The sequence below is a fragment of the Algibacillus agarilyticus genome, from assembly GCF_003286125.1.
Lineage (GTDB): Bacteria > Pseudomonadota > Gammaproteobacteria > Enterobacterales > Alteromonadaceae > Algibacillus > Algibacillus agarilyticus.
In genome coordinates, this window is sequence record NZ_QMED01000021.1 from 1 (window position 1) to 91,293 (window position 91,293).

The following is a 91,293-nucleotide window of genomic DNA, read 5'->3' on the forward strand; positions in this document are numbered from 1 at the left end:
TTGCGTAATAACATGATGCCGATCGCTTAATAACATCGATGGCGATCACAATTTCTCACGATTGTAGACCTGATAAAAATCTAACTGACGTGATCGGCTTCCGTCAATTTATTTCTTCTTTTTCTCATTGATTCTCCTTTTAATTCGATCTTGATCGCACTGTGAACAAGTCTATCTAAGATCGCATCAGCGTGTGTCGATTCTCCAATCATTTCATACCAACTGGTGACGGGAAGCTGACTGGTGATCATGGTCGATTTGAAGTCATATCTTGCATCGATAATCTCAAGTAAATCGCTACGTTGTTGGGCATTGAGTGGCTCAAGTCCCCAATCATCTAAGATCAGCAAGTCGCAGCTTTTGAGTTTGTTGATTAACTTTCGATAGCTACCATCTGCTTGCGCCATAAACAGCTTTTCCAGTAGTTCTTTTAAGCGGAAGTAGTAAACGCTATGTTCTTGCTGGCAATAATGATGACCCAGCGCGCAACTAAGGTATGTTTTGCCACAACCCGTTGCCCCCGTGATCAATAAGTTATGCTGTTGAGTTAACCATTCACCTTGTGCAAGGCTACGGATCTTATCTTGGCTTAACCCTCGCTCTGCTTGGTATTCTAGTTCTTGTAAGTTAGCTTTAATTCTAAATTTGGCTTGCCTGGTGAGGCGTTCAATACGCCGCTGCTCCCGTCCCGTAATTTCATAGTCCAGTAGCAAGCTTAATCGCTCTTCGAAGCTTTGTTCCATATAGAGATTAGACTGCTCTTTTTGTTGTAATAAGGCGGCTTTAACACCGCTAAGTTTTAATGTCGTTAACTGGTTTGATAATGTATTCATGTGAATATTCCTTAATGATAGTAGTCTTGACCGCGGATGTTTTGATGCTCAATGTCATTAAGCAAGTCTCTTTGTTCATTCGGTAGTGGCTGTTGTTCTAACCCTTTACTGAGCATATTGCTGATGGCCTTAAGGTGCGTCACTTTTGTCTGCAATGCTCTGGCACAAGCTGCATTCAGTCGTTCTGGTGAATATTGTTTGGCTAGGTTTAATAAGCCAAGGCAGCGACGGTAACTTTGCTCAGGGTGTTTACGCGATTGTAGGTAGAGTCTAACCAAGGACTCGGTATGTTTGCCGATTTGCGCCGCCCACCGTTCAAGTCGTTGTGGCGACCATTGTTGATGCTGACGATGCGCTTCGGGCATATGTTGTTCATTGGTGCTATGCCGGCCTACACCATAAGCTCTTGGGTGAATAGCCACCAGCTTATCTTGGTGGTAAATCTTCACTTGTTGGTCACCTATATGTGCTTCAAGCTTTTGTTTGACCAAGGAATACGGCACTGAGTAATAATGCTGTTCAACTTCTACATGGTAATCGATATGAACGCGTACCTTTTTAACGAAGGTATATTGATATGTGCTCTGTGGTAGCGGTTTTAAGGCGGGTTTATCAATGGCGGCAAACTGACTGGTTCGACTGCCAGGGTGCTTTTTCATTTTCCTGTTATTCATATCGTCAAGCAATTCTGCGATACGCTGGTTAAGTTGTTTCAAGCTGAAGAAGGTTTCATGGCGAAGGCGAGCCATGATCCAACGTTCAACAATTTGCACGCCTACTTCCGCTTTCGCTTTATCTTTGGGTTTATAAGGCCGAGCAGGAATAACCGTCGTATCATAATGCTCTGCTAATTGTTGATAAGTGGGGTTTAAATCTGGCTCATAGCGACAAGCTTTCGTTACGCCGCTTTTAAGGTTGTCCGGTATCACCAGTTCCGGCACGCCGCCGAGAAACTCGAAGCAGCGAACATGGCTCATTATCCAATCTTCTAACCCTTGTGATAGCGTGGCTTCAGCGTAGGTGTAATTCGACGCCCCCATGACCGCTACAAAGACTTGAGCCGTACGGTATTCACCTGTTTTGGGATTAACAATCGGTAGGGTTGGCCCGCAATAATCAACAAACAATTTTTCACCCGCTTTGTGGTGTTGGCGCATAGAAAGCCTTTGCGTTTTAAGCCAAGCTTTATATTGCCTGCAATAGTGATTGTAACTGTAATGCCCCTCTGGGTGTTGCTCTGCGTACTCTTGCCACAGCAGCAAAAGGGTCATGGTTTTACAGCTTAACGCTTGTTTGACCGTAGACCATTCGGGTAGCGAAAATTGTTTAGGTTTTGCCTTGGTATTGAAAAAGGCGTGCTTTAACGAGACATCATCCCATTTATCTTCTAAAGGCCATTGACTCAACCCTAGCTGAGCAGCTCGGTTCGCATAAGTCGAAACAGAAGATGGAGATATGGACAAGCTTTTGGCTATTTGACGATGCGTTAAGTTTGAACCGTATTTTAGTCGAAGTATTTCTTTAAGTTTTCTCATAGATATAGGTGCCGTTGGCATAGTTATCCCCATCGCAATTAAAACGATAAGAATAACGATTAAACACACCTACAATGCGTGAGAAATTTGATTAGGTAGCAAATAACATCAAGTCGATCACTCAATAACATTTTTGTTAAAAGTGATCGGCATCGATGTTATTGCATGATCGCGATGGATGTTATTAGCTGATCGGCATCAATGTTATTAGGTGATCGCGATGCATGAAAATATGCACGCTTTGCTTTTTGTTCGAGCTCTTGGTGTGTGCCGCTCCATTCTTTGCTGGCATTGGACGGAATTTTACAGCCATCAATGGCAAACATGTTGTGACCAATTAGATTTTCTTGTTCACAAATCATTAAGACTTGGGTAAACAACGGCTCGATATTGTCACTCATATTCGCGACAAAGCTGGCAATGGAAGTAAAGTGCGGTTGTGCATCACCCGATAATGCCATGAAGGTGATATTGGTTTGACAGGCTTGTGCAATTCGACGACTGGAGATATAACCACGAGAATAAGCAAACAAGATAATTTTGAGCATGATGGCTGGTGAATAGGCTGTCGCCCCACCTTTGTCATTTTTATAACGGGCATTAAACGAGGATAAGTCGAGGTTGTTATCAATAATATGGCTTAAGGCATATTCGAATGTACCCGGAACAATTTGCGCAGAGAAATCAACAGCGATAAATTGGTTTTGGTGTGAGTAGTCTGGCTTGTAGTTGGCCATGATTATAAGGTGTTGGCGAATAATAGTTATTAGATCACATGGGATCTTGCAACTCAATGTTTCTTTTCAACAATTTACAGATTAAACTGTTTTTATTTATTAAAGCTGAGATTGTTGTTTTTCTACAGTCTCGTTATATTTCATTTGAGGTTACTTAATATGAATAAATTAAGTGTTATTTTATCAATATTTTTAATAGCTAGTTGTGCATCTACTTATCAATCATCTGATGACTTAAATGCAGCAATTGTAGAAGTACTGACTCCTAAATCTAATTTAAAATTGTTTGCTGGTAGCTCAACGCAAAATACTAGAATAGGTGAAATTGATTCCAGTGGATGCTTATCTAATTTAGCAAAAGTTGAAATGGAATCATTTAGAAATGATGGTAAGTTGGCATTACCATCAGGTAAAGAGATCGGAATTTTAGTTTCAGCAACCCAAGATACAAAAGTTTGTGCAGTTAGCGCTGCTGTCACTCTTAAACCAAACGCTCAATACAAGGTGGTTTTTGATATGGGCTACAGAGGCTGCTCCTTCAATTTATTGAAACTTGATGGTAATAAAACTTCGAAAGTTGAATTTACCAAGCTTCGTCAAGGTGCTTTTTCTCACTGTAAAAGTTAAATATAACAAATAAGGATATGTGTCGCGCAGCCGACACATCATTCAAGTGTTGAAAAAGTCATGCGCGCAGTAGCCATTGGGTGGGATGGTTGCAGGTTCCCTCTTTATATAGTAAAAATCCCTGTGCTGTTTATCTGTAGTCATGTCTTGCATGGTTGTTAGTAATAGAAGTGCAGGAAATCGTGGAGAGGCTAAAACGACGTGCCAAGACAAAAAAGGTTGCAGTTAATGAATGTAGATAATGAAATAGTTTTAACACTCAGTACTTTTGAAAATACAGACCTGTCAGCAGTTGAGTCAATTCAACTGCAATTATTGGGTGATGGTGAATATAAAGTGATTCGAATTCCTGCAAAGCTATTTGGTTTCACTTACGGAGATATTATCAAAGACTATGGAACCCATTTTGAGATAAAGAAAAGAAGTGGCTTTATCGGTTGTAGAATCTACGGTTATAAAAATATCCAAGAATCTCGAATGCGAGAAATAAATAACTCAGTTAGAAATGAAGATGGCGTTTATGAAGAATTCGTAAATAGTAAAAAACAGTTTCTTTATTTAGTTGCATTTCCCGCAAGCCTAGGCTGGAATAAAATCCAACAATTTTGCGATGAAACCTTTGATGGGTTTTCTTGGGAGTATACAAATGTTTATGATCAAAACGGTGATTTTCTGGAGTGGTGGAAAGGAAAACGAGTATACTTAAAGTTAAGCCCTTCAAGGACCGTCATCGATGTGTAGTCGATTCGCTTATGTAATATCCAATTAAATCAAAGGCTTAAATGCGCCTGTCCTGCATGGTCTTACACGATTATTTGTACCACAAAGAATAGATATTTAAAAGGAAAGTATAAAACATACACCGTAGGTCGCCTCGAACGAAGTGAGGCGCGACATCAGAAAGTGAAGTGATAAACCAACCATAAAATGGTGGGATTCGCTCCGCTCATGCCACCCTACAAAAGTGTATTTTTATACACCTTACCGCGTTCGGTCACAACATAACCAAATCAACCGTTTAAACTTTTTCTTAGATAGCCTGTTCTCGATAGCTTTTAAAAGCTTAAATCAACCGATTAAAAAATAGCGAAGTAAAGACTGACCCTGCAGTTCGACATTGTCGTTCTGTCCGTTTTAAACCAAACACGCATTTTCAGGACTGTATTTATGTACAATTCCCGTTCTTTGCTCCCTGATTAAAGAAAATGCGCAAGATGTGCATTTTTACCTTTGATAAATTTTTATCTGCAAATAAACAATATAAATAGCAATGTGTTAGCGTATTTGTTAAAAATACAGAAAGTATAAAAGTGCGCGCGGATTTGGTAGAAAAATGCGCAAATCGCGCACGATTAAGCGTTAGGTGTTATGCACTATGACTGAGTTCTTACATAAATTTGCATGCTTTGATTGTCATGTAGCATTTAAGCGTCAAGCAATTGAAAATACATCGTCTGGCTCGGCTCATCAGTCTGATTCAGAAATTGTTCATATGTGTCCAAATTGCGGTCATCGCATGGTATTTATGGGTCGCAATTTTGCTACGCCACCGAAGTCAGACTCTTCAGCTTGGGCGGCAGCAAAGAGCCTATGGGAGGCTGGTTTTCGTTTTGTAGGTAGTGGTTATCACAGTGATCCTGCGTTACCTAAAAGTAAATCTGATGTTCCCATCTTCATTGAGCAAAACCCTAAACACAAGCAAAGGGTTGGCACTAAGCAGCAGTGGAAAAACTATGCATAACGAGGCTATAGTGCCGCGTCCGTTCCGGGCTGGACAAACTTTTCGGCGCTTGATTTTGTGGCGGAAAAGACGACCCAAAACAGTAACAGCCCTTCAAGGACAGTCATCGATGTGTAGTCGACTCTATTTTTAACATCTAATTAAATCAGAGGTTTACATGTTTCTGTCCAGCATGATCATTACTATTTACAGGCATTATGTTTGCGAGCTAGCATCTACTAACTCGCACATTTTGGGTTTCTTGCGGGACAGGCACTAATAAATCTATGGTTTTATTTTAATCCTTCAGTTAGGGTGTTAACGATGCCTGTCCCACGCGATTATTCCTTACCGCGTTCGGTAACAACATAACCAAATCAACCGTTTAAACTTTTTCTTAGATAGCCTGTCCTCGATAGCTTTTACCAAGCATAAAACTAGTTTAGTAAGAAAGAAATATGTAATTTATTCAATGGTTTACCCCGAGATTCGGGAAAAAACAAGCAATAGAGTTTGATTTAATCGGAGTGACCATGTATGCCCCTGATAATCTTCTTTAGTTCCAATATTCCTGTGTCTTATTGCTATATAAATACAACATATACAATAACGGAGATACACTCAATATAGTAATAAAGAGCACTCCAAATAAGCTAATATCCTTAGTTGCTAACGCTAATGAAAAGTATATGCAGTAAAGGACTACTAAAAAGTAAAAAATACTCCTCCAAGTTGAAGCATCAAAAAATGCTTTTTTACTAACGTATCCGTAAAACATGGTCGCCAGCAATAAGTTAAATATTATCTTTACGATCATCGAGACTTGAAAGTCTACGCTATAAAATATCGTTTCATAAATAACAAAGGAAAAATATAGTACTCCATACAACGTCAGGACTTTATCTTTTATACTTGGGATATTACCCATCATTGTCTTCCTTACGCTTTTCAATGTTATTCTTTTCAGCTGCAGTTGCCATTATACCTGATACTGCGCCAGCTATATAGCTAGCAGCCTTGACTTTTAAATTTGCTAACTTTTTACCATAATCAGTGGCAACATCCTCAACAACCAATCCAACAGACGTTCCAACAACAATACCAGATACAGCTGGAGAAACGGTCTGATCATCACTAGCATCGTTAGCCTGTAAAGTTGTGCCTGTTATAGCACTAGCAACACCCAGTAACCCTGGGATTTTACCTCCAAGCTCACTTAAAGCTTCCCCTAGTGTTGGTGTGTTATATTCTTGAATATTATTAGCTCCTGACTCTTCAGCCATGATCCCATCGACGGTTTGACGTACAGCCTTTCCTTTCGTCATCAAGGCTTCGGTATTATAATCTCTTCGACAAAAGAAACATTCGGATGACCTTCCATCAGGATCAACAAACTTATATGGATTATTATTCGCATAAGCATAACGATTAAAATTATGAACATTCGAATACCCAACAGGATCATTACTCAAAAACCTACCAATCACTGGATCATAGTATCGTGCCTGCATATACACTAAACCACTATCATCTTTCACATGGCCGGTATAACCAAGAGAATCGGCTTTAGCAGCGGGGGAATCTAATGGCAAACCATAGGGTAAGCTTTGATCTGTCCAAATTAAAGCACTGTTAGTTTGCTCTGGTTGCAAAACTTGGTTAAACGCATTGGTATTTGGATCGGCAGCGCTACCTTTACTCTCTACACGCGCTATCAGTGTACCACCTGCACGAATATAGTCAGTGTGCGTTTGATCTGTTTTATTATATTGAGTAACGAGTCCGGCCCCCAAGGTGTAGACCGAATAAGTTGTTTTACCATTGACTATTTTTTTTACTCTTTTTTTGTGGCCATCGTAGATAAAAGTACCTGAATGACCTTGGCTATTAATAGTCGTAGGTTGATTGAGGTAATCATAATTAAAAGCGTGTTTGTTATTATTTGTTACATTGCCTCTGTCATCATATTGATATACAGCAACACTACCGTTTACACTTGTACCGCTAACTCTATTTTTTTCTCCATTAATCCCGGAAAAATAAACTTCTGTATTAAATGGATTGCCACTAATACTGCGCTTTCTTAAATTACCGATAGGATCATAGGTATAATTTAATTCGCCTCCCCAAGACTGACTTGTTGCAGTGTCTAATCGGTTAAGTCCATCAAATGTATTTGTAATATTGCGGCTGTTATCTAATAGATTATCAATATGTGTGGTGTTTTTTCTGGCGTCATAAGTGTATTTCAAACTCATAGGTGAATCTTGCTCATTACTTAATAATGCTTGTCTAAATTCAGGTAACCCCCTATCATTTTGTGTTTGAAGAAACTCAATCCCGTTGCCATATTTAAAACTATTTATATCGCCATTAGCGTGATATAAAATATCTTGAGCATATAAAGTATTTTGTGAGCTAAGCTCAGCTTTAGATGGTTGGCCAGAAGTATTAGGAGAAAAATTAACCGTATCTCCTGAAGGGTATGTCATTGCGGTTAATCGACCATATGAATTAATATCATATTCTGTTTTAAAGTTGAGACCATCAATCGTTAAGGTCTCTTCATATCGCGTATTCCGATCATCATATTTGTAATTCCAAGATGCTATACCTCTTTGTAGTTTTTTTTAATTACCGTTGTAATCGTAGTCTCTATCAATGTTGGGGGTTTGTGAGTAGCCACTTTTAGCACTTGGGAAAATAGTTTTATCTAATTGGCCCATTTTAGTGTAAGTCATTTTAATAGATTGGTCTGGCCGATCTATTGCTAACTCAATACAATTAGTGTCTGATTGTCCTTCTTGATAAAAGTTAATTCTATCTAGTTCATCATAATCAAAAAGTTTTACACCGGTCTCAGGAATATATTGTCTACACAGTTTATCTCTACTGTTATAAGTAAAAGACTGTGTTTTACTTAATAATTCATTATTGTGCATACCTGATTGTGTTATTGCGCGTCGCAAACTAAATTGGTCATAACTCATGTGGGTTGTTACATTTTCAGGACTGTATACACTGGTTAGGTAACCATCATTGCTATTGCCAAATCCACTTTTCTTTGTGAGGGTTATGAATGTATCCGTGTTTTCGTCGGATGATAGAGTTGACTTAACGGTATTGCCTGATTCAAAAGTAAAATCAGTCTTGGTATTTGGATAAACGGTTTCTTTTATTTGAAGTGTTCGACCTAGCGCGTCATAAGTTGTTGATACACCGGCGGTTTCATCTTGATCAAATGAAGGGTTAGACTGAAATGTAGGCCGATTATTATGGTCATATTGGATTGATTTAAATACACTATTATTTTGAATTAATATAGGGCGTAAAAAATTGTCGTAAGTGGTTACTTTATTCCCCGTTGGCAACCCGGTGATAGTTTCTAAGACACCAAACTTGTTTTTGATATAAGTCACGCTGATTGGGGCTGCTGGCGCTGGCTTATTTATACTTTCGAGCCACCCAACGTCATCATAATCATAAGTTGTAATATTGCCGAGAGCGTTCTGTTGGCTTGTTAACCAACCGTTGTCATCGTATTCTGCATATACAAATTGTTCATCTGGCCGTTTTATCGTTTTAGCTTTGCCTTGTTTATAATTAGAATACTCGGTGGTTTGGCCTTTTGAGTTTTCAAAAGTTTTAAGTAAATTTTCATCAGTACCACTTAAATGGTAATGATATTTTCCCCAGATTGAGCCAAACCGTTTGTATTCTTTTAACCTTCCGTTGTCATCATATATCCAATTATCGTACTCTTTTCCATTAACTATTATTTTTTCGGGTAAATTGAGTATCCACTGTTTTTTTATGTGTTTATAGTTAATTTCTTCAACGATTTTGCCTTTACCATTTGTCCAAGTACCGTATAAAGCGCTATCATCATTTACATCACTAAACCTTGTAATTTTAGTCGGTTGACCATAACTGAAATCGCTAGAAAAAATGTCTTTATTATATTCATACTCCGTGTTGTATGTATCTGAAGTGTCATCGATATGATTGTGCATAATCATTGTTTTTGTTTTTAAATATGGCCTGTAAACCGCGGTGCCTTGTACTAACCAAGCCGCCCCGATATAGTCAGATGGTTGATAAATGTTATTAGTTGTGCTTAACGGATTATTGTTATTAAAGTCAGTTATATTTTGGAATATTTCTTTCTTTTCAACATTTCCATACGAGCTGCTATATTTTGCTCTATTTATCCAGTAACGGATTATTGTGCCATCAGGATTTGTAACTTTGTGCCATTTTAGTTTACCCGTTGTTATTTCTGTGCCAGTAATATACCCATCGTCAGGGACTGTTTCTGATCTCTCGGTTTGGTAATCATATAACCAGTGGTAACTAGCACCACTAGGCAGTTGTAAGCTTTTTCTAACCAATTTATAAGATAAAGTACCTTGTTTGCGCATACGATTAGCTGAATGATATTCAACATTGCAGTTTTTTAACCAAGTACCTAATGTTACTTTAACCCCTGAGTATAGTTGCCTAATCGGCTTGAATGTAAAATGACCAATTGTACCGTTAGGATGAGTAATTGTGGCAGTCCAAGTTTCCTCTTTACAGAACCATTCGTTAGCAATATCAGTATGTAATATATCTGCATTGGGGCTTGCCGCAGAATCTTGATCCGCCGATTGTGACCATATGGTGTTATCCGGTAATTTGAGTGACTTTTTGTCGCTTTCCCATATACGGTCATTAACGGTTATAGTACGCTTGTCATTTATTGCTTCACTTACTGTTATTTCTCTATTGTCACTGCTATATATTCTTTCAACTGTACCCTCACTGTCGTAATCATATTTAACCCAATTACCATATACATCTTCAATTTTTGATGCCTTCATATGAGCCATTTTATATTCATAATCATCGATAGAACGCCACCCCACCGAATCACCACTATATTGGCCTGTGTATGTTTCGTCGTAATCAGATAATTTTTTTTCTTGCAATGATAATTCTATATCTTGATAAAATAGTTTATCGAATGTATAGATATGCCCATTATTTGTAATTACTTTGAAGCCTTCACCTTGGTTGTTGCCAATTTCAGGAATACAACTAATGTGCCAATTGTTTGAAGTTGTATACATTGCCGCTGTGCTATTTGGATCTTGTAATAATTCATTTGTTTTATTACTAAATAGCACTGCTTGATTTTGACCACCTGGCGTTTGCATTGTTAATGGCCCGCTATGGGTTTTAGGCTCAATCATCATATAAGGGAAGCCAAACAGTGGATAAAATGAAGCGTCAGTATTGGTTGCACCTGGGCTCCACGTCACCCCGTTAGCTTTTGCTTTAACATATATTGGTGTGTATTGTGGTGTTCCGCTACAACGGTCTACGCCCCATAGTTCACCATGTTCAATTCTTGGGTCAATAAATCCATTGTGGTTATTTACTTCAGAGGCGCTTAATCCAAATCTACCAAATACTTTTGTCGATATACTTGGGGAATCAAATTCCCATCCATTTCTACCTTTTAGTATTTGCCCTAATGAAACGGGTAGGTTGGAATTACCTGGGATAGACGCTATTTGTCTATAAAAGCTGATATCCCCTGTGGTAATGTCAAAGCGATCACCAAGTAAACCTGTATTTAAACTTTTTAAACCTAATACTTTTTGTTCCGTTACATCGAGCAGCATATCTCTTACTTGTGTATTTTCTCGAATTTCATCAATATTCGCTTGTACGTAATTTGAAAGTATTAATGGTAAGATTATTAAAGCGGATCGTATGAACGACAGCATTGAAATTATTTTCATTTTTTTCCTATAACTCTTAATAATTTGTTAAGTAATTAAAAATATTAATTAGCCTTAATGTGTTTCAGCTACTGGCGTACCGAGTATATCCGTATGTATGTAGGTCACTTTTCTTACACTTGGTGTTGGTGGTATATATACAGCGCCTTCAACAACCTCTATTTGACTTGATTCAATTGTTGATCCACAGAAGCCCATAATGCAGTTACGAACATTTACTTTATAAATGCCTTTTTCACTTGGGGTATAACTTAGATCAATAGACGATGCTTGCATTGAATATACGTGTTGAGTGTCGACAACATTCCAAGAGCCTAAGTCTTCTTTTAAAATTTTTATTGTATATGCACTGTTTGCTGCGTTTAAAATATCGCCACTGATTTTGAAGCTGTTATTAATTGAAATGCGAGTTGAGTTAACCTGAAAATTTTCGGGAGGGATTGGGTTTACGATATTTACATAGGCATAACTAGTAGCATTACAATCAATAATATATGAGATCGAAGTTATTACGCAGCCCACTAGTTTATAATTATGATTAATATCTGTTTCAGCATTTAAAGTTACGAAACCATTCTGGTTTACCCAGCTATTTATTTGTTTATATTGACCATAAATGTAGTCGTATTTGTGTAACTCTACATATGCATACACGTTATTTACAGAAGGTGTATATGACCAACTTAATTGATAAGAATTTCCCACGCCAACAAAATATGGTGCACTGCTATATAAAGTATTGGCACTAATATTGAAAGCATATAAAAGTATCAAAAAACATTTAATCTTACTTAACATTACTATCCTAAATTAATCTATGTATATTGATTTTTGTTAACAGTTATCATGTAACGGTTTTCTTTATTGTCAACTTTATTTATAAGGGGGTTTTATTAGGGAATAAAGGTATTGTTTATCGTTGGCTGTCTATCACTCTTGTTTGTGAACTTTCGTATGTTCCGCAGCATGTTGCAGATCTTGAAAAAAGTTTCTATTTAGCGACTTCTGACGAACTTAAACAACAATGGCAAACATGGTTAAATGCGTGGCGCACCTTGGTTAATGCTGATAGCAATTCGGTAAAAATCAGTGAACAAATGAAACAAGTTAATCCAAAGTATACTTGCCGAGAATGGCGAGAATCGTAAAGGACACGCATTAATAAAAGACTCATCACCTTGGCTTATTAGGCATTAAAATTTAGAAAGGCGGCTCCCGATAATCGGAATGAAAATTTAGCAAACAAAATAACAAAACGGTGCGGTTCGCAAGCTCACTGCACCCTACCAACAAATCAGCTACACATTCACTGTTCATGCGTAATAATAAACAATATAAATTTTTCGTTTTGTGATTTACCTGGCAAATTAGTTTGCAGGCTATAAAGCCCGGCGCCTGAGGTAATGAGGCGCGTTTTCATATTAGGCCCACCAAACTCAATATGGGTTATTTGGGGTGTGATGTACATTTTATTGAGCCATCATCGAGGACATGTTTGCCCCAACTGTTAGCGCGAGTGCCACGAACGGCGAGTAACGTAAGTGGGCGGTTAACCGATGTGCAAGAATGGATTAGGAAAAATTGTTAAATCACACTTTTTTGCGCTTAAACCAATGAAAACCCGAATTAACAGCCTATACATTGTTTTGGTGGTGAGCGTGAATTACACAATTAATACTCTTGATCAAATTAAACCGATTCTTGTCGGGTTTAGAAAATCTAATGGGCTTTCTCAAAAAGCGCTGGCTGAAAAACTTGGCATCAGCCAACAAAGCTATCAAACGCTCGAAAGTGCACCACAAAAGGTGACAATAGAACGCTTGTTTAAGGTGCTTTCTATTTTGGGCGTAAAGTTACAATTTGTAGAAAAAAATAAATCGCTGGAAAATAGCCTACCTAATAATGAGCTCTCGCAGGATGAATGGTGATGGCCAAACGTTAACTTCGGGGTTGGGTCTTTACTTTTTTTCTTTTGTTAAAGGCCCTATCTTTAATTTACTCTGTTGAATGAGAACGAATTAACATAGCTCGACCACTTCGCATTGAATTGGCTGGTGCGTTTTATCTATTTAGAGCCTAGTGATTTTTTATTTATCCATTAGGCGATGTGTAAACGCGACAATTAAAAAATTAGCACAACATAACCCCAAAAAAACCAAAAAACCAAAAAACCAAAAAACCAAAAAACCAAAAAACCAAAAAACCAAAAAACCAAAAAACCAAAAAACCGTTGCGAGTTGCAAGCTCACCGCTCCCTACGCGTGAATGTGTGATTTGAGTTTAATCGAAAAAACAAGTTGCTGTTTTTGGTCATTATCGATTTTAGGTGATGTAAGCAGGGGAGGTTAATTTGAGGTTGGCGTTAAGTTTACACAAGGTTGCAAGATTTTATTATTTTGTTTCATAACCTAAATTTTTGCTCTTCTGGCTTAAAAAATCGCGACTTATTGAGCCCAATAAATTAGCATGGTATTGTTTTTATATTAATGTTTTTACGTTATTTACATTTGGTTTTTCGGTATTTAAATTAACCATGAATTAAGTTTACGACCTCTCTATAAAGTATATAAGTTTTAATAAAAGGAATATTAAATGCGCAAGGTTCATTTTGTTGGCGGTGAAAAAGGCGGGGTTGGTAAATCGATGACTTCTCGCGTTTTTGCTCAATATTGTATTGATAATGACCAACCTTTTTTAGGTTTTGATTGTGACTCGTCACACGGTACTTTTTCACGTTTTTATAACGAATTTGCGTCGCCGGTTATTTTAGGTGAAGAAGATAGCTTAGATAAAATGCTAACGTCGGTTGATGAAAACCCCAAACACGATTTAATCATTGATTTAGCGGCTCAAGCGGCGCAACCACTAGAGAAATGGATCGACGAAACCGATGTTTTAGGTCTATTTGAAGAGCTTGAGTATCAAGTTTATATGTGGCATGTAATGGACGATGGTGCTGATTCTGTTCATTTGTTAGACAAGTTGTTAACACGCTACGAAGCAAGTGCCGTGAAATTTGTGATTGTGCAAAATTTTGGTCGGGGTACTAACTTTAGTCAGTTACAAAAATCTCAAGCGTATGCCAAAGCGGTTGCTCGTGGCGCTATTATTTTGGAACTGCCTAAGTTACAAACTAAATTGACGCAAAAAATTGATTTTGAAAACACCAGCTTTTGGGCGGTCGCCAATAATAAAAGCATTATGAATATCGCAGAACGCCAACGCATGAAAGTTTGGCTTCGTAATGTATATAAACAGTTTGATTTGATTTAATTCAATTAAAAACCCCAATGTGTGCTGCAAGGATGCGGCGCAGGGTGTAAAAAAATCGCGATTATTGCTCAGCTTCTTTGATCTGTTTTTCAATTTTTGCTTTTTACTGATTTTAACTAACCTACCTTTAAAATATTCACAAATTCTGCATCTGAATACGACTTAAGTATATAATAAATACAGAACGCGATATTTGATGTTTTATTGGCAGCGACAGACCTTGTCATGCTTAATTATTCACGCTCACTACTCGCCTTATTTTAATCAGGAGTACAACCGTTAATTGATACGGTTATACCTGCGCCTATAGGAACACCATGAATAATATTTGTATATATCATAAAAGCTGTGCAGACGGCTTTGGTGCTGCTTTGTCAGTTAAAGTTTATTTAGACAAGCTGCAACAAGAATGTGAATTTTTACCTGCATTTCATGGTGATGAAGCACCGGATGTAACCGGAAAAAACGTGTATATAGTTGATTTTGCTTATCCTCGTGACGTGCTTATTCGGATGAGTGAGCAAGCTGAATCTATTATTGTGCTTGATCATCATAAAACCGCCGAAGCCGATTTAGTTGGTTTGCCTTTCTGTGAATTTGATATGAGTAAATCGGGTGCCATGATGGCATGGGAAAAATTTGGCAATGCAGATGAAGTCCCTGATTTGATCCGCTATATCCAAGATCGTGATTTATGGACATGGGCATTGCCCATGAGTAAAGCGTATTCAGCTGCATTACAACTTAAATCGATGGACTTTGAAATTTGGGAGCCTTTGCTCGACAACGCTAAAACGGCCGAATTGTGTGCAGAAGGTGAAGTGATTGAAGCTTATCAGCAAGCCAAAGTTAAACGTGCTTTAAAACAAGATATTGAAATGGTAACGATTGCCGGTCATCAAGTGCCTTGCATTAATACAACTCATTTGATCAGTGAAATTGGTAACGAGCTCGCCAAAGGTCATCCGTTTGCGGCTATGTTTTTTGATACAGCGGATAAGCGGGTTTATTCGTTACGCTCGGCTGAAGATGGTATTGATGTGGCGCTTATTGCAAAGCAGTTTGGCGGTGGTGGGCATTTTCACGCGGCGGGTTTTTCGGTGGCTAAACCGGCTCATCACTTTAACCCTAGTAACGATTAGAAATTAAATTTTTGATGTAAAGATTTATTTGTTCGTCATTAATTTCAACTCAGTTTAATTAGATGTATACCGCTGATCGCCTTTGGTTAGCTGTTTGTTTTTTTCTCTCTATGATTTGATTGGAAACGATTTTTACACGACGCTTATTTTGATGTTTTGAGTGTGATTAATTTAGTTGGTGAAAACAAACTCTTACCGGTCTCTTTATTTAAACTGAGTTTATTTTTTTGTTTTAATGTATTGAGTGCTTGGTTAATCGACTGGCAAAGTTCAATGCCTTTTTTTGTGTTAGCACAAACATAAAAGCTTTCAAGCACAGCGACTGGCTTATTCAAATCATATTTAATTTGATGATTCAAATCCATTTTTTTTACGGCTAACACGGTGCCGGGAAAACCACCGATCACACCTGAAATTCGTTTATTTAATAATAAGTTGATATTCACCATATCGTTTTCATGATAAACCAGTTTTAGCTGAGTATTTGATTTGATTTTTTCTCCGTAAGAAAATCCGCGCACAGCGCCTAAAATGTAGTGCTCAAAATCGGATATATGCGATAGCTGAGAATTTTTTAAGGTAAATAAAATAATGCGTTTATAAAAGATAGGATCAGAGACAATATACTGATCTTTATTGCCGGGTAATTGTTCCCATAATTCAGGAAAATAGGCATCTAAAGCCCCTGTTTTAATTCCGTTTTTAGCACGGTTTAAAGAAGAAATATTGAGGGTATGTTTTTTATTTATTTCTGAAAATATGGCATCATTTAATTGATTAAATAAACCGCTTCCATCATTTTTAATTAAGCCCGGCGTTAAATAACTGCCTATTTTGACCGTACCGTCAGCCTGGTTTGCTAACGAAGTCGGAACGAAAATTAACTGCCAACTCAATAACATCCCTAAAAATGACAAATGACTTTTGCTCATTGAGTATTTACACAAATAGATAATTCCTCATTTAGTGTTTTGATTAGCAGTCTGACAACTCTAACATTGTCATCCTTAAGGGGTATTCATTAATCATTATAGTTGCTGATTAATCGAAGCGCTAAGCGGTGTGAGCGCATTATTATCAATGATTTTTTATACTATTAATAGCAAGCGTTTGAAACTCACTTTCTATATCAATTCGGGTTTAATTACCTTAAACTTCGCGGCTTCATTTTTCTTGTCTATGTTTTTGCTTATTATGCCTGCCATTTTTACGTCTACTTCTGCTTTTCAATTTATTCTTCTGAGTATATTAACGGGGTTAATTGGTGCCTTTATCTATCCGTTATTGAGTTATTTTTTAGTGGAGCAACTTAAGGTAGAACCAATCTATATTGGGGTTTATATGGTGTTGGTTACGTTATCAGGCTTAGCCATTAGTCAATATTTAGGCCGATTAGCTGATCAAGGTTACAGTGCCCGAAAAATGTATATTTTAGCGAATAGCGGCATCATTTTAGCTTTGTTGGTTTATATGAACACCAATTTATTTGCGGTGGTACTTTTAGCGGGTGTTTTTTTTATGGCGTTTGGTAATGCGAGTGTGCCTCAAATGTTGACCTTAAGCCGGCAATGGACACAAGATAAGCCGGTTGATATTACACAATTTAATGCGCGAATAAGAGCCGGTATTTCGTTTGCTTGGATGATAGGGCCACCACTGGGGTTTACCCTCGTGGCATACATTGGGTTTACTGCAACGTTTAGTATGGCTGTTTTAGTTGCCTGTATCGGCATTATGTTTGTGGCTTTGTGTATTCCTGAACAACCCGCTGCGAATAAACCGATAACAAACGAGCCACCCACTAAAGCCCCATTATCATTTTGGTTTCTTGCTTTAGCCATTGTGATGGGGTCGATGGGTAATAATATGTACACTTCCGCTTTACCTTTATATACGATTAATGAACTTGCTTTGCCGCGTTATACACCTGGTGTGTTGATGGGGCTGGTTGCTGGGCTTGAAATACCGATTATGTTGTGGTCTAGCCGGTTGTGCCAACGATTTAGCAAAACACATATTATGTTAGCCGCGTTTTGTTTTGGCTGTGTGTTTTATATCGGTGTTTTTAATGCAACAACGTTTGCGGTTTTGTTAGCTTTACAAGTTGTAAATGCCTTATTTTACGGGTTATTTGCAGGGGTTGGTTTAACACTTATGCAAGAGCAATTACCTGCTCGTATTGGTTTTACATCGGCGGTGTATTCAAATGGTTTTAAAATTGGGGTAATGGTTGGGGCAAGCTGTATGGGCGTTATTGCTCAATATTTTAGTTTTAGATATGCATTATTAGGCGCGGCGGCCGCTTCGGCTTTAGGCGCGGTATTTTTAGGCTTATTTTTAAATCATAACGCTTGCTCTCAATGTAAATTATCGCAAGATGCACTTTGAAGTGGTGAAGGGTATAATCACGATTAATGAGCAAAACCAATATAGACAATGAGATGAGTGAATTACTAAACAACGATGTGTTTTTGGTTAAAGAGCATGTTGGGCTTTTTAAAGCTGCTAACAATTTTGATATTTATGATCCCACAAGTGGTGAGATCATCATGGAATGCCGTGAGCCCACTTTAGGTTTTATCACGAAGCTACTGCGTTTTACCGACTTTAAAAAAATGACGCCTTTTGATATACAAATTCGTACGCCAGACGGCGATCGAATTGTGCGTATCAAACGTGATATTTCAATTTTCTTATCAAAAATTGAAGTGCGGGATCATGAAAACAAACTCATCGGCGGATTTAAACAAAAATTGTTCTCGATTGGTGGCAAGTTCGATGTATTAGATCCAAACGATAACGTGGTATGTGAATTAGCAGGGCAATGGACCGGTTGGAATTTTTCGTTTAAACAAGGCGAAACAGAACTCGCAAATGTGTCTAAAGAATGGGCCGGAATAGGGCGAGAGCTGTTTACCAGTGCTGATAATTATGTTTTAACTATATCAAATGCCGTACCGCAAAATGATGATACCCGTAAATTAATTTTGGCTGCGGTTATGTGCATTGATATGGTTTTAAAAGAATAATTGTTATTTTTTATTTAAGTTATAGGTTGAGTTAACGTTTTTGGAGTTTCAATGTTAAATGCTTTTCGGTTAGTGAGTCTGTTAGAAGGTTTGTCTTATCTGCTTATTTTAAGTGTTACGTTAGGGTTGATCAGTCGAGATTTTGTGAGTGTGTTAGGTATAGGGCATGGTGTCTTATTTATGGTTTATTTAGCGCTATCGTTAATGGTTTCGGGTAAAAAATCATGGCCTATTATGGGATGGCTAGCGTTGTTTGTTGCTTCTTTGATCCCGTTTGCCTTTATTTTGGTTGAAATTTATTTGAGAAAATTAGACCGTAAAAGTGCAATGACAGCTCAACCTGCTGGTACCGCGTAAATTTAAATTTTTTAATCAAAACCATGCAAGCTAATGATTTAGCTATGCATGGTTTTTAGCACCGCTTTATTTAAATATTTTCTCGGTGCCTGCTTTTCTTAACTCATTAAACAGCTTTATATCCCACGGTCGCATCGCGATCATTAAGCTCGTGCCAAATTTATGGGTTAAATCTTCTTTGCTATCAGATTGGTGTAAATCATCAAAAAAACAGCCTAGCTTTTTTATTTGTCGTTGCATTTCATCATTTGATTGTTTGGTTAACATGCCCGAATTAAATAATTTTATTTCGCCTGGCGATGTAAAGTGACAATTGAAGAATGCGTGTTCGATATGTTTTTCAAAAAATTGTTGTATCGGTCCATTAGGTAACCATGTGAAATTACGGCTTATTTTTAGTCTAACTCGCTCACCGGGTAAATATTCGATCACATTCATGCGATCTAACTGGGCGAGCAGTTGTGTCATTTTAACGCTGTCGATTTGGTAATGACTTAATATTTGATTAACCGACCATTTATTAATGAGTAAATGAGCGGTTAATAAAAGGGGGATATCAGCCACTAATTTTTCTTCATGTTCAATACTGAGTTTGTCGGTAGATAATTGCGTTGCTTGCATTATTTCGACTAAATCAGAAAAATCTAGATTGATCAGCGAGCAAATATTTTGTAATCGTGACAGCGAAAAATCATAGGTTGAAAATAAACGTTTGATGCTGCCTTCGCTCAGCGACAAATGCGCTGCGATGTCTTTGTAAGCCACACCTTGTTTTTTTAATTCACTTTTAAGCACTTCTATTAACAACTTATCTTGATTCATTTTGGCGTTGGGTAATGTATTTTGTTACTTAATGTAGCTTAATTTATGACTTAAGTGAAATGAGTATCATAAATCACTCGGTTTTGTCATCTTAAAACACGACACATTAACGGAGAAAAATGATGAATCAAGCTTGGGTACATAAATTAAAAAATAGATTAAAAGAAGGCGACATTTTGTTTATTTCTATCCCTAATTTTTTATATAAAGCGATAGAAAAAGGTACTCAGTCACCTACTTCACATGTAGGGATCGCCATTAAAGTTGATAACCAATGGATGGTGGCCGAGAGCAAAGTGCCATTTAGTTGCATTTCAACATTAGCCGATTTTGTGGCGCGTTCAGACAATAACTGGTTGTCGGTTAAACGTTATAAAGGCGATTTAAATGCGCAACAAATACAGAAAATCAAACAAACCTGTCATCAACACTTGGGGCGTCTGTATAACTTTGGGTTTATTTTTGATTCAAACCAACAGTTTTGCTCAAAATTTGTTTATCAGGTTTTTAGGCAAGCAACCGGTATTAAAGTCGGAGAGGTTGAATCATTTTCGGCTTTGCTTACTAAAAGCCCTGATGGATTAACGCTATTTTGGTGGCTTTGGTTTTGTGGTTTTGTGCCGCTTAATGCCAATACCATTACACCTTATAGCCAGTGGATTGATCCAAAATTTAGTGAGGTGTTATTCAATGCATAACGCTGAACAAATAACGCTTGATTCAAAAGTGGATTGGGAAAAATCTCGGTATTATCATTTTTTACAAGTTTGCACGCGAGAGGAGTTACTGCGCTCTCAAGTTCCGTTTTATCAGGCCGTGGCGTCTTTTTCACAATTATTACTTAAACTAGCGAGTCAAATTAGTGATATTAATGCTCGTCTTTTAATCATTGAAAATATATGGGAAGAACATGGGTGCGGCGATGCAAACCAATTCCATACGTCTACTTTTCGGCAGCATTTAGATGCCTTAGGTTTTGATGGAGAAATGCAACAGAACCCATTTGTTGAGCAATGGCTTAATGAGTTGTTTGCGCTTAATTCATTGTCTGAACAATTTCATGCACTAGCGGCTATCGAATGTTTATATGCCATTATTGCTGATGACATTGCGGCCAGATTAAATTCAATGACGTTATTAGCTAAACAAACACATTATAGCCTGCACAGTGAAATAGATTTATCGCATGGGGCTGAATTATTAATGTCGATGAAACAATGCGGTATCAAATTTGAGGCCGATTTATTTAAACAAGCCCAATGGCGATTCATAGAGTTGTTTTCTGCTTTGGTTATGGTAACTGATCATGAGTTGGATAAGGTTAAAGAGACTACGCCTATTGCCTTTTATCACTCACGAGAATCATGCAATGTAATTGATCAGGTTGTATCGGCTTGCTGCGCTGAAGAGCTTAACGTGTTAACGACTTGCTCTGGTGGTGAAAACCCGATGCATTACCTGTCAATAGCGAAAGTGGCTAAGGTTACTGCTTTTGATTTAAATGAGCATCAGTTAGCATTATGTCGGCAAAAGTTAAACGGAAATGTTCAGTTTGAAAGTGGCCGTTTTGAATTTATCTTTGCTTGGGTTCGTGCTTTTTTTATTAATAGCCAGCAACAAAATAGAATGAAAGAAACCTATTTAGCTCAACCTGAATTATTAAAATATGTGATTGAGCTTGCTTTTGACGATCGCGTGTTAAATGCATTATTTACTGAACAAGCAACACAATATTCTTCGGTCTCATTTCATTCATACTTCAAACATGTTTATGCACAGATGTTAAATGAAGCAATTAATAACAAATGCGTACATCCTAATACGCTTAATGTTTTGTTTGGTGATTTGATCTATAACGCTGATTTAAACAAGGACCTAGCCAGTAAAAAACTGAGTCTCGTTCATGCAACAGCTCAAGTCGCGATCCAACAGGATTTATTTGATATTATCGATTTATCAAATATTGGTGATTGGATGCCATTTTCTACTTTTAATGCGTTAGTAAAACGTGCTTTGTTGCAACTTAAAAGCGGCGGAAAATTAATTTTGAGGCGGTTAATCGGTGATTATAAACTGATTGATCTACCCTATTCGAGCATACGTGTATTAAACGACAACACGGGTTTTTATTCTGAAACAGTGGTGATCAGCAAATGAAAACGCGCTTAATTTTAGATACCCATGCTCATCAAGTTTCAAATCAATTGCAAGCATTTGAAAAGTCATTCACGTATCCGTTAGGGCAAAAAACATTTTATATTGCTCATGGTGATAGCGATCATAGCTATTTCTCTTTTTTTGACGCATTAGGAAAACGATACACGTTTGTTATCGAAGGCATGCAGCAAGGTACGCAACGTATACAAGGTACGGGTTGTGCCATATTAAGGTGTGTGCAAAACCAAAAAACACAAAAATTTTGGTATTTATGTGATTTTAAATTGCATAAATCAATTCGTAAAAGCCGTGCTTTGTGGTTGTTATTAATTAAGTACCTAGTTCGATTTTATCTTGAAACTAGTGATATTGTCGCCGTTAATATGTCGCCACCTGACAAAAACAAATTGGTTAAGAAAATTTCGACTTATCTGTTTTTTAAAAAACTTAAAGTAACCCCTTTTTATCTTTATGAATGGTCAGTCGAAGACTGCAAAAAGGTGATGAGCGATATGCCCGAATTAGCCTATGATTATGGTTTTTATACTAATGCCAATAACAAGGACATTATTATTGATGGTCAAGTACAACCTATTTACCATTTAGTTGCTAAGCAACATGCACATTATAATTTAACTCAACACTCGGCATTTTCATTTGCCGATATTATGAATAAATCGAACATTGTTAACCCAATAATGATGCTAGGCACAACTGATAATCAATTATTTAATAACATGAAAGATCATCAAATAGTGCCAAGCAGTGTTGGCACCGTGATCAGTTCTGCACAAATTGATGTGGCAGACCTTAAGCTCTCCAGTTTAGAAGTTTAACTTTTATACTGTTTAATACCAATCCGTAATAATATGAGTGTGATTGGCTTATTCACGTATTACGTATGGCAAAGGGAGTATTGAATGACTATAGAAAAAGCCCTTGCGTGGGCTAAATTTATTGGGTGTGCATTTTTAGCCGGTTTTGGTGTGGTGGTTGCTGCTTATGGTTTATTATTAATGTCATTGGCTTTTTATCACACGCAGTCATTTAATCTAGGTGCATTAATGGTTGTTGCAGCCGGATTTGTTTGTGTATTGTTGGCTATTTTGCTAGCACGACACAGAGCAAGATAAATAAAGCACTCATTAACCTTAATTGAATTTCATTATTTGGGGGCGCGTTTTGACTTTTCTTGCGCATTTTTTCTATATAGTGAGACTAGCAATCACCATTTCTCGCATAATATTTTAATTTATAAAAGAACTTTGGTATTTATATATGATTTATAATGGTTGGTTTTTATCTTGTTTATTCTTATTAAGCTAATTAACCACTTTAATAATCTGTTGTTTGCTCAATAAAAACACGTGTGATGTATAAAATGAAATACACCGCGCGATACTTTTTAAGTCGATAAACGCGCTAAATTTCTTCTTTATTTTACTTTTCTATTTAATCAAACCCCATTTTTACGATAATTATTTAACGCTGAATTGATCTTAACAACAGGCGTATTTTGATAATTAAACCGGCCGTTGTCTCATTTTTACTGGCGCTATGATCGTTTTAATCAATTTATTGGATTTATACCGATAGATTTTCAATTGGTTTGTACTTATTTTCACCTGAAATCTTGTTGATAATAAATTGTTAACAATATAGTCTTGATGTTTAAAACTATAAGGAGAGAAGTGTAGTGAATGTAAAAACAACAAGCTTAACGGTTAGTCTGATACTGAGTGTGTTGGTTTCAGGCTGTACTAACAATAGCCAAAATGAATCGTCTAAAACTGCAGATGAAAATGTAAAATCGAGTATGATTAATGATGCATTTGATAATGAAGTTGTTTTAGAAAATCTAATTGATTTAAATGCGACCCAATTGTCGGTTAAATTAGAACCGAGTACCAGTGTCGCTAAAGTCGTTAAACGTAACGGTAAATCTTCATTAGCCGTTGAATTTTTAGCGTCTGAAAACACGTCAAAATTGCGCGTTATTCCTCAATCGCCTTGGCAGCTTTCTAAGCATGATAACTATAATTTTGCTTTTGATGTTAAGAATGTTTTAACCAATTCAGTACACTTTTATCTATCGTTAGAAAACGAAGCAGGTAAATACCAAAGCCGTTCAATCAGTATTCCTGGGCAGTTTGAAGGTACGGTGTATTTTCCTTTATCAGGTATTGAAGCCGAAACTGACTCTGGTTTTTGGGGTGATGCTCTACCTTGGCAAACCAATGACGAGCTGATGGTTTGGCGCTCTTGGCGTTCTTCACAAGTTGATTTATCAACTGTATCGGCATTAAACCTGTTTACGATCGGCATTATCGAAAACAAAAAAATTGAAATTAGCGATATTCGTTTACGTAAAAACCCGGCCACCGATCCGAATTGGATGAAAGGGATCGTGGATAAATTTGGCCAAAATGCCCTTATCGAAACCCCTTTAAAAATCAATTCTGAAGCCGAATTAAAAGCCGCGGCTAAAGCTGAATTAATTGAGCTTAAAAACTCTAAAGGCATGCCTAATCGCTCACAATATGGCGGTTATACGGCTGGCCCCAAATTAAAAGCCACCGGATATTTCAGAACAGAAAAAGTAGATGGCAAGTGGTGGATGGTTGATCCAGACGGCTACCTATTCTTCTCGCATGGGCCCGCTAACGTAAGAATGGCTAACTTATCGACGATCACGGGTGTTGATTTTAAAGATGACAGCGTAAGAAAGATTAGCGCCGATGAAGTGACCCCAGAAGATTCAATGGGTATTGTTAATGTATCTGAAGCAGTAAGAGATACTCACTTTGTGCGTTCAACGTTACGTAATGATTTATTTGAATGGTTACCTAGTTACGATGATCCGTTAAGTAAACATTATAGTTACCGCAGAAAAACCCATAAAGGCCCTGTACCACATGGTGAAACTTATAGTTTTTATCGTGCAAATTTAGAACGCAAATATGCTGATGACAATAATGGTGAATTTTTACCACAATGGCATCAAGTCACGTTAGATCGCATGCAAGACTGGGGCTTTACATCGTTTGGTAATTGGGTTGATCCCGCTTTTTATGAAGCCAAACAAGTTCCTTATTTTGCTAACGGTTGGATCATTGGTGAGTTCAAAACCTTATCGGGTTTAGTTAACCATTGGGGGTTAATGCCTGATCCGTATGACCCTGTTTTTGCTGAACGTGCACGTGCAACGATAAATCAAGTTGCTAAGCAAGTAAAAGCATCACCTTGGTGTGCCGGTATTTTTATCGACAATGAAAAAAGCTGGGGCGAAAGAGAAGGCTCGGTTGAAGCACGATATGGCGTTATTTTAGATGCATTATCAAAACCAGCGGCCGATAGCCCAGCAAAAGATGCGTTTTATACTTTCTTAAATAAAAAATATAAAACGATTAATAAACTCAATAAAGCTTGGAATACCGATTTTAGCAATTGGGCGCAAATTCAAAATTCAATTACATTCGCTTCTTATAACGATAACTTAGTGAGTGATTTATCTAAGATGTTAGAAATGTTAGGCGAGCAGTATTTTACTGTTGTGCATAATACATTAGCGCAAGTTTTACCAAACCATTTATACATGGGGGCGAGAATGGCTAACTGGGGTATGCCTGATGAAATTATCAAAGCATCTATTAAATATTCAGATGTGTTGAGCTTCAATATTTATGAAGACAGCATGCAAGATGATTACTGGAAGTTTCTTGAACAAGTTGACTTACCGGTGGTTGTGGGTGAGTTTCATATAGGTAGCTCACCTGACTCAGGCATGTATAACCCGGGTATCGTACACGCGAGTGATCAAAAAGATCGTGCAAGAAAATACAAAAATTACATGCAGAGTATTTTAAGCAAGCCATACATGGTTGGCGCGCATTGGTTCCAATATGTTGATGAGCCAATCACAGGCCGAGCGTTTGATGGTGAAAATGCAAATATCGGTTTTGTAACGGTGACTGATATTCCTTATCCAGAGTTGGTGAATGCAGTTAAAGACGTAACATCAACTATGTATCAAAAGCGTTTAGCCGATTAGTCTTTAACGCTTTATGACTTAAATTAGCTTAATGATGAAGCCGCGTTGGTGTTTATACACTGACGCGGTTTTTTTATGCTTTAGTTCAAGTTAAAACGATAACAATCAAAAAAGGCGGGTTTTAGTGGGTATACACTCACTCATGTTCAAATTCAGAATATCCAAATTTAATTTCATTATTCTCATCACTTCATGCTTCTCATCATACGCTTTCATCTTGCCTATTTAACTTACATATAAACAAAACACTTAACTTGATTAAAATAATTTTAACATATGATGTTTATGTAAATATTATTATTGTGTAGTATGGCGGCCTATTAACGATGATTATGAATAAAACATCGCAATAAACTTAAGAGAATTTTATGAAATACAAATTATTTAGCTTTTTGCTACTTGTCTTATCGATTAGCGCATGTGGTGGCAGTGACAGTGGCGCTGCAGATAATAACCAAACATTAATTTGTGATAACGGCGGTACGGATTACCCCGCTTGTACTGCGCCGGTGTGTGATAACGGCGGCACGGATTACCCTGCTTGTACAGCACCGATGTGTGATAACGGTGGCTCTGACTATCCTGCTTGTACTGTACCGGTGTGTGATAACGGCGGCTCTGACTATCCTGCTTGTACAGCGCCGGTGTGTGATAACGGTGGCACTGACTATCCTGTTTGTACTGCACCGGTTTGCTTAAATGGTGGTACGGATTATCCAGTATGTACGGTACCGGTTTGCTTAAATGGCGGTGCGGATTATCCCGTGTGTACCGATCCAACTTTGCCTGAATTTTTAGATGAAAATGACTTTTTTAATGATACATCAGTATTAGTACCTGCTGAGCGTAAAAGAATATTAACTAACGTTAATGGTAATGATTCAAAAGTATTAAATGACCTGATTACTGAATTAAACGCACAAGGTGGTGGCATTATTAACATCCCGGCAGGAAACTGGTTATTTGGTGAGATAGTACTCAGATCTAATGTACATTTATTTATTGACCCAGCAGCGATTATTACCCCGGTAAGAGTGACTTGGAACGGCCCTACATTCCATTTAGGGTATAACGATTTACAAGTAAAGAATGTTAGCATTCGTTCAACTTCGGCCACCGAAAAATTCACAATTGATATGTCAGGCTTGCCTGATAACTTGTACCCTCCCACCACTCAACAAGAGCCTCGAGTCATGCCGTTTAGAGTGTCTGAAGTTGAAAATTTTATGGTTAGTGGTGCTTTTGTTATCGACAAACACACAATCCATTCTTCGGTTAATTTTATACCCAGTGTGAGAAATGGAATATATGCCGGTGCAAACAAAGGATTAGTTAAAGATATAACCGTTAAAAATGCCCATGGCGGTTACGGCGCGGTGCAAACCCGAGTTGGTTCTAATGTTTTTTTTAAAAATATTAACTCATTGAGTGGTGGCTCTACCCTGCGTATCGAAACCGACGCGCCACATGCGTCTGGCTATAAAGCGCCAATAGAAACGATGGTTGTTTCAAATATATTTGGTTATAACATAGGGTGTAACGAAGGTAATTCAGCGGTTATGATCCAACCTTGGGCTGCTGTTAACGGCCGATTTGACGTGCAAAAAATATCGTCTAACAGTTGTGGTGCTGCCGTGCGAATTGATAGAGCATTTGTTGAGTGGCAAACCACGAGTGGTGAGTTTACCAACCCAAATAATTTACCGGTTGGTTCATTTGCTGCTGATTCACGTATTACTGATATAAATGCAACGTATGGTACAAAGGCGCAAGTTAAACAAGGCACGTTCCCTTTCATACCATGTGATTTACGTCATTTATACCAGCCTGAAATTTTAATGGAAACCTTTCATCAAGGCCCGAGTATTAGCCCATTATTATATGCTGCAAGTAGTCATACATTAACAGACTCAAGGTTTTATGACATTGATGTGCCCACTGAAGATGAAATTGCAGCTAAGTCAATTGGTTTTCCGGCGGCTTCATTAATCATCAGTCGTGATGAACAAAAATTACCAAGCTGTAATTAAATAAAATACCAGTTAATGATCGACATCACTTAACTGATATTTTACAAAAGCGGTGAGAATATACCTACGTGTTATATTCCACCGTTAAGTCTACTTTTATTATTTACATGGACGTGATTAATAAGGTTATTTTTTCAATGCTATGGCTTATATCGCTTAAAACTCGATAATTCAAAGAAGCCAAGATATCGATCTTCTAACTTTACTCAGTATCTACATTCAATATTTTCCAACTTTTGAAATTGCCGTTAGTTGCTACAAGAGATCCGTATTTTACATTGCAGAATGCTGGGTTATCTACTTTTTGTTTGGTTATACTAGTTAAACGTATATTGAACGAGGCTTATAGTAAATGGCTGAAAATTTGAAAGGCACATTGATTTTTGATTTTGATGGAACACTGGCAGATACCTTGATGATTAATTTAAAAATACTTAATGAATTGTCATCGTTTTATCAATTTAAGTATACAACGCCGTCTCAAATGCAAGTGTTACGTCAGTTGCCGGCGAACCAAGTATTAAAAAAATTAGGTATTAACTGGTTTAAAGTACCTTGGGTAATGCGATCAGCTAAAAAAAAATTAAACCAGTACATGACACAATTACCTATTTGTGAAGACTTAAAAACAACTTTATTTTCTCTACAAAAGCAATATCAATTAGGTATCGTCACAACTAATTCACGTGAAAATGTGGATGCATTTTTAGTGCATAACAGGCTCGGATTTTTTGATTTTATTTATGCAGATGCCAAGCTTTTAGGTAAAAATTTTATGCTAAAACGAGTGTTACGCAAAGAGGGATTATCAGCTGATAATACTTTTTATATTGGTGATGAGCTACGCGATATCATTGCTGCTCAGCGATGTAGTCTTCAGTGTTTATCGGTTTGCTGGGGGTACAATAGCCGAGGTGTTTTAATAAAGCATAACCCAAATAATATAGTTGAAGCACCTCAACATTTACTCACTCGGCTCGGTACTTAGTGGTTTAAAAATCTAAACGTGAGTCAGCAAAATCGAGCCGTTTAGAACCCTCGAACTGATCAACAATATGAGTTGTATAGAAGAGAAAGCGTCAAGTTTGCCTACCCTTTTATATAAAGTTAAACTGGATCAATCTAATTTAAACTGCGTCACCTGATTGCATTTTGAAGTGATTTGAGTACTGTCTCAAAGGGACTCTACTACCACAACACTTACTTAAACCAAAAGACTAAAGGAAAAATAACCGCAACGATAAATGACCACAACGTATATAACGGCAAATACTTAGCAATTGTCGTTTCAAGTTGGCTTAAGTTATCGTTAAATCTAATGTGTTTAATATACGCTTTTAACAACAGGCTCAAATGAAAAAAGATGAGGATATTAGCACCCGATACAACCACTCTGTTTACCGTTAATCCATATTCAGACAGCCTAAATAATATTGCCGACAAGGCCACTGCATTGACTAACAAAGTCGCGCTAATCAACGAAACATTAATATAGTCCGACAATGTGGCTTCGGCGATACGCTTTTTTCCTGATATTGAAAATATGGTTAGCGCTAAAATAACAACCAATAACCCGTTAAAAGTAATCAGAAAATCTCTATTGGTGAAAGGGCTTTTGCCCTGATAAAGCGTAGCGATAAGATAAACAAGCACCGTAATGAGAAATAAAGGTGCAAACACATTAGATAATATGGAGGCAAATTTACTCTCTCTGTTTTGTATTGCATCAAACAAATAAGTTGCAACGAGGGGAGCACAAACTAGCCCAAATACCACCACATATTGGGTATACCACTCTGCTATATTTAAGCCGATCATAGAAAATAGCCCCAAAGTTACGCCCGTTAACACCATTCCGCCTAATAAGATAAGCATGGCATATATAAGCATTTCGCCTAAATAGCGAATAAAATTAAGTCTGGATTCGACATTTTTACAATCGTCTCCCATAAAACTAAGCGCTAATAATGACAGTGAAAACATGGGTAAATGCACTAAAGCCATAATGACAGATGCTGAGTGATGAGTATCGGGTAGAAGGGCTAAATAACCTGCGCTGGCTATAACGCCGCCAACAATCATTTTTAATATTCTACGACTGGGTTTCGTTGTGCTAACAAAGTAGGCTATTACCGCCGTGATAATTAAAATAGGGATATAACGTGGATAATACCAATCACCTTCAATCGGTAGAAAAGTGGGTAATTTGGCCAAAATACTCGTTATAAAACAAAAAGCGATTAATAGGCTAATCGAGAAATTTTTAACCACCGCGGCAGGGCAATAAGATAGCCTAGCATGCCATACTTTGAGCGTTTCTGAATCAGGGGTTACTTCAAGTGCATCTTTAAGTTGCGCCTCAAATTTTTGTGGTGATTGATGATAAGCCGCTTCTAATGCGTCAGGCTGATTTAAATTAGCTAAGAGTAAATTGTTGGACATAAATTACCTTGAAAAATCATTAATAAACTCAAATAAGTAATTAAAAAAGGTTACTCTTCAAGTCTGGCATCTAATTTCAGTGATGGATTGTTAAATGGACCCCAGTGTACAGCAAAAATTTGATTCTTATCCCGAAGATGTATCGGTATTACTTCGTAGTTTACGCACTTTGATTTATAAGGTTGCTGAGCAAGAAAAGATACTGGACTTAACAGAAACATTGAAGTGGGGTGAACCTAGCTATCTTTCAAAAATGGGAAGTACCATTAGAATTGATTGGAAAGCGAAACACCCTATGCAGTATTGTATTTATTTCAACTGTAAAACGATATTGATAGAAACATTTAAAGAAATCTATGGTGACCGGTTTACCTATGCCGGTCGCCGTGCAATTGTATTTAAAATCGATCAGGCTATACCGCATAAAGAGCTAACCCACTGCATCTCTATGTCATTGCGTTATAAAAAAATAAAGCATTTACCCTTACTGGGTGCTTAATCATTTTTTAACAAAATAAATGATGCTAGGGCGTGTTTATCTTTGTCGTTTTGATGGCGCTACTTGTTAAATCCCGTTTTTTAAGACCCTTTATGCATTTCGGTGTAAGTTTGGGCGAGCTGTTGGGCTGATTCTTGAAAATGTGCATACATGGCTTGCGAAAAATCATCCGGGTAAATATCTACTTGACCGTTATTAATTTGAGCAAATGTATTTATTGCAATTGACTCAGTGGTCGCTTTAGGAATGTCACCTGGCGCTAAGCGGGTATCGGTTGGACCAGGGTAAACACATACCGCTTTAAGACCCGAATCAGCTAACTCTATTCTTAACCCTTGAGTAAACGACATTAATGCCGCTTTTGTAGCAGAGTAGGGGCCTAATGAAGGAAAATTACTCAGAGCCGCAATAGATGAAATATTAATAATCGCGCCATTTGGGCTTTGTCTTAAAACGGGCATCAGTGTTTGGCATATGTTCATGGGGCCAAAATAATGTGTATCCATTTCTTTTTTTGCAACGTCTAATGCGTTATCAGCTAAATTAAAACACCCATTAGCGATGCCCGCATTATTGATTAGTACATCTAACTGTTTAATTGTTTTAAGGTTTTGAACATGGGTGTTATTGGTTACATCTAACTCGATGGCTTTAATTACAGCGGGATTTAATTTTACAACGGCTTTTAAAGCCGATAAATCACGACCTGCAGCTAAGATGTGTTTAGCACCTGCGCTTAGACACGTTTTTACAAATGCTAAACCAATCCCTCGATTAGCACCTGTAATTAATACGGTTTTTCCTGTCAAATTAAGCATGTTGTTTCTCTCGTTTTGTTGAGTGATGTGGACATTGTATCTATCTAATTTTTTTTGACTAGATGCTAAAAATTGATAACATTTATTTGTATGGTGAATAAATAGAATTATAAATAAAGGCTATAATTGAATGGATCAAAAACAACTCTTTCACGCCATGAGTGCATTTATTGCGGTGGCCAGTTCTGGCAGCTTTTCTAGCGCGGCTAAACAGCTCGGTTATTCGCAGCCTAGTATTTCTCGATTAGTGAATGAACTAGAAGCAGATTTAGGCGTTCGTTTATTGCAACGCAGTACACGTAAATTAAGCTTAACTGAAGCGGGCACAATTTATTTACAGAAAGCACAAAAAATACAACAAGATGTATTAGAAGCAAAGCAGGCTCTCAATGGATTTAAGCAGATACCGTCTGGTAAGCTAAGAGTGGGTGCTCCTTTACATTGGGTTGATTTATTTATTTCTCCTTTTATCAATGAATTTCTTGCACGTTACCCCGATATTGAAATTGAATTAATGGCCACTGACCAACATCAAGATATTGTCGAAGATAATTTAGATGTGGTGTTAAGAGTTGGCGATCCTAAACAAGTAACTTATATTGCGGTACCCATTAAACCAGTAAGGCTCGTACTTTGCGCGAGTCAAGATTACCTAAAACAACATGCGGTTATTAGTCACATTAATCAATTAACCCAGCACAACTTGTTAACTTATCAAGGTTTTAATCACTGGCAAGCCAAAATTAATAATGAAATAACGCACATTCAGGCATCGGGTAACTTGAGCTGTAATCAAGTTACGGTGTTAATTAATGCTGCGGTTCAAGGGCTAGGCGTTATTTTATTACCTAATTTGTTAGTTGAATCATATCTTAATAACAATCAACTAAGCACCATTTTAAGTGAGTATCGCTTTACAATTAAAAATGCAACGGTAGAGAACATGTATGCCATTTATTCTGACCGTAAGCACTTAGCCGCTAAAACCAGAGTCTTTTTAGATTTTTTTAAATATAAAATACAAAGTGTATAAACAAAAATAGATAATAAATAATCATGGACGTTTCTCTCAGTATAAGTACAATGTTTTATGTATATTGTTGACTATTGGTTTCGGTTGTTAAATTTTTAGTCTTAAAAAATTAAGTTAATTAAATTAATGATTAACTTAAAAACCGTTAATCATTAATAAGTTAACAAGTAGAACAACAATAAATGTGCTCTTTAGGAGAGAAATTAAATGATGTATCGGCTCATTATTACGACCATTTTTGGCTTAATGTTGCAAGCTTGTAGCGTTTATGATGCTAAGCAACATCTGGCTAACCACACGACTAACGACAAAGATTGGGAAAATACCGCGGTTGTTTCGCGCAATAAAATGCGCACGCGTGCGACCTCTTATTCTTATACAACCGAAGCTGATGCGCTAAGTTTAGATCGCGAAAATGCGAAAATGCTAAATTTAAATGGCCAATGGTTATTTAAATTTCAACCTGATGATGAAAAGGTAGATACCGCATTTACCCAACTCGATTATGACACCGAAAACTGGCAGCAAATACCGGTCCCGTCAAACATTGAATTATTAGGGTTTGATATCCCATTTTATACTAATACCCAATTGCCATTTTATTCAAATGCGGCTTCACCTTTACCCAATACGGCTCCTAAAATCACTCGTCACAACCCAGTAAGCAAATATGTAAAGCAGTTTACTTTGCCTGCTGATTGGCAAAACGAGCAAATCATTTTACATTTTGGTGGCGTATCGTCGGCTTTTTACGTTTGGGTTAATGGCCAAAAAGTAGGCTATAGCCAAGGCAGTCGCTTGCCTGCCGAATTTGATGTAACGGATTTTGTACATCAAGGCGAGAATAAAATTGCATTGCAAGTGATGCGTTGGAGCGATGGCAGTTATCTTGAAGGGCAAGATATGTGGAAGCTGAGCGGCATCCACCGTGAAGTGTTATTATTGGCGCGTCCAAAAGTAGCGATTGCAGATTACTTTGCTAAAACTAAACTCTTTGATGATTACCAACGGGGTGTATTGCAAATTCGTCCGTTTTTAACCACGTCAAATAATAGCCAATTAAAAGGCTGGACATTAAGCGCACAATTATACAACAAACAACAACAACCGGTTTTAGACAAACCGGCATCGGTTGATGCCGATAAGATTATGCGTGCATACCCGCAACGCGAAACGATTCAATTTGATCTATTGAGTTTACCGGTAGACAAACCGTTATTATGGACCGCCGAAACGCCAAACCTTTACACCTTGTTATTAACGTTAACCGATGCCAACGGCAAGATCGTAGAGGTGCGTAGTAACCGTGTAGGTTTTAGAGATGTTAAAATTGTAGCCGAAACCGGTGAGTTATTAATTAACGGCCAGCCTATTAAAATTATTGGGGCGAATCGCCATGATCATCATGCGGTAAGAGGTAAAGCCTTAACGCGTGACGATATGTTAAACGACGTTAAGTTAATGAAGCAATTTAACTTTAATGCCGTGCGTACGTCTCACTACCCCAATGACCCTTATTTTCTTGAACTCGCCGATCAATACGGTTTGTATGTGATGGATGAAGCCAACGTAGAAAGTCACTTTTTTGGTGGTCAATTCAGTAATGACAACAATTGGCTAGCGCCCATCATGGATCGCATTGTGCGTATGGTCGAGCGTGATAAAAATCATCCGTCTATTATCTCTTGGTCTTTAGGTAATGAATCGGGCATGGGGCCTGCACATGCGGCTGCCGCAGGGTGGATTAAAGATTTTGACCCAACCCGATTTGTGCATTATGAAGGCGCACAAAGCCAACCTGATCACCCTAATTTTATTGAACCACCCACTTATTGGTATTGGGTACCCGAAACAATGGAAAAGCTAGGGCGTAAATCGACAATGGCTAATCCAACTGATCCAGACTACGTTGACGTGATCAGTCGCATGTATCCGAGTGTTAAATACTTACAAGAGTTAGCCGACGACAGCACCATTACACGCCCTGTATTAATGTGTGAATATGAACATGCGATGGGGAATAGTTTAGGTAATCTGGATGAGTTTTGGGATCTTATTTGGCAACGCAAAAATCTAATTGGCGGTTATATCTGGGATTGGATGGACCAAGGGTTAGAGCATGAAAAAGACGGTGTGAAATTTTTAGCTTATGGCGGTGATTTTGGTGATACCCCTAATTCGGGTGCCTTTAACCAAAACGGCATTGTTGATTCTTATGGTAATCCGACCCCCGAATTATGGCATGCCAAATATGTATTCCAACCGGCTAAAATTGAAGCGGTTAACTTGAATAAAGGTAAAGTGAAAATCACTAACCGATTATTCCATTCTAACTTGTCTGCATTTAAAACGGTTTGGCAGTTAATGGCCGATGATAACGTATTACAACAAGGTGATTTAAATGCGTTAGATATTGCACCGTGGCAACAAAAGCAGATCACTGTGCCGTTTAAACAACCTAAATTACAAGCGGGTGTGCGTTATTGGTTACGATTAAGTTTGCATACCAAAACCAATAACCTGTGGTCAGACGCTGGATTTGAAGTCGCCAAAGAAAAATTTGAATTGCCTTGGTTTAAAGCCCTTGCGTTATCTAAAAACAACGGTCAAAAATTATTACTTAATGAAACTAAACAGCAGCTGACGATCAACAATGATTTAATAAACCTAACCTTTGATAAAAAGACAGGGCATTTAAATCAATACACGATCAATCAACAAGCTTGGCTAAAAGCCCCGCTCAATATGAACTTTTGGCGTGCTATTACGGATAATGATCGCGGTGGACTCAAAGCCGCCACAACACGTGCGGTTTGGCGCGATCTTGAATTAAGCGTTAATAAAATAAGCAGTCAGCATTTGGCTGATAATAAGGTTGCCGTAACGGTTGAGTTATCGTCGCCTGCTGGGGTAACGGTTAAACAAAACTTTGAAGTTAATGGTTTAGGCCACGTAACGGTAAATGTAAAAGTCAATGCAGACACCACCTTGCCCAATATGTTTCGGGTTGGCATGCAAATGGGCGTCGCTAAAAGTTTAGATAACATAACGTATTATGGTCGTGGACCATTCGAAAATTATGCTGATCGTAATAGCGGCTCAGAAGTTAATATTTATCAATCATCGGTTAGTGATATGAACTACAACTACATCGTGCCGCAAGAAAATGGCAACCGAACCGATGTTGATTGGTGGCAACTCACTAACGCTCAAGGTAACGGCCTTATTGTTGATGGCAAGCAAGATTTAAGCATGTCAGTGTGGCCATGGTCGCAGCAAAATTTAGATAAAGCGCTGCATTCATATGATTTACAGCCACAAGGTTTTAATACGTTAAACATCGATTTAAAACAAGCTGGGGTCGGGGGCACTGATTCGTGGACAACGCTCGCTGAAACGCTTGAAAAATACCAAGTTAAAGCCGGTGATTATCAATATAGCTTTGTGATAAAACCGCTTATAAAATGATGAGATAACGTTAATAATAGGGCTTATAGTCAAAGCGATCGGGTTTTAGGGGCAGGTTTCTAGTTCCAGACGAAACCTAAGTACTTACTTCCATGTAAGCAAAACCGTCAAAGCTACCGCGTCCTGCTCTCGCCCCTTACCTGCATCCATGCAGGCAAGCTTCGAGACCCCATGAGCATATGCTCTTCTATGTGATTGGGGCCGCCTAAATGGATTTAGGTGTTAGAACGACGCAGGAGCCAAAGTCGAGAGTAAGCGCTGACAATGAACCATAAAACCTGAGCGAGAAGACTATATATCGGTTCTGCAACGCGCTGATAAAAAGTTAACCTTATTAATAACCCCATAAAAAACGAGCTTACCGTAAAGGAAGCTCGTTTTTTTATGCTTAATGGATAGAAGGTGTGGTTTCAAGCCCACAGCACCCTACGCGAAAGATGTTTCTCAAGGTGATCATATTAATAACCAAACGCATTCCTTAAGTTGCCATGCGTGATACGCCTTTGAAATTTTTGCACAAGCGGGTATTAATACCAATCCGTAATAATAAGTGCCCACTTTGACTATAGAAATAAAGATGCCGTTCTTTATTTAGACGAGATCCGTCAAGTCGAAGCTGCTGGTGCGAGTTATTATGATGTTGCGCCGGGCTTTTTTGCTCAATAAACAGGCTACCGATAAAATCGATTTTCGCCGCATTCCGAACGCTAACAGCGAGTTATAGGCGAAAATAGTTAATTTTTTAATGGTGTACATTTATACTAGATTTTAGCTGTTTTCTGTTTTTTTCTGCTGTATTTTTGTTCTATATCTTAATTTAATGGTCTTTTTGTCTAATTTTTATACAAAAATATGGTTTTGGCATCCGATATTCTGACTCAATGGATATTTCTCGTAAATTAGGCCCTGATTGACCAGTGTAAGCTAAATACTAAAAATAATAGGTGAGGGGGGCATCGATTTTATGTTTGGTGGTAAACAAGGTTTGTTTTATAAAAAGTAATGTTTAATCTTTTGGAAGGGGGTTTAGCGATAAAGCGGAGTGTGATAAAAGTTCTGTACATAGTTTGTATGCTTAGATACTCGTATCACAAACCGATTTTTGTGCGAACAGCACGGTGCTGAGTTACTTTAAAAGGGTAAGCAGCGTTATTCTAATGATTTGATGAATTTGTTTGATTGTTCAATAGAGCTGTTTATTTCGGCAATAAGTGATTTCACATCTTTTTGAATACTGCCTAGTTCACCTTTTAATGCGCCAACCGCTTTTGCATTTAAGTTATGTTTTAAATACAAAACATTGTCATTTAAGGCTGATAAAAAAGGCTGCATTTTAGATTCAGCTTTGCGCATCGATTTAATCAATTTACCATACTGGGTTTGGGTTGCCCGTAATTGCTTTTGACTACGTGCTTTTAACTTGGCACTGGTGTATTGATCTAATTCATCTTCCCATTCATCAAATAAATCATCAGCGACCGATTCTACTTTATCAATTCTGTTACTCACATTTTCAGCGGAATCTAAACTGGCTACATATTGATCATTAAGTGAATTATATGCATCTTCTAATTCACCACCATCAAAACTAACAACCGATTGAAATTGCTCAAGTGCGGATTGAAACTGTACTTGCGCCTCGGTTTGAGATGTTTGCGCATCTTTTACTCGATCAACTAAAATATCTCGCTTGTGATAGCCTACTTTTTCCATAGCCGAATAATAGGCGGTTTGGCAGGCGGTTAAACTAAATAACATTACACATAACGTTATTGCTTTAAACATGATTTATCCTTAATTTTAAGAGCTTGCATCAAGTGTAATACGAACCAGACAAATTAAAAGCGGTTTATTATGATCGTTAAAGTTATCATCAGGTAAGAAGCATGATATTTTAAAAGACAGATTTCCCCATATGAGGCTTTTTGTGGTGTTCGAATGTTATTAAGTTATAAATATTCAGACTAATATTTGATGGTAATAACGTGAACATCACTTTTTATTTGTGCCAGTGTTTGTTCTGGGATCATAATAAAATGGGTTTTCTAGTTCGATTACGTTGCGGTTTTCTAGGTTGTATTGCTTAATCACTTTACCAAATGTTTGATTAAATAGGCGATCGAAGTTGCCATCTTTTAAAGCCTTTTTTAAACCTTGCTCAATATGATTGGCCAGCGTTTTGTTGTGTTTATTGACAAAAAAATACGAAACACTGGGATACTTTATTAAGATATATGGATCGAGTGTTAAATTTAATTCTGGGTAGCGCGCTAGGTCCTTTTCGACTTCTAATAACGATCGGGGTAAATAATCCGCTCGCTTTCTATCTATCATTTGAAATAAACCTTTAAAACTACTGCTAGTTGCTACGTTAATTTTATTGTGCTTAAACACTTTACTGGCTATCCAGCTATGGAATTGAGTGGGATTTAATTGGGCTAATTGCTTTATATTTTTAACTTGTTTGAATAAATCCGGCGTGTGTTGATTAATAATGGCTAAGCGCCAACCTTTTAAGCCTTTGTATAAAGGAACGTGGATCGCTCGGTATTGTGCTTGTCGTTCTTTAGTGGCCGAGCCACTTAATACATCAACGCCTGTATTTTGCTCCATAAACTTAAAAGCACGTTGTTTAGGCAAAGGTTCTTGGTGTTTATATACTTGGTAGCGTTTATCGGTATTGTAGCTGAGCGCGAGCTTTAATAAATCCAGGTGATAGGGTTCGGATTCTTTACCGCCATAAATAATAACCTCGGCCGATAAGTTGGCTATGGGCATGCAACACCCAATCAGTATGATGATCTTTAATAATGTTAATTTTTTTTGCGTTATCTTAAGTCTCAATTTATATCTCTAGCCACTTTTGTTGTTTTCTTTAATAAACTCGATGTAAGTTCATTCGTGTATTATACCCAAGTCACTTCAAGATGCAGGGTTCAGTGGGAATTTAAATTGATTTAGGCACGGCAAACAGGTGCAAGTTTAACGGGTTAAATTAAGCCTGTTTAACACAGCATAAATCAATTTAAAACCCACCGGGACGGAGCCCCTGAGCGCTTTTACTTCGTTGTTGTATTAACTTGAAAGGGGACTACATTCCTGCATTAATACGCCTAGAATTAAAATCGCTCAGGGACTCTGAACTCGCATTTTGAAGTGACTTGGGTATATAAATATTAGCATTGATATAGTTTAACGTTGAGCTGAAAGCTTTGTTATCTGTATTCTTAAGCTAATATATTTAATTGCTCATAAGTAAACAACGGGTTGCGGTATTTAGATGATCACCTTGAATACTCTATTTATACCGATATTATAAATGCCAACACTTTACGCAATTGAATATTTATAAAATTATTCGAACAAACAATAAGGAATATAACGATGGCAGATGCAATGGATAAACTCTTTTTAGGTATTAAAAGTCATGTTGTTTGTATTAATAAAAATACGGGCGATAAATTGTGGGCAACCAAGTTAAAAAGTTCAACCATCACGAATGTATATTATGAGAATGACAAAATATTCGCTTATTCGGGTGGACACCTTTTTTGTTTAAAGGCCTCAGATGGTGCGATTGTTTGGGAAAACACGCTTAAAGGTTTTGGCTACAGTACGTGTATTATTGCGAGTGAAAGTCAAAATAGTGCGCTTATTGCCAATCAAATCGCGGCACAACAAGCTGTCGCTACGGCTGGTGTTGTGGCTGCAACAACCAATGCCAATAGTTAAATGAACTAACTAAATTGATCAAAGCGCATTCATTTTTAATTAATGCGCTGCTTATTTTGATTAATCAATATTGTATAAATTAGTACGGTATAAATTCATACAGCACACTTCAGACACTAAATTAACATTACCCCTAGCATTGAGTTTAACGGCTAGCGCCCACCCTCTGGTGTGTTGATTAATAATTGCTAAGCGCCAATCTTTTACAGCCTTTGTATAAAGGTACGTGGAACGCTCGGTATTTTGCCTGTTGTTAAACGTTTAAGTTTATACTTCAGTGAGTGAAGGTTTTACTTATTTTAATATACCTTTTGGAATAAAAAAATATGGTTTATCTCGCATTATACTCGTGATTTATTTACACTTGCACTTATCTTAATCGATTAAGTTGGTGTGTTGTGAAATTGTTTTTGTTGTCTTATTTTATTATTTTGTGTCAATTAAGTGCTAAACCCATTTTCATTCCAGAAAATGCGAATAGCCGCTCATTACCTGTCGTTTTACTTAATCAGGTATTAGTGAAACAATATGGATATCAACTAAGCACGCCGTACAAATCAGAACAATACCCAGTTGCAACATCAAGGGTAAGAAACGATTTAGAATCTGGTGATATCGATATTATGTGGGAGCTTTCAAATAAAGAGCTCGAGCAGCGGTTCAAAGCCATTTATATACCCGTATATCGTGGTCTTATGGGGTGGCGAGTCGCTCTTGTTAAAAAACAACGAATTGACCTATTTAGCAATGTTAAAAATCTAGCTGATTTACGTCAATTTAAAGCGGGACAAGGAACGTATTGGGCTGATACGGCGGTATTGTCTGCCAACGGATTAACCGTTGTTAAAGAGTTAAAGTACAAAAACTTATTTCCAATGTTAGATGGGGAAAGGTTTGATTATTTCCCTCGAGGTATTCATGAGCCGTGGAGCGAATTGGAAAGAGAGAAATCATATGGTTTAGTGGTCGAACCTAATATTTTATTTCACTACATTGCTCCTATGTATTTCTTTGTGCGTGATAAAGATCTACATAAAGAAATTAAACAGGGGCTGCTAGAGACGATTAAAAATGGCAAATATCTCAGTTATCTTTATCAAGATGAGCAGGTAGCAAAAGCATTAAAGAATATTAATTTTGCACAACGCAAGTTATTACAATTGCAAAACCCGTACGTAACGAGCACCACTCAGGTTTTAGATAATCAGTTATGGTTTTCTTATGAAGAACTATCAAAAGCTTCCTCTTTTTCGCAAGCTAATTAGTTTAGCATTAGCCTTGAGTGTATGTTGTTTCGATTATGTATGCTGGGGCGCATCGGTTAAAGTTACTTATCCAAAGCCCGAATCAGTTGACGATAATCGAAACCGTTATCCGCTTGCTCTTTTAAAATTGGCTGCGTCTAAAGTCGATATATCACTGGAGTTAATTCCCACTAAGGTTGTCATGCAGCAAGGAAGAGTGATAAAAAATATCGAAACGCATGGTGAAATAGACCTATTTTGGACGGTTGTGGACCAATCTCGTTTAAACAGCAATATTAGAGTTATCAAATTTCCTATTTATCAACAGCTATTTGGATGGCGCTTGCTATTAGTTGCAAGTAAAAATAAAACGCAATTTGACGCAGTTAAATCCCGTTGTGATTGGTTAGCTCGCTCTGTTATTAGCGGCCATGATTGGCCTGAGGCTAAATTATTTAAAAACAAAGGAATGGTTGTCGCTACAACGGCGAATTACACCGGGCTGTTTGGTATGCTAACGAAAGGCCGAGCTAATATATTACCGCGTTCGTTATTTGAAGTTTATAGTGAGTTGGATCATAGTAGCAAAGAAGTTAGTATTTTAGATAACTGGGCTTGGTATTACGATTCACCTGTTTATTTTGTACTATCTAAACGTAATAAACATTTAGCTAATCATTTAGAGCAGGGATTAGCATTAGCTAAAGACAATGGCGATTTCAGTCAATTATTTGAGCTCTACTTTTCCGATGTTATCTCTCGAGCCGCGCTCTCTCACAGGCGGGTTTTGAATTTTGATGAACTCAATCCTAACTCTTGCTTGTAATTAATTTTATGCAATGATTCTTTGTATTAAGTAAAAAACGCCAGTTATTTGTTTAACGACTAACTTATATTTGGACTTCTGTAGCTAGAGATAAAATTACACCTAGCCTTACGTGAATATGACGCTAGGGCGTGTTTATCTTTTGTGTATGCTTTTGCAGCCGTATTTGCACGATTTATACAAGGCAGAGCGATTGCGGTGTCGTTATTCTACATAAAAGAGCGATAAAGACTTTATGCTCCTGCAAAGTCACCTTACCCCACATCCATGTGGGGCAACATAGTAGAAATAGGGCAAATGCGCTGCCCTTTGGGTTCAATCCAAAACGTTTTGCTCTTTGTTATTGGTTGTTGACGTAGAACCACTATGCCATCAAGCCAATGCCGCGATCAAAACGCTTTGGAATTGAACAAAATCGATACGACAAAGGTAAACACGCCCTAAGGGTTAAAAGAAAGTGTTGAGACCTTATGGTCGTACTCAACACTTTAATTCAAGGAAAGTATTAGCAAATACTGTGGCTCCCTTTGCCTTGCGCTAAGGCTAAAGCGCCAAACAAGCCAGAAAGTTGCGCTAAACCAGGCTCTACAATAATTTCATTCATTGATTTACCTAGGGTTAGGTAACCGGCCATTATTTTTTGAACGTTTTCGATCGTCATATTCAGCAGTGCTGGATTTTGCATAACACCGCCACCTAGAATTATTTTTTCGGGTGCTAGTGTAACTAATAAGTTATAACAAAAGCGAGCAATGTGCTCTGATTGAAGTTGCCATGCTGGGTGTCTGTCTATGAGTTTTTCCGCCGGTTCTTGCCAAATTTTGGCCATTGATGTACCCGATGCTAACCCTTCTATACAGCTGCCATGAAAAGGGCAATGACCCTGTTCAATAGTGGTAGGGATCAACATATGTCCCATTTCGGGGTGATGGAGTCCATGTAGTATTTGGCCATTTGCAATAATGCCACCACCAAATCCTGTACCTATTGTTACATACACAGCTACCTTGCTATGTTTTGCAGCACCCCAAAGATATTCACCTAATATTGCACCATTGACATCAGAATCAAAAAATACCGGTAAATTAAGTTGTTTTGCTAACTGACGGCTAATTGGAAAGTCTGCCCAACCGGGCTTAGGCGTGGTTGTAATATTGCCGTATTGTATTGAGCTGGAATCTAGATTGATTGGTCCAAAACAAGCCAAACCCAGTGATGAAATCGTGTATTGTTTTTGTAACTCTTTAAAGAACTCTATTACCCGATCCAATGTTTGCTCTGGAATGGTAGTGGGAATTCGCGTTTGTTTTATAATTTGCTTATCTTGGCTGATCAACGCACAGTTGAATTTTGTGCCGCCAGCTTCAATTGCTGCGTAATAGTTCATGTTGCTCTTACCTTAAACTTTTAATGAGGTAGTCTCTATAGAAAGGCCATTTCGTCAGAAAGTATCTGCTTTGGTTTCGATCTTATAGAGACATAAAAAGGGGTATTGTTGGGTATTTAGCTGTAATCCATCTGATTTTGATTGATTAACTGTTGACTCGCGGGGCGTTTAAGCCAGTTGTACCACATAGCTACAGCGAGCAGTGTGGCAAATACCGTCGCCAGATAAAATCCGTACTTCGCATGACCGCCCATTAAGTCGCTAAACACGCCCATTAGCATAGGACCAAAAGACGCTGCCGCCGCAGTAAAAAACAAAATCACCCCTGCAATGGCTCCGTGCTGTTTTTTATCGAAACAACTAATTCCTTTAGAATTCAGAGTGGGGTAGATCATTGACATAAACAATCCTGATAATGGCAATAGAACAACTGCCACATCTAAACCAAGTGTCATACTCGCAATGTAACAAATACAAATAGCGCTAGATAAAATTAGCATGGCTAGCTCCCAAGCAATTAGATTCAATAACCAAATCGCTAAAAATCGACCTAAGGCGCGCAATACAAAGAAAATAGTTAAAGACCAAGTAGCTAAGAACGTAAACGAGCCATCATAGTTTGCTAGCAAGGTCGGCATCCAAACATAAATGGCAGCTTCTGCTGCTACATACAAAGCAATCACAAAAGAAAACCCCAAAGCAAAAGGGTTTTTTAGCATCGTTAACGTATGTTTGAGTTTGATTGGCTCAGCCGATTTTTTGACCGTTTGGGGGTAATGCACTAACGCAGCGGTAATACAAAGTAAAATACAAATGACCCCCGCGCTAATGTAAAGATATTTCCAGCTGAAGCCTTGGCTAAGAAAATAAGTTACAACAAAGGGACCAATAATGGCACCAATGCCAAAAAAGCCCTCAACCAGATTCATCGTCTTGGTATGACTTTGCGTAGACTCTGAAATATCGCCGACTAATGCCAATGCACCCGTTTTAAAAATGCCAATAGCAAGTCCAGACAAAAGCAGTAAAAATAGGAAAAAACTAAAGCTATTACCAACCGCGAATAATCCACAAGCCACCGTAAAAATGCTTAAACCTATGATGATGGTCGTTTTTCGACCTAACCTGTCGGCGAGAAAACCAAGTAGTATTCCACTTATTGCGATGGCGGCCATGGGACCGTAGTGGAATGCGCCTGCAGCTGTCATAGATAAATCAAATTCTTTGATAATTTCGGGAATGATCACACCCACAGCGTCAGTGGTCATTGCAAACATCATGAACATCAGATAGGTAAGCCAGCGGATGGTTGTTAAGTTGGCGTTGTTTGGATTCATAATTCTCTACTTAATATGTCTGAAATTATTGGAGCCACGGCTAAGCCGTGGCGTGCTGCATTTAGAAGCTGTAACGTAAAGATAGTGATGAAGTTCGACCGTTAATTGCTCTAGCTCTGATGACATCTTTACTCGCCGCTGAACCCTCTTCCGCTTCGGTTATACCGATGGCATCAAACAAGTTGTTTACGTTTAGTGAGATTGAAAAGTCTTCAGTGATCAAATATTGTGCAAAAGCATTAACTTGTGTATAGCCATCAAATTTTAGATCGTTGTTGTCCTGTGCATACGCGTCGGTTGTTCCGATCAAATTAAGGCCAAAGGTTGCTTCGTTCATAATGTAAGACGTGGTAAATGTATAAAGCAAGTCAGCTTGACGACGAGGTGTATTGCCGACTACATCTGGATTGACTTGATCTTGCGTTATTTCTGCATCTGTCCAAGTTAAACCGCCTTTTAAGTTAAAATCTCCGATATTATAAGCAGCTTCAAGTTCAATACCTGTTGCTTCATAAACACGGTCGAAGAATTTTTGGGTAGTGGCTTCAAAGTTTTGTTCCTCCGTTTCAGCCATAAAGCCTGTCACGAATAAGCCAAGTCCATCTCCTTTATACTTGTAACCCACTTCGACCTGATCAACTAAGTCTATTGAGTCTTCGGCGGTTACAGAGCCATCAGGGCGGATTTTTCCAAAAGCCAATCTATCAGCGTTGGCTCTACCACCTCGGCTAACGCGGGCAAACAATGAATTGCTGTCATTAATACTATAGTTTGAACCGATAGAGTATGAGGTGTAGCCCCAGTCATAGTTGGCGGTCTGTGGGTTTGCATTATCGATACCTGATACGCTTTGTTCAGGCACTGAAATAGTGCCATCACCATTCATATCAATAGCTTGTTGTACTGCGCCAGCGTATGTACCAACGGCTTCGCCTTCGTCACGACGAACACTCGCATCAATGGTAAAGTTACCAACTTCAGTTGAAAGTGCTAAATATGGTGCACGAATATTGTACGTTAAATCATAGTTACGTTGACAGCAATTGCCCCAAAAAGGGACGCCATAAGCGTAAAGTCCACTTTCAGATAATGCATTTCCGTCTTTATCTTTTACATTAAGTAATGCCGCATTGTCACCTTTTACCTCCATGAGGTAAGAGTTCCACAACCATGACATGTTAATTTCCTGACGGGCAACATAATAACCAGCGGTTACAGATAGCTCGTCGAATGTACGAGTAAGTTTTAAGTCATTAACGAGAGATCCAAAATCATTTATTCCGACATCAAATGTGTGAATACGCATCGCTAAGCCATTGTCATTGGCGTTAGTAGGAAAAGCTTCTCCTGCTTGTGGGCCGTTTGCGTAATGTAATGTGGCACCATCACCGAACGAAGCTGCAATTGTGTCACTGTCTGCTACTTCTGCAGGGAATAAAGAAACAAAAGAGCCGGATATATCAGTGATACGAAAACGATTTTCAAATTTCCAGTCATCGCTCAAATCAAGGGATGTTTCAAAACCGACGGCATTAACAACTGGGTTCATACCATCTCTCACATCGCCGCGGCTAATGTTATTATCGCCGTTTAAACGCAGAGTTGATAGCAGGTAGGCTGAGTGAGGGGTAGCTGACTGTGCATCGAAACCAGGTATAGAACTGCCGTCTGCATACATGGGCATTGGTAAATAGCTGGTGCTGTGATCGTTTAAATGCTTAAAGTAAACTCGAACATATCCATTGTCTAATTCTTTGGTCAAGTTTGCTTTAATTTGCCCACCAGATAATCCGTTGTAGCCAGTCTCGCGTGCACCTTCACCTTCACGAACAAAGCCACCAATATGAAAACGAATGTCATCTGATAGGTAACCGCCAAACTCAAAATCAGAGCGAATGGTATCGTAATCTAAACCTATAGTTGCACCTAGGCTGCCACTTTCGCTTTCGCCTGTCTTACTTAAAAAGTTAATAATACCACCTGGTGCATTGCTGGCTGTGGTTGAAGCTGAGCCACCCCGAATGGCTTGAATACTTTCGATTGTACTGTCAGCTCTTAAGAAAATGTCTGCATTGCCAAATGCAATATCACCAAATTGTAGAATGGGTAATCCGTCTTCTTGTAATTGTAAAAATTTTGCTCCACCGGCTGCGACTGGCAAGCCACGTACCGCAATATTGGCATTTCCGTCACCACCAGTAGACTCAGATTTTATACCTGGTATTGAACGTAGAATTTCAGCAGAGGTTCGAGGTGATGCAATTTCGACATCGCCTATTTCAAGCGTACTCACCGATACACTCGACTTCATTTTTGTTGTAGCGTGAGGGGTTCCAGTCACAATTATTTGCTCAAAATCTAATGCATCGGCTTGATTATTTTCTTGAGTATCTTCTTGAGCCAACGCTAGATTGCTTACAAGGGCTGATGTAACCAATAAGGTTGTTGAGTTTAACTTTAACGTTTTTGTCATTGTGTATGCTCCTAGTAGGGGTGGCCTACCTATTGTGATAATTATAGTTTACAAAATAATTTTTTCTATAATCTTAATCGATTAAGATTATTTTAGTGTAATAGTTTTGTTAAAGGCAAGTTATAATTTTAAAAAATCGCGAGTTTTTACTTAAGAGGTTGAATAGTAAGAAAAAATTAATTTGTGTTATGTTTTTTTATAGGAATTATTTAATATATATTAACTTAAATGTTTAAGTTAATTGGCTTTTTTAGTGGCTTGGTACCTTGATGGTTTTACGTTCAATGGATTTATTATTGAAGTTTACGAAATTGTCCGGGGGTTAGTCCTAGTTGTTTTTTAAAGCTAATTCGCAATGATAAAGCTGAAACATAGCCACAAGATCTAGCAACTGTTTCAATTGAAACATTGCTAGACGCTAATAAGCTTTGTGCTTTTTCTAGCCTGACTTTTGTCAGCCATGCGTGTGGGCTAGTTTGCATTGTTTCACGAAAATGTCTGTCAAATGTGCTACGTGTTAAAAATGCACGATTGGCCAAATCATATGTGTTGATCTTCTGGTGTAAATTATTTACAGCCCAAGTTAATACATTTTTTATACGGTTTTTATTTGTTGGATCGTGAGCCGGTTTATTTCCTACCAAAAGGCGTACTCCTATAGCGGGTAATAGTGTATTATTGTCTTTGTTTGCCGCGGAGTGCTTATAGAAGATAAGCACTCCGCGCGATCAGGAATGACTGCAAATATTTAGGTTTCGTCTTGAACGAGATACTTGTGTCTATAATATGTTTTGGATCCTAAGCTTATAAAAATTCATCTATTGTTATTGTGTTAGTATTTTCCGCCTGTTTTAACTCTAGGGTGCAATTGAGAAGCTGGATATCTAAGATAAGTTTGGCACTGCTATTTGGGGCTTGCCAACTCATGATAAATTCTTTTTCACTAAGTTGGTGGCTGAAAGAGCCGTTAAACGCTTCATGGTCGTTACGTATTTTGATTAACTTGATCAGGCCTTTTACAACAGGCAAAGTTAACTGCTGTTTTACTTGGTCTAAATCAAGATTAGCGCGGTTAATATCGCGTCCAACCTGCGTCTTAGTTAATAAATCCATATCATTTTGTACCGCTAATAAGCCGGTATAATAAACTTGAGGTAAACCTGGACTAAAAAATTGTATTGCTCGGGCAATCAAATATAACTTGTCATCGGCACCTAAAGCATCGTAATAAGTACAATTGACTTGGTACAAGTCTAAGTTACTGGCAGCGGCTCCGGTCGCTTGGCGACTTTGACCACCGCTACGATTATGGATCTCTTCTACAAGACTATCTATTGCCTCGTCATCTAGCAAACCTGGTTTATCACCATGTTTACCCACATCAATAATACCAATGCCGTCGTGTGTATCTAGTACCGTCACACAATTGCGTGGCGAAACATCTAGCCATTTAGCTAATGGAGCGGCATCTTGGTTAAACAAGGTGTGTAATACCAACGGCGGCAAAGCAAAATCGTAGACAAGATCACATCGTTGTGCGATTTCACACTGTGTTTGGTAGTGTGAATGGATCTCTACTAAACACTGCATGTTTCTTTGTTTTGCTCTCTTTGATAAGTCATTAATAAAAGCAAATGTTTCTTCTAACATAAAACAGTTAGTTCCCGCCTTTTTAATGGCGTAACCGGCAGCATCTAGGCGGATTAACGATATATTATTGGCCGAAAAAGCATCTAATATGCTTTCCAGGTAAGATTTTCCTTGCGCAGAATTGATATCTATATCTATTTGATTTGCGGTGAATGTTGTCCAAAACGCTTTAGTTTCTCCGGTTTTTAACTGAATAGGAGTGAAACAAGGTGTGGGGCGAGGGCGGTAAATCTTATTTACATCTGATTGGTCAGCATTGTCACCAAAAATTTTTTCTTTAGTCAGGAAAAGTTCGTAATAGCGAGATTGCGAACCGTGTTGAAGTACGTCTAAAAATTCTGGTGATTGTGCTGACATATGATTAACGATCATATCTGCCATGATTTGGTAGTTTTGCCCTAAGTGTTTTATATCTTGCCAGCTACCGATACGAGAATCGACTTGAGTATGATCTATCGGATCAAACCCGGCATCCTCGCCATCAATTGGGTAGTAAAAGGGGAGTAAGTGTGCGCCACCAAATACGCCTTTCAATTCTGTTTGCATTAAATTATTCAGGTCTTGAAGACCACCATTAGTTAGTCTGTCGACATAGGTAATGAGTTGAACTTTATTGCTGTTAGTCATACTTGTAGCTCACTTATTAAAATCACAAAGAAATAAACTTAATCGTTTAAGTAGGTTAAGTTGTAATTATGTTTTTTGCAAGCAATGATTATGGATTGTTTTTGTTTTATACTTTAAGGTATTGAATTTTATATATAAATAAAACTTACCTATGTTTTTTATAATTAATTTTTTTACTAAAACGTTATAATTAATGGTAAGTTGGATTAAGGCTGGGTATACTTTTTTTGCCAAAACTATATTATTTTAACGGCTTATCACGGCAAAAAAAGCCGTTGTATTGTGCAATCGCTTTTGAATCTAGACGCATAGGACTATGCCCAAGAACTGTCGTCTTGATTGTTGGGTTAAGTATCATAAATAGTGCTAAAGCCTATTTTTATAATGAAGACTGTAATTTAATGGGCTGCATGTTTACATCGAAAGTTGGTGTCTATTTTACTCTAAACGATTGACGATGCGACTAAACTAAAGACGATTTATGCTGCATGCACTAAGCCCGATAGCAATGGCTTTGCCCAGAGCCGTCTACCCAGTATCGTCTTCATATAAGAAGGGTATACGCTGAAACGACTAAAACTCAACTGTTTCGCGTTTAATCAGCGCCGTAGGCAGAATTGTCTTTTGGGTCAACTCGCCCTTTACCAATTTAGATGCGGCTAAACGTCCTTTTTCAATGCTTTTTTGGCAAACCGTTGTTAGTGCAGGACTAGTTCTGCTTGCTTCGGGTATATCATCAAAGCCAACAACTTTTAGCTCTTGTGGTACTTGAATATTTTTTTCTCGTGCAATAGCTAATACGGCACCAGCTATAACATCACTCATGCAAAGCACGCAATTTGGTTGAGGGTGTGTTGATAACGCCTCTCGAGCGGCCTTTGTTGCGTCTTCGTAAGTATTGTGTGGAATGTGCCAAATATAGTCAGAAGTAATGTTTAAATCTTGTTCGTTAATTGCTTGCATATAACCAGTTAAGCGCCGTCTCGAAACTGACTCACCTTCATTATAAAGTTCGTCTTCTGTAATTCGACATACCCTATCTGAATGAATTAGCCTTAATCCCAAAATGGCAATATTGGCATTTTGTGTGTGTTGTAGGGCATACATAGCAACTTCTTTAGCGGCTGCCTGATTATCGATATTGATAGACGCGTAATTATCCGTGTCGAAATCAACTGTCACAATGGGTTTATTTGTTTGCAGTACTCGTTCAAACAGTGGGTTTTTATCTTGAGTACCATAAACAATAAATCCGTCTGGTAAAGTTTCTATACCACTTGTTTGTTTTGTTGATTCTGCACAAGAAAGCATAAGCAATTGTTTATGATTTTTCTCTAGTACTTCTGCTATCCCCGTTAAAAATTGATTCGCGACTGGATCGGTAAAATAATAAGCAAGGGAATCACTCAATAGTACGCCTATTACGCCAGACTCGCCCTTGCGTAAAGTTCGAGCGGTTAAATTTGGTCCGTGATAACCGAGTTCTTGACATTGCTTTAAAATTTTATCTCTAAGCTTAGCCGAAAGTTGATCTGGACGGTTAAATGCATTTGAAATTGTAGCGGTAGAAACTCCGAGTACTTTAGATACGCTTTTTAGCGTGAGTGGCTTGTTTTTTGGTTCTGCGATCAACATATTATTTTCCAAACTGATTATCTATATTGATGATAAAGTTAAATGATTAAGTTTTCTAGTTAAGATACGGGCCGAGCTTCCGCATTTATTTATTAATATGAGATATTTTCTAGTATTGTTACCCAAATAGGGTAGTCTAAAGACTGAGTTGAGGTTTCTTTGAGTTGAGGCGTTGATGGTTCTGATAATTAGCACATCGCCCTAGCGAAGTTATTAAAAACACGATGTGATCTATCACATTAATAGGCCTGATCTTTTTCCTTTATATTTGTGATCTATTTTGCACAAGACGTCGGTGTACTTCAGGCATCCTGCCTTTCGCTAAAGCCAGCAAAACTGTTCAAAAATGTTCCTGACATTTTTGTGCAGGAATGGTTGTTCCCATTCAAATACCGATAACGCAGGTCAAAAGCCGCTGGGGCATTCCTTTCAGGCGAGTTTGAAATTCACTTACTCTATGTTGCTCGAACTCAAAAGAGCACTACTATTTTTTCATTTAAGCGCATTTAAACGCTCGCTGAGTGGGCACTTATTATTACGGATTGGTATTAGTCGACTTATCCACTACCTGTTTTAGTGTGTGATTATACACACTGCACCATTTAATAATGATCGTATAGCGCCGGCAACAGATAGCTTAAAGGCTGATTGATAAGCCATCGCAATACCATTAAATATTTTGCTTGGGTTGCAGGTTTTTTGATTATTTTGGGAAGACTAAAAAGTGAAGTGGTGCGCCCGGAGAGATTCGAACTCCCGACCAAGTGGTTCGAAGCCACCTACTCTATCCAGCTGAGCTACGGACGCATGTTTAAAACCTGATTAAGTATCAGGTCGTTGATTCTAACGATAAAACATAAATTTTCCAGTATTATTTTAAATAGTTACGCAGATATTGTCATTATGTACATTTTTTAAACTTAAACTCTTCATTTGGCTTTGATCTTTAAGGTTATTATCCGTTTAATTAGGTTTGTGGTTAGTCATTTATCTAATGGTTGATCACGTGATATGAAATGATATTTTGGGAGAACGTTATTGAATTCATTAAAGTTTGACGATTTTTTACACGATAGGCCTGAACCGCAAGGCGTTGACGTTATCTGTAAGCTACAACATTTTGCTATTATCACTTATGCGGTTGATCCTTGTCGTTTTGATAGTTTGTTACCTGACCGATTTACATTAGACACCGTTTACATTGACGATCAAGAAAAAGCGCTTATATCTGTTGTGCCGTTCATTGATGTCGATTTTACGTCTGCCGTGTACCCTTTTCCTAAGTTTACGATGGGGCAAACTAATTATCGAATTTATATTATTGATAATAAAACGAGTGAAAGATGTGTTTGGTTTTTAGGGACAACCCTTGATTTATGGACTTTAGCGATACCGCGATACCTTTGGAATTTACCTTGGCACAAAGGTAAAGTGCAATTTGATTGTGAATATGATCGCGTAACCCATATTTATACAAAATATAAAATGCACACCAGTGCTCTTTGGGCTCCTGCGCAGGTGGAATTGGTGCAAAAGGCAGATACCAAACTGGTTTTACCGGGATTTTCAGATCTTGAAACGGGACTTGTTTACTTAACGCATCCTTTAGCGGGGTTTTATCATCGCCGAGATGGAAAATTAGGCACCTACCGTGTTTGGCATAAACAATTAGCGGTTAAGCCTGCGCAGCTAAAATTGGCAAAATTTGGTTTGTTAAGTCGCATGGGCTTGGTTTCTGAATGTGAACAACAAACGCCACATAGTGTGTTAGTTGAGCCAGTGAACGAGTTCACTATTTACTTACCGCCTGACGTTATTAAAGAGTAGGGCATTCCTTTCAGGCGAGTTTTAAATGGGCTTACTCTGTGTTGCTCGAACTCAAAAGAGCACCACTATTCTTTCATGTAAGCGTATTTAAACGCTCGCTGAGTGGGCACTTATTATTACGGATTGGTATTAGTTGCGTATTAAGTTTAAGTGTTGTGCTGAGATTTAAGCGGCTTGGTGTCGTCGCTGCCGCGTTATTTTTAATATCATTCAAATATAACCGTTGCCTCATACTTTGCGTTAAAATGGCCTAATTGTCTTTTAGGTTCTGACCCCTTTCTCGATTATATCCCCACATCACTTGGGCATATATTAACCTTATATAAGCGATCAACATCTATGTCATTTAATAAAGAAATAGCCAAAGCTTACCAAATCGGCCTTGCCGGCATTGTGGTAATGAGCACTGTACCGGTCGCTATCAAGTGGGTCAGTGCCGATCCTTGGGTGATCGGTTTTTGCCGGTTGATTATAGCCACAACCGCGCTTTATTTTTTACGACCCGCTATTAAAGCGCTTAACAAATTAACCACTAAAGATTATTTAATATTAGCGGCACTGGGTTTATGTTTTGGCTTGCATTGGATCACCTATTTTTTTGCGATTAAATTAGGCTCTGCAACCATTGCGGTCATTGCCACCATATCGACCTACGGTTTGTATCTTTCTGTTGCGGGGCGTTATTTTTTAGGCCATGCGGTTAAACCGTATCATTGGTTTGCTTTATTGTTAGGCATTGCGGGTACGGTATTAGTTGGCGGGCAATTTGATCTCAACTCAAACGCTCTTATTGGTTTTATTCTGGGTATTGTGAGTGGTTGCTTTTATGGTACGTTGCCCATTATTCATCAAAAATCGACCCATTTAAACGGTGATATCCGTACTTTTGGTCAGTTTGCGGGCGCATTAGTTATTTTTACTTTTTGTATTCCGTTAGGTGATTGGCAGATAAAAAATGATGATTGGTTAGGGCTTATTTATTTGGGATTAGTGGGTACTGTTGTTGCACATTCTTTGTGGGTTTATGCCGTAACGGCATTACCAACAACGGTATCGGGTTTAATCAAATATTTATACATTCCGTTAACGGCTACGTTGAGCTATTTTATTTTGGATGAAAAGTTAACTGCCTTACAATTACTGGGCGGTGTGATCGTTATTTCTGGCTGTATTTTGGGCGTGCTCGGCGATAAAATATTTAATCGTAAGTAATTAATAACGTGATTTCAAAATAGATAAGCGCTGTTTACTTGGCAATAATATTGAGGGTAAACAGCGCGTTCATTTTTGCTTATTATTTTGGAGCAACGTAAGGTGTACCGCCAATACGTTTGTATGTTCTTATCCAGTCTATTTTAAAAACATTATCCGCTTCGACTGATAGTTCATTGACTGTTGGCCAAACACCACCCGCTACCTGCCAGCCTTGAGCCGCACCTGAAAATAAAATGGTTTCAGGTGATGATAAGCCATTACCCTTTAAGTACTCATGTGGGTCAATTATGGCTGCACCTGATACGGTTCGCACTAACTCACCGTTAATATAATATTCTAAATGGAAAGGGTCGCGCCAATATACGCCGACGGTGTAAAAATCGTCTCTCCAGTATGATGGCACTTGCGGAAGTTGATAATAGGTTCCTGATTCAGTAGAGGGTTGATAGTCTTTATTTGGTTTTACACTCTTATCAAAAGTGTGATGGCTTAAATGCATGCGCTGGGCAAACCACTCTCTTGAAGCCCCTTTACTTTCAGAGTAACTTGAACCATAAGCTTCGACAATATCAATTTCTTCAGCGCTATTATCACTTAACATCCATACTGCATTAGCCATAACAGAGTTCATTATTTTAACGCGTGTTTCGATATAAGCAGGATAAATAATGCTGGTTCTAGCGTGGATCGCACTAAAATTATTGGTGTTTTTACTTGCATCAAGTGATGTTGCTTTTAATTCTAAGTTGCCGGCTGTTACCCTCGAGTTATTGGGGGTCCATATTGTGTTGCCAAACCCTGGCCAAGCATTAATGTAACCATCCTCCCATTTTGCGTTAAATTCAACTCCTTTGTTTGAGCCGTAAGGTGTTTCATAATTAAAGCTATCAGATAAATCTTCAACCAACTGCCAAGACACGGTGCCATCAAATTTTTCTGCGGGTACCGGCATGCCATCCCAATCATTAACGACCGCTGTCGAAAATACGTTGATATCACGAGTTAACGTGCTGCTATTACCCGCGGCATCTGTTGCCGTATAGGTTAGGGTGTAATGGCCAACTTTATTTAAATCGACTACCGTTGCCATATTGTTTGTTACGGTAACGGTTCCATCTATATCATCAATCGCACTTGCACCTAAGTCAGTGTAATTATCGGCTAAATCATGCTCAACAACCGCATCTCCCTTTAAAGTGATAACGGGTGGGGTTGTATCTACGATAACCGGTTCACTAATGTTCACGGTACGGGTTAATGAGCTCGTATTATTGGCGGCATCAGTGGCAGTATAAGTAATCGTGTAACTACCGGCTTCATTAATTTTTACTGTGGTATTTGCATTATGCGTGACGGTAACTGCGCCATCAACATTATCAATTGAGGTTGCTCCTAAATCATTATACGCCTCGCCAAAATTATGAGTTACCACTTTGTCGCCAGTTAAAGTAATAACAGGGGCTTGAGTATCAGGCGTAACGTCAACGTCATTGTTCGTATTATCGCCACCGCCACCGCAAGCGACGAGAGACGCTGTTGAAATCAATAATGCTGTCTTTTTGAACGCATAGGGAAGTGAAAGATTAGTTAATTTCATAAAATTCCTCAATTTAGTGTAGATAACATGCCTGTAAACTGTGGTTACGGAGAATAAATAATCCTTATTCATACCGATAAATTACATTTATTTAGTATATTGTTGACAATTATAATGACATTAAATGATACAAAAATAAATAAAATGAAGTTATTTGTTTTTTTTGTGTCATTTTAGATGGTTAATGAGTTGGGTAATTTAATTCGTTTGCAACATGAGCAAAGACAGTTTCGTTGAAACACGGGGGCTTTAATAACGTTGTGGCCCGATTGCACTTATTCACTTCTTTAATACGACTAAATAAGCAGACCCGGTAACGGTGTGATAGGCACTGAATACGTTTGCAATCTGTTGCCTATTTTAATAGTTTTACTCTATATTTTACTAAATATTCTAAACTAAATACGCGATTTAAAGTCTATTAGCTTAAATGGATTAATTAGGGATAAAGTATCAATGAAGTATTTAATGATGGTTGTGGTATTAACTGTTTTTACCGGTTGTAGTATGAACACGCCAGAAAGAATAGAAAAGTCGCAAATGTATTTCGACGAAGCCAAAAAAGCGAATCAAAAAGCACGTCAGTTAGGCGACTTGCCCGGCACACCTGATGGCAGTGATGCCATCAATGCGCAGTTTGAAAGATCTAATGAGAATTTAGTTAAAGGACTTGAAACGCGAACAGAAGGCACTTGGCTAGATTCTGATTTAATTAAGACTTTTTTAAAATTTATTAATAAACATATTAAGTAAAATCATAGGCTTAACGATACTTGTATTGCTCTAGTACCGCTCGAGTAGGTTGGGCTGAAGCATGAAGCCCAACACACACTGTTTATTCCTAAATTTGTCATATTAATATCCAGCCAGTGTGACGTTGGGCTGCGCAAGCTTAGCGCCAACCTACGCGAATGCTTTGGCTAAGATTGCTCTGTTATTTAAACCCCAACATTTAAACTCAAACATTTAAAGCCGAGTAGGTTGGGCTGAAGCATGAAGTCCAACACACATACGGTTAACCCTAAAATTGTCATGTCAATACACACCTTGCGTGACGTTGGGCTTCGCAAGCTTAGCGCCAACCTACGCGAATGCTGTGGCTAAGATTGCTCTGTTATTTAAACCCCAACATTTAAACTCAAACATTTAAAGCCGAGTAGGCTGGGCTGAAGCATGAAGCCCAACACACACGGTTAACCCTAAAATTGTCATGTTAATAAACACCTTGCGTGACGTTGGGCTTCGCAAGCTTAGCGCCAACCTACGGGAGTGCTGTGGCTAAGATTGCTCTGTTATTTAAACCTCAACATTTAAACTCAAACATTTAAAGCCGAGTAGGTTGGGCTGAAGCATGAAGCCCAACACACACACGGCTAACCCTAAAATTGTCATGTCAATACACACCTTGCGTGACGTTGGGCTTCGCAAGCTTAGCGCCAACCTACGTGAATGCTGTGGCTAAGACTGCTCTGTTCTTTAAAGTCGTCATTTATAAATTTTCATGATGCCTAATGTGCTCGCAACTTGACCATACAAACTGCGTTTATTGATATTGCGTTTATTTTCTCGCATTAAATTGTCCAATCTTTTTTCGGATGAATAAAATTATTGCTTAATATATGACTTAAAACCTGAAATTAATCTAAAGGTCATTATGCTGAGTGACCTATTCAGATAAAACGGCTGAATTAATCAACGTGCGATAGTAGCGCTTCAAAACTGGTTGTTACCTGATAACAACGCGTTTTTATTTCGGGTTTTATTGCTATTTGGTCGGGTATAGCAATGGCTTGGCAACCCGCATTTATAGCGGCTAACAACCCCGTATTCGAATCTTCAAAAACGAGTGTATCTTGGGGCAATATGTTTAATGTTTTACAGGCGAGTAAATAACATTCTGGATCGGGTTTGATGGCAGAAATGTCATCTCGAGTAATGATGGCATCAAATTTATCGGAAAGGTTATGGTAAGCAAAGCTTTTTATCACGCCGTCTAGATTACTCGATGTTACAAGCGCAGTGGGTTTGTTCTGTTTTAACACCCATGCAAAAAAATCAATAAACCCAGGTTTGAACGGCACGCCTGCTTTTTTCTTGGTGTCTAAAATGTCGATAAAGCGGGAGAGAAAAGGCTGAAGATTAAAATCACGGCCAAAAATGTGTTGAGCAAGTGGTAAACATTGCTGCGTGGGCACACCAATAAAGGGCTGATACATCTCGGCCGTAAACACTAAATCAAATTCGTTTGCGCATTGGATCCAAGCTTGGCAATACATCGCTTCAGAATCAAAAATAGTGCCGTCCATATCAAATAAATAAGCAGCGGCGTTGGTTAAATTTATCACGGTATCTTCTTTTGGTTAGTGTATGCAGATTTTGCTTTTTGTGTTGTTAAGTGTACGCGTTGTTTAATTTTTTAACTTAAAAAATAATCATTAACGATGTTCAGGCTTTCGTGCACATCAACACAAAACATACCGGCATCTTTAGCGGCTTTAATGCCAGCTTGTGCGTCTTCAAACACAATACAATCTTCAGGTGCGGTTTGCATTAATTCAGCACATCTTAAAAAGGTATCGGGTGCGGGTTTTGGGTTGTTAACCTGATCAGCGCCTACCACATGATCAATTAATTCGGTTAAACCACAGGCGGCTAAAACGGCTTTTGCTTCTTCGGTATAAGCCCCTGTACCAATCGCCATTGGGCGTTTACCGCTGTTTTCTTTAGCAAATTCGGCTAATTTAGTGGGTTTTACATAAATGTGTAATGTTTCTTTAACGATTGATTCTTTATAATCATTCACTTCATCTGCACTAACCGATAACGTCATTTTAAAATGGTTGGCTAAAAATAAGACGGTTTCTTTGGTGGGTACACCCGCAAGTGAGTGCATTAAAGCCGAGTCGATTGGAATACCATAATGATTAAGTGTTTGGCTCCACGCATTTTCGTGCAGTTTGCCGCTATCGACTAACGTGCCATCCATATCAAAAATAATGGCTTTAAATTGATCATACATTTTTTGGCTTCTCCTTGGTGTTTCAGGCCGTTAAATTTATCTGTCAGTGGCTCGGTATAAAGTCATATTGTATTGTAAATTAAGCGGCAGTGCGATCTTGTCGTTTTGAAGGGGTTGCTACTGAATTTTTAATGTCGGTAATCGCCATTGTCGCTAATAACGGATCACCTTAGTGAGTTAAAATCGATAACGGCGTTTTAAAATTAACGGGTAGAATAATCACTTAGATACGTTTTTTGCCTTGTTCTCGCATTTTTCTACGGTGATTTTGATACTTATACCAATCCGTAATAATAAGTGCCCACTCAGCGAGCGTTTAAATGCGCTTACATGAAAGAATAGTGGTGCTCTTTTGAGTTCGAGCAACACAGAGTAAGCGCATTTAAAACTCGCCTGAAAGGAATGCCCCAGCGGCTTTTGATCTGCGTTATCGGTATTTGAAAGGGAACAACCATTCCTGCACACCGACGCCTTGTTCAAAAACCGCTGGATGCATTCTGAGAGATCACTTATTTATATGAATTGGTATTATTCACTTTGTGCTCTTTGTATTGCCGCTTTCAAAAATATGAATTTAAACTTATATTTTAGTTAATGAATATGTCATTTTAAGCACAAGGAGAGTTCATGAGCAGAAAAATGCGTGGGTACATGCAAAATGTGAGTTTGTGTTGCGTATTATACCTATTGGTCGTCTCATCTGTGTTGGCTAATGATGATGTTCAGGTTAATTCAAATACCGTTTTGCATGTTAAATACACCATGAGTGAAAAAATTAATCCGTTGTATAAAGAAAGAACCTTATACTTGTATCAATTATTTCAATTGGCGTTAGAAAAATCGGGCGAGCCTTATCAGTTGGAGGTTGTGCCTATTCCGACATCGTTGCATCAAAGTCGCAGTATTAAATTAATTCAAAAAGGTTTTTATGATGCCCATTGGTTTACGACCAATAAAACGATAGAGCAAGCATTACGGCCTGTTCGGATCCCGCTTTTAAAAGGGTTGATTGGGTTACGGTTAATGTTTATTCACAAAGATAATCCTGATTTATTATCGGATATAAAAAACGTTAATGATTTAAAAAAAATGACAGCTGGACAAGGTATTAATTGGCCAGATACCCAATTACTGCTACATCATCGTTTTACGGTTGGGCAAGCTATCTCGACTGATGGTTTACTCAAAATGTTAGCTGCAAAACGCATTGAATATTTTCCTCGCTCGATATTAGAAATAGGCAGTGAAAAAGAAGCGATCGAGGATATGCCCATTATCATTGATGAGCACATTGCATTAAGCTATCCACTCGCGGTGTATTTTTTTGTGAAAAAAGAAAACAAACGACTGCACGATGTGCTTGAAAAAGGCCTGAATATTGCCATTGCGGATGGTTCGTTTGAGCGCTTATTTATGGCGTTTGCCAACGATTATTTAATCAAAAGTAACATGAAAAACCGAAAAGTATTTATGTTAAATAACCCTTATATGTCTGCAGATACCCCGATAACCAGAAAAGCACTTTGGTATACAGGGCATTAAACCCAATGCTGTGCTACAAATTGAATTTGTGTTTTTTATCTATTTTTTGTTTTTGTGTACCGCAGTTTATTGAAAATAAACGGTAATCATGTCGCTATTACCTTGCTCATCTTGCACGACGATTTGTTGTTCGCCTTTATTACGTAATACATGCTCAACGTTTTGATCTGGCATTGCCTCATAACTATATTCGCCATTAATATACCAATGCTTAACGCCATCACCGCCTAGTGTTTTTAACCAAACGCTAGGATATGCAGAATCATTACCCGATTGTTTAAAAATACTATTGGCCTCAATGCCGATAATTTTTAATGTGCTGCTGGGCGTGATCAGCGTGTTGTTGCACTGAGGATCAACGGGGGGGATCAGTGTTGCGCGTTTGGCTTTAGCATTAAGCCAAGGTTCAAGCACTTTAGGCCAGATGGCAATTTGCTTATGTTGTTTGTTGGGTACGGGGCAATCGAGCGACACGCGGCGATTATTTTGCGGATTATACCAAAATGAAAACAAGCTACCTTGCCAAGCATCCGAATCGGCTATGTGCCAGGTGGGTGGCACGACTTCATCAACGATCCAAGCTTGTTTTTTTTGCTGGCAAAATGTGGAGTCTTGATCGGTTAAGCGAATACCTAAAGGCCAGCAAATGATCTCAGATACAACATTTTTAGGTTTATTAATGGCAGATGCCATGGCGTTAATATTTAATTGATCGGCGACATTAAACAATAATGGCCCCGCGGTTATGCGTCCATAATGGCCGGGTACCGCGGTGCCATCGGGCCGACCTAACCAAACGCCAAACGTATAGTCTTTATTAACCCCAATCGCCCATGCATCTCGATAGCCATAACTGGTACCGGTTTTCCATGCAAATGTATTTTTATGGCGGGTGGCCGCTAATGTTTGGATACTACCTGGTCGACTAATACCCGATAAAATATCTTGTATCACCCACGCACTGGCAGGTGATAATAACTGACGTGTATTTTTGTCCATGTTTAATTCATGTTTTAAATAACGCAAGGTTTTAACTTGCCCCTGATTGGCTAGAGCACTGTAGCCTTGCACGAGTTGTTCTAATGATGTGCCTAACCCCCCTAAAATAATGGCTAAATTGGGGTCTTGGTTTGGGATCGAAAGTTGAACCCCTGCGTTAGCGAGCTGCCCGACAAAACGCTTTACACCATATCGTTCAAGTAAATCAACGGCTGGCATATTTAAAGAACGTTGCAATGCATCACTGGCTGAAACCGGGCCGTTAAATGCGCCATTAAAATTAGAGGGCCTGTAGGTTCCCCAATGGCGAGGCACATCGGCTAATAATGATTGCGAATGAATTAATCCGTCGTCAATGGCTAAACCATAAATAAACGGTTTGAGTGTAGAGCCGGGTGATCGTATTGCTTGCACCATATCGACATAGCCAAATCGGCTAGCGTTGGCAAAGTCGGCGGTGCCTAAATACGCTTTTACGGCTGCAGTTTTATTATCAATAACTAAAACGGCACCCGAAGTTTGTTTAGGTAAGCTTTGCATATATGCCATTAAGGTATCTTGCAGGCTTTGTTGTAAATCACGATCAATGGTTGTTCTGATGACCGGCTTGTTAGGGTGTTGGCTTAGCAAACGTCGAGATAATAAGGGCGCTAACTGATTTGGGCGATAATTAAAACTAAACACTTGTTCTAATTTTGCATCGTCGACAGTTTCTTGTGACCATGTTTTAAAGTCCGCTAGCCGTTGTAATACTTTATCGCGCGCTTTTTGGGCTGCTTTATGATGTAAATCGGGGCGGTAGCGTGTAGGGGCTTGGGGTAATACCGCTAATAATGCCGCTTCTGCATGGGTGAGTTCTACGGCCGATTTATTTAAATACGTGTAACTGGCGGCTTGTACACCTTCGATTGTGCCGCCAAAAGGGGCATTGTTGAGGTAAAGCTGTAAGATTTGTGTTTTATTTAAATGCCATTCTAGCTGTAAGGTTCTGAACATTTGTTTTGTTTTGCCCCATAAACTTCGTTCGTGGGGGTGTAATATACGAGCGACTTGCATAGAAAGCGTGGAGCCTCCCGACACAATGCGGCCGTTAATTATATTTTGTCCAGCCGCCCTTAATAACGATAATGGATTAAAACCAGGGTGATACCAAAACCAACGGTCTTCATAATTTAATAATGCTTCAATATACAAAGGCGATACGGTTGATAAGTCGATTGGATAACGCCAAATACCATTGTTATCGGCAAACGTACGTAAAGGGCGGTTGTTTTCGTCGACCACGACTCGAGCAAATACCCCTTGGTTATTAGGTAAAGAAAGTGGGTGTTGAGCATCTAGCCAAGCCAATATTAACAGGCTTGATATGAATAACGTAAGCAGTGGGTAACGCTTAATTGCGCTACCCACTTGTTTAACATTGTTCAGCAATGCATGTTTATTTTTGAACAATGTTAATATCGCCGCTCGTATCACCAATGCCTCGAATCTCAGGGCGATACATATCTTCAATTAAAGGCGAAGGTACTTTATATACGCCGGGTGTAACGGCTCTAACCATATAAAATAAATTCACTGCGTTGTGCTTTCTTACTTCGACGGCGGCTACATAACGATCGTCACGGTATTCTTGATGTTTTGGCGGGTTATACTGTTGCCACTGGTCAATATTTTTACCTTCTATTTTTATATCATCCAGTTTTATTGCGTGAGCTAAATTTTGATTTTCGAGCTCAAAACCGGCTGGCAACATATCGATCACAAGTGCATCTGGGGTTCGTTGTTCGGCGGTAATGTATAAATGAACAATAAATAAGTCACCGACTTGAACTTGAGATAACTCGGCTTCTTCGCCTTTCAGTGTTAGCCAGTTACGTTGAATGCTTAACCCGTTTGCACTCGCTTGTGGTGGTGTTTTTCTATAGCCCGATACTCGCATGCTGGCCAGTAACGGTTGATCATGAGTAGACGTGAGCTCAACGGTTTGGTTAATCGCTTCGGCGTTTAAAGTGTGTTGGTAAGCAATCGTTTGGTTAATTTGAGTTTTAGCAGCGCCGATTAATAAATTAGCTGACCACACATGACCTTCAACCGATTTTAACGATAACCCCGCTAAAAATAAGGCATTGCGTTCTTGTGTGCTCAAATACTGGCGTTGGTTAATAATATCGGCCAGTGTATAGCTTAATTCGATGGCTTTGTTTTCGGCCAATTCGTGTTTTAACATTAAGTGTATCATCATGGCTAAATCACGAATGTGACTGCCATAATCACCCCAATACTCTTTTCTTTTTTGCGGTAAATTAGACAATGCATCAAGCAATATTTTGTTACCGAGTTTTGAATCGCCCATTTTAAGCAGCGCAATCGCTAAATGCAGTTGTGATAACCCGGTTCTGGCTTGTGAGCTATGATGACGCGCTAAACTACGTAATGTGCCTAAAGGAACTTGGTTTAGGTTGGCTAATACATAGGCTGAGTAGGCTTTATAAGCAAAGTTATAATGATTGGCATCTTGACTCCAACGTTCATTAAACATTTTGTTGCTGCGATTAACATATCGTCTTAACCGTTTTAAGGTTTTGGCATACATATCGTCAGGTACGTTAACGCCCATATTGCGTGCATTTACCAGAAAATCGGCAACATAAGCCGTTAGCCAGTGTTCTTCGCTGGATTTATTGCTCCATAACCCATAACCGCCATTATTGAGCTGCAAAGTGGCGAGCCTTTCAACACCTTTGTTGATCATGTCGATGCGCATACTTTCGTTAACGCTATTAAGCCCCATTAATCGTTGCTTGTCTGATGTAGCATAAATCAGCGGATACACACGGCTGCTCGTTTGCTCTAAGCATCCGTAGGGGTATCTTAATAATTGATTAAGTTGGCTTTGCAGATCAATATTAGCTTTAGAAGAAACTGATATTGCCGCTTGCACGGTCTCTTGATGAAGTGAATCGATAAGCGTTTTATCTAAGGCAAGTGTTTCACCGGTATTTAATATTTTTTGTGTTTGCGTTAATAACGCCGGGTAGGGAGGCCGTAAACCTAAAGACCAATCGCGCGCGATATCGTCTTCTAAATTGTCACCTTTGATATTGAGCGTGAACAGGGCGTTACCACTAAAGCCGGTGGCTTCTATTGCATATCGGAGCGTCGTTTTTTCTCCTTTTTTTAAGGTGATTTGCTGCGGTTTATTTTGTGCTTTAACAGGACCCGTCGCGATTAAGCTCACATCTAACACTTGAGTAAAGTCACTTAAATTACTGACATCGAGAGCAACTGTGGTGTGGTCGCCCATGGCTAAAAAGCGTGGCATGGCTATTTGAGTCACAATTTTATCGGCGATCGTGACTTCTTGCTCGGCATGACCAAATTCTTTATCAGAAAATGCTAAGGCCATTAAACGTAATTGACCATTAAAGTCGGGTATGGCTAACGGTATTGTAGCTTCGCCTAATTCGTTTAACGTGACTAAACCGCTAAATAAAGAAACAATTTGCACATCGGATTGCGGTGCTTGGCCGCCGCGCGTTAGATCGCGATCGCCACCAAAACGTAAACGTGCATTGTCGGCTTGGCTGATTTCAATGACTTTGTTATATACATCTCTCGAATCGACGGAGTAGCGGCGTTGGCCAAAAAAAGCGTCAAATGGGTCTGGTGTATCAAAATTACTGATGCTTAACACCCCAACATCAACTGCTGAAAGCGTAACAAACACTTGTTGTGGTTTAATTAATTCACCCTGAGTATCTTGTTGGCTATGCGGGTTCTCATTATTGGATGTAACGCTAATTTTTACAGGTAACGTTTTATTTGGTAACGCTTTCTCGACCACATCAAATGCAATATTTAATTTACGATGATTACGCTCAAGTGGTAGGTGTATTAGCCCAAAACTGCGTTTAGGCGTTAACGACTTTAAGCGTTCAGCGGGTTGTAAAACCACGGCACTAATATACAAATTATGCTGTGTCCAATCACTTGATACTGGGATCGCTATGATTGCCCCTTCGGCGGGTATGTATTGTCTTTTTAACCAAAGTGGTTTGTCGCCTTCGACCATAATAATGGCTTCACCGGCTTGGGGGGGCACTACGTTAACGTTTACGGTTTCATTGGCTCGATAAGCGCCTTTATCTAAAGCTAATGTAATTTTATCTGGGCGAGCTGCCCCGCTGCCAGATTGGCTTTTTTTCCAGTTTTCATACCAATTTCTGCCGGCGTAAAAGCGGGTGGAGGTAAACAATTGATTGGTCGGGTCACGCACTTCTAGTCGATAATTACCCCACGCAACCGGAAATTCTACGGTGCTGTGTTCACCTTGGTTGATATCAATAGAGGCTGTTAATTCAACAAATTCATTATCATTCCACTCATAATGCCAGCCTCTGGCTTCTGAATATACCCAAAAATAACGACGGTCTTCGCGGATCAGTTTTACATCTACATTACGGGCTACATGCTTAACGCCATCAATTGATGACCTTACAATATCAAAACTGACCTTCGAGTTAGCTTCTGGGTTTTTATCGCCAAAGCTTGAACGTATGCCTAATAACGTTTTACTGGGCCAGACTAACCCTGAGAAAGTGCGTGAAACTGGTCTGCCACCCGTTTCATATAAGCTACTAATAAACATAACTTTTAATGGACTAACGAGTTGGCCCCAATCGCCTTCATAACTCAGTTTACCGTAGCCATTTTCGTCAAGGCTGATGTCATCAATATTAAAGCGCTTGGTGTATTCAGTTTGACGAATATCGCCAAATTCAAACATGGGTAGGCTTTCGACCGGATTACGCCACAAAGTGGTGTTAACTTGGGTTGATACTCGGTTGCCTGAAGCCGGCGCACCGTAAAGGTATTCACCCAATATTTTTATATCAAACGTACCGTATTTATTAACTTGGGGGCGGTTTAATTGATTGTTAGGGTCAAACGTGAGTTTTACACGTTCAGGCAAAAACTCTTCTACTTTAAAATGATATACAGACGATTTTGAGCTTATATTATTGACTTGAAGTTGCCAATTACCGACCGCGGCACTGCTAGGAATTTGCCATAGGTAATGATAATAGTTTTGCTCATTACCTTGCCATTTAAATGTTTTAACTTGAGTGCCGTTTGGACTTTTTATGGTTACATTTAAGGTACGGGTCGCCGTGAGTTGACCATCAGCATCGCGTAATAGCGCATTAAAATCGATAACCTCACCGGGACGATATAAATCTCGTGGCGCGTAAATAAATAGCTCTTGTGGTTTGCTTGGGCGTAGACCCAAATCAAATTCAGATAGATCTAAAGCCGGTTTATGCATTTCGATCACGGATAAGTCTTGGTCATGCTGAGCAATAATTAATTGGCCACGACTTAAACCTTTAGCAAAAGACGCTTGGCCGTCAGGCGAGGTTAAGCTTTGTTGTAATATTTCGCCTTTTTTATTAACGAAGCTTATATTCACGTTTTCGAGTGCTTTTCCGGTTTTAAGTGATGAGGCATAAACATCGAGTTGGTTATCGTAAAATCGAGCATGTAAACCGATATCGGTAACCGAAAACCACATCATTTGATGTTTTTTGTATGTACCGGCTTCGGTCATCACCGCTAAATAGATACCGGATTTTTTAAGTTGGCTAATACCTTCAATATCGATACTGCGCTTAACGCGCGTATTTTTAGGCGCGTCTAGTGCGTATCGGCCGGTGTAAACCAAATCACCAAATTGCGTGATCCTGTCTATTGCCCAATAGCGTCGTCGATTTGATATTTGCTGTAAAAACGATTGTTGTTTGCTGGTTTCGATTTTATAAAAATTAATATCGACTTCTGCAACGTTAACCGTAACAACGGGCAAGCCATTGCCCAAACCTTGGGTTAAAAATGCCCCCGTGGTATCAAAATTAACACTCGGCTGTAATTCACTGGTTTTAACGTTATTGTGTTGCGTTTTATTTAAGCGTTTGCCATTCGCGGCGGTTAAGCCTTGATAAACAGTAATGTCGTAAGCTGAATTGGGTTCTACATAAGGAAACCAGATTGTTTTACCCGAATTAGACAGCACCCATGCCCCTTCAACTGCGCCCTGTTTGGCTGCGCTTACGTTAAAATATTTTTGATGGTTAAGAGCTGGGTCTAAAGGGACTGATAACGTGATCGCAATTGAATTACGCCCGTCTTTATTGCGTTCAGATACATCTAAAATAGTGAGAGGGGTTTGTGCATAATCGGCTAACACTTGTTCGCGATTAAATTGAGGTTCGCTAGGTTCATTTGATGTAACCGCGATAGGGGTCGATGTTTTAGTTTTTTGCTGCGATAGGCTTTGCGTCTTTTCTGTTGTATTTGGGTTTTCAACCCTATCGTTATTGGCTGTATTGTCATCGTTACCGCAACCATTGAGCAGTAATATCCATGAAATAATGAGTGTAGTTATTATATTATTCATTAAGCTTCCTTTCAGCTGCCGCTGAGCCTTGTCAAATTTACGCGCGATTATATACCCAACTTAGGTCAGGATATATCCAAGTTCGAAAATAGATAATAAAATTAAAAAGTGGCGAAAGCAGGGATGAAAAATGACGAATTATGGCACTGTTTAATCGTGGCTAAATTTTTTGGGATTTTGGGCCTGATTTAAGTCACAGACCAATAATACCAATCCGTAATAATAAGTGCCCACTCAGCGAGCGTTTAAATGCGCTTAATCAAGACGCTTGAATGAAAGAATAGTGGTGCTCTTTTGAGTTCGAGCAACACAGAGCAAGCGCATTTAAAACTCGCCTGAAAGGAATGCCCCAGCGGCTTTTGACCTGCGTTATCGGTATTTGAAAGGGAACAACCATTCCTGTACACCGACGCCTTGTTCAAAAACCGCTGGATGCATTCTGAGAGATCACTTATTTATATGAATTGGTATAATTAAATTCAAGTTGCATCGGCTAACTCGTGATTCGACATTTTTTTTAAATCAAACGTATTAATAAATAACCTTGGGTCTTCAATGTGCTCGATCATAGATTGTTCAGGTAAACAGTCGTCATCGACGTAGTCAACGTAATTACCAACTGAATCAAATATGAGTATATCGAGCGCTAAACGATCTAAGCCGTATAAACCACGGTGGATCATATCAGCAGAAAAAACCAATATATCACCTGCCGATAAAGGGATTTTATGCCCAGTAGATAGATCATCACTGCTTAACTTGCCTTCGATTTCTTGGCGCACATTATATTCTTCTTCATTATCCCAACGTTTGTGCGTGCCGGGTACGAGTTCCATGCCAAGCTCATCAAAAAGCGGAACGCGTAGGTGCAAAACTTGGGTTTCTTTAATGACTTTTTTTTGCCCTTCAATATCGTAATCATATTGGCAATCACGATGCCAAAAATCTTTAAGTTGCGGGTTAACTGGGTTAAAAAAGAGTTGAGTGTTCATAAATGCGGGGGTAGCGGGGATCACGGCATCGATTAATTGCATTAATTTTTTTGAGCCAATAAAGTTAAATAAAGCTAATCGGTCGTCGTAGGCTAAATATTGGCTACCGGTAATTAATGACGAATTAAAAGCTTCTTCTTGATAAAATTGTGCGTTGTCTTGCTGCCACAGTTGATGAAATTTAAGAATGACGTTTCGAAGTGATGAAATTTCATCGGCACTTAGGTAGTCTCTAACCACAAAATAGCCTTGCTCGTTATAATCGTGATTGTATTGCGTTTGCTGACTGACCACTAATGATGGTTCCTGTTTATTCGCTGTATGCTTAATGTTGATGAGCAATTTTAACGCATCGTTATCAATTAAAGAAGTGCGCATACCCGAGCAAACGTGATAGCGAGATCATTAAATTGGAGTAAAACGTGGTTTTAAATGTATTAGATAAAACACTATTCACGGTGCTATTACTGTCTTTTTTTCAACTACCTACATTGATAAACGAATATTTGCAGTTTGTTAATGGCTATTATCAAGCAACTCAAGTGCAAGTTGAGGGGTGGAAACAAAACGCCAAAATGCATGAATATATAAATGTGCAAGCGATGATTGATGAGTTTAAGCAAAATGAAAACCCAGCGGTCAGAACAGATGCACAACAAAAAGAAGCCACGTTAAAAGAATATGATGAGCTTATACAAGCGATACGTATTTTAAAAGAGGGCACTTTTTTTGAAAAAACACATTATATTTTTCATCCACAAAGGTGGCCTGTTTTACGAGAAGTGGTTAGGGAACTTAAGCCGAGTATTCCACTAAATATTAAAGAGGTAGGCTACAGTTTTTTGAGTGCTTTATTGTTAAGTTCGTTGATTATGTGTTTGATTAAATTATTGTTTGTCGGTAAAAATAGAACGAATCGGACAGAGGGTATTTGAAGGTTTTTGTATTTTTAGTTACTCTTCTTTCTACTCATTCATACAATAGATAACAGCATCAATAGCGCGATTATTTCTGTGTTATTTGAGACGGTGTTATTTGAGAATACCTTGTTCGAGCATGTTATTACGCTAGCGAGTTAAAAATGGATACAAATCAATTTTTAAACATAATCGATGCGACCCCTTTAGTTTCAATTGATTTAATTGTTGAAACAAGTAATGGGAAATACCTATTAGGTAAACGCAATAATCGACCGGCACAAGGGTTTTGGTTTGTGCCTGGTGGTCGAATACGCAAAAATGAAACATTAGCCCACGCTTTTAAGCGTATTTCGCTAGTTGAATTGGGCATTGAGCTTGATATAACCCAAGCTCAATTATTAGGGGCTTACGATCATATTTATGATGATAACTTTAATGCTAAAGAAGGCATTAACACACACTATGTAGCGCTAGGTTATAAAATAATCATACCGGATAATATTGAAATTAAAACTGACTCTCAACATTCAGGCATCGACTGGTTGTCTGAAAACGAATTATTAAAAAATGACTTAGTGCATCACAATACTAAACGTTATTTTTTATAAAACAGTGAAAACCGTTAATGCGAGTTAATGCGAGTTAATGCAGCGAATTAGCATAAAGTTAAGGAATAACACACAATGAAAAAAATTATTACAATCGGCTTAAGTGTTTTATTAGGTGCATGCACCACGGTTAGTTCAGTTGATCGACCTAAAAATTATTATGCTAATCAGGCGCAAGCTCAAGGCTTAGAATCAGATGCTTTATTAGGCGATAGCGACAAAAAAATTAATGATCTACTAAATTATCAAGTTAAGTTACCCACTCAAAATAGGATCGCTATTTTAAAATTAAACCAAGATCAGAATTGGCGGTTTTATTCAAACGATTTTACGGCTTTAACCTCTTCACTCACCGATGGTTTTGTGGCCGAATTGCGGTCGTCTAATCGGGTATATGATGCCTCATTTTTACCAGCGATGTTAGTGTCGAATAAACGCTCTTTACCGATATTGCGCGAAGCTGCCGCTCGGTTTCAAGCTGACTTGTTATTAGCGTATCGAACATCTTGTAATTCATAGAATATACCCAAGTGACTTCAAGATGCAGGGTTCAGTGGGAATTTAAATTGATTTAGGCACGGCAAGCAGGTGCAAGTTTAACGGGTTAAATTAAGCCTGTTTAACACAGCATAAATCAATTTAAAACCCACCGGGACGGAGCCCCTGAGCGCTTTTACTTCGTTGTTGTATTAACTTGAAAGGGGACTACATTCCTGCATTAATACGCCTAGAATTAAAATCGCTCAAGGGCTCTGAACGTGCATATTGAAGTGACTTGGGTATAAATATCGTTTTATCGACCCTAATGAAACTCGTGCTTATTGCTCAGTTGAAGCTGTTTTACTCGATGTGCGTTCTGGCATTATTACTAAATCGGTTGTTAGTACTCAAGATTTTGTGGCTAAAAAAAATGACCAAGATAAAAACTTTTCCGAGACTGTTAAAAAAGCCGAATTAGAAGCCCAATCTAAAGCATTATTCACCGTGGCAAAACAAGTGAATCACTTTTTAATGAATGTGCCGGTAATCGGTGCCCTTAAAAAATAACATAAAGCCTGTTGAGGCCCCGCTAATTTATATTTTAATAGTGGGTCTCTTATCAACCTATTTTTATAAGTAGTTAATTCTTTTTCAACGCTATTTTGTGTTTGTTCGATTTACGATACAAAGAACAAATGCTGGACTCTTTATGATGAGTTCATTTTAAGTAACCTACCTCATATTTATACCAAAACGCTCTTCACTTTCTAATAAATAAATTATTTGTAAATAAATTTAAATTTTTACTTATGATTACCTGTTATTTCATTGTAAATTGTTGATTATTTGTGATGTAAGGTGTGATGATTACCTTTTATTAATAATTAATGCGAAAAAATATAACAAATGGCGCATGGTTAACGTTAAATGAGGTTTGTTTTGTTCAAATATAAAAAAATAATAACATTGTTATGTGGTGCTATTTTTATCGTGGGTTGTGGAGGTGGCGATACGCCAACTGATAACACCGGGGGACAAGTTGTTGAAACCGATAAAGATAAAGACGGTATCGAAGACAAAGATGATCTTTGCCCTGATGTTTCGGGCTTAGCGGTTAATGATGGTTGTCCAGATGTCGATAGCGATAATGACTCGATTGCTGATCGATTAGATCAATGTCCGAATACTGCGGGTATAGCCGAGAACGATGGGTGTCCTGCCATCGTGGTTGAAGTTGATACCGATAAAGATGGTATTGCAGATACAAATGACCAATGTATTAACGAAAAAGGGTTTGAAGTTAATAATGGTTGTCCATTAGCCCTTGATAGCGACTTTGATGGTATCGCCGATACCGTTGATGCTTGTGCTGCTGAAAAAGGCACTTTAGCGAATAATGGCTGTCCTGATGCGCACCCCGATGATGCTTATTATGTTTCATTAACCGGTAGTGATACTAATGACGGTAGTGAATCACTGCCTTTTGCGACGTTTGCCAAAGCGGTATCGGTAATGTCGGCCGGTGATACGGCGATTATAAAAGGCGGCACTTACACCGAAACGTTGAATATAAAAATACAGGGTAGTGCCGACAAGCCTGTATTATTTAAAGCCGCTAATGGCGAAAAAGTGTATATCAAAGGTACGCAATACGTTAATAACTGGCAGTTACATCAAGACAATATATACAAAGCCAATGTTAAAATGGATTTGGGTGATGTACACAATCAGGTTTATTTTAATGGCGATTTAATGGATTTAGCCAGATGGCCTAATAACACCGATAATGATCCGTATACCATAGACGCACAAGTGATTAAAGGGGGTACGGGTTCAACAATTAAAATGGACAATTTGCCCGATGATTTAACCGGTGGTTACGTTTGGTATTTAGGGGCGCATTCTGGCACCAGCTGGACAAGAGAGATAACCGGCCAACAAGCGGGTGAAATCAATTACACCGAAATAGATATCAATAAATGGCCATTTAATCCGCATAACCCAAGCCTATTTCGAAATAATAACTTCGGACGACTATTTGTTTTTGGCCGCTTAAGCTTATTAGACCACGCGCGTGAATGGTATTACGACTCAACAACCGAGACCTTATATTTTCAAACACCTGATGGCAGCATGCCTGCAAACAACAGCGTAGAAGTTGCGGTTAGAAAAAGTGCCGTTGTATTAGACGGTGATTACCTTGAAGTTAAAGCATTAAACCTATTTGGTGCAGGGATTGAAGTAAAGGGTAATTATAATCGGGTTACCGACAATACCATCATTCATGGTAAACAACGATTAGATGAATTAGATAACAACGACGCTCAAGTGGCAGATGGTGCGATCCATGTTAATGGCCATCATGCTACGATCGCGGGTAATACCATTGAGCACGGTTCAGTTGTTGCAATTAACATTGCAGCCTGGGGCGGTCGAGGTGTGGGGTCAATTATAGAGAACAATTTTATTCGTTACTTTAATACCGTGGGTGTGCACGCATCTGCCATTAGAACGGGCGCAGATGATGTGAAAATTCTTAAAAATACGATCTCTCATGTTGGGCGTGATGGCATCTATTATTCGGGAAAAAATGGTGAAGTCGCCTATAACGATGTATCACAAGGTATGCTTATTAATAACGATGGTGGCGTATTTTATACCGTAGGTAACAGTGATTTAAGGCATACTGAAATACATCATAACTGGTTTCATGATTTTGCCGGCCCTGATTATGCCGACGGACGTGCCGCGGGTATATACCTTGATAATAACAGTAAAGGTTACACCGTACATCATAACGTAGTGTGGAATGTTATGTGGTCAGGTTTACAATTAAACTGGGCTATCTGGCAAAACGATATGTACCACAACACATTATGGAACCCCGGTAATGCGATGGACGCTTGGGTAAACGGCTACACGCAGCAAGACAATCGAGTATGGAACAACTACTCAAGTAAAGTGGCTTGGTTAGATACTGCCGCATACGATTTAAAAAATAACATTATTAACGCTGAGTCACCTTTTGTTGATGCGTCAGGCCATAACTTTATGCCTAAAGAAAACAGCGTATTAATTGATACCGCAATTGATATCAGTGGTTTTGATAAAAAAATAACGGGTAATGCAGCCGATGTAGGTGCCTATGAGCGAGGCGAAACTCATTGGACCGCCGGTGTTAACGCGATTATGCAAGAGTAATTTATTACGCATCGTTAGTCGGTTTTATCAATAAAGCCAATAACATTAAATGCTGTTCACTTTATAAGTGAGCAGCATTTTTTTTATTTAATTGCAGGCAATCTTGCCGTCGACTCTTTGTACTGTCCGGTGCAGAGAGGGCGTTCATTATTTTTTTGTGTCAACACAGCAAGCTGAACACAATAACTATTTCAGACATTGCTAACTGGAGAAAAAGAATGAGCAAGACCCATTTATATTTAGCCCGACCCATAGGGATAATGTTAGGGGCGCTGTTAACCACCACTTTGCTGAGTGCATGTGGTTCAAAAGACACATCGCCGGCAATCGACATTAACGAGCCTGCCGTTTTAACAACACAAACAACACAAACAGCACAAACAATACAAACAATACAAACAACAGACGTGTCGCTTGCGGGGCAATGGGGATTTAAAATTGATCCGCATAATAAAGGCGTAGATGAACAATGGTATGCCAACACGTTAAATAAAAGTGATTGGGATCGAATTGCGGTACCGGGTGTATGGGATAGCTACGACAGATACAATAACTACACTGGCACCGCTTGGTATCACCATGCGTTTGTGCCCAGCTCAGCATGGTCGGATAAACAAATTCGCTTGGTTTTCGAAAGCGTTTATCATGATGCTGAAGTATGGCTAAACGGCCAGTATTTAGGTGAAAACAACTTGGGTTTTTTATCATTTAAATTTGATGTAACCAGTGGTCTTAACTATGACCAAACGAACCATTTGATTGTTAAAGTAAACAACCGATTTAAACGCGGTGCAGTATGGAATTGGGGTGGCATTCGTCGTCCGGTTTCGCTTGAAATATCACCTAAAACACGCCTTGAGCGGGTGTATGTTACCGCAACGCCTGATCTCGATACAGGCACCGCAACGTTAGATATAAAAACCAAAGTATCTAGTCTTGAAAGCGCAAAGCCATTGTCGGTTAACATTCGTATTATGCGTGAAGGTGAGTTGGTACTTGAACAAACGCAAGGGGCGACCCAAGCTGTGTCTTCTGTTGGTGAGGCGATTTTTAATAATCATTTTAATCTTACCGCAGAGCAAGTTGCATTATGGCATTTTAACCACCCCAATCTTTATCATGTAGAAGTGGATTTAATCCACAATGATAAACGCATTCATCAACTGACAGACCGTTTTGGCATTCGCAAAATTGAAGTCGACAAAAGTGCGTTATATTTAAACGGCGAACAAGTGCGCTTAACCGGTTTTAACATGGTGCCTGAAGATAGATTTGACGGTAATGCCTTGCCTTTATCGCGCATAAAAGAAGATGTCGATTTATTAAAATCGCTAAACGGCAACATGGCGCGTTTATCTGGCCCAATTTTACCTAAAGAGTATGTTGATTATTTAGATGAAGTGGGCTTTTTGTTAATTGAAGAAGTTGGCTTATGGGGTAAAGACAGGTTAGTTGATCCAGACCATCCATTACCTAAAGAATGGTTACGCCGTTTAATCGATGATCACTATAACCATCCTTCCGTGATTGCATGGAGCGTGGGTAACGAAATTGGCGATCTTAAAAAAAATCCTAAAGTGCTTGAGTATGTTTCAGGGGCAATTGAACACGCCAAACAATTAGATCCGACCCGGCTTGGTGTTTACATTTCTTATTCGGCTGACTATCAAAAAAGTGATCCAACTCAATTTTCAGATATTGTTTTGTTTAACAAATACAGCGATCACGAAGCGCGCTTAAAAGTTGTACACGAGTATCACCCAAACAAGCCTATATTCTTTTCTGAAATAGGCACTAATCTAGATGGGGTAGACCCTAATGAATCCATTTTAGATCCCGAATTGTTATTTGGATCGTTACGCAAATATCCATACTTAATAGGCACCTCTCACTTTGCCTTTAGCGATTATCGCAGCGATTGGATAGACGATAAAGCGTCGTGGACCACCGATTATTCGCAAAATAGAGCATGGGGTGTATTAACGTCTTACCGTCAAAAGAAACGTTCGTTTAAACGCATTCAAAATTTTAATGCGCCAGTAGAAACCATGGAATTAATCGCGCAGGAAAATGCTTTTAAGGTAAAAATAACTCCAAGAACATGGCAAACTTTTCCGGCATTTATTATGCGCGATTACCGAGTAGCATGGGCGGCAGAAAGTGCTGAGGGAACCTTATTAGATGCTGGCGTTATTGAGTTACCTAAAATCACCCCTGGCGATAGCGAGCTTGAACGTTTAATTAACACTCGGGTCGATTTTGCTAGATTAACCGTGAGCTTGTTAGATGCTTCTGGTTTTGTATTAAAAGAAGTCGCGCATTACGCACAGCTACCCGCAAAAGCTAAAGTGAAGAGTGTGTTTTCATCGTTAGATATTTTACGCGTAACCTTTGAAAAATCGCCTCTTGCAACCGAGCATCAACTTGTTGCAATCAAACCAGATGGCACTAAAGTCATGGGTAAAACAACCATTAATGATTTTGCAGAAGTGAGTGGAATTGAATCGGGCGTGAATTATCAGCTTGAATTACATGCCATAAATGCTTTGGGGCATTCTGTGGTTGAGTTAGGTGCAGCCACCGCATTACCAGATGAATTGCCGCCGATAATTTGGGCCGTTAAAGGTAAAAAAGATGCCTTTCATATTGGATTTTCTGTGCACAGAAAAGATTTTCGATACGAAATTGAATATGGTTTAGCCGCAGGCAAATATACTGAAAAGTTTTTACTCAATGTGCGTGGTGCCACGCGTATACCGGCAATTAAAGCGGGTAAACCGCATTTTTTCAGAATGCGTCGCTTAGTAACCGGCAGTGTGGATAGTGAGTGGAGTGATGAATATCGGGTTGAATTACGCAGCGACCAAGGTATTTTGCCACCTAACAATGTGGCCGCGATTAAAGCAAAAGACTACCTATTGTTAAAATTAACCCCAGTTGCGGGTGCAACGGGTTATCGTGTAACCGCCACAACACCTAATGGCGAAATAACGCACGACACCACTTTAGCTTATTCAGAATACATTATTGTGAATGATAAAAATTTGCTAAATGCGCCCCATTTGCGCATTGCCAGCATAGATGTGGCAGGGGTAGTAGGCCAAACCGCACCGGTTATTTTATATGAGTAAGGTGGCTAACTTGAGCTAATGTTAACTCGCCCTTCACGTGGTTAATTCAGATGGTTAATTCAAGTGATTAAATTAACCCTTGTTGGGCTGTGTTGGGCTGTGTTGGGCTGTGTTGGGTAGTGTTTGCGGTTAGTTGAGGTTAATAAAGTTCGGCCAAGTATGACAATACAGCTCATTTTTATTAAGTGAGCTGTGCCTTCAAGTCACTGGAAAATACTGGTTCACTGAGCCGGCTTTATTTTGAGTACGCGTTTTAATAAGGCATCAATGGCAAAATAGATTGAAAAACGCCAATCATTTATGGCTTAATAGATTTTTGATAGCCACTTGAATTCGCATAATTAATGCTTGCGCCTTAAGCTTTATCGCTTGAGTTGGGCGAGCATGCAAATACCTAATACTTATGGAAACCCAATGACAACAGCAAACCTGAATACAGACAAAAAAAAGAACAACCCGCTTATCGAACTCATATTTAATATTGTGGTTCCTTCCGTTATTTTAATGAAATTGTCAGGGCCTGAGCATTTAGGCACAGTGAATGGTTTGCTAGTGGCATTGGCCTTTCCTGTTGGCTACGCACTGTATGATTTTATTAAAGTTCGCTCGTTAAACTTTATTTCGTTATTGGGTTTTTTAAGCACGTTATTAACGGGGGGCATTGCATTATTTGAGCTCGACGTAGAGTGGTTAGCCATTAAAGAGGCCGCTATTCCTGCCACGATTGGGGTTATTGTATTACTGTCTGGCTTTTTTAGTAAGCCGCTATTAGCCAAAGTATTACTCAATTCAATTCTGTTTAAACTAGACGATATATATGATGCATTAGATGCAAAAAATAATGCAGAAAAATTTAAGCAAAAAATTAACCGCGCAAATCATATTTTAGCAATGACATTTGCCTTTTCTGCCGTGATGAATTACGTGTTAGCAAAATGGATAGTGACTAGCCCTGCCGGCACGGTTGAGTTTAATGAACAGCTAGGTGAAATGACCTTTATCAGTTACCCCGTCATTGCGATACCTTCAACATTAATGATGCTTGGCATTTTTTATTACGTTGTTAAAGTGATTACGCAATTAACCGGATTAAAATTTGAGCAAATGCTGAAAACGGATTAATTTCCAAAGCGAGTCATCATGGCATTTAAATTAAATAGAGTCGCCTCGAAAGAGCCCGTTACGATGAGTGTCCTAACGCGGTAAAGCGGGTTAAAACAGGCTCGATACCGCAGACTTCAATTAATCAAATGATCCCAGGTAGGGTGCTTTAGCGACGAAGTGGCGTAAGGCACCATTATTTAATACACAATATGTAGGGTTTATCGATGACAGTCCTGCATGAGACTAAAGTTTAGGTGGTTGGGTAGACTCTAATGGAACTGGTGTTTATTCACTGACGCTAGCAGATGACTATCATGTTTTGACTCTTACTTATGACGATCCCACTTCAACATTGACGATTTCTGAACTATGTAATTGCAATTAACGCATGTGATTAAGAAATTACATTCTGTTCTATTTTTAGTTTATTTATGAGGTTTTTATGAGGGGTTTTTGTGTTTTGCTTTTGTTTTTTGCCTCAAATTCAATAGCTTGTTGTTATAGCCAAAAATTATCAAATATTTTTGAAGCTAAGTTGATTGAGTCAAGAGTCATTAGTGACCTCGGAGGAGGTGTTAGTAAATTAAAATTTAAATTGATAAAAAATCACTTTGGCCAAGCTCCTCTAATTTTTGAAGAGACAATTAATGATGACTTGGAATATGTAGTTGGGAACCGTTATTTGGTATCAACATACCATTCGGGGCAGCATCTTAGGGGGAAGTTGTTACCAAAAGAGAAATGGAAAGATGGCCTCTTGAAAATTCATTTTGCATTTGCTGTTCAACCGATTGGGTCTATTAAGTCTAACGTTATTTTGAATAACTTAGACAAAACCAATGGCGTTCTGTGGAGCACAGACTGGCGGTATGCACAAATTGAGTTTTCTAAACATTCTAAACCATTTTTGTCAGCAAATTGATTATCTGCAACTATCTGGGGCATCCACTTTAAGAAAAGACAAATTTAACCGATTTTGGCTGCATTCTGTTTGATAAGTTAGTTGGTTGATCGCGTTATTTATTCACGTTTCTGGTTTTAAATACGCGTTTTAGGCGTGGCTATTTTCATCATTGCTGATGCTCTACGTTTTTGATTGTTTAGGTTGGTAAATTTTATATTACCTAAGTAAAGCGGGTTAAAACAGGCTCGATACTGCAGACTCCAACTAATCAAACGATCTCAGGTAGGGTGCTTTAGCGACGAAGTTGCGTAAGGCACCATTATTTAATACACATTGTGTAGGGTTTCTAGCTTTCCGGCTTACGTCGCTTCGCGCCTAAACCGGTCTACAACATGGTTTGGTTGTGCTCATTTTAGCTAGGCCTAAACTAATCAAACGATCTCAGGTAGGGTGCTTTAGCGACGAAGTGGCGTAAGGCACCATTATTTAATACACATTATGTGACGTTTCTAGCTATCCGGCTTACGTCGCTTCGCGCCTAAACCGGTCTACAACATGGTTTGGTTGTGCTCGCTTTAGCTGGGCCTAAACCATCATTTAAATAAGTCCATTTTGATTTCATCACATTGGCTTATTATTCACTGTAAGTCAGCTCTTAAAAAAATCATCAAGACCGCTACGCTAAGATGTAGCAATTTGAATAACCATAAAAACGATTAATTCTACAAGTTCGTTAAGTTGGTATTCAGGTTTTGGTAACATTATAACGTTATGGTGCTATTAACTCGGCGAGTGTCCTAGATAATACGAACAAACTCTGGGCTGCTATTGAGACATGTTCGATAAAGTTTGTTATTAATGCTTGCTCCACACTATCTACGCCTCCAAAAAAACACTCACCATTTCCACTGATTTTAAAGTTTAGCGATTTATCAATCTCTGCTGGCATTGTGCTGACTAGCGATAACACACAGACTTGTGTACCATCGCGACATTAATAATACCGGCCAGATAAATTAACAAGGGTTTAGGTATTAAACACAAAGGAATTAGTTATGACACGTTCGGTTGGAGCCTGGGTTACGCTTGTTTTTATATTCTCATTTATCATCACGCCAAGGCTAGCCATGGCAGATGCTGATTTACCTTTCGAGCGTTTTTTAACGGCTCATCATAAAATGTTACTTTTATTAAATGAGACGCCAGGTCATGATCCACTAGATAATAATGTACACGCTGCCCGTAGTTACTATTCAATAAAGCATTCTATTTTTGATGAACTGATTCATTTGGCTGAAACGCAATCTGAAACTACCTCGAAGCGTTCATTGTTAGCCGTCACCACATCTTTTGTAAATTACACAAAAAATGCAAATTTGCATCGTGCGGATTTACTCGCGTTTGTTGATCTTGCTGAAGAATTATTATTACTTGAAACTGAAAAATCAACACCCGAACAAGGCTTATATCAATTACGCGAGTTGGTTAAATCGACAAATAAAAGCATGTTGTATTTTGGTAAACAATATAGCTTGTCAATGTCTAAATTAGGAAAGAGTCGAGGGGCGAATGATGAATGGAAAACGTATATTAACGCTTTAAGCACACGATATAACCTTAAATCTATTAAAAAACATTTAAAATCTGAGCCTATTCTGCATAAAGATAAAACGCGTGGTGCTAATTTAGTGGCGACCAAAAAAGACGAACTAGCAACCGTAGGGCCTAAAATAATTTGGGGTAATAACATGCCCGATAAAACGGTTGTGTTGACCTTTGATGATGGTCCGCACCGATTACGCACCGATAAAATTTTAAATACCTTAAAAACATACAAAGTAAATGGTTACTTTTTTGCGGTTGGTAAAAATTTAGGCAAAATTACCGTTGATGCCAATGGTAACGAAATTATCACGGTGCATAAAAAGAACAAAAAAGTGATTAACCGAATATTAGACGAAGGTCATGTGCTGGCAAATCATAGCTTTTCGCATGGCGTGTTAACTAAATTAAATAATGCAGAGCAAAACCTAGAGCTGGAAAAAACCAATAAATTAATTAAGGCGGTCAGTTCGTTCGAAAACCGCTTGTTTCGTCCGCCTTATGGCTCAAAAAATAGTGAGCTAGAACAAAATATCAAACAGCAAAATATGGATGCCATCATGTGGAATATTGATTCCTTAGACTGGTCAGATCCGATACCTGAATCCATTGCGCAACGCACATTAGACATTCTCAAGAAAAAACAAAAAGGCATACTCTTGTTTCACGATATACATAAACAAACGGTTGCTGCGTTACCCTACATTTTAGAAGGGCTAGCTAAAGAAGGCTTTAAGGTGACCACGCTTGACGGTACCGCCTTTAGTTTAACAAACTCAGGTGTGCCTAGCGTACCTGAAGCGCCTAAACCTAAATTATATAGTAAAAGCTGGGCTGTGGTTATTGGCGTTAACCAATACCAGCATTGGCCTAAATTAGATTATGCAGTGGCTGATGCAAGCAGTATCGCAAATAAACTACGTGATGACTTCGGCTTTAAACCTGAACATATTATTGAACTTTATGATAAAGATGCGACACGAGACAATATAACCGAGGTACTAGGGCATACCTTAGCTGATCCTAAAAAAGTGGGTAATAACGACCGTGTCTTTGTATTTTACGCCGGGCATGGAGCCACAAGCCAACTGGCTAACGGTGGAAATTTAGGTTATTTAATTCCCGTTGATGCCGAATTAAATAAGTTTTCAGTTCGTGGAATCAGTATGAGCCAGCTTAATGACTTTTCTGCGCTTATTCCGGCTAAACATGTCTATTTTGTTATGGACAGTTGTTATTCAGGTTTAGCGTTGACACGTGGCGTAGGGGCACAAAATTATAATTATTTAAGTCATATTACAGGGCGATCGGCTCGTCAAATTATCACGGCGGGTGGTGCCGACCAAGAAGTGGCAGATGGTGGACCCAATGGTCATTCTGTTTTTACCTGGGCTTTTTTACAAGCACTTGAAGGAAAAGCCGATACCGATAACAATGGTTATTTAACCGCATCTGAAATTGGCACTTATGTCTCCCCTGTTGTTGCGAGTTATGCTACTCAAACGCCCGCGTTTGGTAATTTGATTGGTGGTCAAGGCGGTGATTTTGTCTTTGAACTTAAAACGGTAAGCGCGACTGAAATTAATCGTCGGTCGATACAAGAAAAAGCCCAACGCGTGGCCGCTTTAACGGCCGTGCAAAATGATTTAATGGCAGACGTAAGTCGGCAAATTGATTTAGAAAGAGATCACGATTTGCAAACGGCGAATCAAGATAATGATTTAGACGCAAAATTAAAAAGTAACAAGCGAGTAAAAGAAGCCTATAAACTCGATGCGCAAGCTTTAAAACTATTACGCAAAAATAAACTAAATGAAGCTGAAGCTCTTTGGGCGCAAGCCGTTAAGTTAAATCCATATAATGAAAATATCGTTAACAACTATGGTTACGTACTTGATAAACAGGGTAAACATGGCGATGCGCTGATTTGGTATTACAGAACCGTTGAATTAAACCCGCGTCGCACCCCGATATACCTTAACTTAGGCGACTTAATGGTAAAATTAAACAACCCGATGATGGCTATTTCGTATTACGAACGATACTTACATTTATATCCATCGTATAAACAGGCAAAAAAATTACGAGCGACGATTAAAGCATTAGCTGAATAAATGTCGCTACTTGAATTTGCAATAATAAGTTGGAGTCGTGTGGGATAAGCATCATTAACCTACCGATTTAGCTCGGCGCACGGCTTGTTCCGCATAAGTCTTTTCACGTCAATAATAGAATTATAAGCTTTTATTGACGTGTCCGGTTAATTCAACCACAACACTGACGAAAGTAAGTGAATTTGATACAGGTAACCTGATAACTTCGCGTTTGAATAAAGGCGTAGCTAAACCGACTCGGCTTGATAACCGTAATAGGGTCTATAAAGATGAAAACGTGATGTACACAGCACAGAAAAAAGACGAAAGTAACATAATCCCGTCGAATAACGCGCTATTAATTACGGGTTTAATATTGAAGCCAGCTTCCTTTAAAAAGCAATTTCCTATAGCATTAAACATACCCATTTAAAGTTGGGCGAAGGCATCAGCTTCGTTCAACAAGGCATTATGCGATCACACACTACGTGACGCATGAATGCTAAACGTTATATAACTCTCAGGATCGAGTAGTGCATAAATTCGTTTTTATAATAAGTATTTTATTAATCGCGTTTGGACTAATTATGTTCATCGCCGATTTCTTGCCTGTAGATATGTTTAATAGAGGCGAAGGCGATGTGTATATTAAGGTAGCATCAGATGATTCGTTTCCATGGTCTCAATATCGTCTATATGCTCTGATTATAGGTTCTATTTTGTTGGCTGTTTGTATGCGCAGAGAGTCGCTTTAAATGTGTTTTTAGCTCAATATTAATATTGCCCTAGATTTCACATAGAAGCGCAATTTAGAGCTTAATTTTAATGATTTTTATGAGCTGTTTTTTCTAAAAGAGAAATTCTACAGGCTCGTTATCAATACAAAGCATATGTCATTAGAGTTGTTCGAATTAAAAAGAAGTAGGCCGGGTAAATTACTTTTATATATTAACAGTGAGCAATATTACGATCTTGTCGATATTTTTGAGTTATATCACTTAAAATCTGGAATAATCATCGACCCGTATTCAGATACTAAGTTAAATTCTGGTTTAAGTGTGTTCATTAATTGTGTACTGGAAATAATGGATTTAAGTAATAACATTAAGCCGATTCAACAAGAATTCTTATCTATATTACAGGCAGCAGAGTCCGAGAATAGAAACATCATTTTTCTTGGTGGAGAGTACTGCTAACAGTTGGCTCAGTTTCGCTCCGCTACACATTTTAGCCAACAATTATCATCAGCCCCTTATGCGAAAGGCTTATTTATGCCTGTCCTGCACGATTTTTGTCACAGTGTCATGCCATTAAAAATTGGATTGTAGTCGAGATGAAAGTACTAATTTTAACTTTGGGTACGCAAGGTGATGTTCAGCCTTATGTGGCTTTAGCACAAGGTTTAATAAATGCGCAGCATCAAGTTGATATTTGCACATCTGTTTATTTTGAAGACTTTATTAAACACCATAATATTGATTACCAATATATGAACAATGATTTTGTTGAACTGATAAACCACAAATGCAGTAAAACCTTATTAAATAGCCACAGCTCTATTTTTAAAAAAATACGTAGCCTGTTTACACTGGCGGCGTTGAGTAAAAAGCTTATGCCGCGTATTTTTGAAGATACATGGCAAGCCGCCCAAAATACACAACCCGATCTGATTATTGCGCACCCTAAAGTGCTTTCGGCGAGTCATATCGGTGAGGCGTTAAATGTGCCGCTTATTATTGCTTCACCCATACCCACTTTTGAACCAACCGCTGCTTTTCCGTTAGTGGGACTGCCGCTATTATCGTTTTTAACGCCTGCCCAATCAAAGTGGTATAACAAACTTAGCTATAAATTAACACGCAAAGCTCACCATGTTTTTGATCAAAAAATAAATGCATTTCGTAAACATAAATTGGGGTTAGCCCCTTGTGATCCCAAATCATCACCCACAACAAACCACCTTAATCAACCCATTACGCATTTGCATGCTTTTAGCCCTGCGGTGCTCAAAAAACCGGATGACTGGCGTAAACACGCCCATGTAACGGGCTACTGGTATTTAAAAAACAATCCCAGCTGGCAAGCCCCACAAGCATTAAGCAACTTTATTACGGCTAACAAACCACCTATTTATATTGGCTTTGGTAGTATGGCGGGCAGTCATGCTAAAGCGTTAGGTCACCTTATTGTGCAAGCACTTAATAAAACCAAAAGCAGGGCGATCATCGCAACCGGCTGGGGAGGAGTAGAAATTGATCACAAGGATATAAATGATCGTATATATGTTATTAAATCTGCGCCACACAATTGGCTATTTCCGCAAATGGCCGCAGTTATTCACCACGGCGGAGCTGGCAGCACCGCCGCCGTATTAAAAGCCGGCAAGCCCTCATTGATTTGCCCTTTTTCAATGGACCAACCTTTTTGGGGCAAACAAATAGAAAAACTCGAAGTTGGCTTAACGCCGATACACCAAAAAGATTTAACGGTTGATAATTTAGCGGCGGCGATATTGACGTTACAAACAAATCAATTAATTATAAAAAACGCTGAAAAAATAGGCATAACGATTAACACAGAAGACGGTGTTAAAAATGCGATTGAAATAATTGAACAAACGGTGAGTTAATATGCCCTACCAAATAGCCGTTTTTACCTCCAATTTTCACCGATTTTGTTAGGTGCACTGCTAGCTGAGATAATTCTGATATTAAAAATACGTCAAAATTTAAACTGGGCAGTGTACTAGTTTATTGATGCCAGTTTATTGATGCCTGTCCCACACGGTTTATTTTACCTAGTGAAAACATCTTCATTTTTTTCATAATTACAAACCTTAACATTAGTGTCATTTTTACTATAACATGCAAAAAACAAGAAATCACCACTGTTAACAGTTAAATTTCGTAATTTACAAAGGCTTTCAACTAAAATATAACAAAAAAACACTAATATAATCATAAAAACTATAAGCAGTTCATAATGTTAAGTTTTAGCCTAAAAAAATATTAAGCAGAAAAAAATTGTTAATTTTTTAGAATAATTGACTGAAATGAGTGATTTTTGAATGATATGAACTTGCGGAAAGATAAAAGTGAATAAACAATTCATTCACTTTTATTACAAATTTCTAAAAAGACATTTTATTTAAGAGTTAAAACCCCTAATTTATAAGGTTCTCCCCCATAAGTACCATCCAATGATTCACCTGTATCACCCTGAAAAACAAATTGCAGATTACAGGGGTCAATTGTCAGATATTCATCATATCCGGAGCGGATCATTTCACCATGGCTAATACCATCAGCCCATTTGTTGCTGCCCCAATCAACATTAGCATTGCCAGCAAACGGATTAGCTTCGGTATCAGCAAGCGGCTCCCACGGACCATCTAAACTGGTTGATGTCCACGAACGGAAATATCTTGGACCATAACCCGGTGTGCGATACGCTTCCACTAGTAATAAATACTTGTCTGTACCATCTACCTTGTAAACGTTGGCGGCTTCAAATAAAAAGCTATTGCCGTTACCTCGGTGATCTTCCATTACAATTTCGTAGCCATCAAAATATGGGAAGTTTTCGCGTGACGTTTTTGATTTATATAAAACACCATCATCTCGTGAGAAAAATAAATGACAATCTGTGTCATCACAAATCACCCAATAATCCAATTCCGGCTTGCCTTGCTCAATTGGCGGACCGTTGCGTAAAAAGTCCTCTCGTCTGCTCCAGCTATTGACATCAGTAATGTCTGTCGTTGTTGAGAAACCACGTCCCCACTGAGTGAAGTTATACCACTTTCCATGAGGTTCATAATAAAAAATTTGTGGTGCGACTGTATTACCGACTGTTGTGCCATGCATCGGATATTGGGCACTTGAGTCAGCTTCAGCCCAGTCAGAAAAGTTTAAATAAACGGATTTCCAGCTACCATCATTAATGGTCGCCCACACATGAAATTTGTTATCATAATGAACAACAGACGGGTCTTTAATACCATAGGCTCCATTATTTGGCGAAATCAGTGGTGCCGAAGCTTGCCATGAAAATTGAGTAGGCAAATCACAGCTTTGTTGCTGGTTATTGGTATTATCCTGCTGGTTTTGGCTGTTATCTTGCTCGTTAACCAATACCGCTTCCTGCTTTTTATTACCGCTTGATATACATGCGGACAGGGCGACTATACTGCTGATCGCCGCAAGCGACATAACCAGCTTATTGAGTTTCCTGTTTTTCATATTTATTCTCCAGTTGTTATTTGTACTTTGTCATTCAATTTGAAATAGTCAAAATCAACATATCCACCCTTGCGCTCAGTTGCATAATTGAAAAGTGCAAACCGGTAGCCCATAAAATGGCTAAGTTTATATTTCATCTTCAGCGTATTACCGATAACTTGCCAATGCTTGCCATCCAGACTGTAAAAAAATTGTGCGAGATCGCGCTGATTGGTGAAATCTCCGACAACGCGCAGCCAAACGTAAGTTTGACTCAGTGCAACCTGCTCAATAACCTGATGATCGCCATTTTGATTATTAATCATCAGTACACTGAGTTGATCATTGTGCTTTTCAATACCAACCAGCCCATATTCATCCTGCAAGGCTGCCAACCCTGTATAGTCACCATTTTTCATTCCGCTTAGTTCAAGCTTTATTGTTGCACTGCTTTGTGGTCCAAACATTCGTTGAGTTAAGGTATTAGGGGCTTCAAACAGGTTAGTAACAACTTTATCTGTGGTTAAACGCAAATAGCCAGGACGTTGTTGCAAAGACCAAGCGCTTTCAATAGGGTTATGATTCCATTGCCAGACTAAATCTAACTCAGCTTGGTTGAAGTCATCAGAACGAATTAAGCCGTGAACGCTATTTGTACCATAAGGCAGTGCCAACTTTTCAGCCCGAGGACTGATGATTGGCCAGCCATCGCGCCATTCAATCGGCACTAAATACGGGATACGGCCAACGGCTCCGCTATCTTTAAACGCATATAAATACCAATCACCGCTAGGGTTACTGATATATTCCCCTTGCGCTATCCCCTGATTCTGAAAAACAATTTTACCTTCATAAGGTCCTGCAAGCGTGCGTGACCTATGAATAATTTGAGTTCTTGGTTTGCCTCTCGGCCAGCAAATGTTTGAGATATAATACCAGCCGTTAATTTTCTGAATTTGGGTACCTTCGGCCTTTAAAATAAAGTCATCTCCGGCTACCGATGCCGCATCCTTGATAATGGTTTTTGCAAGGCCACCAGCTTTAGCCTCGAACAAATCAGAATTGAGTTCAACTATTTTAATATCTGCATGACCGTAAGCTAAATAAGCTCGACCATCGTCATCTAGTAATAAAGAAGCATCGTGATATAAAGCATCTAAAGTGATTTGTTGCCACTGACCGTTTTCGATATCTGTCGTTGTCCAGATATAAGTTTTATTTGTTGTGTAAGAAAAGGAGGTAACATAAAACACACCATTCTTATAATTAATGCTACTCGCCCAAGTACCTTTACCGTATGCACTATTTCCATTTAAATTAAGAGCGGCACTCTTATCGTCTAGCGCCTGATGAGCATAATTAATCACTTGCCAATGCAATAAATCATCCGATTTCATAATAGGTACCCCCGGATTTAAATGCATTGTAGTGCTGCTCATGTAGTAGGTGTTATCCACCCGAATAACAGACATATCAGGGACATCAGCCCAAATATTAGGTTTAAATTCAACAGTTGAATTAGCATGTCCAGAAAAACTAGAACTTATCGCAAAGCTTAATAGGATGCAAAGCGTTCTGCATCCTGATAAAAATGAATTCATATCGAGACCAATATCAAAGAATAAACAATTAAAGGGTGGCTATTTTGCTCATTAGAAACGAAAATAGCCGAATATATTACTTAACTAGCAGTAGCTGTGTCGTCAACACAACCTTGCGTTCCTTTAGCTAAAGGGGCAATACGAGCTTCTGCGAGGTGAATTTCGAGAGAGTCTGCCGTCGCCAAAGAAAATGGCCAATCTATCTTACTTAAATCAACGCCTTTCATTGACAAACAATTTAACGGGACTGGTAAAACAAACCATTTGTTACGTGGTGCTTTTTTTAAGCTGTCAGAAATATCGACCTGCCCACTGCAATCTTTGCCACAATTCACCTTAAAAAAAACTTTTTGCGGAACCTTTCGAGAAATCACTTTAATTGCTATCGCATATTCAGCCGAATTTTCATAATTAGACAAATCCACAGGGCTGCCAACAATAGTCGCATTAATTTCGCCTTTTTCTTTACGTTACTTTAACTTTAATGCTGAGGAGATTTCTGGGTCATCCGCATTTTCAATTTTCAAAGCACCGCTAGCACTTTGGCCACCAGTATCCTCAATTGGCTTCCACCAATTACCATCTCCTCGGATCACCCATCCCCAATACCCCGGTGTTTCACCATTTAAAAAATAAAAGAAATTAGTGTTAATTTTTTCTTGAGCAACTACCGGAAACCCCAAACTCATAAAAATCAGTATCAATATACATTTGTTCATTTTATTATCCTTTTTAATTAACAAAACGTTTACCAATTTTAGCTATTAATACATTATAGTCAATATGAATATTAGTATTTTGTATGATAAATTTATTTAATGCTATCTATAAAGGTATTAATAGTTAAACGACCCGTTTTCGGGTTATTGTCAGGTTGAAATTCTTTTTCAATGTTACCCGAATGTAATAAATTGCAGGGGTAAACCACAAGGCGGTTAAAAAAGTATTAATGCAGTTCATCGGGGACATATATGGTCACTCCGATTAAGTCAAGCTATATTGCCCACAAGACTATCGGGGACATATATGGTCACTCCGATTAAATCAAGCTATATTGCCTGTTTTTTTGCCCGAAAATAGGGGTAAATCATTGAATAAATTACATATTTCTTTCTTACTAAACTGGTTTTATGCTTGGTAAAGTAACGGTTTCTTGACATATATCCGGCGTCTTGATGGCTTTAAATGCAGCCGCGCCCTAATGAGTTCCTGAATAAGGATGTCTTATTTGCCTTTGCAGGCATAATGCTTCTTCGACTCGTTATTATGCGTCTAGAGCAGCTGTCCCGGCGAGGTTCCAAATAAGACAAAACCGTTTAAATCATCAATACATATAGTACCGTTTAGCCCTTAAATGAGTGAGTGGTTTTATTTCTTAAATTCTACGTTTTTTTTGATTAAGCACAGGCCTTGTTTATGTCGAAATCTTGCTTATATGCCATGACTGACCAAGTGATACGCGCAAGTTTATTCGCTAATGCCACAACCGCTTTACAACCGTGCATACGGCTTTTTAGTTGCCTTGCCCAGCGATGTAATGAGGTATCTTTTTTAGTACACCAATTCATCACCGCTCTTGCGCCCATGATAAACAACCGCCTTAATGTGCTATTCCCGCGTTTGGTTATTTTACCCATTCTATTTTTATCACCACTGGCATGCTGAGAAGGGGTTATTCCTGTCCAAGCAGCAAACTGCCTACCGTTTTTAAAGGTGTTGGCATCAGTAACACTGCCCATGATCGCTGAAGCGAGTACAGGGCCAACACCAGGGATTGTCATTAAACGTTTATATTCTTTTTTATCTTTAACCAAGCTATCAAGCTCTTGTTGAATTGCGTCAAGTTGTTCATCTTGATTTTGTAAATTTTGATAAAGCCGACGAATGATTTTGCGGGCTGTCGCCGTCAATTCCATTTCATTACACTCTAAAATAATAGGGATTTCATTCATTAATGCGACACGGGTTCGCGGTACGACAACACCATACTCCGCTAATAACCCCCGTAATTGATTAGCATCACCGGTGCGTATTTTTATCATGCGCTCTCTGACGCGCTGCAATGATTGAATATCTTGTGCTTCAAGTGATTTAACTTCTATTTTTCGAATGGTTGGGCGGAAGAATGCTTCCGCGATAGCCAGTGCATCGTTGCGATCGTTTTTATTGCCTATCACAAAAGGTTTAACCGCAAATGCCGGGAGTAAAGAAACTTTATGGCCTAGCATTTTAATTCTGCGCCCCCAAGGGTTAGAGCTATAACACGCCTCCATTGCAACTTGAGTGGGTTCGTGTTGGCGAAGTTCGTGTAACAAAGCAGAGCGTTTCACTTTTTTGTTAAACAAAACGTTTCTGTTTTCATCTAAGCCACAGATTTGGAAAATATTCTTTGCTAAGTCAATACTAATTACGCTACATTTCATGATGGTCACTCCACAGTTTGATTAATGGTTTTGTCGCTTACAATCATGGCACATTATGATGCCGAATGTGGAGTGACCATCTCAGCAG

66 protein-coding genes, 1 tRNA gene and 1 pseudogene are annotated in these 91,293 nt (G+C 38.6%); 37 read left to right on the forward strand and 31 right to left on the reverse strand.

Annotated features, from left to right (window positions below):
- Positions 1-80 precede the first annotated feature (80 nt).
- The 3 genes and pseudogenes from istB to DPX34_RS15145 form a co-directional block, all read right to left on the reverse strand.
- Positions 81-833 carry an IS21-like element helper ATPase IstB gene (istB, locus tag DPX34_RS15135; protein ID WP_111979296.1) on the reverse strand — a complete coding sequence of 251 codons (753 nt, stop codon included), beginning with the start codon at positions 831-833 and terminating at the stop codon, positions 81-83.
- A gap of 11 nt (positions 834-844) precedes the next feature.
- Positions 845-2,389, reverse strand: a complete 1,545-nt coding sequence (gene istA, locus DPX34_RS15140) for an IS21 family transposase (protein WP_111979360.1) — start codon at positions 2,387-2,389, stop codon at positions 845-847.
- Positions 2,390-2,613: 224 nt separating this feature from the next.
- Positions 2,614-3,105 (reverse strand): annotated as a pseudogene (locus DPX34_RS15145) (transposase); the annotation flags it as partial.
- Positions 3,106-3,264: 159 nt separating this feature from the next.
- Between DPX34_RS15145 and DPX34_RS15150 the strand changes: the two are divergent.
- The 3 genes from DPX34_RS15150 (at position 3,265) to DPX34_RS15160 (ending at position 5,473) form a co-directional block, all read left to right on the forward strand.
- Positions 3,265-3,732: a hypothetical protein gene (locus DPX34_RS15150; RefSeq protein ID WP_111979297.1), complete on the forward strand. Its 468-nt coding sequence runs from the start codon at positions 3,265-3,267 to the stop codon at positions 3,730-3,732.
- A 228-nt stretch (positions 3,733-3,960) separates the two neighbouring features.
- Positions 3,961-4,473 (forward strand): hypothetical protein, encoded by a 513-nt coding sequence (locus DPX34_RS15155; protein ID WP_111979298.1) that lies wholly within the window; start codon positions 3,961-3,963, stop codon positions 4,471-4,473.
- 634 nt (positions 4,474-5,107) lie between these two features.
- Positions 5,108-5,473: a hypothetical protein gene (locus DPX34_RS15160; protein ID WP_111979299.1), complete on the forward strand. Its 366-nt coding sequence runs from the start codon at positions 5,108-5,110 to the stop codon at positions 5,471-5,473.
- 899 nt (positions 5,474-6,372) lie between these two features.
- Here DPX34_RS15160 and DPX34_RS22055 read toward each other — a convergent pair.
- The 3 genes from DPX34_RS22055 to DPX34_RS15180 all read right to left on the reverse strand — a co-directional run bounded on the left by DPX34_RS22055 (position 6,373) and on the right by DPX34_RS15180 (position 12,039).
- Positions 6,373-7,944: an RHS repeat-associated core domain-containing protein gene (locus DPX34_RS22055; RefSeq protein WP_111979301.1), complete on the reverse strand. Its 1,572-nt coding sequence runs from the start codon at positions 7,942-7,944 to the stop codon at positions 6,373-6,375.
- A 138-nt stretch (positions 7,945-8,082) separates the two neighbouring features.
- Positions 8,083-11,241, reverse strand: a complete 3,159-nt coding sequence (locus tag DPX34_RS15175; protein ID WP_111979302.1) for an RHS repeat domain-containing protein — start codon at positions 11,239-11,241, stop codon at positions 8,083-8,085.
- 54 nt (positions 11,242-11,295) lie between these two features.
- The gene (locus tag DPX34_RS15180; protein WP_111979303.1) at positions 11,296-12,039 is read right to left on the reverse strand and encodes a hypothetical protein; all 744 of its coding nucleotides are present in this window, start codon (positions 12,037-12,039) and stop codon (positions 11,296-11,298) included.
- A gap of 26 nt (positions 12,040-12,065) precedes the next feature.
- Between DPX34_RS15180 and DPX34_RS15185 the strand changes: the two genes are divergently transcribed.
- From DPX34_RS15185 to DPX34_RS15200, 4 genes are all read left to right on the forward strand, one after another.
- Complete coding sequence (locus DPX34_RS15185) at positions 12,066-12,389, forward strand: hypothetical protein (RefSeq protein WP_111979304.1); 324 nt, start codon at positions 12,066-12,068, stop codon at positions 12,387-12,389.
- A gap of 510 nt (positions 12,390-12,899) precedes the next feature.
- Positions 12,900-13,169 carry a helix-turn-helix domain-containing protein gene (locus DPX34_RS15190; protein WP_157964746.1) on the forward strand — a complete coding sequence of 90 codons (270 nt, stop codon included), beginning with the start codon at positions 12,900-12,902 and terminating at the stop codon, positions 13,167-13,169.
- Between the two features lie 664 nt (positions 13,170-13,833).
- Entirely contained in the window at positions 13,834-14,514 is a 681-nt protein-coding gene (locus DPX34_RS15195; protein WP_111979306.1) for a P-loop NTPase family protein, read from the forward strand.
- Positions 14,515-14,831: 317 nt separating this feature from the next.
- The gene (locus tag DPX34_RS15200) at positions 14,832-15,656 is read left to right on the forward strand and encodes a DHHA1 domain-containing protein (RefSeq protein ID WP_111979307.1); all 825 of its coding nucleotides are present in this window, start codon (positions 14,832-14,834) and stop codon (positions 15,654-15,656) included.
- Between the two features lie 143 nt (positions 15,657-15,799).
- On the opposite strand, the gene DPX34_RS15205 is transcribed toward DPX34_RS15200, so the two are convergent.
- A complete protein-coding gene (locus DPX34_RS15205) occupies positions 15,800-16,588 on the reverse strand; it encodes a transporter substrate-binding domain-containing protein (protein ID WP_111979308.1) in 789 nt (262 codons plus the stop codon).
- Positions 16,589-16,766: 178 nt separating this feature from the next.
- On the opposite strand from DPX34_RS15205, the gene DPX34_RS15210 reads away from it, so the two are divergent.
- The 3 genes from DPX34_RS15210 to DPX34_RS15220 are packed head-to-tail and all read left to right on the forward strand — an operon-like array spanning position 16,767 to position 19,042.
- Entirely contained in the window at positions 16,767-18,044 is a 1,278-nt protein-coding gene (locus DPX34_RS15210) for a sugar efflux transporter (RefSeq protein WP_157964747.1), read from the forward strand.
- Between the two features lie 26 nt (positions 18,045-18,070).
- On the forward strand, positions 18,071-18,685 hold the full coding sequence (locus DPX34_RS15215; protein ID WP_232824761.1) for an LURP-one-related family protein: 615 nt from the start codon (positions 18,071-18,073) through the stop codon (positions 18,683-18,685).
- A gap of 51 nt (positions 18,686-18,736) precedes the next feature.
- The gene (locus DPX34_RS15220) at positions 18,737-19,042 is read left to right on the forward strand and encodes a DUF3817 domain-containing protein (protein WP_111979310.1); all 306 of its coding nucleotides are present in this window, start codon (positions 18,737-18,739) and stop codon (positions 19,040-19,042) included.
- 66 nt (positions 19,043-19,108) lie between these two features.
- Here DPX34_RS15220 and DPX34_RS15225 read toward each other — a convergent pair whose 3' ends face one another.
- Complete coding sequence (locus DPX34_RS15225; protein WP_111979311.1) at positions 19,109-19,864, reverse strand: helix-turn-helix domain-containing protein; 756 nt, start codon at positions 19,862-19,864, stop codon at positions 19,109-19,111.
- Between the two features lie 119 nt (positions 19,865-19,983).
- On the opposite strand from DPX34_RS15225, the gene DPX34_RS15230 reads away from it, so the two are divergent.
- The 7 genes from DPX34_RS15230 to DPX34_RS15260 all read left to right on the forward strand — a co-directional run bounded on the left by DPX34_RS15230 (position 19,984) and on the right by DPX34_RS15260 (position 29,090).
- Complete coding sequence (locus tag DPX34_RS15230; protein ID WP_111979312.1) at positions 19,984-20,562, forward strand: YiiX/YebB-like N1pC/P60 family cysteine hydrolase; 579 nt, start codon at positions 19,984-19,986, stop codon at positions 20,560-20,562.
- On the forward strand, positions 20,555-22,021 hold the full coding sequence (locus tag DPX34_RS15235) for an iron-containing redox enzyme family protein (RefSeq protein ID WP_157964748.1): 1,467 nt from the start codon (positions 20,555-20,557) through the stop codon (positions 22,019-22,021). Before DPX34_RS15230 ends, DPX34_RS15235 begins: the two co-directional genes overlap by 8 nt.
- Positions 22,018-22,857 carry a hypothetical protein gene (locus tag DPX34_RS15240; protein WP_111979314.1) on the forward strand — a complete coding sequence of 280 codons (840 nt, stop codon included), beginning with the start codon at positions 22,018-22,020 and terminating at the stop codon, positions 22,855-22,857. Before DPX34_RS15235 ends, DPX34_RS15240 begins: the two co-directional genes overlap by 4 nt.
- A gap of 84 nt (positions 22,858-22,941) precedes the next feature.
- A complete protein-coding gene (locus DPX34_RS15245) occupies positions 22,942-23,154 on the forward strand; it encodes a hypothetical protein (protein WP_111979315.1) in 213 nt (70 codons plus the stop codon).
- 563 nt (positions 23,155-23,717) lie between these two features.
- Positions 23,718-26,072, forward strand: a complete 2,355-nt coding sequence (locus DPX34_RS15250; protein ID WP_232824762.1) for a beta-galactosidase — start codon at positions 23,718-23,720, stop codon at positions 26,070-26,072.
- Between the two features lie 368 nt (positions 26,073-26,440).
- Positions 26,441-28,102 carry a glycoside hydrolase family protein gene (locus DPX34_RS15255; protein WP_111979316.1) on the forward strand — a complete coding sequence of 554 codons (1,662 nt, stop codon included), beginning with the start codon at positions 26,441-26,443 and terminating at the stop codon, positions 28,100-28,102.
- Between the two features lie 352 nt (positions 28,103-28,454).
- Entirely contained in the window at positions 28,455-29,090 is a 636-nt protein-coding gene (locus DPX34_RS15260; RefSeq protein ID WP_111979317.1) for an HAD-IA family hydrolase, read from the forward strand.
- Between the two features lie 212 nt (positions 29,091-29,302).
- On the opposite strand, the gene DPX34_RS15265 is transcribed toward DPX34_RS15260, so the two are convergent.
- On the reverse strand, positions 29,303-30,544 hold the full coding sequence (locus tag DPX34_RS15265) for a hypothetical protein (protein WP_111979318.1): 1,242 nt from the start codon (positions 30,542-30,544) through the stop codon (positions 29,303-29,305).
- Between the two features lie 94 nt (positions 30,545-30,638).
- Here DPX34_RS15265 and DPX34_RS15270 point away from each other — a divergent pair, with 94 nt between their 5' ends.
- The gene (locus tag DPX34_RS15270; protein ID WP_111979319.1) at positions 30,639-31,043 is read left to right on the forward strand and encodes a DUF1801 domain-containing protein; all 405 of its coding nucleotides are present in this window, start codon (positions 30,639-30,641) and stop codon (positions 31,041-31,043) included.
- An 80-nt stretch (positions 31,044-31,123) separates the two neighbouring features.
- Here the strand turns inward: DPX34_RS15270 and DPX34_RS15275 are convergent, their stop codons facing one another.
- Complete coding sequence (locus DPX34_RS15275) at positions 31,124-31,861, reverse strand: SDR family NAD(P)-dependent oxidoreductase (RefSeq protein ID WP_111979320.1); 738 nt, start codon at positions 31,859-31,861, stop codon at positions 31,124-31,126.
- Between the two features lie 130 nt (positions 31,862-31,991).
- Here DPX34_RS15275 and DPX34_RS15280 point away from each other — a divergent pair, with 130 nt between their 5' ends.
- Together DPX34_RS15280 and DPX34_RS15285 are read left to right on the forward strand one after the other, a co-directional pair.
- A complete protein-coding gene (locus DPX34_RS15280) occupies positions 31,992-32,894 on the forward strand; it encodes a LysR family transcriptional regulator (protein ID WP_111979321.1) in 903 nt (300 codons plus the stop codon).
- 207 nt (positions 32,895-33,101) lie between these two features.
- Complete coding sequence (locus tag DPX34_RS15285; RefSeq protein WP_111979322.1) at positions 33,102-36,362, forward strand: glycoside hydrolase family 2 TIM barrel-domain containing protein; 3,261 nt, start codon at positions 33,102-33,104, stop codon at positions 36,360-36,362.
- 1,149 nt (positions 36,363-37,511) lie between these two features.
- Here DPX34_RS15285 and DPX34_RS15290 read toward each other — a convergent pair.
- Positions 37,512-38,147: a DUF2959 domain-containing protein gene (locus DPX34_RS15290; protein ID WP_111979323.1), complete on the reverse strand. Its 636-nt coding sequence runs from the start codon at positions 38,145-38,147 to the stop codon at positions 37,512-37,514.
- A 207-nt stretch (positions 38,148-38,354) separates the two neighbouring features.
- Positions 38,355-39,140, reverse strand: a complete 786-nt coding sequence (locus DPX34_RS15295) for a transporter substrate-binding domain-containing protein (protein WP_111979324.1) — start codon at positions 39,138-39,140, stop codon at positions 38,355-38,357.
- A 606-nt stretch (positions 39,141-39,746) separates the two neighbouring features.
- On the opposite strand from DPX34_RS15295, the gene DPX34_RS15300 reads away from it, so the two are divergent.
- The 3 genes from DPX34_RS15300 to DPX34_RS15310 all read left to right on the forward strand — a co-directional run bounded on the left by DPX34_RS15300 (position 39,747) and on the right by DPX34_RS15310 (position 42,164).
- The gene (locus DPX34_RS15300) at positions 39,747-40,094 is read left to right on the forward strand and encodes an outer membrane protein assembly factor BamB family protein (RefSeq protein WP_232824763.1); all 348 of its coding nucleotides are present in this window, start codon (positions 39,747-39,749) and stop codon (positions 40,092-40,094) included.
- A 398-nt stretch (positions 40,095-40,492) separates the two neighbouring features.
- Entirely contained in the window at positions 40,493-41,359 is an 867-nt protein-coding gene (locus DPX34_RS15305; protein WP_111979325.1) for a hypothetical protein, read from the forward strand.
- Positions 41,316-42,164 (forward strand): transporter substrate-binding domain-containing protein, encoded by an 849-nt coding sequence (locus DPX34_RS15310; RefSeq protein WP_111979326.1) that lies wholly within the window; start codon positions 41,316-41,318, stop codon positions 42,162-42,164. The genes DPX34_RS15305 and DPX34_RS15310 overlap by 44 nt, the downstream gene beginning before the upstream one ends.
- A gap of 505 nt (positions 42,165-42,669) precedes the next feature.
- On the opposite strand, the gene DPX34_RS15315 is transcribed toward DPX34_RS15310, so the two are convergent.
- The 7 genes from DPX34_RS15315 to DPX34_RS15350 form a co-directional block, all read right to left on the reverse strand.
- The gene (locus DPX34_RS15315; RefSeq protein WP_111979327.1) at positions 42,670-43,551 is read right to left on the reverse strand and encodes an ROK family protein; all 882 of its coding nucleotides are present in this window, start codon (positions 43,549-43,551) and stop codon (positions 42,670-42,672) included.
- Between the two features lie 116 nt (positions 43,552-43,667).
- Complete coding sequence (locus DPX34_RS15320; protein WP_111979328.1) at positions 43,668-44,888, reverse strand: MFS transporter; 1,221 nt, start codon at positions 44,886-44,888, stop codon at positions 43,668-43,670.
- A 61-nt stretch (positions 44,889-44,949) separates the two neighbouring features.
- Positions 44,950-47,361 (reverse strand): TonB-dependent receptor domain-containing protein, encoded by a 2,412-nt coding sequence (locus DPX34_RS15325; protein WP_111979329.1) that lies wholly within the window; start codon positions 47,359-47,361, stop codon positions 44,950-44,952.
- Between the two features lie 293 nt (positions 47,362-47,654).
- Positions 47,655-48,005 carry a helix-turn-helix domain-containing protein gene (locus DPX34_RS15330; protein ID WP_157964749.1) on the reverse strand — a complete coding sequence of 117 codons (351 nt, stop codon included), beginning with the start codon at positions 48,003-48,005 and terminating at the stop codon, positions 47,655-47,657.
- Between the two features lie 160 nt (positions 48,006-48,165).
- Positions 48,166-49,638 carry a sucrose phosphorylase gene (gene gtfA, locus DPX34_RS15335; RefSeq protein WP_111979331.1) on the reverse strand — a complete coding sequence of 491 codons (1,473 nt, stop codon included), beginning with the start codon at positions 49,636-49,638 and terminating at the stop codon, positions 48,166-48,168.
- A gap of 573 nt (positions 49,639-50,211) precedes the next feature.
- Positions 50,212-51,273, reverse strand: a complete 1,062-nt coding sequence (locus tag DPX34_RS15340) for a LacI family DNA-binding transcriptional regulator (RefSeq protein WP_111979332.1) — start codon at positions 51,271-51,273, stop codon at positions 50,212-50,214.
- 730 nt (positions 51,274-52,003) lie between these two features.
- A tRNA-Arg gene (locus DPX34_RS15350) sits at positions 52,004-52,080 on the reverse strand.
- 231 nt (positions 52,081-52,311) lie between these two features.
- On the opposite strand from DPX34_RS15350, the gene DPX34_RS15355 reads away from it, so the two are divergent.
- Together DPX34_RS15355 and DPX34_RS15360 are read left to right on the forward strand one after the other, a co-directional pair.
- Positions 52,312-53,100, forward strand: a complete 789-nt coding sequence (locus tag DPX34_RS15355; protein WP_111979333.1) for a DUF2071 domain-containing protein — start codon at positions 52,312-52,314, stop codon at positions 53,098-53,100.
- A gap of 339 nt (positions 53,101-53,439) precedes the next feature.
- Complete coding sequence (locus tag DPX34_RS15360; RefSeq protein WP_111979334.1) at positions 53,440-54,312, forward strand: DMT family transporter; 873 nt, start codon at positions 53,440-53,442, stop codon at positions 54,310-54,312.
- 82 nt (positions 54,313-54,394) lie between these two features.
- Here the strand turns inward: DPX34_RS15360 and DPX34_RS15365 are convergent, their stop codons facing one another.
- Positions 54,395-55,912, reverse strand: coding sequence for an immunoglobulin-like domain-containing protein (locus DPX34_RS15365; protein ID WP_198673720.1), 1,518 nt, complete (start codon positions 55,910-55,912; stop codon positions 54,395-54,397).
- Between the two features lie 456 nt (positions 55,913-56,368).
- Between DPX34_RS15365 and DPX34_RS15370 the strand changes: the two genes are divergently transcribed.
- On the forward strand, positions 56,369-56,665 hold the full coding sequence (locus DPX34_RS15370; RefSeq protein ID WP_111979336.1) for a hypothetical protein: 297 nt from the start codon (positions 56,369-56,371) through the stop codon (positions 56,663-56,665).
- Positions 56,666-57,600: 935 nt separating this feature from the next.
- Here DPX34_RS15370 and DPX34_RS15375 read toward each other — a convergent pair.
- Both DPX34_RS15375 and DPX34_RS15380 read right to left on the reverse strand, forming a co-directional pair.
- Complete coding sequence (locus DPX34_RS15375) at positions 57,601-58,257, reverse strand: HAD family hydrolase (RefSeq protein WP_111979337.1); 657 nt, start codon at positions 58,255-58,257, stop codon at positions 57,601-57,603.
- 71 nt (positions 58,258-58,328) lie between these two features.
- Complete coding sequence (locus tag DPX34_RS15380; protein WP_111979338.1) at positions 58,329-58,931, reverse strand: HAD family hydrolase; 603 nt, start codon at positions 58,929-58,931, stop codon at positions 58,329-58,331.
- A 627-nt stretch (positions 58,932-59,558) separates the two neighbouring features.
- Here DPX34_RS15380 and DPX34_RS15390 point away from each other — a divergent pair.
- The gene (locus DPX34_RS15390; protein ID WP_111979339.1) at positions 59,559-60,473 is read left to right on the forward strand and encodes a transporter substrate-binding domain-containing protein; all 915 of its coding nucleotides are present in this window, start codon (positions 59,559-59,561) and stop codon (positions 60,471-60,473) included.
- Positions 60,474-60,539: 66 nt separating this feature from the next.
- On the opposite strand, the gene pbpC is transcribed toward DPX34_RS15390, so the two are convergent.
- The 3 genes from pbpC to DPX34_RS15410 all read right to left on the reverse strand — a co-directional run bounded on the left by pbpC (position 60,540) and on the right by DPX34_RS15410 (position 69,212).
- Positions 60,540-62,924: a penicillin-binding protein 1C gene (pbpC, locus tag DPX34_RS15395; protein ID WP_157964750.1), complete on the reverse strand. Its 2,385-nt coding sequence runs from the start codon at positions 62,922-62,924 to the stop codon at positions 60,540-60,542.
- On the reverse strand, positions 62,911-67,926 hold the full coding sequence (locus tag DPX34_RS15400) for an alpha-2-macroglobulin family protein (protein ID WP_111979341.1): 5,016 nt from the start codon (positions 67,924-67,926) through the stop codon (positions 62,911-62,913). The genes pbpC and DPX34_RS15400 overlap by 14 nt, the downstream gene beginning before the upstream one ends.
- A 479-nt stretch (positions 67,927-68,405) precedes the next feature.
- Positions 68,406-69,212, reverse strand: a complete 807-nt coding sequence (locus tag DPX34_RS15410) for a phytanoyl-CoA dioxygenase family protein (protein WP_232824764.1) — start codon at positions 69,210-69,212, stop codon at positions 68,406-68,408.
- 128 nt (positions 69,213-69,340) lie between these two features.
- On the opposite strand from DPX34_RS15410, the gene DPX34_RS15415 reads away from it, so the two are divergent.
- The 10 genes from DPX34_RS15415 (at position 69,341) to DPX34_RS15480 (ending at position 85,590) form a co-directional block, all read left to right on the forward strand.
- Positions 69,341-69,853: a DUF2937 family protein gene (locus DPX34_RS15415; RefSeq protein ID WP_111979343.1), complete on the forward strand. Its 513-nt coding sequence runs from the start codon at positions 69,341-69,343 to the stop codon at positions 69,851-69,853.
- Between the two features lie 146 nt (positions 69,854-69,999).
- Positions 70,000-70,446, forward strand: a complete 447-nt coding sequence (locus DPX34_RS15420; protein WP_111979344.1) for a GDP-mannose mannosyl hydrolase — start codon at positions 70,000-70,002, stop codon at positions 70,444-70,446.
- A 75-nt stretch (positions 70,447-70,521) separates the two neighbouring features.
- Positions 70,522-70,965, forward strand: coding sequence for a hypothetical protein (locus DPX34_RS15425; RefSeq protein WP_198673721.1), 444 nt, complete (start codon positions 70,522-70,524; stop codon positions 70,963-70,965).
- Positions 70,966-71,295: 330 nt separating this feature from the next.
- Positions 71,296-71,493 (forward strand): hypothetical protein, encoded by a 198-nt coding sequence (locus tag DPX34_RS15430; RefSeq protein ID WP_198673722.1) that lies wholly within the window; start codon positions 71,296-71,298, stop codon positions 71,491-71,493.
- 372 nt (positions 71,494-71,865) lie between these two features.
- Positions 71,866-74,127, forward strand: a complete 2,262-nt coding sequence (locus tag DPX34_RS15435; protein ID WP_198673723.1) for a right-handed parallel beta-helix repeat-containing protein — start codon at positions 71,866-71,868, stop codon at positions 74,125-74,127.
- Between the two features lie 218 nt (positions 74,128-74,345).
- Positions 74,346-77,258: a glycoside hydrolase family 2 protein gene (locus tag DPX34_RS15440; protein WP_111979346.1), complete on the forward strand. Its 2,913-nt coding sequence runs from the start codon at positions 74,346-74,348 to the stop codon at positions 77,256-77,258.
- A 414-nt stretch (positions 77,259-77,672) separates the two neighbouring features.
- Positions 77,673-78,380 (forward strand): VC0807 family protein, encoded by a 708-nt coding sequence (locus DPX34_RS15445; RefSeq protein ID WP_111979347.1) that lies wholly within the window; start codon positions 77,673-77,675, stop codon positions 78,378-78,380.
- Between the two features lie 442 nt (positions 78,381-78,822).
- The gene (locus DPX34_RS15450) at positions 78,823-79,284 is read left to right on the forward strand and encodes a hypothetical protein (protein WP_157964751.1); all 462 of its coding nucleotides are present in this window, start codon (positions 78,823-78,825) and stop codon (positions 79,282-79,284) included.
- Positions 79,285-80,321: 1,037 nt separating this feature from the next.
- Positions 80,322-82,982, forward strand: coding sequence for a polysaccharide deacetylase family protein (locus DPX34_RS15460; protein WP_111979350.1), 2,661 nt, complete (start codon positions 80,322-80,324; stop codon positions 82,980-82,982).
- 1,312 nt (positions 82,983-84,294) lie between these two features.
- The gene (locus tag DPX34_RS15480) at positions 84,295-85,590 is read left to right on the forward strand and encodes a glycosyltransferase (RefSeq protein WP_111979354.1); all 1,296 of its coding nucleotides are present in this window, start codon (positions 84,295-84,297) and stop codon (positions 85,588-85,590) included.
- Between the two features lie 514 nt (positions 85,591-86,104).
- Here DPX34_RS15480 and DPX34_RS15485 read toward each other — a convergent pair.
- The 6 genes from DPX34_RS15485 to DPX34_RS15505 all read right to left on the reverse strand — a co-directional run bounded on the left by DPX34_RS15485 (position 86,105) and on the right by DPX34_RS15505 (position 91,205).
- Entirely contained in the window at positions 86,105-87,202 is a 1,098-nt protein-coding gene (locus DPX34_RS15485; protein WP_111979355.1) for a glycoside hydrolase family 62 protein, read from the reverse strand.
- 2 nt (positions 87,203-87,204) lie between these two features.
- Positions 87,205-88,782 (reverse strand): glycoside hydrolase family 43 protein, encoded by a 1,578-nt coding sequence (locus tag DPX34_RS15490; protein ID WP_111979356.1) that lies wholly within the window; start codon positions 88,780-88,782, stop codon positions 87,205-87,207.
- 80 nt (positions 88,783-88,862) lie between these two features.
- Entirely contained in the window at positions 88,863-89,234 is a 372-nt protein-coding gene (locus DPX34_RS15495) for a putative glycoside hydrolase (RefSeq protein WP_332872830.1), read from the reverse strand.
- An 18-nt stretch (positions 89,235-89,252) separates the two neighbouring features.
- Complete coding sequence (locus DPX34_RS15500) at positions 89,253-89,501, reverse strand: hypothetical protein (protein WP_111979358.1); 249 nt, start codon at positions 89,499-89,501, stop codon at positions 89,253-89,255.
- Positions 89,502-89,593: 92 nt separating this feature from the next.
- Positions 89,594-89,710: a DUF6445 family protein gene (locus DPX34_RS22395; protein WP_369122241.1), complete on the reverse strand. Its 117-nt coding sequence runs from the start codon at positions 89,708-89,710 to the stop codon at positions 89,594-89,596.
- A gap of 469 nt (positions 89,711-90,179) precedes the next feature.
- Positions 90,180-91,205: an IS110 family RNA-guided transposase gene (locus tag DPX34_RS15505; protein WP_111979359.1), complete on the reverse strand. Its 1,026-nt coding sequence runs from the start codon at positions 91,203-91,205 to the stop codon at positions 90,180-90,182.
- Positions 91,206-91,293 lie beyond the last annotated feature (88 nt).

What these genes read in the sequence shown, in the direction of transcription:
- istB (WP_111979296.1), bottom strand. Translation starts at nt 833, where the DNA reads ATGAATACATTATCAAACCAGTTAACGACATTAAAACTTAGCGGTGTT.
- istA (WP_111979360.1), bottom strand. Translation starts at nt 2,389, where the DNA reads ATGCCAACGGCACCTATATCTATGAGAAAACTTAAAGAAATACTTCGA.
- DPX34_RS15150 (WP_111979297.1), top strand. Translation starts at nt 3,265, where the DNA reads ATGAATAAATTAAGTGTTATTTTATCAATATTTTTAATAGCTAGTTGT.
- DPX34_RS15155 (WP_111979298.1), top strand. Translation starts at nt 3,961, where the DNA reads ATGAATGTAGATAATGAAATAGTTTTAACACTCAGTACTTTTGAAAAT.
- DPX34_RS15160 (WP_111979299.1), top strand. Translation starts at nt 5,108, where the DNA reads ATGACTGAGTTCTTACATAAATTTGCATGCTTTGATTGTCATGTAGCA.
- DPX34_RS22055 (WP_111979301.1), bottom strand. Translation starts at nt 7,944, where the DNA reads ATGACATACCCTTCAGGAGATACGGTTAATTTTTCTCCTAATACTTCT.
- DPX34_RS15175 (WP_111979302.1), bottom strand. Translation starts at nt 11,241, where the DNA reads ATGAAAATAATTTCAATGCTGTCGTTCATACGATCCGCTTTAATAATC.
- DPX34_RS15180 (WP_111979303.1), bottom strand. Translation starts at nt 12,039, where the DNA reads ATGTTAAGTAAGATTAAATGTTTTTTGATACTTTTATATGCTTTCAAT.
- DPX34_RS15195 (WP_111979306.1), top strand. Translation starts at nt 13,834, where the DNA reads ATGCGCAAGGTTCATTTTGTTGGCGGTGAAAAAGGCGGGGTTGGTAAA.
- DPX34_RS15200 (WP_111979307.1), top strand. Translation starts at nt 14,832, where the DNA reads ATGAATAATATTTGTATATATCATAAAAGCTGTGCAGACGGCTTTGGT.
- DPX34_RS15205 (WP_111979308.1), bottom strand. Translation starts at nt 16,588, where the DNA reads ATGAGCAAAAGTCATTTGTCATTTTTAGGGATGTTATTGAGTTGGCAG.
- DPX34_RS15215 (WP_232824761.1), top strand. Translation starts at nt 18,071, where the DNA reads ATGAGCAAAACCAATATAGACAATGAGATGAGTGAATTACTAAACAAC.
- DPX34_RS15220 (WP_111979310.1), top strand. Translation starts at nt 18,737, where the DNA reads ATGTTAAATGCTTTTCGGTTAGTGAGTCTGTTAGAAGGTTTGTCTTAT.
- DPX34_RS15225 (WP_111979311.1), bottom strand. Translation starts at nt 19,864, where the DNA reads ATGAATCAAGATAAGTTGTTAATAGAAGTGCTTAAAAGTGAATTAAAA.
- DPX34_RS15230 (WP_111979312.1), top strand. Translation starts at nt 19,984, where the DNA reads ATGATGAATCAAGCTTGGGTACATAAATTAAAAAATAGATTAAAAGAA.
- DPX34_RS15235 (WP_157964748.1), top strand. Translation starts at nt 20,555, where the DNA reads ATGCATAACGCTGAACAAATAACGCTTGATTCAAAAGTGGATTGGGAA.
- DPX34_RS15240 (WP_111979314.1), top strand. Translation starts at nt 22,018, where the DNA reads ATGAAAACGCGCTTAATTTTAGATACCCATGCTCATCAAGTTTCAAAT.
- DPX34_RS15245 (WP_111979315.1), top strand. Translation starts at nt 22,942, where the DNA reads ATGACTATAGAAAAAGCCCTTGCGTGGGCTAAATTTATTGGGTGTGCA.
- DPX34_RS15255 (WP_111979316.1), top strand. Translation starts at nt 26,441, where the DNA reads ATGAAATACAAATTATTTAGCTTTTTGCTACTTGTCTTATCGATTAGC.
- DPX34_RS15260 (WP_111979317.1), top strand. Translation starts at nt 28,455, where the DNA reads ATGGCTGAAAATTTGAAAGGCACATTGATTTTTGATTTTGATGGAACA.
- DPX34_RS15265 (WP_111979318.1), bottom strand. Translation starts at nt 30,544, where the DNA reads ATGTCCAACAATTTACTCTTAGCTAATTTAAATCAGCCTGACGCATTA.
- DPX34_RS15270 (WP_111979319.1), top strand. Translation starts at nt 30,639, where the DNA reads ATGGACCCCAGTGTACAGCAAAAATTTGATTCTTATCCCGAAGATGTA.
- DPX34_RS15275 (WP_111979320.1), bottom strand. Translation starts at nt 31,861, where the DNA reads ATGCTTAATTTGACAGGAAAAACCGTATTAATTACAGGTGCTAATCGA.
- DPX34_RS15280 (WP_111979321.1), top strand. Translation starts at nt 31,992, where the DNA reads ATGGATCAAAAACAACTCTTTCACGCCATGAGTGCATTTATTGCGGTG.
- DPX34_RS15285 (WP_111979322.1), top strand. Translation starts at nt 33,102, where the DNA reads ATGATGTATCGGCTCATTATTACGACCATTTTTGGCTTAATGTTGCAA.
- DPX34_RS15290 (WP_111979323.1), bottom strand. Translation starts at nt 38,147, where the DNA reads ATGTTTAAAGCAATAACGTTATGTGTAATGTTATTTAGTTTAACCGCC.
- DPX34_RS15295 (WP_111979324.1), bottom strand. Translation starts at nt 39,140, where the DNA reads ATGCCCATAGCCAACTTATCGGCCGAGGTTATTATTTATGGCGGTAAA.
- DPX34_RS15300 (WP_232824763.1), top strand. Translation starts at nt 39,747, where the DNA reads ATGGCAGATGCAATGGATAAACTCTTTTTAGGTATTAAAAGTCATGTT.
- DPX34_RS15310 (WP_111979326.1), top strand. Translation starts at nt 41,316, where the DNA reads ATGAAGAACTATCAAAAGCTTCCTCTTTTTCGCAAGCTAATTAGTTTA.
- DPX34_RS15315 (WP_111979327.1), bottom strand. Translation starts at nt 43,551, where the DNA reads ATGAACTATTACGCAGCAATTGAAGCTGGCGGCACAAAATTCAACTGT.
- DPX34_RS15320 (WP_111979328.1), bottom strand. Translation starts at nt 44,888, where the DNA reads ATGAATCCAAACAACGCCAACTTAACAACCATCCGCTGGCTTACCTAT.
- DPX34_RS15325 (WP_111979329.1), bottom strand. Translation starts at nt 47,361, where the DNA reads ATGACAAAAACGTTAAAGTTAAACTCAACAACCTTATTGGTTACATCA.
- gtfA (WP_111979331.1), bottom strand. Translation starts at nt 49,638, where the DNA reads ATGACTAACAGCAATAAAGTTCAACTCATTACCTATGTCGACAGACTA.
- DPX34_RS15340 (WP_111979332.1), bottom strand. Translation starts at nt 51,273, where the DNA reads ATGTTGATCGCAGAACCAAAAAACAAGCCACTCACGCTAAAAAGCGTA.
- DPX34_RS15360 (WP_111979334.1), top strand. Translation starts at nt 53,440, where the DNA reads ATGTCATTTAATAAAGAAATAGCCAAAGCTTACCAAATCGGCCTTGCC.
- DPX34_RS15365 (WP_198673720.1), bottom strand. Translation starts at nt 55,912, where the DNA reads ATGAAATTAACTAATCTTTCACTTCCCTATGCGTTCAAAAAGACAGCA.
- DPX34_RS15370 (WP_111979336.1), top strand. Translation starts at nt 56,369, where the DNA reads ATGAAGTATTTAATGATGGTTGTGGTATTAACTGTTTTTACCGGTTGT.
- DPX34_RS15380 (WP_111979338.1), bottom strand. Translation starts at nt 58,931, where the DNA reads ATGTATGATCAATTTAAAGCCATTATTTTTGATATGGATGGCACGTTA.
- DPX34_RS15390 (WP_111979339.1), top strand. Translation starts at nt 59,559, where the DNA reads ATGAGCAGAAAAATGCGTGGGTACATGCAAAATGTGAGTTTGTGTTGC.
- DPX34_RS15400 (WP_111979341.1), bottom strand. Translation starts at nt 67,926, where the DNA reads ATGAATAATATAATAACTACACTCATTATTTCATGGATATTACTGCTC.
- DPX34_RS15420 (WP_111979344.1), top strand. Translation starts at nt 70,000, where the DNA reads ATGGATACAAATCAATTTTTAAACATAATCGATGCGACCCCTTTAGTT.
- DPX34_RS15425 (WP_198673721.1), top strand. Translation starts at nt 70,522, where the DNA reads ATGAAAAAAATTATTACAATCGGCTTAAGTGTTTTATTAGGTGCATGC.
- DPX34_RS15440 (WP_111979346.1), top strand. Translation starts at nt 74,346, where the DNA reads ATGAGCAAGACCCATTTATATTTAGCCCGACCCATAGGGATAATGTTA.
- DPX34_RS15445 (WP_111979347.1), top strand. Translation starts at nt 77,673, where the DNA reads ATGACAACAGCAAACCTGAATACAGACAAAAAAAAGAACAACCCGCTT.
- DPX34_RS15460 (WP_111979350.1), top strand. Translation starts at nt 80,322, where the DNA reads ATGACACGTTCGGTTGGAGCCTGGGTTACGCTTGTTTTTATATTCTCA.
- DPX34_RS15480 (WP_111979354.1), top strand. Translation starts at nt 84,295, where the DNA reads ATGAAAGTACTAATTTTAACTTTGGGTACGCAAGGTGATGTTCAGCCT.
- DPX34_RS15485 (WP_111979355.1), bottom strand. Translation starts at nt 87,202, where the DNA reads ATGAAAAACAGGAAACTCAATAAGCTGGTTATGTCGCTTGCGGCGATC.
- DPX34_RS15490 (WP_111979356.1), bottom strand. Translation starts at nt 88,782, where the DNA reads ATGAATTCATTTTTATCAGGATGCAGAACGCTTTGCATCCTATTAAGC.
- DPX34_RS15500 (WP_111979358.1), bottom strand. Translation starts at nt 89,501, where the DNA reads ATGAACAAATGTATATTGATACTGATTTTTATGAGTTTGGGGTTTCCG.
- DPX34_RS15505 (WP_111979359.1), bottom strand. Translation starts at nt 91,205, where the DNA reads ATGAAATGTAGCGTAATTAGTATTGACTTAGCAAAGAATATTTTCCAA.